Source organism: Marinobacter sp. bablab_jr003 (assembly GCF_016464245.1).
Lineage (GTDB): Bacteria > Pseudomonadota > Gammaproteobacteria > Pseudomonadales > Oleiphilaceae > Marinobacter > Marinobacter vinifirmus.
Genome location: NZ_JADARC010000119.1, coordinates 287,693 through 402,366, shown reverse-complemented (window position 1 = coordinate 402,366; position 114,674 = coordinate 287,693). Strand labels below are relative to the sequence as shown.

Sequence of the window (114,674 nt, the reverse complement as noted above, 5' to 3'; positions counted from 1 at the left end):
CGGGCCGCCGGCTACCAGGGTGGCGCCTTCCGCAACACCGAGCCGGATGTAATCCACTACCCGGTCCCGCTGCTGCGCGGAGGCCAAGGGGCCCAAACGGGTGGCTTCGTCCAGCGGGTTGCCCGGGGTCATTCTGGCCGCGGCTGCAGCCGCCAGCTTGCACGCCTCGTCATGGCGATCGGCGGGCACCAGCAGCCGGGTCAGGGCGGTGCAGGTTTGTCCGGAGTTGAGCAGGCAGTTGCTCACTGTGCCTTTTACTGCGGCTTCCAGGTCAGCGTCCGATAAAACAACCGATGCCGATTTGCCGCCCATTTCCAGCGCAATCCTCTTGAAGTCATCCGCAGCGGCATGGGCAATGGCATGACCGGTGCGGGTGGAGCCGGTGAATGACAGCATGCGCACATCCGGATGCCGGATCAGGGTTTCACCAACGGTTTGCCCGGCCCCGCATACCATGTTGAACACACCCGCCGGCAGGTCGGTTTCATCCAGAATGTCAGCGAGGATAAAGGCTGCCTGCGGCGCAATCTCAGAGGGCTTCAGCACAACAGTGCAGCCGGCAGCAATCGCGGGTACTACCTTCAGAATGATCTGATGCAGCGGGTAGTTCCAGGGCGTAATACAGCCCACCACTCCGACCGGCGCATATTGCACTTCCGAGTTACCAGACTGCTCAACGAACGGAAACTCCGGCAACATATCGGTATAGGTCTTGGTTACAGTTGCCGGCAGACCAGCCTGGATTGCCGTGGCAAGCTTCAGTGGCATGCCCACTTCCCGGCTGACCGCTTCCGCAATTTCCGGTGCCCTTTGCTTGAGTCCAGCATGCAGCTGACCAAGCACGTTCACCCTTTGCTCTACAGAACTTTCAGACCAGACCTCAAATGCTGCATGCGCAGCGGCAATTGCCAGCTCCATCTGTCCCGGATCGGACATGGGCACCCGAGCAATCACGTCGCCGGTGGCCGCTTCATGCACATCCGCCATGTCGCCGCTCCAGTCAACCCAGCTGCCATTAATGTAGTTCTTGTTCAGAATCTTCATGTTTTTCCCTCAGTCGAAGACAATCACGCCACGCGCGTTCTTGCCCGAGATCATGTCGTCAAAGGCCTGAACAGCTTCATCTATGGAGTAAGTCTGGGTGATCAGCTCATCGAGTTTAAGTTTGCCCGCATGGTACAAACCCAGAAGTCGCGGAAAATCGTGTTGCGGCCGGGCTGAACCCAGCCAGCTGCCCTTCAGGGTGCGCTCGTCGGCCGGCAGGGTGAGCGTAGTAATCGAGGTTTTGTCTTTCGGGTCAGCAACGCCCACCACGACGGCGGTACCACCGCGCCCGAGAGACTTGTAGGCTTGCTCAACCACGGCACCGGCACCAACACACTCAAAGGCGTAATCCACGCCGCCGGTCAGTTTTCTGATGGCCTTGGCGGCATCGTTCACTTCATTGAGGTCAATCGTGTGGGTGGCACCGAATTCCCGCGCCATGGCGAGTTTTTTCGGGTTGTTGTCCACCGCCACAATCATTTCGGCACCGGCGGTTGCGCAGCCCTGAACGGCGTTCAGGCCAACACCGCCAATACCGAACACCGCAGCCCTGGAACCCGGCTCCAGCCCGGCAGTATTAAATACAGCACCCACACCGGTCATCACGGCACAGCCCACCAATGCGGCGTTCTGTAGTGGCACATCCTCTGCAACCTTCACGCAGTTATCCACATGCAGGGTTGCATACTCCGCCATCACGCCGCAGGCGCCGAACACATTCAAGGGCTCGCCCTGGCTGTCGCGGGTTCGAACGGTTCCATCGGGCAGTGTAAACATCGCCTTGCGGGCGCTTTCACACAGAACCGGATGGCCACGCACACACTGGCGGCACTTGCCGCACATTGAGATAAACGAACTAACAACGTGGTCGCCTTCACTGAAGCCTTCCACACCCTCGCCAACTTCAACCACCACACCGGCCGCCTCGTGGCCCAGTACCAATGGCGGTGGATACTGAATCTTTCCAGTGGTGGCTGAAAGGTCGCTGTGGCATACGCCGCAGGCGGCAACCTTGATGGTTATCTCGCCCCGTTTTGGTCCGTCCACCGTAATCTGTTCGACCTGTACCGGCTTGCCCCACTCCCGGCAGACCACCGCCTTTGCTTGTCTGTCCATTACCCTGACTCCTGTTGTTTTTGTGTTGATTCAGAGTTGGCGAGGCCGGTCAGAATGCCTCGTCAAACATATCCAGTGCCGTTGAGTCCACCGATTGCAGCAACTCAGCCGTTGCAACCACTCCGGGCAATTCGTACCGACAGAAATAATCGCAGGCGCGCAACTTACCCTGATAGAAGTCCTCCGTCTGCTCACCGGGCCCGCCTAGTCCGACAAGGGCTTTCAGGGCCTGTCGCACCCAGAGCCAGCCGACAACCACCTGCCCGAAGGCGTCCAGGTACAGAGTGGCATTTGCCAGTGCTTTTTCCTTGTCACCGGAGGCCTTTACCTCATTGATCACCCAGGTAGCTTCAATCATTGCTGACAGGGACCGCTCAAGCAGCCCGGCATTAGAAGCCAGCCGTTCCTGCTTGCGGGCCTCGGCAATAGTGGCTTCAATCCTTCGCACCAGTTCGCGATAATACCGGCCATCGGCCATGGAAACCTTGCGGCCAAGCAGGTCCATGCCCTGAATACCATGGGTACCCTCGTGGATCGGGTTAAGCCGGTTATCCCGGTAGAACTGTTCCACCGGATATTCCCGGGTGTATCCGTAGCCACCATGCACCTGAATTGCCAGACTGTTAGCTTCGAGACAATAACGGGAAGGCCAGGACTTGATCACCGGCGTGAGCAAGTCGAGCAGCCCGGCGGCAAGCTCGCGCTGCTCGCCAGTTTCCGCAAACTTCTTCTCGTCCACCAATACTGCACCCTGCAGACAGAGCGCCAGCCCACCTTCCACATAGGCCTTCTGGGCCAGCAGCATGCGCCGGATATCGGCATGGCGGATCAGAGGCACCTGGGGGCTCTCCGGATCCTTTTCTCCAACCGGACGCCCTTGCTGCCGCTCGCGGGCATACTCAAGGGCATGAAGATAGCCGGTGTAACCCAGCATCACCGAGCCCAGACCAACGCCAATCCGGGCTTCGTTCATCATATGGAACATGGCAGCCAGGCCCTCGTGGGGCGCGCCAACCAGATACCCGACCGCCCCCGCTGCCTCACCAAAGTTCAACATGGTAGACGTCGTGCCACGGTATCCCATTTTGTGAATCAGGCCAGCCAGGGCGACATCATTGCGCTCGCCTAAAGAGCCATCTTCGTTAACCAGGACCTTCGGCACCAGAAACAGGGAAATTCCTTTTACGCCGGCCGGGGCCCCAGGTAAACGCGCGAGTACCATATGAATGATGTTCTCGCTCAGCTCGTGATCACCACCGGAGATGTAGATCTTGTTACCAAATAACCTATAACTGCCATCCGCCTGCGGCTCCGCGCGAGTGCGCAGATCTCCCAGAGAGGATCCTGCATGGGGCTCGGTCAGGCACATGGTGCCGAAAAAACGCCCCGCCAGCATCGGCTCGGCGTAGCGGCTTTTCTGCTCGTCGGAGCCATGGGCGAGAATCAGGTTAGCTGCCGCAATAGTCAGCCCGGCGTAGCCCTGAGTCCCTACGTTGGCTCCTTTGAGCATCCCCACACACATCTGGGCAACCGCACTGGGCAACTGCATGCCACCGCGCTCGTAGTCCTGGCTGGCCGCCATCAGACCAGTACTTTTCAGTACGTCCAGCGCCTTGTGAACTTCCGGGCGCATGTGCACACGGCCATTCTCGAAGGTTGGCTCTTCTTCATCCACCAAGCGAGCATGGGGTGCGAACTCCTCTGCGGCAACTTTCAGCGCCAGGTCCAGCGCCGCCTGCAGCGTTTCACGACTATGGTCCTGATAGCGCTCAAATCTGAGCACCTTCTCTACTTCATGAAGTTCATAAAGCTGGAAAGCCAGGTCCCGGGTACTGACGATTTTCTGCTGCATGACGGCGCTCTCCGTTTATACCACTTCGAACAGGCCGGCTGCGCCCTGACCGCCGCCAATGCACATGGTGACCACCACATATTTGGCACCCCGGCGCTTGCCCTCAATCAGGGCATGGCCGGTAAGGCGGGAACCACTCACACCATAGGGGTGACCCACAGAAATAGAGCCGCCATTCACGTTCAGCTTTTCCATCGGAATACCCAGACGGTCGCGGCAGTAGACCACCTGGGATGCAAAGGCTTCGTTCAGTTCCCACAGGTCAATGTCGTCCATGGTCAGGCCGTTGCGGGCAAGCAGGCGTGGAACAGCAAACACCGGGCCGATACCCATCTCGTCGGGCTCGCAGCCCGCAACAGCAAAGCCACGGAAAATGCCCATAGGCTCAATGTTGTGCTTTTCGGCATAGGTGCTGTCCATGACCGTACAGACGGAGGCGCCATCAGAAAGCTGGCTGGCGTTGCCCGCGGTAACAAACTGGCCCGGGCCACGTACCGCGTCCAGTGAGGCCAACCCTTCCAATGTAGTATTCGGGCGATTGCATTCGTCCCGGTCCAGAGTTACCTGTTTTTCGCTCACTTCACCGGTTTCTTTGTCTTTAACCAGCATAGTGGCGTCAAAAGGCACAATTTCGTCGTCAAACTTTCCGGACTGCTGGGCCGCGGCGGTGCGCTGCTGGGAAATCAGTGCGTACTCATCCTGGGCTTCACGGCTTACGTTGTAACGCTGGGCGACAATATCGGCCGTTTCGATCATCGACAGGTACAGTTCCGGCTTGTTCTTCATCAGCCATTCGTTAGTAGCACGGAAGCCATTAAGTTTGTCGTTCTGAACCAGGGAGATGGACTCTACGCCACCAGCCACGATGGCAGGCACCTTCTCCGACATCACTCGCTGCGCAGCAATAGCAATAGATTGCAGGCCGGAGCTGCAGAACCGGTTAATTGACAGCCCGGCCGTAGTAACCGGGAGCCCGGCGCGAATAGCCGCCAGGCGTGCCATGTTCTTGCCCTGACAACCTTCGTGGAAGGTTGCGCCCAGAATGACATCTTCAACAATGGCAGGATCAATTCCGGCACGCTCAACGGCGTGCTGGATAACGTGCCCGGCCAGGTCAACACTGTGCGTGTTGTTCAGGGCACCACGATAGGACTTGCCAAGGCCGGTACGCGCGGTCGAAACGATGACAGCATCAGACATAAGATGAACTCCTTATAATTATAGATCGCTGAACTTGCGGCCTTCCGCCACCAGCTTCTCGAGCAACGGTGCAGGCTTCCACTGCTCGCCACCCACTGTGTTGTTGTAGTTCTTCACTGCCGCCAGAATATTGTCCAGCCCAACCTGATCTGCCCAGAACATGGGGCCGCCACGATACGCGGGGAAACCATATCCGTAGATCCAGACCACATCGATGTCCAGTGACCGGTCGGCAATGCCTTCTTCCAGTATCTTGGCACCTTCGTTGACCATTACATACATGCAACGCTCAAGGATTTCCTGGTCGGTAACCTCCCGGGCTACGATCCCCTGTTCCGCGCGGAAGCTTTCAATCAGCTGTTCCACTTCCGGGTCGACAACCGGCGCGCGGCTACCTTCCTCATATTTGTATACCCCAGCCTGGGTTTTCTGTCCCAGACGACCCTGCTCAACCAGCTTGTCCATCCAACTGGCCGGCACATCTTCACCGGCGTTACGACGCTCTTCACGAATACGATAACCGACATCAATGCCGGCCAGATCAGACATCGCAAACTGCCCCATCGGGAAGCCGAGGTCGGTCAGTACCTTGTCCACCTGCTGCGGCGAAGCACCCTCGTTTACAAGCGCCATGGCCTCGGCACCGCGTTTATGCAGCATCCGGTTGCCAACAAAGCCGTGACAGTTACCGACCATGACTCCGACTTTGTTAATTTTCTTCGCTACGGCCATCACAGTGGCCTTCACCTCGTCAGACGTCTTGCTGCCACGAACATTTTCCAGCAGCTTCATTACGTTAGCCGGGCTAAAGAAGTGCATACCCACAACGTCTTCCGGGCGTTTGGTAGCAGAGGCAATTTCATCAATGTCGAGGGTCGAGGTGTTGGACGCCAGAATAGCGCCCGGCTTACACACTTCATCCAGCTTGGCGAAGATTTCTTTCTTGATAGCCATATTCTCAAATACGGCTTCGATCACCAGATCCACATCACGGAAATCGTCATAGCTCAGGCTGGTTTTGATCAGCGCCATACGCTCTTCCACCTGCTCTGCAGTGAGCTTGCCTTTCTTGGCGGAGTTTTCGTAGTTACGGCGAATTACGGCAAGGCCTCGATCAAGCGCGTCCTGTTTGACCTCAACGATGGTGGCAGGAATGCCCACATTGGCGAAGTTCATGGCAATACCACCACCCATGGTGCCGGCACCGATAATACCCACACTCTTCACCTCACGTACCGGAGTATCCTTGGCCAGGCCTTTGACCTTGGAAACCTCGCGCTCGGCAAAGAACGAATGAATCAGGCCAGCACGCTGCGGCGATTCCATGCATTCCTTGAACAGTTCACGCTCACGCTTCAGGCCCTCGGCAAACGGCAAGGTGAAAGCTGCTTCTACGGCGTCGACACACTTGAAAGGAGAGAACAGGCCACGGGCTTTTTTGGCCAGGCCAGCACGGAACTGGTCAAAGACATCGCTGCCCTTGTCAGCTTCAACCTTGTCGGCAATATCACGCACCCTGCGCACCGGAGCACCTTCAGCTGCCAGTTTCCGCGCATAGGCCAGCCCAACCTGGCGAATATCGTCACCGCCTTCAACAGCATCAACAATGCCCAGAGCCAGCGCGTCTCTGGCGCCTACAAAGTTGCCAGACGTAATCATTTCCAGTGCCTTCTGGGCACCCACAAGGCGAGGCAGGCGCTGGGTACCGCCAGCACCGGGCAACAGGCCAAGCTTTACCTCAGGTAAACCTACCTTGGCAGACGCCAGGGCGACCCGGTAATGACAACCCAGGGCCGTTTCCAGCCCGCCACCCAGGGCGGTTCCGTGTATAGCGGCGACAATGGGCTTGTCGCTGGTCTCATAGGCATTGATCACATCGGGAAGACCCGGCTCCTGCAAAGGTTTGCCAAATTCACGGATGTCCGCGCCAGCAATGAACGTACGGCCTTCACATACCAGCAGGAGGATATCTGCTTCTGCATCCTTCTGGCCCTGCTCCAGGGCGGCAACCAGGCCGGCACGCACCGCGTGGCTCAACGCATTAACCGGCGGGTAGTTTACGGAAATGACACCGACATTCCCTTCACGGGTATAAGCAACAACCTCAGACATAATCTCCCCTCGCCTTATGATGAAATATGGTTTTATCTAGCGAAATAAATTAACGATTTAATACAAGTTTACCCCTCATTTCAACCACCGTTTTGGTTCAGGCATAAAAAAACCGCAGACTCTCATCTGCGGTTTTCACTTTCGACTCACTCTGTACCGGCTTACTACCGGCGCCCGGCACTAGACCCCGAGCGACTCGATATCACGGGCCAGCATGGCGAGCTGGTGAGCGTAGGAATCGCGTAACTTGTCACCCGGCACCAGATACGAGGGTGCAGCGCAGGTCAAAGCCATGGTAGTGCCATCCTGCAGGTGGATAGGCACACCGGCCGAGTTGATATTTCGATCCCAATCTCCCAGCGAAAGGCAGAAACCGTGCTCCCGGTAATCTTCCATCGCCTGGTCCAGGCCTTCTTTAATAGTCGGCCACTTTTCACCGTACTTCTCAGCCATGGCATCATCTATCAGCTTGCGGGCCGGGTCGCTAACGGCACAGTAATACGCTCGGCCGGCAGAGGTTGTAGACATAGGCAACTTCAAACCGATATCCATGCGCAGCAGTGTTGCTTCCGGTGGCAGGCGATTCTCGACATAAATCATGTGCAAACGGTCGCGACAGGTGAGACCAACCGACATGTTGGTTTGCCGGGCGAACTCATCCATGTAAGGCTTGGCAAGCTGACGAACCTTCAAATTCGACACATAGGCATAGCCCAAAGCCAGTACGCCCGAGCTGAGCTGATATTTTTCCAACTGCTGGTTATAACTCAGGTAGCCAAGCTTGGTCAGAGTGTATGTCATCCGGGAAACGGTAGGCTTGGGAAGGCCAGTAATCCTGGCGATATCCTGGTTACCTAGAATCACAGATCCCTGACTGAAAGCGCGCAGTACATCGAGCCCCCGGGACAGCGCCTCTACAAACTTGCGATCCTTGCCCGGCTGAACGGGCTTGCCATCGCCAGACGCTACTTTCAACTCCGGTGAGTTGTCCTGCTGTTTTTTTGCCATAACTTGCCTATTTCCTGAACTGCGTTGCCTGTCACGGATAGCCTGGAGAACCGTGGGCGTGAAAAGTGGACATATTCTAGTCTATGAGAAACTCAAGAACCACAATCTGCCATCAAATTTCATGCCAGATTCGAAACACTGGCATTACCCGATGCCACGAAATAGCCATGACGGAAACCCGGGCAACCTTTACCATAGTATAGCGATACTTTATTCTGCAATGCGGAACCAAGTCATATGCACGACAACAAACCATACTCAGGAGCATGTATGAAGGTACTTTTTGTAGCGGGCGATCCCAAACCAGAGCGCTGGACCGTACCTATCAAACAACTGCTACCAGAAGCAGACATTTATGTCTGGGATCCGGACGGACCGGCGATTAATGCAGACTACGCCATCGTATGGCAGCCCCCGGCGAAGCTGTTCGAGCGTGAAACCCGCCTGAAGGCCGTGTTCAACCTGGGCGCCGGTATCGACGGATTGCTGAAAGTCCCCAACCTGCCGGCAGACCTTACCGTGGTAAGACTGGAAGATGCCGGCATGTCGGTACAGATGGCCGAGCATGTACTGCACCAGATACTGGAAGTCAGCCGGCAGATGGAGCTGTACCGGGATCAGCAACGCCAGCGGCTGTGGAAGATACACCGCCCCATCAGCCGGAAAGAGTGGCCCATCGGCATTATGGGGCTTGGGCACATTGGCAAGCGTGTGGCCAGCACACTGGCAAGCCTGGACTATACGGTAAACGGCTGGGCCAGGAGTGAGCACACGGTAGAAGGCGTGCGCACCTTTGCAGGCAACGGGCAACTCGGAGAGTTTCTGGGGGCAACGCGAGTGCTGGTTAACACCCTGCCACTGACCAGCGAAACCGAAAACATCCTTAACTACGACCTGTTCAGCCAGCTCCAGCCGGGTGCGGTGCTGATCAACGTCGGCCGGGGGGAGCACCTCGTGGAAGAAGACCTGCTCAGGGCACTGAATGAGGAGAAACTGCAGCGGGCCTCACTGGATGTGTTCCGCAAGGAACCTTTGCCGGCTGGCCACCCATTCTGGGAGCGAACCGACATCACAATCACGCCGCACATTTCGGCGCGAACTCTTCGGGATGCCACCCTGGAGCAGATCACCGGGAAAATCCGGGACCATGCCAGCGGGCACCCCATCACAGGAATAGTCGACATAGCCCGTGGCTACTGACTAACCCGCGAGCCGATTCTGCCGGTCAACCCAGGACCGGCAGAAGTACCGCAAACACCGCCAGCAATAACAGCAACAGCGGCACCACCAGCAAGACAAAAACACCGTTCCACTGAAAGGCCACTACGTTGCGGGAAACCTGACCAAACCGTGACAGCAACATCACCGACGGCCCGAACGGCGACACCATCATTGCCAGCGAGAAACCAATAACCAGGCCAATTGCCACCAGCATCGGGTCAGCCCCGCTAGCCACAAGTTGCGCAAGCATGCCCGACTGCACGCTCAGCACGGTAATCGGAATCACCCCGGCCATGGAGAACAGCGGCATGATCAGCAGCCCTGCGGCTGCAATCAGGTAACTACCCCAGCCGCTCACCACAAGTCCGTTCAACAGATCTGACGGCACCACAGTGGCAATCGATACCCCAAGCATGGCTGAGCCGGCAAAGATCGCCATTTCGTTGGACATCACCGCCAACTGTCCCACCCCTTCTGCCAATACCGCCACCGGAGAGCGTTCCTGCAACAACATATAAGACAAAGTGACAGCCGGAACAGCCAACATGGCAGCCACCGACACCTTCACGCCCGCCAAGGCAACCAGCAACGCCATACAGGCAAACACCACCAGAACCAGAAGCGTCAGTTTGCCCGTTCCTTCAGGCCAGCCGTCGAGCGCAACCCGTTCACTACTGATTTCCCGGAAGCGCTGCCTTTCCAGCACCCAGCCAACCACGATCATCAGCAAAGCTGCCACAAAGCCGAAAGGCAAAAGAGAAGACCAGCTGAGCTGGGGCAGCTCTCGCGTGAGAATCGCAACCGCTACGCTGGTGGGTGCCACCAATGGCACCAGGGCAAACCCTCGCAAGGCGCTGATCAGCACGCTCCTGAGCCACTGCAGCCTTGCCGCTCCCTCTATTCCCCTCTCCTTCAGGCTATCCGCGAGTGTGCCACAGAGAAGGCTCATCATTCCGAAACTGAGTACCGAAGCAATACCGCAGCTCACCGCCGCATACTTTGGGTATAAAAGGGATACCCGCCCCCCGAGCAGCACATCGTGGATACGCCTGAGGACTTCAAAGCGGCGCACCAGGCACTGCATCATCCCCAGGCTGCCCAAAAACGCCGAATAGAACGCTGCATCCGACAACGCATCAAGGGCACCGTCCATTCCGAGACGGCCGGTCACAAACAAACCAGCACTAAACGTGAGGGAAAGCAGGAACAACGTCCTTGCATAGACCTGAAGGCGCATCGCGCCCAGAACAAACACCAGGATGAATACCAGCCCGGCAGAGGCGCTAAGGGCTTTGCTCTGCAGACAAATCGCGACAAGCTCCATGACCACGGCACAAGCCAGCAGCCAGCGAAGAGTTCCATTCATAAACCAGTCAGCCACCAATGATGAACAATTCTTGCAATTGAGATAGACCCAGATTAGTCTTTTCCAATATCATTTACAAAACTATATTCCGCAGTTCGGAATTACCTAACCATAATCGATACGGCAATTCTTATGAACGCATACATCTATGATGGCTTGAGAACACCATTTGGGCGGCATGCAGGCGCCCTGGCCAAGGTTCGCCCCGACGACCTGCTGGCCGAGGTCATTCGCGCACTCATTGAGCGCAACGCCTTTGCTCCGGAGAATTATGAAGACGTGATTGCCGGCTGCACCAACCAGGCCGGTGAAGATGCCCGCAACCTGGCACGGCACGCCGGACTGCTGGCAGGCTTGCCGGTCGAAACCGGTGGCCAGACCGTGAACCGGCTTTGCGGCTCTGGCCTTGCCGCCATCATCGATGCTGCCCGCGCTATCCGTTGTGGCGAAGGCGACCTGTTCGTAGCCGGCGGTGCCGAGAGCATGAGCCGCGCGCCGTTTGTGCTGGCCAAGTCCGAATCACCTTACAGCCGTGAATTCCGCGCCTTTGACAGCACCATTGGTGCCCGCTTCCCGAACCCGCTGATCGAACGCCAGTTCGGCTCGGACACCATGCCGGAAACCGCAGACAACATCGCACGCGAGCTGAATCTGTGCCGACTGGAAGTGGATCGCTTTGCCGCACAAAGCCAGGCCCGCTATGAAGCCGCCCGCCAGGACGGTTTTTTCAAAGACGAGATCCTGCCCATTTCTGTACCTCAGGGCCGCAAGCAACCGCCACTGACCGTACAGGACGACGAGCATCCAAGGCCTACATCCAACCTCGAGGCGCTTTCCAATCTTCGCTCGCTGGCTGAAGATGGCGTGGTTACTGCCGGCAACGCCTCCGGCGTGAACGATGGCGCAGCTGCCCTCATCATTGGCTCGGAAGAAGCCGGCAAGCGGGCTGGCATCCAGCCCCGCGCACGTATCGTATCGGCTGCCATCGCCGGCGTTGCGCCCAATGTAATGGGGTACGGCCCGGTTCCGGCAAGCCAGAAAGCCCTTGCCCGGGCAGGCCTGACACTAAAAGACATGGATGTAATCGAGATCAACGAGGCGTTCGCCGCCCAGGTTCTCGGTTGCACCACCAAACTGGGAATCGATCCTTCCGATTCCAGACTCAACCCGAACGGCGGCGCCATCGCTGTAGGGCACCCTCTTGGTGCTTCCGGCGCCCGGATTGCCCTGACGGCGGTACGCCAACTCGAACGTACTGGTGGCCGTTACGCTCTGATCAGCATGTGCATTGGCGTAGGCCAGGGCATTGCTGCGGTAATTGAACGGGTTTCCAACTAACTTTTCAGGAGAACAACAATGGCTTCCGCACCTTGGGACGACCTGCTGAACTTTGAATCACAACTGGACGAAACCGAGCGTCAGGTACGCGACAGCATTCGCAGCTTCTGCGATAACCGTCTGATGCCCGGCATCGTCGAGGCAAACCGCCACGAAAAATTCGACCGCAGCATCTTCACCGAAATGGGTGAACTGGGCATGCTGGGTGCCACCCTGCCGGAAGAGTACGGCGGCCCCGGCCTGAACCACGTGTGCTACGGCCTGATCGCACGGGAAGTTGAACGGGTAGACTCTGCCTACCGCTCGGCCCTGAGCGTACAGTCTTCACTGGTGATGTACCCGATCTTCTCTTACGGCAAAGAAGAGCTGAAAAAGCGCATTCTGCCGAAACTGGCCTCTGGCGAGTTTGTTGGCTGCTTCGGCCTGACCGAACCCAACCACGGCTCTGACCCCGGTGGTATGGAAACCCGCGCCAAGAAAGTTGACGGCGGCTACCTGCTGAGCGGCTCCAAGACCTGGATCACCAACTCCCCGATTGCCGACGTTTGTGTGGTCTGGGCCAAGCTGGACGGCGTGGTAAACGGCTTTGTGATCGAGCGCGAAGGCGCCACGGGCCTGGAAACCCCGAAGATTGAGGGCAAGTTCTCGCTGCGCGCCTCCGACACCGGTTCTATCTTTATGGACGAAGTCTTCGTTCCTGAAGAAAACCGCCTGGAAGTTGAAGGCCTGAAAGGCCCCCTGAGCTGCCTTACCAAGGCTCGCTACGGTATCAGCTGGGGCGCCCTGGGTGCTGCGGAATTCTGCTGGCATGCAGCCCGCAACTACACCCTGGAGCGTAAGCAGTTTGGCAAGCCCCTGGCCGCCAACCAGCTGATCCAGAAGAAGCTGGTAGACATGCAGACTGAAATCACCCTTGGACTGCAATCTGTGCTGCAGCTGGGCCGCATGATGGATGCTGGCATTGCCACCCCGGATTCCGTTTCCCTTCTGAAGCGTAACAACTGTGGCAAAGCCCTGGACATCGCCCGCGTAGCCCGCGATATGCACGGTGGTAACGGTATTGCAGATGAATACCACGTTATCCGCCACGTCATGAACCTGGAAGCAGTTAACACCTACGAAGGCACCCACGACGTCCACGCCCTGATTCTGGGCCGTGGTCAGACCGGTATTCAGGCCTTCAGCTGATTCCTCCGGAAACAGCACTCCTGAACCCCTCTACGGAGGGGTTTTTTGTGCCCGGCGCCTCGAGGCCTACACTTCTCGCGCGGGCATAAAAAAGCCCCGGTGTGCAGCGCACCCGGGGCAAGCGATGAAATACCTAATATTCGTTTTAACTCAACGGAAATCGCTGATCAGAATGCCAACTTGGCGGAAGCCATTACCTGCTCATACTGCTGACTGCCGCTGCCGGCGATCTCGCCAAAGTCCCAGTAGGCATACTCAAGACCCAGAGCCAGGTTCTCATGAGCGGCCCACAGCAGGTTAACGTGGACTGAGGTGGAGGAGTCGAAATAGCTGAGAGTCCCTGCAGGAGAGAAGTCCAGATCGTCCACAATCTCGGTATGGGAAACCGACAGGTTACTTCTCCAGGCTGAATTCCAGAAGTGACGGTAGGCCGCAGTGACCCCGTAGGTATTCAGCGGCTCAACCTTTCCGGCCGCCTGCTCAGCCCGATCCACATCCGGGTAGGTGAACAGCCCCATGTAACGGCCAAGCGCTCCATAGCTGTATTGCAGACGCAAGTCATCACGCCCAAACGTAGGAATACGGGCACTCAGAGATACAGCACCGGCTGCCTTGGTGTCCTCCGCAGCATCATCTTCCAGATAGCGCAGCAGGGCCGCAACAGAGTAGAAACCGTAGTTGCCGCGAGTCTGATAGCGCGCTACGAGATCCGGATAGGACTGATCGCCATAGGATTCAGAGCCAAAACCATCTTCCGGGTTTTCGAGGGCGACCATCAACTTGCCACCCGGAGCGGACATGTTATAGCGGAGCATCGGCTGTCGGGCATAGATAAAGGCAGCCTGTTTACCTTGGTTCAGAATCTCTGGCAATGCAGACAGATCGGTAAAGGTTGTGTAGGTCTGGCCAAAATCCCAACCATTCCAGGAGCCAAACGCCTGCCGAACGCGCGCATTATAGCCGTTTGTGACAACTTCATTGCCGGGAGCATCCTCCGCGGTGTTGAAATCCATTTCGATGTACGTGGTCCAATCATGGCCGCCAACATCCTCGGTCTTGGTACCAATGCTGATACGAGATTCACGGATAGAGAAGCCTGTTTTCCAGTCGCTTTCACCTTCATTGGCCGCCTTGGCAAGCGTCCGGGGCAAAGCAATGGAGTAACCGTTGGGGGTTCCATTACCGTTGGATCCGAAAATCACATCGGCCTTGACGAACCCGCCAAATGTAATCGTGGTATCACCAATCTTCATCCCCTTGCCTTCACGTAACAGATATGGGTTGTCGTCCCGCGCCTCAGGGGCAGTCGACACATGACTTTCCAGAACCTGGATGCGCTCACGCAGCTCTTCCAGCTCTGTGTTGCTCTGCGCCTGGGCAGTTACCGAGCCAAGCATCAGCAGAGGTGCACCCGCCAGGGCTACGGCGCGGACCAGCGGATGGGTGGCAAAACGGGTTGTTGTTGTTGTCATCTTGAAAAACCTCGCATCGGAGTTGGTTAGCGTCTTTATTGTTAAATCTACGGGACTGGCACATACCTTCGCGCAATAATTCCGCACAGCGGAACTTCTGGTTATTTGCATTTCATTATGCAGCACCATCTTCCGCTACGACGAATATAGATGAAGAATTTTAGATCAACAAGTCCATTTATCTTTTTGCATGTCTACAACGATGCATTTTTTGACAGTTGATTCCGTTAGCATTGACATCCACCGTTTGGTTGATGGATCATGGAACAATTCTGCTATGCGGTATACATTTTCGCTAAGAGCACGGTGAGGGTTACCTATGAACATGAATTACACAGCCGAGGAATTGGCTTTCCGCGATGAAGTTCGCGCATTCCTGGATGCCAAGCTGCCTGAAGACATCGCAGCCAAGGTGAAAGGCTTTCGCAAGCTGAGCAAGGAAGACCACCAGCGGTGGCAAAAAATTCTCAGCGAGCAAGGCTGGTACGCCACGCACTGGCCGGAACAGTACGGGGGTGTCAGCTGGACACCGGTCCAGAAGCACATCTGGGATGAAGAGTCCTGCCGTTACGGCGTGCCCCGCTCCATTCCCTTCGGCGTAAATATGGTGGCTCCGGTCATCATCAAGTTCGGCTCCGAAGAACAGAAGCAGCAATACCTGCCCCGGATTCTCAGCGGCGAAGACTGGTGGTGTCAGGGTTATTCCGAGCCAGGCGCGGGTTCTGACCTGGCTTCCCTGAAAACACGGGCTGTGCGCGAAGGCGACCATTACATCGTTAATGGCCAGAAGACCTGGACCACGCTGGGCCAGCACGCCAACATGATCTTCTGCCTGGTACGCACCAACACAGAAGTGAAGGCGCAGGAAGGCATCTCATTCCTGCTGATCGACATGAACACCCCGGGTATTACCGTTCGTCCGATCATCACGCTGGACGGTGAGCATGAAGTTAACGAAGTCTTCTTTGAAGACGTGAAGGTTCCGGCCGAGAACCTGGTAGGTGAAGAAAATAAAGGCTGGACCTATGCCAAGTACCTGCTCACCTACGAGCGTACTGGCCTGGCGGGCATCGGCCTGTCCAAGGCAGCGCTGACACACCTCAAGCAGCTGGCCAGCCGTCGGGTGAAGAACGGCAAACCCCTGATTCAGGATCCGACCTTCAGCCAACGTATCGCGCAGGTCGAAATCGACCTGATGGCAGCAGCGATCAGCAACCTGAGAATTGTTGCCTCGGTAGAGGGCGGCGGCGTTCCGGGAGCGGAAAGTTCCATGCTGAAAGTGCGCGGCACCGAGATTCGCCAGGCCATCAACGACCTGGCACGCCGGGCGATCGGGCCTTACGCCATTCCGTTTGTTGAAGAAGAGATGGACCAGGCCTATGACGGCGAATTCCTGTCTGACCCGGATGCTGCTCCTCTGGCTGCCCATTACTTCAACAACCGCAAGCTGTCTATTTTCGGTGGATCAAACGAGATCCAGAAGAACATCGTTTCGAAAATGATTCTGGGACTTTAAGGAGGCGACCATGGATTTCCGACTCAACGAAGAGCAGCAAATGCTGCAGGACACCGTGGCTCGTCTGGTTCGCGGTGAATACAGCTTTGAAAAGCGGCTGGAATACAGCGAAACCGAACTTGGCTTCAGTGAAAGTTTCTGGAAGCAACTGGGCGAACTGGGCCTGATGGCTGTGCCATTCCCCGAGGAACTTGGCGGCTTTGGCGGCACCGGTGTTGAAGTTCAAAGCGTGATGACCGAGCTGGGCCGCGGCCTGTGCATCGAGCCGTACCTTCAATCTGTGGTTCTTGGTGGCGGGCTAATTAGCCAGGCCGGCAATGAACAGCAGAAAGAACAGTGGCTGGCCGGCATTGCAACAGGCGAAGCCCAGGTAGCCGTTGGCCTGCAGGAGCCCCAGAGCTTCTACAACACAAATGACGTAGAAACCACCGCCGAGAAAGCCGGCAGCGACTATGTTCTTAACGGTCGCAAAGCGGTCGTAATCGGTGGCCATAGTGCCGACCTGCTGGTGGTTTCTGCCCGCACAGCCGGCAACAGCCGTGATGCCGCTGGCATCAGCCTGTTCGTTATCGACGCCAATGCTGAAGGCCTGGAGCGTCGCAGCTACCCGACCATCGACGGCGCGAAGGGCTGCGATCTATTCCTGAACAACGTCAAAGTCGGCGCAGACGCTCTGCTGGGAAGCGAAGGCGAAGCGGCCGATGCTATTGAATACCAGGTTGGCCGTGCCATTTCCGCTCTGTGTGGTGAAGCGGTCGGCGTTATGGAAGTCGCCTGTGACCTGACCCTGGACTATCTCAAACAGCGCAAGCAGTTTGGTGTGCCCATCGGAAAGTTCCAGGTGCTTCAGCACCGGATGGCCGACATGATGTCCGAACTGGAGCAGGCTCGTTCAATGGCCATCCTTGCCGCCAGCGTGGCTGATGAGTCTCAGAGCGACGAACGCCGCCGGGTAATTGCGGCCGCTAAAAACGTAATTAGTCGCAGCGCCCAGTTTATTTCGGAAAAGGGCGTTCAGTCCCACGGCGGTATTGGCATGACCTGGGAATACAACTTTGCCCATTACGCCAAGCGGCTGGTGATGATCAACCACCAGCTGGGCGATGATGACTTCCATCTTGAGCGCTATGCCGCTCTGCTGGAAGCCAACTGATACCAAATCAGTGAACCTTGGGTCTGTCTCCACATTCAGTCAGGACCCTCTTTCGGGGTGGCCTATGCCACCCCTTTTTTATGCCCGGAATAACCTTGAGTAATCATTCTCTGCGGAGGAACAATCATGACAAAAAACCACCCGGACGAAATGCAGGCTGATCTGAGAAAAGCCGAATGGAAAATAAGAACCGAACTGGCTGCTGCCTATAGACTGGTAGCCCTCTTTGGCTGGGACGACCTGGTGTTCACCCATCTGTCGGCCCGGGTGCCCGGGCCTGATCATCACTTTCTGATCAATCCCTACGGATTGCTGTTCCATGAAATGACCGCCTCATCCCTGGTGAAAGTCGACCAAAATGGCGAAGTCGTGGAGGCTGGCGGGCTGCGCAGGGTTAACCCGGCGGGGTTTACCATCCACAGCGCCGTACATATGGGGCGCGAAGATGCCGGAGCCGTCATGCACCTGCATGCAGCAGATGGTGTTGCGGTATCAGCCCACCGTGATGGCCTCCAGCCCCTGAGCCAGACCGCCATGCTGTGCCTTGGGCACCTGAGTTACCACGAATATGAAGGCGTAGCGCTCAACCTTGATGAGAGGGAGCGCCTGATCCGGGATCTGGGTAACAAATCCATGATGATCTTGCGCAACCACGGCATTCTGACCGTGGGCCGCGATGTGCCGGAAACCTTCACTTACCTCTACTTCCTGATGAAGGCCTGCGAGATACAGGTAAAAGCGCAGAGCTGTGGCCCGGTATATATGCCCACCCAACAGGCTATTGACACCACGGCGGATCAATCAGGCTCACTCGGCAAGGCAGCAAAGCTTACCTGGCCCGCCCTTCTGAGACTGCTTGATGCCAGGTCTCCTGGCTACAACGTTTGAGCCCTTCATCAATCCACTATCAGGAAGGTCCTATGATTACTGTTGATATTAATGAACTGGCAGCCTATCAGGGCATGCTGATTGGCCACAGCCCCTGGGTAACCGTGAGCCAGGCCATGATAAACGCCTTTGCCGAAACCACCGGCGACCATCAGTGGATCCATGTGGATGTCGACCGGGCCAGCCGGGAGTCACCCTGGAAGAGCCCGGTAGCCCATGGCTACCTGACGGCATCACTGATCCCCAAGCTCAACAGCGAGGTCATCATGGTGACCGGTACTTCAGCCACCATCAACTATGGCCTGAACAAGCTGCGTTTTCCGGCGGCGGTGAAGGCTGGCTCGGATATCCGGTCCCGGGTTGAGCTGGCATCCCTGAAGCAGGTGGATGATCACCGCCTGCTGGCCACCTACCAGACCGTGGTGGAAATAAGGAACGAAGACAAGCCAGCCTGCGTACTGGAAAATCTGGCCATGTACGTGGTCTGAGCCTTCCGGTCAGTGCAAAAAGGCGGCAAGCCCTGAGAGTGGGGGGGGGAGCCGCCTTCCTAACTTCCAGTGTTGTGCAGGCTACTTCTGCCACTCCTGTTCCTGGAGTGCCCGCCACATCAGCTTTCCGGTCGGTGATTTTGGTAACTCATCAACAAATTCAATGATGGTTGGTACCTTGTAGGCCGCCATTTGCTCCTTACACCAACTGATGATGTCATCCTTGGTTGTTGTGTTTTCAGCCTCAGGCGTTAGTACAATACAAGCCTTGACCGTTTCACCACGCTTGGGGTCCGGGGCAGAAATAATGCAGACTTCGTGGATGGATGGGTGACGGTACATCAACCCTTCCACTTCCGATGGCCAGACCTTGAAGCCAGAGGCGTTGATCATGCGCTTGACCCGATCCACCATGAAGAAATAGCCGTCTTCGTCGTAGTAACCCAGGTCGCCGGTACGGAAGAAACGCTTGCCATCGATTTCGACGAATGAAGCCTCGGTATCCACCGGGCGATTCCAGTAGCCCAGCGTGACCTGAGGCCCGCAGGACACGATCTCTCCGGTTTCTCCGACAGCTTTCTCTTCAAGCGTATCCACGTCGATAATCCGGCTGTCGACATCAAACACCGGGATCCCCAGACACTGGGGCTTGGGGCTTTTGGTTGGATTGATATGGGTCGCTGCCATGGTTTCAGACAGACCGTAGCCTTCGATGTAATCAAGGCCCGTCAGCTTTTTGAGCTTCTCGGCGACCGCAACCGGCATGGCGGCACCACCACCACCAATCATGTTCAGGCTGCTGATGTCGTACTTGCCCAGATCCGGATTCGACAGGAAGTCCACCGCCATGGTGACGATGTTGGTCCAGCCGGTAACCTTGTAACGCTCAATCAAACGTGCCGCTGTGGTTCTGTCCCAACGGGTCATGATGACAGAAGTGGCACCGCAGAATATGGGACCGTTCATGGAGCCAGTCATGCCGGTTACGTGGAAGAACGGCAGCGTGGATAGCTGAACACTATCCGGAGTGGACAGGTTCCAGAATACCCGGTGCACGGCTGTCGCCATTACCGACCGGTGAGTGTGCATGCAGCCCTTGGGTGCCCCGGTGGTACCGGAGCTGTACGGAATAACGGCAAGGTCATCCGGGCCGGCAGTATGTTCACCGGGCTTGCGTCCGGCTTCCAGGGCCGCCTCCCAGGTAACCACTCCCGGTATATCCCTGGACCACGCGGGCGCAGCAACTTCCGCCGGCAACGTCAGGTCGGTTTCCGGGTTAATGTAGGTGTTGTAAGACGCAACAATCACTTGTTCCAGGTTGGTCTCGCCAATCAACGGCGCGATGAAGCCCGCCAGTTCCTGGCCCGCCATGCACACCGTGGAGCCAGTATCCGAAATATAATGCTCAAGCTCCGCCGCGCGGTTCATGGGATTCACAGGAATAACCACGGCATCGGCCCGCAGGATGGCATAGTAGGAGATCACATACTGCGGGGAGTTCTGCATATAAAGCAGGACCCGGTCACCCTTCTTGACCCCCTGGGCCTGCAGGTAACCCGCCATAGTATCGACTTCTCGCTTAAGCCGGGCATAGGTCATGGGCGCATCGTAGAAAACGATGGCATTGTGGTCCGGATAACGCAGTGCCGAGACTTCCAGGTTGGTGTACAGACTGGTTTTCGGCAGGGTCATGGTTTTGGGCAGATCTTTCGGCCAAACCTTGTAGTGGCGTGTAAACATATTCTTGTTCTCCCCCTGGGTTAATTCAGTCAACCGCTTGAGCGGACAAATCAAAATAATCAACAGCCCCGGGCAAGGGCTCGCCATGGCGTAACGGTGAAATGGCAACGGCTTTTTCACGAAGTACGGTCACATCCGCATCCGGCGCCACAATGTGGCGTGAGCTCCGGTCAAAACCAAGCCACCAGTAAGGCAGGCTGCGCGCATCACGGCCAGCGACCAGTGTTGGCTTCTGGATAGAGCCGTTGGACTGCCGACACCATCGGGCTGCGGTAATATCGGCCGCTTCACAGGCTGGAAAGTTCACATTCCACGCCAGAACCTGGCCGGGGCGGTAAAGTCTGCGAATGACAGCTTCAGCAAGGGTTTCCACCGGCGACCAGCGGACGTCGTCCCGGTTCAGGTAAGCCTGGCTCAGCGCAATGGCCGGAATGTTCATGTGGCGTGCACTCAGTACCGCGCCAACGGTACCGGAGTACTGGACCGAATCACTGATGTTCGCACCGCAGTTTACGCCGGAAAGCACCAGGTCTGGCGGTGTTTCCCCGAACCACTCGGCCAGGGAATACAACACGCAATCGGCCGGTGTGCCAGACACCGAATAACGATTAGCCCCAACCTGATAAACCCGTAACGGACTGTGAATGGATATGCTCTGGCCAGCTCCGCTGCGATCATGTTCCGGAGCCACAACCCAAACCTCATCGGCCAACCGCCGGGCAATGGTTTCAAGGATCGCGATACCCGGCGCATTGATGCCGTCATCGTTGGTAATCAGAATTCGATTAGCAATCTTGCCCTGCATAATCGCTTCTCCGCTCATGGCTTGCGGCCTTCACAAGCGATTTGCCAGCCAATATCCGCCAGCAGGCTGGCACGCTTGCCAACTTCCAGCGCATTGGCGTTGGCAGCATTGCCATCCAGGGCCCGCTTGTACACACCCTGAAGAATGGCTGCCAGCCGGAATAACGAAAACGACAGGAATACGTGCCAGTCATCAATGCCATCTCTGCCGGTTTGCGCGCAGTACCGGGCAATGGTTTCCTGCTCGCTTGGTATACCAAGCTCCTGCACATCTTCGCCATTCAGGCCACGCATACCGGGCATATCAGCAGGCAGGTGGTATGGCAGGCAGTAATAGGCAAGGTCTGCCAGCGGATGCCCGAGAGTCGACAACTCCCAATCCAGGATCGCGATTACTTCCGGGCGATCCGGTGCCAGCATCAGGTTGCCAAACCGGTAGTCACCGTGGGCAATCGAAGTCTCATCCCTGGCCGGGAGGTTCTCCGGCAACCAGGCCATCAGCTTGTCCATAGCCGGCAGGTCATCCGTCCGGGATGCGAGATATTGCTTGCTCCAGCGAGCCACCTGACGGGACACATAACCCTCCGGGCGGCCGTAATCTGCCAGGCCAATAGCGTTGACATCCACAGAGTGCAAAGCTGCCAGCGTGTCGATGGCTGAGTGATGAGCCCTCATTCGCTCTTCACGCTCCAGCTCTTTGAGTGCTGAATGGGAGTGAATCCTGCCTTCCAGAAAATCCATCACGTAGAAGGGAGTGCCAATGACCTCACTGTCTTCACACAGTACGCGAGCATTGGGTACCGGAACGGACGTGTGTTCAGCGAGCGCGCGCATAACGCGGTATTCCCGCTCCACCATGTGAGCCGAAGGCAGCGTCTTTCCCGGGGGCTTCTTCCGCAGTACATAACGCCTGTTGCCGGTATCCAGCAGAAAGGTAGGGTTGGATTGCCCGCCCTGAAACTGCTTCACGTCCATCTGGTTACCGAAGTCCGGCAATGCCTGCTGAAGCCAGTTGAGCAGGCGGGCTTCATCGAATTTGTGGGCTGGCAGAACCGCTACCAGCTCTGGAGTCATGCTCATGATTATCTCTTGTCGTTATGTTCTGATAACCCCTTGCGCCAGACAGGTGCCCGGCGGCAGGGGTGTTCCGGCTTCCCGGTATCAGCAGATGGTTTCACCACCGTCGGCAACAATCACCTGCCCGGTAATGTAGGCACTGGCCGGGGTCGCCAGGAAAACGGCCAGGCCGGCAATATCGATCGGATCACCGATGCGCCGAAGCGGGGTTTTGTCTTCTGCCCGCTTTACGCGAACCGGGTCTTCCCAAAGCGCTTTGGCAAAATCGGTCTTGATCAGGCCCGGCGCAATGCTGTTCACACGGATACCCTTCGGCCCCCACTCAACGGCCAGGTTGCGCGCCAGGGCAGCTTCTGCCGCCTTGGACACACCGTAAGTGCCGATAGTGGTGTTGCCGCGAATACCGGCAATACTGGACAGCAGCACCACAGAACCTGAGCCCTTTTCGGCCATCTGTGGCAGCACCATATTGGTGAGCCAGAAGGTTCCCTTGACGTTGGTGTCCATGATCTTGTCCCAGGCGTCGTCGGTCATCTCAGCGGTCGGACCATACACCGGGTTGGTCGCGGCGTTGCAAACCAGAACGTCGATGGTGCCCCAGGCTTCGTTAGTTTTGTCGACCAGGTTTTGCAGGTCCTCCTTCTTGCCGACGTGACAAGCGATGGCCATGGCATCAAAGCCCTGGGCCCGCATTTCACTGGCTACCTGTTCACAGGCTTCCGCCTTACGGCTGGAGATCACAACCCGGGCGCCACAGCGGGCCATTTCTTCGGCAATGGCCCGGCCAATGCCCTTGGTGGAGCCTGTGATAACAGCCACTTTCCCGGTCATATCAAATAATGGATTAGTCATTTCCGAATCCTTATTACTCTGGGTAACAGCTGTTTCAGCGGTACTGACGCAATTCAAGTTTGGCGACGGAATCCAGGTGAACCTCATCCGGGCCGTCTGCCAGGCGCAGGGTACGGACTTTCGCCCAGGCCGACGCCAGGAAGGTGTCCTGGCTGACGCCAGCACCACCGTGCACCTGTATTGCGCGGTCGATGACCTTCAGGGCCATGCTCGGGGCAATCACCTTGATCATGGCAATTTCCTGACGGGCCACTTTGTTGCCTACGGTATCCATCATATGGGCAGCCTTGAGGGTCATCAGGCGAGCTTGCTCGATGTCGATGCGACTACGGGCAATGTCTTTCCGGATGGAATCAAATTCGGACAGCGGGCGGCCAAAGGCCTCACGGGCATTCGCGCGCTTGCACATAAGTTCAAGGGCACGCTCGGCGACACCGATGGTGCGCATGCAATGGTGGATACGGCCCGGCCCGAGGCGCCCCTGGGCGATTTCAAAGCCGCGACCTTCACCCAGCAGGATATTACTGACCGGTACACGCACGTTGTCGTAGTGAATCTCGGCGTGGCCGTGCGGCGCATGGTCATAACCGAATACCGTCAGCGGGCGAATCATTTTCACGCCGGGTGCATCCAGTGGCACCAGAATCATCGACTGCTGCTGGTGCTTGGGAGCGGTGGGATCGGTTTTGCCCATAACGATGGCAATCTTGCTGGTGGTGGTCATGGCACCTGAAGACCACCACTTACGACCGTTAATAACGTACTCGTCACCTTCCCGACGAATCTCGCAAGCAATGTTGGTTGCGTCAGAGGAAGCGACGTCCGGCTCGGTCATGGAAAAGCAGGATCGGATTTTTCCATCCAGAAGCGGCTTCAGCCACTGCTCCTGCTGTTCCTCGTTTCCGTAACGGGCAATGGTCTCCATGTTGCCGGTGTCCGGCGCGGAGCAGTTGAATACCTCGGGAGCCATCTCGGAACGGCCCATAATCTCGCACAAATGTGCGTACTCGAAGTTTGTCAGGCCGGCCCCCAGGTCACTTTCTGGCAGGAACAGGTTCCACAGCCCGGCAGCCTTCGCTTTTTCTTTCAGCTCTTCAATGATCGGAACCGGTGCCCAACGGTTCTCCGCGGTTGCCACCTGATGGTGATGCTTTTCTTCATTCGGGTAGATATAGGCATTCATGAACTCGGTTAATTCGGCCTGCAGTTTCTTGGCCTTGTCAGACAGCTCGAACATATCCGTTTCCTCTCTGTTCAGTTATTTGCGACTGCTACTAACGCCGGCAATCGCGTTAGCAGGCATTCAGACGGGAACGCCTTCAGGTTTCTCACTACCAGAACGTATCCGGAAAGTGCCCTCACCGATTGCAAGCAGATTGCCCTGCTCGTCGTGAACTTCACCGGTACTGTTAAAAATCCTGCTTCCACCCGCGCGCTTACGACCGGTCACCCGGATTACGCCCCCGGTGCACTGCCCGGTAAACGTGGTGGTCAGCGAAAGCGTAATGGCTTTGCGCATGCGCCCGGGGTAGGGGCAGTAGGTGCCGGCTTCGGCCATGACAATATCCAGCAGGGAGGTCAGTACTCCACCATGGATAACACCACCCAGATTCAGGTGATCCGCCTGGATTTCCAGCTCGATCACGGCCTCGTCCTCTTCCCACGACACCTGCCGGTAGCCCAGCATGTTGTGAAAACCCGGCAAGTCTTTGCCACCGGTAATGTGCAGACTACTGTTGCTCATCAGACTTTCATTCCTGGCAGGTTGAGGGACGCTGTGTTGCCGCCATCAACGGCCAGGGCCTGGCCGGTAATGTAACTTGCGTCGTCACTGGCGAGAAAAAGGATGGCGGCAGCAATTTCCGCGGGATCGCCATAACGGCGCAACTCACAACGGGAGCCGAGCTTGTGAGCTTTTTCGTGTGCCCGGGCATAGTCAAAGACTTTCTGGGTCATACCGGTTTCAACCAGCCCGGGACAAACTGCGTTTACCCGCACGTTGTCCAGCCCCAGATCACAGGCTGCGGTCATGGTCAGGTTGATCACGCCGGCCTTTGATGCGCTGTAGGCATTGCCTCCAGCCCCCGAACGAATACCGGCAACAGATGCAGTATTGACAATGCTGCCCTTCTTGCGGGCCTGCATGTGAGGTGCAACGTGCTTTATCGTCAGCATGGTTCCCAGCAGGTTTACAGCGAGCACTTTCTCCCACTCGTCACGACTGTTCTCGGTGACCGGCGGATGGGCTCCGGAAATACTGGCGATACCGGCGATATTGCACAGCACATCAATCTGGCCAAAGGTCTTCATGGTTTCGGCTACCAGGGCAGTTACCGCAGCCTCATCAGCAACATCTGCCACCCGACGCAGCACAGATACACCATCAGCCATCTGATTCTCGGTTTCGAGCAAGCCGCCCTCGGCGACATCAACAAGCACAACGGATGCCCCTTCGCGACCCAGCCTGAGTGCGGTTGCCCGCCCGATACCACTTCCGGCCCCGGTGACGATTACCACTCGCTGATCAAATCGCCCCATGAAATTCTCCCCGCTAACATGATTTATTTTTGTGTGTTCTATTTTGCTTTCCAGATAATTTGTCACGCGCAACGGTTATGAGTCAATATAATTGGAAGTTAATTTCATCTAGCAAAACTACAACATCAAAGGATGACAAAATGAAAACGCGATTTGACGAAATGCCCGTATACGCTCCCACTGACTCCGGCGAAGCCATGGAGGCCATCGGTTTTCGTATTCAGGCCTTTGCCAGCGGACAAGGCGACAAGACCGCAATCATCGACGAAAAGGGAGCACTCAGCTGGGCCGGCCTGCTGCATGAGGTCAACCGCATTGCCAACAGGCTGCGACAAGCCGGCCTTAAAAAAGGCGACTGCGTTGCGGCCTTGTCGGAAAACAGCAGGGAAATGGTGGCCCTCTATCTGGGAACCCTGGTGGCGGGTGGCTGCATGGTACCGCTTTCCGGTATGGCCAGCGGCGAGTCCCTGGCTCTGATGATTCGTGACTGCGGCTCCAAATTCCTGTTCGTTTCCCGTAAAAACCTCGATATCTGGGCAGAAGCGAGCCCCCGGGCCGGCCTGAATGAGGATGAGGTGATTGGGCTGGACAACGATGCCGCCGGGCAGCACCTGAAGGACTGGCTGGGCTCGATTCCCGCCGAGCCAGACCCGGCGCCGGTAACGCTGAACGATCCGTTCAACATCATTTACAGTTCAGGCACGACCGGAACTCCCAAGGGCATACTCCACGACTACCGCTTCCGCCAGCGACAAATGGTCAGGATGAGCCGGTTCGGGCTCAACGGTGAAGCCATTAACCTTGTATCGACACCAATGTACTCCAACACCACCCTGGTATCGGTGCTACCGACCATTTTCTATGGCGGCACCCTGGTGCTGATGGCCAAGTTTGATGCCCGTCGCTTCCTTGAACTGGCAGAACAGCACAAAGTCACCCACGCCATGCTGGTACCCGTGCAGTTTGAGCGCATATTGGCGGTTCCGGACTTCGACCAGTTTGACCTTTCAAGCTTCAAGCTCAAGCTCTGTACCAGTGCACCGCTACGGGCCCATGTGATCGCCGAAACCATGAAACGCTGGCCAGGCAATATCCGGGAGGTTTATGGCCTCACAGAAGGCGGCATTTCCACCAGCCTCGACTGCGCTGCCTATCCGGACAAGTGGGATACCGTCGGACTGCCCACCGAAGGGGCTGAAGTAAGGGTGATCAGCGAGGATGGAAAGGAGCTGCCCCAGGGTGAGATCGGCGAGATTGTCGGGCGCGCGATTTCCATGATGCGGGGTTACGTAAACCGCCCGGAGCAGACCAGGGAGATGCTGTGGCAAAGCCCCGACGGACTTACCTTTTATCGCAGCGGCGATATGGGCCGCATTGACGAAGACGGCTTTGTCCATATTCTCGACCGCAGGAAAGACATGATTATTTCCGGCGGCTTCAACATCTACGCTGTAGACCTGGAAAAAGTCGTCCTCAGCCATCCTGCGGTAACCGATGCTGCGGTTATCGGCATACCCAGCAGCCAATGGGGCGAAACCCCCCTCGCTCTGGTGGTAAAGAAATCCGGATGCCAGGAAACAGAAGAGGAAATCCGGGACTGGGCCAACCAGCATCTGGGCAAGACCCAGCGCCTGAGTGCCGTAGAGTTCCGACAGGAACTGCCTCGCTCTACCATTGGCAAGGTCTTGAAGCGGGAGCTAAGAACGCCTTACTGGGAAAACAGCGCCGGTTAACGGCGCTGCATACGATTCAGGGCATCACGGCAGTCATCGGAACGCAAGCGCTCACTGAACACACCGCGCTCCCGCTCCAATGCCTGCTGCACCTGGTCGCGCCATGGCGCCTTCATTAAACGCTTGCTGGCCCGCAATGCCTCTCGGGGCTTTTCTCCCAGCCTGCCCGCCAGGGCCAGGGCCGAATCCACAGCCTGCCCATCATCTACCACCCGGCTTACCAGGCCACACTCACCGGCCTGGGTGCCATCCAGGGTTTCACCAAGCAACAGCAATTCAGCAGCCATACGAGAGCCAAGGTGCAATGGCATGGTCACAGTTGAAGCAGCCTCCGGCACCAATCCCAAATCGACAAAGGCAGTTTTGAACCTGGCCGAGCGCCCCGCAAACACGCTGTCGCAATGGAGCAACATAGTGGTGCCAATACCAATCGCCAACCCTTCCACCGCCGCTATCACCGGAGTATCACAAGCCATCAATTCTTCAATGAAAGCAAGGCCGGCAGAGGGTTTCGGGTTTTCGTCTGTAGCCCGCGCCCGGAAATCATCAAGATCGTTACCGGCGGTAAACACACCTTCAGCACCCGAGATGACGACGGCATGCACGTTCTGGTCAGAACTTGCCTCCAGCACATAACCTGCCAGCTGCTCATACATGCTTCGGTTTAGGGCGTTCTTTTTATCCGGACGATCTATGACAAGATGGATCGTTTTTTCTTGGCTATATTTCTTAATCATGTACATCTCCTGGGTGTCGCCCTCCCCCTCTGAAACAGGAGAAAAACGTCCTATTGCAAATGGCAAATCTTGTGATAAAGTCGAACAACAACAGTTCACGGTGCAGTCTTATATTCTGCACTGCGAAACAAGAGCAATGCAACTATAACAAGTACTGGAGCAAACCTATGAGCTTCCTTGCCACATTCAGAAAAAACCTTACTACCTATGCATCCGCGTTAACACTGGGTGTATCCGCTGTTATCGCCAGCGCACCTGTATACGCTGAAAAAACCTACACCTGGAAGGTTCAGTCCCACTGGCCAGGCTCCAGCAGCTCCTACCAGGACAGCCTTGGTCGACTGAAGGATGTGATCGAAGAACGCTCTGAAGGCCGCATCAAGCTCCAGCTGTTTGAAGCAGGCGCCATGTTCAAGGCCACAGAAACCTTCAATGCCGTGAGTCGTGGCATTCTGGAAATGGGTACGATTTCTCCCGGTTATGCCCAGGACAAGATGACTCTGGCCGGAATTGCTTCTGGCCTGCCCTTCGCATTCCGAAACGTTTGGGAAGCCGCCTACTTCCACCAGAACATGGGCTTCGAACAAATGCTGCGGGATGAAGCCGCCAAGTCTGGCGTTTACTGGGCAACCGACAAGGTTTACCCGACCGAAATGGTTACCAGCAAACCCATCAACAGCTGGGAAGACTTCACGGGGCTGAAAATCCGTTCCTCCGGTGCGCTTCAGAAGTTCCTGACCGAAGCCGGTGCTTCCGCTTCCTATATCCCGGGCAGTGAACTGTACACCGCACTGGATTCCGGCATTGTAGACGGCGCCCACTGGGGTGCTGCCCAGGGTGCTGCGAGCATGGGCCTGTATGATGTTGCCAAATACCACGTTCAGCCTGCGCTGAACATCGCCGGCACTGATGTCATCATCGTCAGCCAGAAGGCCTTGGACAAACTTCCGGAAGACCTGCAGCAGGTGGTGAAACAGGCTCTGGATGAGCAATTCTGGATCCGCACCAACCAGTATCTGTACAAAGAGCGTATCGCCCTGGCCAAAGCCGTTGCTGATCAAGGTGTTGAAGTAAACGTGATGCCTGAAGATGTTCAGCAGAAGCTTGCCCAGACCGCCCAGGGCATGTGGGATGAAGAAGCCAAGCGCAGCGATGAGGCCAAGAAGGCTCTGAGCCTGCTCAAGCAGTTCCTTGGCGAACTTGGCTACCTCTGATCTTAAACGCAACACCACAGGCCCCGATTAACCCTCGGGGCCTGTTTTCTCAGTTCACACCCAAGTCCCCCGGAGAGTGCCATGAGCATAGTCAGCGCATTCATGAAAGGCGTCACCAGGCTCAACGAGTACGTTGGCCGATGTATAGCCCTGATCGTCTTTCCCATGTTTGTCTTTCTGATACTTGAAGTAGCTCTGCGCTATTTTTTCAATTCACCTTCGGTGTGGACAAATGAACTGACACAACTGCTGTTCGGTGTATACGCAGTAATGTCTGGCGGATACATCATGGCCCACCGCGGGCACGTGAATGTCGATCTGCTGCACTCGACGCTGAAGCTGAGAGCCCAGGGCTTTGTCGACATTTTCACCTCCATTTTGTTCTTCATTTTCATGCTGGCGCTGGTCTGGTTCAGCTTTGACATGGCCTCTGAGTCATTCGAAAGCCGGGAAACCTCCTTTTCTGCCTGGAACCCGCCTATCTGGCCAGCCAAGGGAGCCATCTTTGTTGCCTCTGTTTTGATGCTGCTGCAAGGCATTGTGAGGTTGCTGGAGGATATCGCCATCGCATTTAACCTGAGCTATTACGACCCCGCTGAGCGGAAAAGCCATTCTGAAGAAGGAGAAGCATAATGAGCATTGAAGTCATGACGCTTCTATTCTTTGGTTCGCTGCTGTTTTTCCTGCTGCTTGGCCTGCCACTGGCATTCGTGCTGGGTGGTGTGTCTGTTGTTTTTCTTTATTTCACCTGGGGCTTTGACTCCTTCTACATGGTGGTTTCCCAGATCTGGGGCACCATGGAAAGCTTTACATTGGTGGCCATACCACTGTTTGTATTCATGGCGATGATTCTCGAACGCACAGGTGTTGCGCGAGACTTGTACCGCATGATGTATCTCTGGTTCGGCGGCCTCCGGGGCGGCCTGGCCATCGGTACTCTGGGTATTTGTGCGGTATTTGCAGCCATGGTGGGCATCAGCGGTGCGGCAGTGGTCGCTATGGGTGCGATCGCACTCCCCTCCATGCTCTCCCGGGGTTACGACAAGCAGATGGCACTCGGGGTTATCAATACCGGTGGCGGCTGGGGCGTTCTGATTCCGCCAAGTATCCTGATGATCCTGTATGCCCTGATTACGGGTGTATCCGTAGGCAAGATGTTTGCTGCAGGTGTTATGCCCGGCATTATGCTGATGGTACTCACCACCCTCTATATTGTTGTCCGCTGCGCCCTGCAACCGGACCTGGCACCGGCGCTTCCTAAAGACGACCGGGCATCCTGGCCTGAAAAGTTCCGCGCCCTGCGCTCTGTTCTCCTGCCGATCAGTGTGGTGGGAATGGTACTGGGCTCCATCATGGGCGGACTCACTACACCCACAGAAGCCGCAGCCATGGGTGTCCTCGGTGCGCTGATTTCAGCAGCGGTCTACGGCGAGTTCAAATGGTCAGTACTGAATGAAGCCGCGATCCGCACCCTCAAGCTGACTGGCTTGACCATGTGGATCCTGTTTTCGGCCCACGCATTCAGCTCTGCCTATCAAAGCATGGGAGCCCAGGCCCTGATTGAAAGCATTATGGCCATGATCCCGGGTGGAGCCTGGGGCACCATTATTGCGATGATGGTCATCATCTTCTTCCTGGGGATGGTTCTGGACCCTGTCGGCATTATGATGATCACTCTGCCGGTATTTATTCCGATTATCACGGCATTAGGGTTTGACCCAATCTGGTTCGGCATTCTGTTCGTGATCAACATGGAGATCGGTTACAAGACACCACCCTTTGGTTTCAACCTGTTCTACCTGAAAGGTGTAGTGCCTCCGTCGGTCACAATGAACGATATCTACAAGTCGATCATTCCGTTTGTACTGGTAGAAATCGTTGGGATCATACTGATTATGATCTTCCCGGAGATCGCAACCTGGTTGCCGGAATTGCTCTTCTGAGATAGCAAAAAGGCCTGAGGTTTCTCAGGCCTTTTTGTTGGTCAAACAAGTACCGGGCTATGCTTTAAAGCCGATCAAAGGTATCTGCATTCGGACAAAATTCCCGACACTGCTCAGCAGACTCCCCGCCACGCAGCGCCTGCCAGCATCGGGCCGGTGTCCGGGAAATTGATTGGGTGTGCACTATATGCACCACCAGGACTAGTTCTGGTGTTTCAAAACTGCATTCACGGTGAAAGTGTAAGGTGCTTCCACGCCGAGTTTCTCACACCGCCGCAATACCGCCCCGGCAATACTGTCCAGCTCCAGCGGCCGGCCTTTTTCTTTATCCACCAGCATGGAGGTTTTTATGGCATTGAAGCTGCTGATCAGCTCGAACATGTCATCCAGATCCTGCTGGGTGAGGTTCACACCATCGGCTCTGGAGGCCTCTACAGTCTCAGCCATCATCCCGTAGACCATCTTGCCGAATTCCGGATGATGGGTCAGGCTTCGGGTGTCCATAAGAGTGAGCGCAGACAGCGGATTAACACCGTTATTAATCACCAGTTTGCGCCAAAGCTCATAACGGATGTTATCCGTCACGGTGGTTGGAATACCCGCCTCATTAAAGGCAGCCTCCAGCCTCTTCAGCAAAGCCACCCGTGGGTCATCAGGCTGTTGCTCCGGCCAGGCCCCCACCACTATCTGGGCAACACCTTCGGCGAAGACTTTGCCCGGCTCGGTAATATGGCCGCCAATACGCACCGCAAGGCCACCCAAGACACGGCCCTCTCCGACCACTTCTGAAATGAGGGGTTCGTTATCTACGCCGTTTTGAAGAGACAGTACCGGAACCGAACCAGCCCTCAGCCATTCAGAAAGCTCCGTCATCACTGCGCTGGTGGCTGTCGATTTAAGGGCTATCACGATCAGGTCAAAATCATCCGCCTGATAGTTATGATTAAGGTCTTGGTGGTGGCAAGCCGGGAGGGAATGGTGGAAAACCTGCCCTTCATAATCAACGGTCAGGCCGTTCGCTTGTAGGGCCGCGAGGTGATCTCCACGGGCGGTCAGTACAACCTGGTGGCCGGCTTCAGCCAACCTTGCGGCGTAATAGCCGCCGATGCCGCCGGCACCGAGCATCAGAATCTTTAAAGCAGCCAAGGCAACCTCAGTCGTTCAGAAAGTTCGTCGGGCTTTTATTCAAGGACAGGGTCCAAGTATATCAGGCCCGCAGCCCAGACAACGTTCAATAGCCTGGCCCATCAGCAACAGCCGCTCCTCCTGCCACGGGCCCTTTAACAATTGCAAACCAACTGGCATCCCTGCGTTATCCTTCCCTACCGGCAGAGTTAAACCACATAGTCCCAGATAGTTACCCATCGCCGTGTTACGCAAGGCCTGCATATTTGCAGCCGCATAGGCGCCCGGCTCATTAAGGCTATCTACGTCTGGCGGGGTCAGTGTAACGGTGGGCGTAAGCAGGGCATCGACACCCTCCAGTTCCATGGCGGCAATGCTGGAAAGACGCTTGATAAGCTCCAGCCTGTGGATATATTCCCAAGCCGGCAGCTCCTCTGCGGTGCGCAACCGTGCCACCACGTTCGGATCCAGGTCCGGAACAATGTCCGGCAACTCCTTCCGGATAAAGGCAGCCAATTCTGGGGCTGCCACGCCTCCCTTCAGGAACACCTCAAAGATCTCGTCCAGGCCGGACAAGTCAAAACGCACCAGCCTCGCGCCTGCTTTTTCGAGCGATCTCAAAGCCCTTTCGACCGCTTCGGCAATGCCTGGGCTGCAATTCTCCCAAAAGAAACCGGAGGGTACACCAAAGGTAAGATCTTCCAGGTCCGGAATCGCCGCCAGCCGTTTGCTGTGTTTGGCAATAACCGGATCCATCGCACTGAAAGCAAAGGCAAGGTCATCAACACGATGGGCCAGCAGTCCGGGCGTATCCAGAGTGTTCGAGAGGGGGACAATCTGCGAGGTCGGCCATCGACCGGCTGTCAGTTTCAGGCCGGCGACACCGGTCATCGCCGCCGGAACACGCACCGAACCGGCTGTATCCGTGCCGAGCGCTAACACCGCGGTTCCATCAACAAGAGAAATCCCGGCACCGGAACTGGAGCCACCAGGAACCCGGTGAACGTGGGCATCCCGGGGATTTCTTGGTGTTCCCCAGTGGGGATTAGTACCCAGTCCACCGAAGGCAAGCTCCACACAGTGGGTTTTGCCTACCACTGGAGCCAACTGGGACTGCAACGCCTGTATCACTGGCCCCGCCACCTGCCAGTGCTCCGGAAGAGGTTGGGCACAACCGGCAAAGGTGGGAAAGCCCGGCACACCAAACATGTCTTTAACCGATACGGGGATGCCCATCAATGGCCCGGTATTGCCACCTGAAGCTCTTACCTTATCTCCAGCACGGGCAAACTCGAGCGCACTCTCCGGCTGCCAGCTAAGATACGCGCTGTTTCCGCCCGATTCGTAAGCCTCTACGGAGGCTGCAACCAATGCTTCTCCGGTCAGGGTTCCGGCCTCTAGCTCTCGTGCCAGTTGCCTAAGCGGTGTTGCTAGGAGCATGGTTGCTATTTCATCCAGCCAAATCCAGAGAGTGTTTGTTCGGCATTATTCATCCCACTGCTGAACATCCTTTGCGGAAACTGAGAACCACCAAGCGTAAATGCAGCGTTGAGAAGACAAACTGTCGGGTCATCCAACCGCGCAATTTGCTGAGAACGTTCCGAGGCTCCTTTGAAGGACATAACAGCCCCCCACTTTTGATCCTGCTCCCAACCGCTAAGCATTTCTCGCAGGCGGCGATCATGCAGGGATACACCAACCTTGTCTTTATGGTTCGCCTTGTCGTCCAGACAAATCACGAGTACATCCTGCTCCCGCAGCACCTCAAGCCAAAGACCTACCTGCCGGTACTCATGCTCACTCATGCCCGTATTGAGGATGAGCTCTGTCACCTCATGCGGTTCTTCAGCCAATAACGCTTCAAGTAGCCTAGCCCGATCAGATGAGCTCGTTGAACCAATCTCCGGTGTGAACCCCTGCCCTGAAAGCAGAGCCTGTATCTTGCCAGCGGTTGTTCCTTTGCCCTTCAAGATGTGTAGTTCCGGGCCAGCCTGGTCAGATCGAGTGCTCATCACTACAACACTTTTAAACCGCTTGCCCCAGATCATTCTCGCAGGGCCTGAGCAACCCCCGGATTGGGTCTGGATATTTTCAGCATTACAGGACACAAATAACACCGGAAGTTTTGTCACTTCTCTTCTCCATCAATCATCTCGGGGGTTCGGGGGCTCAACGCCCCCGTTGTTTCGCCGATTGCCCGGCAATACCAAAGTGCTGCTTGGGCATTTCATTGATAATCACCCGCACGCTTTCAACCGGCGCATCCAGTGAACGAACAATCGCGTCTGTCACCTCGTGGATCAGCGCTTCCTTTTGCTCGTCGGTTCGACCTTCCAGAATGTTGATCTGTGCAATCGGCATAAAACCTCCTTATTCGAAGCGGGCGGTTACGGTGCCCAGCCCCTGGTAACGAACGCTGATGTTGTCGCCGGCCTCCACTGCGATCGCAGCAGTGATACCGCCAGTCATGATGAAGGTGCCCGCCGGGATGTGCTCACCGCGCTCCGCCAGCAGGTTGGCCAGCATGGCCACGCTGGAAGCCGGGTGGCCCAAAACCGCAGCGCCGGCGCCTACGTCTACGATTTCTCCGTTCTTCTCAACCACAACACCCAGGGTTTTCAGGTCCAGGTCGGCAATATTCGACATGGTTCCGCCGGTTATAAACCGGCTGGAGGAGGCGTTGTCAGCCACCACGCTCACCAGGTCGAACTTGAAGTTCTCATAGCGGGAGTCGATCACTTCCACCGCCGGGATCACGAAGTCGGTGGCGGCCAGGACGTCACCAATATGGCAACCGGGGCCTTGCAGGGGCGCCTTGGTCACGAAGGCGATCTCGGCTTCAATTTTCGGATGAATCAGTTCCTTGGTGTTGACCACACCGCCGTCCGGAACGCTGAAGTAATCTGCCAGGAAACCATAGATCGGGGTTTCCACGCCCATCTGGGCCATCTTGGCCCAGGAGGTCAGGCCCATTTTCATGCCCACAACCTTGTTTCCACGCTCTTCCTTGCGACGACGGATTTCCCACTGCACGTCGTAAGCGTCTTCGAAGGTCATGTCCGGATAATCATTGGTGACCTTGGTGATATCGCGGGCGTTCAGTTCGGCGTTTTCTACGTGCTCGGCCAGGGCCAGCATCTGTTCATTAGTCAGGGTCTTGCTCATGCCTTTTGCTCCTCTTGCGCCTTCAGCAGGTCCAGCGCCACGTCCACGATCATGTCTTCCTGGCCACCCACCATCCGGCGTTTGCCCAGTTCAACGAGAATATCCACAGTCTTCAGGCCATACTTCTGCGCCGCCACTTCGGAATGGCGCAGGAAGCTGGAGTACACACCGGCATAGCCCAGCGCCAGGGTTTCGCGGTCTACACGCACTGGGCGGTCCTGCAGCGGGCGCACGATGTCGTCAGCCGCGTCCATCAGGGCGTACACGTCGGTGCCGTGGTCCCAGCCCATCTTGTCGAAAGCGGCAATGCACACTTCCAGCGGGGCGTTACCGGCGCCGGCGCCCATGCCGGAGAGGCTGGCGTCGATGCGATCACAGCCTTCTTCCACTGCGACGATGGAGTTGGCCACCCCCAGCGCCAGGTTGTGGTGGGCGTGGATGCCCGTTTTGGTTTCCGGTTTCAGAACATCCTTCAGGGCCCGGAAGCGGTCCCGGATGTCGTTCATGTTCATGGCACCGCCGGAGTCCACCACGTACAGGCAGGTAGCACCGTAGTCTTCCATCAGCTTGGCTTGTTCTGCGAGGCCCTGTGGGGTCTGCATGTGGCTCATCATCAAGAAGCCGACGGTATCCATGCCGAGCTTTCTGGCGTGCTCGATGTGCTGTTTGGAGACATCGGCTTCAGTGCAGTGAGTTGCCACACGTACGATGCGGGCACCGGCTTGGTAGGCGTTGTCCAAGTCATGGACGGTACCGATACCGGGCAGCAGCAGGGTGGCAATCTGGGCGTGCTCCACCACTTCGGCCACCGCTTCGATCCACTCCAGGTCGGTGTGGGCGCCAAAGCCGTAGTTAAAGCTGGAACCTTGCAGGCCGTCGCCGTGGGCGACTTCAATGCTGTCAACTTTTGCCTTGTCCAGGGCCCGTGCGATGTCCTGCACGTTTTTGATGGAGTACTGGTGACGAATGGCGTGGCTGCCGTCTCGCAGGGTCACGTCGGAGATGTAGAGTTTTTTACCGGGATTAAAGGTCATGGTTCGGTCCTCCTCAGTTGACCAGCGATTCGGCGATGCGCTCGGCGGTACCGAGGGCGGCGGAGGTCATGATGTCCAGGTTGCCGGCGTACGCGGGCAGGTAATGGGCGGCGCCTTCCACTTCCAGGAAGATGGAGGTTTTCAGGCCACTGAAGCGGCCGAGACCCGGGACGTTCATCGGCTGGTCTTCGGGAATGACGTCGAACTGGACTTTCTGCTTGAGGCGGTAGCCTGGCACGTAGGACGACACGGCTTGCACCATTTCTTCGACGGAGGCTTCCACTTCCGCCTGGTCAGCGGCATCCGACAGCACGTAGACGGTGTCGCGCATCAGCAAGGGCGGCTCGGCCGGGTTCAGGATGATGATGGCCTTGCCCTTCTGGGCGCCACCGACCACTTCGATGGCCTTGGAGGTGGTTTCGGTGAACTCGTCGATGTTGGCGCGGGTGCCGGGGCCAGCGGACTTCGAAGAAATGGAGGCTACGATTTCGGCGTAGTGCACCTTGGCCACGCGAGACACAGCTGCGACCATCGGAATCGTGGCCTGGCCACCGCAGGTAACCATGTTCACGTTACCTTCGTTCAGGTTCTGCTCAAGGTTCACTACCGGCACGCAGTACGGCCCGATGGCCGCGGGCGTCAGGTCCACAATCTTGATGTTTTCTTTGTGGCCACGCAGGAACACTTCGTTGTGCATGTGGGCACCGGCGGAGGTGGCATCAAACACGATGTCGATGTCGGCAAACTCCGGCATCTTCACCAGGCCGTCCACGCCTTCGTGGGTGGTGGCGACGCCCATGCGGTTGGCACGGGCCAGGCCGTCGGATTCCGGGTCGATACCGACCATGGCGCCCATTTCGATGTGCTTGCCGTTACGCAGGATCTTGATCATCAGGTCGGTGCCGATGTTGCCCGAGCCGATGATCGCTGCTTTGATTTTCTTGCTCATAATCTTGTCCTCGTTTGGTCCGGATCAGACAAAGCGCACAGAGGCGCTGCCAATCCCGCCAATGTCCACACGCATGGTGTCACCGGCTTTCACCGGCTCCAGCGGTACCAGGGAGCCCGACAGGATGACTTCACCTGCCTTCAGGGAAATACCAAACTCGCCCAGGGTGTTGGCCAGCCAAGCCACGCAGTTCACCGGAGAGCTCAACGCGGCTGCGCCGGCGCCGGTGCTGATAATGGAACCGTTCTTTTCCACCACCATGCCGCAAGTCACTAGGTCAACATCCCGAGGGGAGACCGCGTTGTCACCCAGCACAAACAAACCGCAGGAAGCGTTATCAGCGATGGTGTCCTGAATGGCGATCTTCCAGTCCTGAATGCGTGAATCGACGATCTCGAAACACGGCATTACGCATTCGGTGGCCGCCAGCACGTCGGCATTGGTCACGCCGGGGCCGGCCAGGTCTTTCTTCAGGATGAAGGCAATCTCTCCCTCAGCCCTTGGCGCAATCAGCCGGTCGCTGATGGGCACGGCTTCTCCACTGTTAAACACCATGTCGTCGGTCAGGTAACCGAAATCGGGCTGGTGTACATTCAGCATGTTCATCACCGCCTTGCTGGTGACGCCGATCTTTTTGCCAATTACCCGGGCACCGGCTTGCTGCCGGCGCTCAAGCATGCGCAGGGAGATGTGGTAGGCATCCTCGATGCTGATGTCTTCGCCACGGCTGGTCAGCGGGGAGACTGCTTCCCGCTTGACCATGGCTTCGTAAAGTTCGTCGCCGAACTGCTGGATTTTTTGCTTATCCATTATTTGTCTCCGGCAGCGGCTTGATCCGCTTCGTTCAGGAAATCGTCAACCAGACGGGCAAACCGGGAGGCGTGTTCAATCTGTGTCCAGTGACCGCAGCGGCCGAACACATGCAACTGGGCACGATCAATCAGCTCAGCCAACTTATATGAGGCCTCCAGGGGAATCACTTCGTCTTCGCGACCGTGGATAATCAGGGTTTCGTGCTGAAGGGCGCGGATGTCATCCTCGTTGCTTGCCAGGCTGTCGACCCAGCGCTGGCGCGGGGCCGGAAACATGGCGGCAAAGGATTCCTGAAAGCCGGGGCGAACGCTTGCCTGGTAACGCATTTCTGCCAGTTCGTCGGTCAACAGCCCCTTGTTGAAGGCAAATACATCCATCAACCGGCGCATGGATTCCAGCGAGGGCTGGTAACCCCAGACTTCATCCAGGCCTTTGGTGATCGGAAAACTGACCCCGGCAGAGCCCATCAGCACCAGACGGCGAACGCGCTCTGGATGCTCGATGGCCAACGACAATGACAAACCACCCCCGAAGGAGTTGCCCACCAGATCGACCTGATCAAGCCCCAGCTCGTCCATAACACCGATGGCGTGTTTTACCCAACGCTCACGGTTATAGATCTTGTCTTCCGGGCGCTCACTGTAACCAAAGCCGAGCATGTCCGGCGCAACCACACGGCGGTGTTTGGCCAGCTCGGGAATCACCAGGCGCCAGTTGGCCCAGGCGGTTACCCCGGGGCCGGAACCGTGAATCATCATCAATGGGAAGCCACCTTCGCCGTGATCGTGCACATTGGTCCGGTAGCCGGCCGCGGTGATCTCACGCCCGATTTCAGGGCTGTCTACAGGTACGTTCATGGCTACCTCACAGTTTGATACAGATGTTTTTGGTTTCAGTGTAGAACTCCAGACCATGCACGCCGCCCTCACGACCAATCCCTGATTGTTTGGCGCCGCCGAAGGATGTGCGCAGATCACGCAGGAACCAGGAGTTCACCCACGCCAGACCAACTTTCATCTGTTCCGCCACGCGGAGAGCCCGGGCAGAATTTTCTGTCCAGATGGCGCAGGCAAGACCGTAGCTGGTGTCATTGGCCAACTCGATGGCTTCTTCTTCGGTATCGAACGGACGGATGTGACAGCACGGACCAAAAATTTCCTCGCGGATAACACGGGCGTCTTCAGGCAGGCCGGTCCAGATGGTCGGTTCAATCCAGGCGCCATCGTTCAGCTCTGCGCCCATATCGGGAATGCCTCCACCAATCTCGACGGTTGCACCCTCTTCGCGAGCCAAGTCGTAATAGCTTTTAACTTTGTCACGATGCTCCAAGCTGACCAGCGGCCCGAAATTCGCATCGGGATCTTCTGGTCGGCCCAGTTTCAGCTTGGCCACCTCTTCTTTCATACGGGCGAGGAACTGGTCAAATATCGAACGCTCCACATAAACCCGCTCGGTGCCCAAACAAACCTGACCACAGTTGACAAACGCGGAGCGCATCGTGCCCTCCACGGCTTTTTCGAGATCGCAGTCGGCGAACACAAGGCCAGGGTTTTTTCCGCCGCACTCCATGGAAACATTACGAAGGCCCACTGCGGCGGCTTTCATAATGATCTCACCGGTACGGGTTTCACCGGTGAAGGTGATCGCATCCACTAATGGATGAGACGTCAGGAAAGCACCCGCAGAGTCAGGGCCAAAACCGTGCACCACATTAAACACACCTGGTGGCACACCACACTCGTTCATGACCTCACCCAGCAAAGTGGCCGTAGCAGGTGTTTCTTCCGACGGTTTAACAACAACCGTGTTACCACAGGCCAGCGCAGGGCCCACCTTGAAGGTCATCAACAACAGGGGAAGGTTCCATGGAGACACCACGGCAATAACGCCTTTTGGCGTCCGATGGCCTACGTTTACAGCGCCCTTGCCATCCGGGGTATCCATTCGGAAGCCTTCAGTCGGATGATTCATACTGTCAGCAAATTCTTTAAAGTTGGCTGCGCCACGGGGGATGTCGATATGGCTGGCCATTGAGCGCGGTTTGCCCGTGTCCAGACACTCTGCGGCCAGGAATTCGTCGAAACGCTCATTAATGCGGTCTGCGATCTTGTTCAACATGGCGGCACGCTGGTTTTGGGTCAGCTTGCTCCAGGGGCCCTTAAGCGCGGCTTTAGCGGCACGAACGGCAGCATCGACTTCCGCCTCACCGGCCTCGTGAACCTGGCCGATCAGGCTATTGTCCACGGGCGAGCGATTTTCGAATGTTTTGCCGCTGGCCGAAGCCACGTATTCGCCGTTGATAAAGTGCTTGAATTCTTTCATGACTGCATAGTCCTGTTAAATTGAATCACGTTCGGCCTGTTCCTAATCAGGTCAACACGGTCAGGAAGCGTTCGTTCAGTACGCGATCGTGGTAGAAAATTGCCTTACCGAGGTCTTCCGCCTTCCAGGTAATGGGTTTATGGTCCGGATAGTGATAGTCACCGCCACAGAACACTTCGTTACGGTTGCCAGACGGGTCAAAGAAATAGATGGTCTGGCCGTGGGTCAGGCCGTGACGGGTCGGGCCGATGTCGATAGAGGTATCGGTCATGGAGATCAGATCGGCAGACCGCAGCACCGCTTCCCAGGTATCCAGGAAGAAGGAGGCGTGATGAAACTTGCCTTTCTCTTCGTGGTGGATGAAGGCCACATCGTGTTCCTTCATGGAGACGGTCAGGAACTGCGCTACGCGAGTGCCTTCGGGGTCCAGAACCTGTTCCGCCAAGTAAAAGCCCAACACGTTGACGAAGATGTCATACACGGCGGCCAATTCCGGGCCGTAAAACAGGCAATGGTCGAAACGCACGGCCTTCATCCCTTGCAGGCCGCGAGGCCAGGCTTCAGGGTTGACGCTGGAAACGCCCCACTTGCCGGTGTACTTCTTGTCGGCATAGAGCTCGAAGGCATGGCCGGAGGGCACGGTGAACCGCACACGGCGACCGCAATCTTTCAACTCTTCCGCCGGTACTTGCTCAACCTCAACACCGTAATCGACAAGGTCTTTTTCAAGCTGGTTCAGGGCAGCCTCGTCCACCACCTTGAAGCCCATAAAGTCACAGCCCGGCTCATCGGCTTCGCGCAGAACCACAGAGAACTTGTCCACTTCGCTCCAGGCCTTCAGATAAACACGCCCCTGGTCGTCACGATCGGTTTCGATCAAACCCAGCAGGTCTGTGTAGTGTTTGACAGCTTCGCCCATATCGAGAACCCGGATCTGAACGTGGCCGGGACGCATTACACCTTTTTTCATGACAATCACCTCAACGGTTTTGTTGTTGTTTGCTTCGCAAGTGCCGCCTCCGGCAGAAGCACACACTCGATGGTCAAGTCGGTCAGCGGGTAGATCCGGCAAGCCAGGACCTCCCCTTTTTCAACGGCTTCTGGAGGGGCATGCACCTTGCTCATCTTGCCGCACTCGAAATCGCCCTCCAGAACCCGGATCTTGCAAAAGCCGCAGCCACCGCCCCGGCAGCCCACGGGCACGCACTTCATACCCAGCTGTTCCATAGCCTTGAGCACGCTCTGGCCTTCCTGGCAGATGAAGTGGTCACCCGTTGTGCGGTTGAACACCTGGAACCCGGCCATACCGCCTCCCGGTCAGATCTTCTTGAACAGGGCTGAACGCTGGGTGTCTTCCGCACCGTCGGCCGCTGTCAGGAATTTCTCCATGAAGATGTCCCGCTCGAACAACCGGCCTTGCATCAGCGCGGTGATCGCTGCATCGATCATCGGAGGTGGGCCACACAGGTAAGCCTTGTTACCGGAAAACCGGCCTCCAAAGTGCTCCTTGGCGGCGTCGTGCACATAACCCCGGAAGCCCTGCCAGTCGGCATCGTCCTCGGCCTGGCTCAGGGCCGGCACGTAGGTAAAGTTGTCGTGGTCACGATCCAGTGCTTCAAACAGTTCGCGGTTGTAGAGCTCTGCGAGGTTGCGGGCGCCCTGGAACAACACGATCTTGCGTTCGTCGTTCTGCTCCAGCAGGTCGAGAATCATCGATTGCGGACTGGAAAGCCCTGAACCACCCGCGATGAAGATCAGATCACCAGGCTGGGAACTGCGCACAAAGAACTGCCCATAGGGGCCGGACAGGTTCAGTTCATCGCCTGCTTTCAGCTGCTCGTGGATGTAGGTGGTTGCAGCGCCTCCTTCAACCAGGCGAATATGAAGCTCCACTTCATCGGGTTTGCCTGGCGGGTTAGCGAGTGAGAACGCGCGGGCACCCTCAACTCCGGGCACTTCGATGTTGATGTACTGGCCGGCCTGGAACGTCATCGGGCGGTCCAGTTTCAGGTGCAGACCCTTGATGGTGGGCGACAGGTCAACAATATCCGTTACTGTCGCTACGTAATCCTCCACCGGGTAGCCCTCGAAGTCCGGGTCGACATCGATATCGGCTTCGATGGTCACGTCGCTTTCCACTGTGGCGCAGCAGGCCAGCACCTTCCCTTCGCCTCGCTCCACGTCCATCAGGGCAAACGGTGAGGCGTCGCCAATCTCGACGTCGCCCTCAAGCACCTGCACCTTGCAGGTAGCACAGGTGCCGTGACCGCATGCAAACGGCAACCAGACGCCCTGGCGGAGCGCCGCCGCGAGGATGGTCTGGCCTTCCTCCACTTCAATCTGCTCGCCAATGGGTTCGATAGTTACGGTATGGCTCATAGCACTACCCTCAGTATCCGGCGTTCGCCATGCCTTTCAGGCCCGGCGTGGTAACCGTCAGCATGCTCTTGTGATCAATGCCCTGGTCTTTCAGGGCGGCGTCAGCCTTGGGTGTGAACGGCTCATCGTTCAACAGCCATTCGGCATTCAGGAAATCCGCCTTGCTAGAATCCGGGTGCGCCGCAGTTGCCGGCTTGAGAATTTCTTCAATCAGGGCACGGAAGGTCATGTCCGGCTGCACCAGTAACGCAAACGGCGCGCAGAACAACAGGTGGTCGGGCCAGTAGATATACAGCAGTTGCATGCCGTGAAAGTTTTCGATCTTGTCTTTCGGTTCAAACTTGTAGTCGTAAAGTGCGCTTACACTCATGATGGTCACCTTGTTGTTTTTGTGGGTGGTTCGCCCGGCGCCAGTGGCTACCGGGCGACTCCCGGGTCAGTATCAGGCGGCGTCCTGGTTCTCATCAGCAGGCTTTTCGCCCTTGATGGACATCCAGCGTTTGTGGTCCGGCGAACCGAGGTACTCGAAATTGTCCTCGCCGATGTTGATGTGGTAGTACTTCTGCACCACGGTCTCGACATCTGCGCCTTCGCAGTTACCCTGATAGATCTGATGCACCGGCAGCCAGGCCTGCACGTATTTTTCCGGCTCGTGCTTGAAGATGTCGCAGCAGGCTTCGGAGCAGAAATGGTAACGCTCGCCGTCATGAACCAACTGACGATGGCTCAACTTGGTAGGCGCGCCCATTTCGGTGAACAGGTTAGGTACCTGGCACACCTGGCACAGTTGCGGCAGAGTGTTGTTGTAGAAGCGACGGCCAGCGGCGGCCTCTTTCGCCAGGTACTCGTAGCGCGGACGGTAGTACTTGTCGAAAGTGTCCGGGTACTTTTCAGACATCCAGTCCATTTCTTCCTTCTCTGGAACCCAGGTATGGAAGTTGGTGGCATGGCTATACTGGTAGAAAGTGGTCCACAGCTGGTGGCTCAGGTGATGCTTGGCATCGTTGGCCACTTCCTGGTACTTGGGCGGACGGATGCCGTAACGCTCCAGATCCTTGAACAGGGCTCCACCGTTCTGCTCGTAATACACTTCCCAGGCCTCGGCCCAGCTCATCACCTTGTTCGGCAGCATGTAGTCCATCATCATGCTGACCAGGCTGAGCAGGCGGAATCCGCGCCAGAACCACTTATCGATCCAGCGCTGAACAATGGGCACGTTGTCTTCGTGCTGCTCCAGGATGAACTTGATCACCTCAAGGCCCAAGGTCATGTGGCGTGCTTCGTCTGACTGGGCAGAGAAGCCGAAGGTCACGGTGGCCATGTCGCCGTTGTATGCGGCGCCCGACATAAACGGAACGAACAAGAGGTTAGTCAGCACATACTCGAACGAGAACGAAATGGCGGTCAGGAATTCGAACGGACCAGCGGTGCGGGCATCGTCAAAGAACGACTTGGGCACCGACAGGAACCACACCCGGTCGTGCATGTGCGCAGCATCATGCAGGCCGTTAAAGTGCTTGTTGTAATGGCTCATGGCGTGTTGCTGGGTCTGCGAATGACGCAACTCGTCAATCGACTGCATCTGACAGGCCACCCGCGCACCAGTACCACTGAACTGACGACCCGCCTTGGCATATCCCTGGTAGGCCCCATGTTCCAACGGAGATACGCCACCGAGGAACAGCTTCAGGGCGTTGACGTAGCGAGCGTCTGAAATGTTCTGGTGGCCATTATTCTGGGCAAACGCATCAAAAATGGCGTACAGCTTCTTCTCTTTTTCCGCCTGATACTTCCAGTACGAATCCATGGTCAGACGGAATGGGTCTTCCCACTGAGACCAATCGGTAATCTTGATACCTTCAAAGTCCTCGTGCGGGAAAATGTCTTCTTTTTTCTGGTAGGTAGGCTCCCAACCCATGTCGCGGGTCAGATACTGGTATTTGTCTTTGAGATTCAATTTCTTGTTTTGAACAGCCATGATGATTCTCCCAATTATTTCCACTCAAGAATAAAATGGTCATCGTCCTCATCGACATTGCCGCCGATGCTGATGACATTTACGAGCATTTCCTGAACATCCCAATCGCGCCCCAGCTTTTCTTCCATCGTTTCCCGATTTATCACCAGGCGCTTCTCAGCCTGGATCCGGATCAACGCAGGCTGGTGCTGTATTTCCGCATGAGGGTTATCCTCCATAACCGCTTCGGCGAGATAGCGAGAGTCATCGTTGTCCTGAAATACAATGAATACCAACTGGCTCATGCTGAGACTCCCCTAATCTGCAGTCCGAATTTCTTCAGGCGGATAGAAAGCTCCGCCCGGGCTTCATCCAGAGCGTCAATACCCACCGAGGCTTCTGCCAGTGGTTGGAGAGCGCTATAGATCTGCGGCTCCCACTGATCGATCCACGTCTGGAGCAGTTCGCAATTGGCTTCGCTCTCACCGGCGACGGCTTTGATCATCGCGTTGGTCCAGCGAAGGGATTCTTTGTACCAGTCGCGCATGAACTCGGTGAGCATGGAAACGTCTTCCGCACCCTGAGTCGCAAGCCAGTCATCCATTTTGTGGTACACCAGGGTGTACATCAGTCCATCCAACAGAATGTTCTGAACCAGGGTCAGTTCGAACCAGTCATCAACGACCAGGGTGTCCTCCACGAGTTTGCGCATGGGCTGCCACAGCTCGTCATCCATCCAGTAGCCTTTGGACTCGTCCAGTGCCTTACCGGTGCTACCGTCAATCATCAGAGCAATGCGAGACAGGTACTGACCAATGCCCAGACGATCCATCGCGGCGTAGATGTGCATCTGGGAAACGGTGGTGGCTACAGCGTCACCCGAGATCTTGCTGTTGTTCATGTTGGCGCCCAGTTCAACATGACGAAGAGGCACCAGCAGGCGCAGCAGCTGCTTCTGAGTCTCTTCCGGCAGGCGCGTCAACAAGTTGCGCTTGTCGCAAAAACCAAAGCTGGTCTCGGCGGACTCCTGCATTTTGGCCCGGTTGCCTACGTAGGCGCCGTAGTAGTACTGGCGGGGATCAGACACCGCGTACCAGTCGTCCATGCGGATGGCGGTTCGGCGATCATCATTGAGCTCGTATCGGGAATCCCATTGGGGGCGATAGTGGAAGTTGGTTTTCGCCTCCAGGTCGTAGCTCGCTTCCTGATAGCGAGTCGCCGGCTTGTCACCAAATCGGCGCGCAATGTGGCTGTAGGTGTGACGAATGGGTTCCATCGAGGTGGTTTTGATTTCGATACTCATATCAACCTTTCCGTTTTGTTTTTGTGGATCAGATTGTGGGTGTTGCTTGCTTGGCTCAATAACGCTGGCCGCGCTCCCCGAACCGCCACTTGACCATGTCTTCGTCAATCTCGCGGATCATGTCGGAGTCCATGTGGACCACATGGTTGTGCTTGCAAAAGATTTCGAACGCTTCGCGGGGGAGCACCAGTTCAACGAACAGCTCCGGGTAACCGATGGCGAAGTCAAATTCCACGAATTTGTCGCCAGGCTCGCTGCGGACCCGGATATAGCGGGTCATTTCGTCAAAGGTTTTTTCGTTGGTTGCGTTAGTCATGGTTAGCCCCGATTGTGTTTTTTGTTGGCTGACAAGTACTGAGCAACGCCTGTGCCACTTTTAGTTTTTGTGCGGAAACAAAAACACAGGAGACTGATTCAAAACACCTTTTCTATTCACAGAAAATTTCTACGCTGAGACCTAGGGACATCAGGCCACCCAAACCACCGTCGATTTTTCATCAAATGATCAATAAAAGGAGACACCTCCGCAAATGGTCGACTAACCGCCAATTACCATTTCAGCTGCCAATTTTTACTATTTGGTTGATTTTTGACTTCGATCATGTGCTAGATAATCAATTAATGAGCTCCACCAGAGCCGCTCCCCACCCACAATAATTAACGGGGGTCTCCGACCATGGCTGTCAGTTATAAGCCACAACTGAACTACACGGACTTCAAGGATCTGACGGAGCAGATTCATTTCCACAGCTCGGAAGGCAAAATCTGGTTTGGCGAGCAACGCATGTTGCTGATGAACCTGACATCACTAGCGGCCTTCCGTCGCGAAATTGTCAATAGCATGGGCATAGAAAGAGCCAAGGGCTTTTTCTTGCGACTGGGGTACCTGTCCGGCCTCAAAGATGCAGAGCTTGCCCGCAAGTTACGTCCTCACTGCAGCGAGCTGGACATTTTTCTTGCAGGGCCCCAGCTCCACTCCCTCAAAGGAATGGTGAAAGTTGTTCCCCTGGAGATTGACCTGGACCAGGAAACGGGCGATTTCTATGGCCGGCTTGAGTGGATCGACTCCTGGGAAGTTGAAATCTGCAAAACCGAACTCGGCCAAATGAAGGAGCCCGCCTGCTGGGTTTTGCTGGGCTATGCCTGCGCTTACACTTCCTCATTTATGGGGAGGGAGATCATCTTCCGGGAAGTCAGCTGCCGCGGCTGCGGTGACGAAACCTGCATGATAGAAGGAAAGCCCGCGGAAGAATGGCCCGACGCGGAAGAGTTCTCCCGTTACTTCAAAGCAGACCCAATGATCGAAGAACTCTACGACCTTCAGGAACAGTTGAACTCCCTACGCAGCACGCTGCAGAGACAACAAGGCCAGTACTACGGTATCGGGCAGTCTGCTTCGTACAACAAAGTCTGCAAAATGATCGACAAGGCAGCACAGGGGAAGGTTTCAGTGTTACTGCTTGGCGAGACAGGGGTTGGCAAGGAGGTCATCGCAAAAAGCGTCCACCTGCGCAGCGAGCGCTCTGATGGCCCCTTCATCGCGGTGAACTGTGCAGCCATTCCACCAGACCTGATCGAAGCTGAACTTTTCGGTGTAGAGAAAGGTGCATACACCGGAGCCAATCAGTCCCGGGAGGGCCGCTTTGAAAGAGCGGATGGCGGCACGATCTTTCTGGACGAGGTCATTGAGCTAACCCCCCGGGCACAAGCCACGCTTCTTCGGGTACTCCAGGAAAGCGAACTCGAAAGAGTCGGCGACAATCGTACCCGGAAGGTAAACGTCCGAGTCATCGCAGCCACCAACGAGAGTCTCGAACAGGCGGTTGAAGACGGCAAATTTCGGGCAGACCTGTTTTATCGACTGAACGTGTTTCCCGTACACATTCCACCATTGCGAGATCGCCAGGAAGATTTGCCGCTCCTGGCCAGTCACTTCCTGGAAAAGTTCCACGCCCAATACAACAAACGAACACTGGGACTCTCAGACAAGGCTCTGGAGCTATGCATGCAATACCGGTGGCCAGGCAACATTCGTGAACTGGAAAACGTGATCGAGCGAGGCGTGATACTTACGGACAACAACGAGACGATCAGTCAGGACGCTCTATTCGTGAGCCCCCCTCAAATCAGCCCGGATTCTGTTGAACACATTGATGATGACGGAAACATGCGTTCTGGCAAGCCCGGTGGGTACGGCGGAAGCTGGTCGGACCAAGTGATCGAACAGGGTATCAGCCTTGACCAGGTCGAAGAAACGTTAATGAAGCAAGCGATGGAACAAGCCAACCAGAACGTATCAAAAGCTGCGAGACTGCTCGGGCTTACTCGCCCGGCACTAGCCTATCGCCTAAAGAAGTCGGGCATTCTCGCTGAGAACTAAGCCTGTTTGAGCGCGACACGGATGTTGCTGCTTTCGTAAACTGATCAAATCAGCAACTGGAATCTGAAATTCATCATTTGATAAAAGTCAACGCTGAAAATGATCATCCACACAATTCTTAAGATACTACCTGCCCCAGAAAACCCTCTGTTATTCAGTATGTTAAAAAATCAATAATAATCTGGCACAGGCATTGCTGAATCACTGTTAGTCGCTTTACTTCACAAAAACAAAGACGGTGACAGAACAATGCAAGAAGCCCCTATGCGCTCTTTGCGCACCTCCGGCGTTGCGCTGGTGTTTACCAGCGCCACGACACTATTGCTGACAGGATGCGAAGCCCCGCTCAACCTTGAAGCGGTTAGAAGCATTGAGAATCAGCCCACCAAAAGAACCGATTTCTATCAGGCCATGGCCAGCAACCGGAACACTATTGTTGTTGCTGGCAACGATGGCGCTCTTCTCTCCAGCAGTGATCAAGGGAAGAGCTGGAAACGGCAACCTGAAATCACCGGGAGCAGCTTCCTGTCGATTACATCGTGTCCTGATCAAAGCTTCATTGCGCTTAGCTTTGATAACACCGTCTGGCACGGTGACGCATCCGCCAAGAACTGGGTAAAGCATGCCCTCCCGAGCCAGGAGCAGATGATGACTGTTGCCTGCTCACCTGATGGCAAGTGGCTGACTGCAGGGAGCTTCACAACGTTTCAGCACAGTGCAGATCAGGGCGAATCATGGAACGAGGCTTCCCTTTACGAAGATGCCATCATCAATAACCTCCAGTTCATCAACCAAGATCAGGCCATTGCAACTGGTGAATACGGGCTTGTTCTGAAGAGCGAAGATGGTGGTGAGAATTGGGATATTGCCGGGTATGCCCCTGACGAATTCTACGTTCACACCAGTTACTTCGAGGACGCCGATAACGGTTGGATTGGCGGCCTTAACGGCTTCATCTACCAGACCAACGACGGCGGTCAGAACTGGGAACAGATGTCGACAGCAACCAATGCTCCGATCTTCGGTTTCATAGCTGGAGACACCAGCCTTTATGCGTTGGCAGACAACGCCACTGTACTGCAACTGCAGCAAGATATCTGGAACAAGATCTCCGAATCCGAACAGCCGCTCTACCTCAGGGCCGGGCTGGCTCTGCCTGACCAGCGTCTTCTTGTAGCCGGAGGCCGAGGCCTGCTATTCGATATTAAACCCCAAACGGCCCTTGCCGCCAGCACAGACTGAGGTAACTGACCATGTCCAAACTGCATCGCTTCACGCACCTGATGCACCTGCTGGAAGTGTGGATATTCAACAACCCACGCAAGGTGCTTTCACTGATTGCTATTCTGACCCTGGTTTTCGCCCTGCGAATTCCCGGTTTGAAAATATTTACCGACTTTGCTGACCTGCTGCCCCAACAACACCCCTACATTGAACTGCACAACTCCATCAAAGACAGTTTCGGTGGTGCTAATGTTTTGGTGGTAGGGGTTGAGTTTGACGAAGGCGACATTTTCACGAATGAAAATCTCGCTCGCATCGATCGAATTACTCAGGCCGTCGATAGCCTGCCGGGTGTAAACCACAACCTGGTATCCAGTGTCACCCATCGAAACTCCCGAAAAGTATGGCTCACCGAAGTAGGTAGTATTAACTCCGAGCCCTACTACGACTCCACTCGCGGCCTGTATTCCTCCGAAGAACTGGAATCCATGCGCGCTGATGTTACCGCAAACCCGCGGGTCTATGGGCCTCTCGTGTCACCCGACTTGAAGATGGCGCTGGTCAAAGCGCAGCTGATCGAAGGCAAACTCGATTATGAAACAACGTTTGCCCAACTCCAGGAACTGCGAACTGAAGAGGCGTCGGAAGGCGTTACCATCTATGCCACAGGCCAGCCGGTATTAGTGGGCTGGGCCTACACCTATATGGACCAGATCCTGCAAATTTTTGTGTTCACTGTGCTCGCCATGCTAGCGCTGCTCATCTTCCACTTCCGTAAAGCGTACGGTGTGCTCATCCCCCTAGGCGGCGTTCTTGTCTCCACAATATGGGGGCTTGGGATTATCAGTTTCCTGGGTTACAACCTTGACCCTCTCGGCCTGGTAATCCCCTTTTTGATTGCTGCGCGAGCCATGAGCCACGGGGTTCAGCTGGTTGAGCGCTATTATGCCGAAACCCAGGAACTGGGTAACGGCCCGAAAGCTGCCAAGGCAACCTTTGACAGCCTGTTCCGTCCGGGATCGCTAGGGGTGGTGTCTGACGCCATCGGTCTATCCCTTATCGCGATTGGCTCCATCCCTCTCAACACACACCTTGGTATCTATGCCTCCCTGTGGGCCATCACCGTGGTATTTACCGTTCTGATAGGTGTACCACTGCTGCTCTCCATCCTGCCAACACCCAAGAACCCGAAAATCCGGGAAACGGTGTTGCGCCATATTGGTAGCACCAGTTCGCGCATGGTCACCAAACCGGGTTCTGCCCGAGTCATCCTGGCCGTAGGCGCCATTGCGATGCTCGGCGGACTGCTGGCCGCATCCAATGTCCAGATTGGCGACTCCGAGCCCGGTTCTCCAATTCTCTATCCCGATCATGACTACAACGTCTCGTCCCGGATCGTGAACGAGCGTTTCCCGGGATCAGAAGAACTTTATATCGTTGCTGAAACCGATGAAAAAGGAGGGCTGAAACGCCCGGAGGTACTGACAGCGTTGGCCGACTTTCAGGCCCATATGCTGACTGACCCGGAGGTAGGTGGCGCCAAGGGACTGCCAGACCTGATCAAGCAGGTTAACCGTCTGATGCACAACGACGACCCCCGCTGGTACCAGATTCCCCACGATGCCGGCTACGTGGGCGGCCTGATGTTCACCTACATGGCTTCCAGCCCGGTTCCCGGTGCCCTGGACGAGTTCAACGATACCGACGACCGTGTTGCCAACCTGGTGTTCTATTACAAGGACCGCCAGGGCGAAACCATTCGCCGCGCCATTCACATGGCAAAGGAATGGATTGCAGAGAATGGCGATAGCGTAGAAGGACTGACCATTCGGCTAGCCGGGGGCACCCTGGGTGTAGCGGCCGCAATGAACGAATCAGCATTCGAGACCAATGTAATCGTTCTGCCGCTTGTATTCCTGCTGATCTTCGCTTTCGTCATGCTGTTCTACACCTCATGGCACGCCGGCCTCATGATGTTGATGGCTATGCTGTTTGCCACCACCATGACCTACGCTTATATGGGCCTGAACAGCCTGAGTATCGACATCAACACGGTGCCGGTAATCGCCGTGGGCATAGGTGTCGGTATTGATTACTCCATCTACATGATGGATCGCATCCGGGAAGAAATGGCCAAGTTTCAGAACCTCCGGGAAGCTGTACAGCGTTCTATTTCTACAACCGGCATGGCAATCAGCTTCACCGCACTGACGCTGATGGCAGGAATCATCATGTGGGTGATCTTCTCTGACCTGCGTTTCCAGTCCGATGCCGCGTTATTACTGTGCGTAATGATCATCATCAACGGTCTTGCCGCAATGCTTCTGGTGCCCTCATGGGTGCTGGTCTTCAAGCCACGCTTTATCACCGACGTCTATGCCGACGAAGACGGCATTCTGCATTCGGATCATAGAAAACCGAAATCAACTCCGGCTGCTGCTCCCGCCAGGAAGCAGGAGGACGGATTTGTGCCAGGAGAACCGTACCGGGCGTAAACCGGTACGAAACTCCAAAAAAACCTGTAACGAGGACAAGCCATGCAAATAAAAACAAAAGGCCTGAGGCTCTGGTGCTACACCCTTGCGGGTGGTGCCTGCCTGGCGCTGACTCCACTGACCACAACCGTAGCGGCAGAAGATACCCGCGTTAACGGTTACGTTGAAAACGCCACCTACGGCCGAGAAGGCGTGGGGCTTTCGAAATTCCGCAATACCTTGCAACTAGAGCTGGAGAAAAAAGGCGGCGACGTGGGCATCTTCAGTAACGTGCGTTTCAACGCCATCCTGCGGGGTAGTTACGATGGTGTTTATGATCTGAATGATGACGAGTATGGCCGTAATGCCGGCGGGCCGATTCAATTACAGGATCTTGCCCAGGGCTCCGTGCCCCATGGCAGCGGTGTTGGCAGTCCTGCCAGCGCGATCCCCTTGCCCCCAGGAAACACCTTCGGCTTTGACACCACCCAAAACCCGAACGACGGCATGGTGGTTCTGGGCGAACACCTGCACGGGCAGGACAACGGCGTAGCCTTTGGTGTTCCCGTCCGGCCCTGTGACAAGGACGACCGTGGCTGTATCCAGGGCTACCTGGATAAAGATTCAAACGAGATGAGGTTCCAGGAATTCAACGACCGGGCCGACTTCATCCGTGAACTCTACGCAGATTTCGACATCAACTTCTCCAACGGCAACATCCTCAGTACGCGCCTGGGCAAACAGCAGGTGATCTGGGGCCGAACCGACCTGTTCCGGGTGCTCGATGTGATCAACCCGGTCGACTACTCCCGCAACAACATCTACGACGAACTGGAAGATATCCGGATTCCGATGTGGATGGTTCGTACCGACTACCGCATGGGGCCCACCGAAGTCTTCGACGGCCTGGCGTTTGATGATCTGAACTTCCAGGTGGTCTGGAACTTCGACAAGTTCCGGCCCCATGACATTGGCCAGTGTGGCCAGCCAAATGTGATTCTGGATGCTGGCTGTTTTTTCCGGGGCATGAATAACCTCTGGGAGAATGGTGGCACCGTGGCCAACTTCGCGGGCGCCACTCCTGACGGGGGGCTGGCAACAGACTTCGGCCCTGGCCAGATCGGTATCCGCAAGGCGCACATGCCCAGCTGGAGCCTGTCCAACACCCAGCTTGGCCTGAAGATGGAAGGGGTTTACGGCGATCTTGGCTTCTCGCTGAATGCGCTGACCTACCGTTCACAGCTGCCCTCGCTCCGTGGAGGCATACCCGCCCAGAACGGGTTCACAGGTGAAACCGGCGTTTGGCCGAGCCTGATTGCGTTCGACATTCACTTCCCACGGGTCAACCTGGTGGGCGGTTCCCTCGATTACTACTCACAAGGCATCGATACCGTATTCCGGGTCGAAACCGCCTATACCTCCGGTGAGGAGTTCGCCAACACTCTCCGTGAACGGCTCTACTCCGAATCCGATGTTCTGCGTTACGTGATCGGTGCAGACAAGAACATCTTCATCCCCGCCCTGAACGAGAGCCAGGCGTTCCTGTTCTCCGGCCAGATCTTCGGCCAGCACATTCTTGACCACGAACGTGAGCAGCGCACCTACGGCGAGGCTGGTATTCCCGACTGGGAACATAACTGGACCGCGACACTTCTGATCAAGGGCTTCTACATGAATGGCCGGCTCAGCCCCCAGCTCATCACCGCTCACGATTTCCGTGCCCAGGCGACCGCCCTTGCACCGTCTGTTGAATGGCTGGTGACCGATCGCTTCAAGCTGACCGCCGGCGCCAACTTCAAGGTCGGCACTGGCGCCCGCAAGTTTGACGACTGCCGCTCCTGTAACCCCTGGGATCCGTTCACACAAACCCCGGGCGCTGTCGGACAGCAGCCAGGTGAATCCGCAGGTGTCTCCAGCTATGAACCCCTCGGTCGCTTCCAGTCGGGCCCCATCGGCATGGCCCAGAAAGAAGACGAAATTCAGCTGACCGCCCGTTACAGCTTCTGATAACAAGAGGACAGAACCATGAAAACCATGAACAAACCAACGCTGCTTTCCCGGTGCCTGGCCGCTGGCCTGGCCACCGGCATGCTGGCCTCACTGGCCCATGCCAGTGACGACGTTATCGAGAACTCTTTTTTCCCATATAACGATTCGGTGCCTACGAAAGAGGGCCTGAAAACCGGCCTGGTGATCGACCAGTCTAACGTGGCTGAATTCAAAGACGTGATTGACCCGGCCTTCTACACATTTATCGAGAATGGCTGGACCTCCATCACCGTAGGTGACACCACCTCCTTTGGCCTGAACGAAGGCTACGTCGAGGCCACCCGCGCCGCCCTTGGCCAGGTTTCCCTGGGCGACCAGGTGGGTGAGATCAACGGCTGGCAGGCTGGCCGCCCGTTCCCGGAAGAGCCGGACGCCAACGACCCACGCGCTGGCGAGAAGCTGGCCTGGAACTACAAGTACGGTTACAACTGGGGCGACAGCGCCGCCATTTACCCGTTCTACTGGAAGTACCGGGACATGAACTCCGGCAAGCTGGAGCGCACCATCAAGTTCAACTTCCACTTCCTGAACTTCAAGGGTCGGGTAAACCAGGAACCGACGCCGGAAATCACCCCCAACCCGTCTGACCTGTTCCGCGCCATCTACGTGCAGGTGCTGGACCCGGCCGATGTGCGCAACACCCAGTTGCTGATTCACCGCGCCGCAGACGATCTGAAACGCGACAATTCCTGGCTGTACCTGGGCTTCCAGCGCCGGGTGCGCCGTCTGGCCACCGGCCAGGTAACTGATGCGTTCCTGGGTTCAGACCTGATGATCGAAGACTTCGAAGGCTACAACGGCCGAATTTCAGACATGAACTGGACCTACAAAGGTACCCGGAACATGCTGATGCCCTTCTACAACCACAACGATCTGGAACTGGATACCGAAACCCATCAGGACAGCGATGGCTATCAGGTAGTGGCCTTCGGCGGCCAGGGCGGCTGCTTCCCGAACATCACCTGGCAGCTGCGTAAGGTGTACGAGGTGGAAGCCGTTCCGGTGGATGACAGCCATCCGCTGTCGCGCCGGGTTCACTACATGGACGCCCAGACCTTCACTATCCCGCGCACGGTGTCCTATGACCGCAAGGGCAGCATGTGGAAAACCTTCACCATTGGCCAGGCGCATCCGGACCACCACCTGCCCCAGAACAAGGGCAGCGGCGTGTCTATCGATGACAGCTTCAGCATGATCGATGTTCAGGCCAGCCACTGCACCACCGGCCAGTTCAAGGGCCAGGTTGACCCTAAACTGTCACCACCACAAATGTTTAACGTGCAGCACATGCGCGCAACAGGCAGCTGATCGGCAAGTCGTAGTTGTTCTCCTCTGGGCCCGCTGTGCGGGCCCCTTTTTCATTTCGGAGGATGAAAAATATGCCCCGATATGAACCATTACCAGGGAACACGCAGGACCAGGATCAACTTCTGGTGCTGACTGATGACAAAGGCAGAATCACCTACGCAAGCAGCGCTTTTTGCCGGCTGTGCGGCTTCGATGAAGACTCGCTGAAAGCCGAAGGGTTCAGCCAGCTTCGACACCCGAACATGCCCAAAGGCCCACTGAATGATCTATGGGAAACCCTGGGGCGGAACGATTCCCGGATGGGCATGATCCGGAACCGGAATGCCCGCGGCAACGATCTCTGGCTCGATGCCTTTGTCACCCCAATCTCGGACGAGCACGGTCAGGTTGTCGAATACCAGGCCATTTACCAGGTACCAGACGGTGCCACGGTTCAGCGCACCCAGCAGGCAGCGAATCTGAGCGCCCGCAATCGGGAATCCGGCAACGACAGCGTCCGTTCCGCAGCGGCGGCCCTGGACAGTATCCGCACCCTGGCCCGGGAGCTGGATGAAGCCGGCGAGATTGTCCAGGAACTGGACCAGAACAGTCAGGCCATCGGGCGTATACTGGATGTGATCAATGCCATCGCAGAACAAACCAATCTGCTGGCGCTGAATGCAGCGATTGAAGCCGCTAGGGCAGGTGAAAACGGGCGAGGGTTCGCAGTCGTTGCCGACGAAGTGCGCTCCCTGGCCAAACGAACCCAGCAATCCACCGATGAAGTCCGCGAGATGATCACCGCCCTGCAGGAAGGGTCTGCCCGGGTGGTGGAGTCCATGGAAAAAGGCAAGCGCCAGTCAGCGGCCAGTGTTGAACAAGTATCCGCCAGCGCCGAAGCGCTTAAGGCCATTGTCGCCGGCATTAACGAAAGCGATGGCCTGAACCGGCAGATTGCTGCGGCCACCGAGCAGCAGAGCCAGACCGTCAGCCAGCTGAGCCAGGAGATCCACACCATCCACCAGCTCGCCAGCCAGACCTGTCACCAACTGGCAGATACGGTAAACGCCGGTGAATCCGTTGGCCACCATGTGTTCCGCCAGAAGTTTCTGATCAAACACCTGATGCCCGCCAGTGCCAGCCATGCTCGGCAAGTACAGCTCAAGGAGAAGGTATCGTGACAAGGCACACCAACCAGGACACCCACACTCCCCTCACGGTGGTGGTTTCCCGCCGGGTAAAGAATGGCCAGGAGACCGCCTTCGAGCAACTCAGCAGCCAGATGACAGAACGGGCCGCCAGCTTTCCGGGCTACCTGGGGGCCACCATGTTCCGCCCCTCGTCTCCGGAAGACCCGGAATACCGGATTGTCTTCAAGTTCAGGGACCGGGACACCCTGACCGCCTGGGAAGACTCCCCCGAAAGAGCCGAACTGCTTGAGCAGATTGAAGCGCTGCTGGCAAAACCCAGTGAGCGGGAAGTCACCTCTGGCATTGTCACCTGGTTTACCCTGCCCGGTCAGAACCCGGTCAAACCGCCACCCAAGTGGAAAATGACCTTCGTCAGCTGGCTGGCCCTGTATCCCGCCGTTACCCTGGTGTTCCTGCTCTTCGGCGACCTGCTGGCGCAGATCCCGCTGCTGCTGCGCACCATGGCGGTCACCATCGTGGTCATGTTGCTGATGAGCTACGTGCTGATGCCACGGATGACCCGGTGGTTTGCCTTCTGGCTGTTTCCGAAAAAGAACCACGATGTTCGTTAACGGCGAGAAGGATCTTACCCGGCAATGACCAACCTGCCTGTTAGCCGGTCTCAGTGGCTCGCGCTGGCCCTGATTCCATTATTGTCTGCCGGGTTGCTGTTCAGCCCGGTGGCGGGTTGGTTTGATGGCCCGCAACTGCTATCGGCCTTGCTGGTGATGGCCGGGCTTGTGCTGTTCGCCACCGGCGCCTTGCCGGAGTTTGTCACCGCCCTGCTGGTGCTGACCCTGGCCATGCTGCTGTCGCTGGCCCCGGCCGAGGTGGTGTTTTCCGGGCTCACTTCAACCGCCTGCTGGCTGATTGTGTCCGGGCTGGTGATCGGCATTGCCATCTCGGAAACCGGCCTGGCTCAGCGGGTGTCAGACCTGTTTACCCGCCACCTGGATACCAGCTATACCCGGTTGATCGCCGGCATCGTGGTGATCGGCATTGTGCTGGGCTTTGTCATGCCGTCCTCGGTGGGGCGTATTGTTCTATTTATTCCCATCGCGCTGACCATCGCCCACAGCTGTGGCTTTGAGCCTGGCAGCAATGGCCAGAAAGCCGTCGGGCTGGCGGCGGCCTTTGGCAGCCATCTGCCCACCTTTGCCATTCTGCCCGCCAATGTCCCGAACATGATCATGATCGGCTCTGCCGAGAAGATTCATGGCTGGAGCCCGATGTTCGGGGAATACCTGTTGCTGCACTTTCCGGTGCTGGGCATCCTCAAGGCCATCCTGCTGGTGGTTGCGCTGGTGCGGTTGTACCCGGACAACCCGAAACCGGTTCCGCAAGCGGGCCCAAGCCGGCCTTTCTATTTCACGGAATCGCGGCTGATGGTGATCCTTTTGTTGACCCTCGGGTTCTGGCTGACCGACACCTGGCACCAGATCTCCGCGGCGTGGATTGGCCTGGCGGCAGCCACCCTGCTGCTGATGCCCGGTATTGGCATGATCTCCACCCAGAGCTTCAACCAGAAAGTGAATATCAGCTCGATTCTGGTGGTGGCCGGCCTGCTGGGCATTGCCGGGCTGATCAACCATCAGAACATCAGCGGCATTCTGGGCGGCCATGTACTGGCCTGGCTGCCGTTGGAGCCGGGACGGGATTTCGCCAACTTCCTTACGTTGTCACTGGCGGCGACCGCGACCGGGATGGTCACCACCCTGGCCGGCATTCCGGCAACGCTCACACCCCTGGCCGGCGCCATGAGCGAGATGACCGGTTTCAGTCTGGAAGCGGTGCTGATGACCCAGGTTCTGGGCTTCTCCACCATCATCTTCACCTACCAGTCCGTACCGTTGATGATGGCCATGCCCCTGGCCGGCATTCCCATGCGTCATGCCGCCCGGTTATGCCTGATTCTGTCAGCACTCACCATCCTGGTGCTGTTTCCGCTAGATTACCTGTGGTGGAAATGGCTGGGGTGGATCTGAAGCGACAGCGCGCCCCAGCCCCGGTTCTGGTTGTCCCTACAGGTGGTTCATCAGTGCCCGCAATTGCGCGTTGTCGGGGTATCGTTGCAACAAGGCTTGGGTCACTTGCCTGGCTCTGTCCTTCTGGTCTAGCTGGAACAGTGCAACCGCGTACCGGTAGCCAAACAGCCACTGGCCGGGCGCCAGTGCATGGGCCTGTTCCAGATCCGCCAGTGCTGCCGGGTAGTCTTGCAGGCGAATGCGGATCAAGCCCCGAAGATGAATCAGTTGGGGTTCGTCAGGGCTGTGTTCCAGGGTTTGATCAATGGCCCGGACCGCCTCCAGGTTGCGGTCTCCGGAACGGAGAATATCGGTCAGCAGGATGGTGGCGGGCACATAGCCCCGGTCTTTGGCCAGTGCACGTTTGAGTTGTTGCTCAGCCTTGTAGACATAATCCCCGGCCATCAGGTATCGGGCTTTCAGCACACTGCCCGCGGGCAGGTCTGACTGCATATCAACATAGTGCTCGTATTCCCGCTTGACCCCGGCCCAGCGTTCGGAGTCCGGCAGGCTGCCGCTCCACACCATGGATTCAAAAGCCGCCAGCCTGACCGCCAGGGAGTTATCAGCCAGACCATTTTCAGCAAGCTCCCGGGCCTGGCTCATGTCGCCGTGCCTGAGCACACGATAAGCGCTTTCGCGGATCACCGCATGATCGCTCTGGACCAGGCGCGCCACCACCGACATGTGCCGGGCCACGAGGGTGTCCCCGTGCTGTTCCAGCAGCGTTGCCCGGCGAATGGCAGGCTCGCCCTCATCGGCCAGATAGGCCAGAACCTCTGACAGGTTACGTTGCTGAACGTGATGCCAGGTATCCGGCTGGTAAAGATCCGGATACCAGCTCCCGACGGTGTCCATCGACCAGGCACGATCCTGGTCTGTGTGGCACGCCAGGCAAACATCAGGGCTGCCGGATGCCTTCGACACATCTGGCCGGGGCACCATGAAACTGTGCTCCCGCCGGTCATCGATTCCCATAAACGTGGCTTCGGGCATGTGGCAGCTTACGCACTGCGCACCTTCGCTGTTGCGGGGGTGATGGTGGTGATCCGGGGTATCGTAGTCACCGGCGTTGTGGCACTGGGCACAGACACCGTTGCCTTCAATCTTGAGCTTGCCGGTATGGGGGTTATGGCAGTCGCTACAGACCACACCGGCCTGGAACATCTTGCTTTGTTCAAAGGAGCCCAGCACAAATACCTCTTCCCGGACTCGCCCATCAGAGTAATACAACGGCTGGTCGAGCCGGCTCAGGCTGAACTGATCGTGTACCTGGCTACCGCCAGAATCCGTCAAGCTGGTGCGCAGGGAATGGCACTGTCCGCAGGTGGCCACCTGTTTGGAACCAGGCTTGGCTCCCTGCAGGCGAGGTGGCTGTTTTCCTTCACTCACCAGCCAGGCCCCCACCGCCGCCAGTTGCACACCGGCGGCCAGGGAGTCTCCGCTTTGCTGCGCAGAGGCATGGTCCAGAGCCGCATCATGGCAAGCGGTGCAACTCACGGCCACGTGCTGCCACTCGGTGTGGTATCGGTCTTCCACCGGGTCGTAGTTACGCTCCAGCCCGGTGGAATGGCAATCGGCGCATTGGTTGTTCCAGTTCTGGTAGATGCCGGTCCAGTGCATGGCATCACCCGGCCGGTTCTGCCCCGGTTCATCCAGCCGGAACCAACGTTGACCACCCTCGGACTTGCTCCGGGTATCCCAGGCAATGTTGAAAGCCTGAAGGCGGCCATCGCCAATATCAATCAGGTACTGTTGCAGCGGGTAAACCCCGAAGGTGTAGCGGACGGTCCACTGGCGTTTTTCGTCACCCTCCCGTGCGTGAATAACGAATTGCCCGTCTTTCTCCAGGAATTGAACGGCAAGCTCTGAGTCTTGATAGTGGGCGCCGGAGAAATCACCGGCCACCGCCTCCGGGCTGGCTTCCGCCATGGCGACGGCGTGCTGGGAGCGGGACCATTCGGCCACTTCCCCTTCATGGCAATCCACACAAACAGAAGGGTCGGCCACGGCCGTGCCGCCGGCCAGCACCAGCAAACCGATGGCTAATAGTCTCCAGCCTCGCTTCATCATATCGTTCAATTCCATGTTACCTAGGCACCCATTTCACCAGATCATAAACCCGAATTCCCGGAATATCCTGCGACTCCCCCTGTAACCCCACAACCTGCAAAGGCTGGCCCAACTTTCGGGATATGGCCTGCCACTTGCTTGATTTATGATAAAGATCGTGACGATTCCTACGGCTGACCACACAACAACAACGACTCCGCCATGAACGATAAACAGGTTCCATTCCAATACAGCGTGGGTGTGCGCTCCTCCGATTTCGAGGAGGCAAAGGCGTTTATCAATGCCCACATTGAAGACCGCGAGGTGTCTCCGCTGTCGAACAGCGGCCGCGCTGAAAACCTGCTAACTCTCCAGCCAGTGGGCAGCAGTTCCCTGTTCGGCGCCATGTGGTCCGAGAAAGTCCACATTCAGTCCGAACCCCAAAAGACCTTTCACGCGGTTCTGGTGCTGTCCGGCAACATCTATTGCAAATCCTTCAATACCAACGTGCCAGCCGACAGCCTAGTGTTGACGGCGCCGGGCAAGCAGGCAGACCTGGTCTGGGAAAAAGGCACCCGGGCTGTGGTGATGAGCCTGGCACGCCAGAAACTGATCGATACCCTGGGTGTCCCGGACCTCAGCTTTCTTAGGGCAACCAATGCTTTTATCCCCAGTAATCATCAAGACGCCCTGGTGTTGAGAAACGCCATTACCTGCCTGGCGCAGCAACACGAAATCTGTCAGGGGCGGATCGACCCGGCGGTTCAGTCCCAGTGGGAAGGCTTGCTGCTGGCCCAGTTTGCCAACCAGTTGCACCGTGAGGGCCTGGAAAACCCGTCGATCCTTCCTGGCCGGATTCGCCTGGCAACGGAATGGATACTGGCGCATATTCGCCAACCCATCTCGGTGTGCGACCTGCTGCGGATCACCGGCGCCAGCCGGCGGTCGCTGGAATCCGGGTTTCGTACCTACCTCCACACCACGCCGGCAAAGTTTATTCTGTGCCACAAACTCAAAGGCGTTCGGGAGTTACTCCGAACCAGCCCCGACATCAACATCGGCGATGCGGCGTTTTCCTACGGATTCAACCACCTGAGCCACTTTACCCGCCAGTACCACGAAGCCTTTGGCGAGCTGCCTTCGGAAACCCTGCGGCAGTGCCGTGCATCCCGGGTTGTGGTCAGTAAAAAAGCCCGGCTCGATTCGGTTTAATGCCGAATCTCACCGGGCAAGACGCTTTCAGAGTCAGAAGGTTAGGTTAAAGCCAATGGCGTAATTGGCATCGGTCACGAGCGCCCCTTGCGGGCTGACAACCGGCTTATCGTATTGGCCGGTTTCTGCCCATACCTTCACCTGAGGGGTGATTCGCTGCTCGAGCTTCAGGGTGTAGACGGAGTTGTCCACCGCTGAGTAATCGTGATCCTTTTCCTTGTAGCCCAACGCTATGCCAGCACCGCCTTCGGTGATGTACTGGGCAGAGACACCGTAGGAATCAAAATCGGCCTTGCCTTGTGGGTCCAGTGGGTAAGGGGAATTGCGGTTGTTTTCCCAGACCGCACCCAGGGCCAGGCCGCCCAGCTGGTAACTCACGCCAGCGGCAGAGATCAGGTAATCCTCCGTGGCAAACGGCGGCAGTTGCTCCTGCACCAATTGAGTGGTGCCGATGGCGAATCCGAGGTTGTCGCCCTTATGAACCAGTCGCACCGAGAGACCATCGGCATCTTTACCGTTACTATCGTTCAGGGCGATCGCCGCGAATACCAGCTTGGTCTTCATAAACCAGGGGGTATGGTAGGCAAAGGTACCTGAGCTCCATTCCGGCTGGGCGAAGATGCCATCGGGCCGGTGGTCCGCCCGGGACACGTTGAATTCGTAATGGTTGATTGGCCCGTAGATATCCGTCCACTGGCCACTGGTGCCCCGGGACGCCGCTACGAACAGACCATAACGGGTCGGCAGCCAGAATTTGGCCTCTTTCACATGCACATCGGCTTCACCCTCCCGGACGGTGGCGGGGTCATCGGCACTGTTGGCAGCACGGGAAAGGTCGACTTCCACGGCGTAGTGAAGGTTCAGACCCTGATCGATAGCCGCTTTGCCTTGCAACCCGAGTTCAAGTTCAAACGCTTCTGCTTCCGCGTATTTTCCTTCGATCTTCAGGGCACCGGCATTCAGGTTCCCGTAGAAGTTCGGTTTATCCAGCTCGACCGCGAGGGCCGGGCTGGCGGCGACTGCGCATATCGCAGCGGCCAGCAGTGTCTGTTTCAGTTTCATGGCGTCTCTGCTGTTATCGAACATGGGATTGGTTTACTCAACACACTTGCCGTACAGGCAGGTGGTGAAGCTGTATCCAACTTTCCGCATGTCGGCAGGGTCTGCCGCGATCACGCCATTGCGCTTGACGTACTTGTCCCACTCAGCCAGCAGCTGCTTCAGCTTTTCAGGTTCCTTGCTGGCCAGGTCAGTGGTTTCAGTAGGATCAACAGCCAGATTGAAAAGCTGCCATTCGCCCGGGCCATAAGGTGGCTCCATCAGTCGAATTTTCCAGTCACCCATGCGCACCGCGGAACGGCCATAGAGTTCCCATCCAACAACCCGGTTTTCCGGAGCCTTGCCGTTCAGGCCCGGCACCATCGAAATGCCTTGAACCTCGAACACTTCCCGGCCTTTGTAAGGGCTGGTAGGAACATCAATACCCGCCAGTTCCAGGAACGTTGGCATGATGTCCATCACATGGAAAAACTCGTGGTTGATTTCACCGTTGGCGTCTTTGCCCGGCAGGCTGAGGATAGCCGGCACTAGGAAACCACCCTGGGTTGGGTAGCCTTTCCACATCGGCCATGGCGTGGCACTGACCTGGCCCCACTGGGCGCCATACCAGATGTAGGAGTCACGACGGCCCATGTTCTCGAAGCTGTTGTCGTACTCAGAGGCAATCCATTCCTTGTTGCGGGGCAACACTTCCGGGCTGTTGCCATCTGCGCCGTTATCGGACATGAACATGACCACGGTATTATCGAGCTTGTCAGCTTTTTCCAGGTGATCGATAACCCGGCCGATGTTCTCGTCCATGTTGTCGACCATGGCGGCGTAGATTTCCATCTTGCGGGCTTCGATCTTGCGCTGCTCATCGGTCAGCTCATCCCAGCTCGGCAGCTGGTCAAAAGGTACGTTGGCGGCGAGTTCATGCCCAACCAGCCCCATGTCTTTCATCTTGCCCAGGCGCTGCTGGCGAATGGCTTCATAGCCCTCGTCGTAACGACCCTCGTATTTCTTGATGTAGGAATCCGGCGCGTGCAGGGGCCAATGGGGTGCGGTGAACGACAGCACATGGAAGAACGGTTTGTCGCCGGCTGCGGTTACGTACTCAATGGCTTTGTCGGCGTAGAAATCCGAAGAGAAGAAGCCATTGGGCACCTCTACCTGCTTGCCGTTCTCCAGGTAGATGGCTTTCGGATCGACACCGATAATCGCCCGGCCATCATCAAAGTGGCTGGCGCCGCCCTGCACCATCACCCAGGATTCGTCGAACCCACGCGCATTGGGGCTCAGCGCTTCAGTCCGGCCAAGATGCCATTTACCGGTGGTGGACGTGTGGTACCCGTTATCCCGCAGCACCTCAGGCAGAGTCACCACCAGATCATTCAGGTGGCCCTCATAGCCTGGCTGCCCTTTCTGTTCCGGCGTCAGCAGCTCAGCCATGTTGCCGATACCGGCGCGGTGGTTATCGGTGCCGGAAAACAGCATGGACCGGGTCGGGGAACAGGTGGGTGCGGTGTGGAAGTTAGTCATCCGGATGCCTTCATTGGCCAGGGCATCCAGGCTCGGGGTTTCGATCTCGCCCCCGTAGGCGCCAATGTCTGAATAGCCCAGATCATCGGCGATAATCAGCAGGAAGTTGGGTTTTTCAGCCTGGTTGGCCGATGCCAGCGTAGACGCTGCCACCAACCCTAGGGCAAGCCCCAACCGACGAAGCAGCGTGTTGTTTTTGTACATGCTATGCCCTCAATCAGTTCGTTGTTGTGCCACCAATGTGTGGTCAACTTCATTCTGCTGAGGGTTTAGGGATAGGGGTTATCCTGTATGCGCAGGCGTTGTCATAAATGCGCAACAAATGTGTCAGTTGATGTTATAGACCTGAAACGGCGCAACGGCATCGCTCTGCTGCCAATGTCCAGAAAGTCGATTCGGTCAGCACCGGCAGGCCACCGCTAATTCCAGGAATATCCCGACAAAAAGTGAAAATTGACAAACATCAATTATGACGCCAACTCTGACCGGTTTTCCGTGAAGTTCCCGGTGCGTTTGTTAACTTTGGTTCAGAGAGACCAGACCTGTCTCATAAGGAGAGTGAACCATGATGAAACGTCCGTTAACCAAAGCCCTGATTCTGAGTCTGGGCGTAATGGCGGGTTCTGCCGCCGCAGATGACCTGCTGGACCGGGCCAGAAGCACCTTCGAGCCGATTCCCAAATATCCACCTGTGATCGACGGCAACGAGCTGACCCAATCCAAGGTGGAACTGGGCAAGATGCTGTTCTTCGAACCGCGCCTGTCTTCCAGCCATCTGATCAGCTGTAACACCTGCCACAACGTCGGTTTAGGCGGAGATGATTACCTGCCGGTGTCCATTGGTCACGGCTGGCAGAAAGGCCCCCGTAACTCCCCGACGGTATTCAACGCGGTGTTCAACGCAGCGCAGTTCTGGGATGGCCGGGCAGCAGACCTTGCCGAGCAGGCCAAGGGCCCGGTTCAGGCTGGCGTGGAAATGAGCAGTACGCCGGAGCGCGTGGTGTCCACCCTGAAGAGTATGCCGGAGTATGTTGAACGCTTCGGCGATGCCTTTCCGGGGCAGGATGATCCGGTGACATTCGACAACATGGCCGTAGCCATCGAAGCTTTCGAGGCAACGTTGATCACTCCAGACTCTGAATTCGACAAGTACCTGCGTGGCAACACGGCCGCTCTGAATGACAAAGAAAAGGAAGGTCTGGCCCTGTTCATGGACAGGGGCTGCGCCGCTTGTCACAGCGGTGTGAACCTCGGTGGCCAGGAATACTACCCGTTCGGTTTGGTCGAGCGTCCGGGCGGTGCCATTATGCCTGAGGGCGACCGCGGCCGCTTTGAGGTCACCCAGACAGCCTCCGATGAATATGTATTCCGTGCCTCTCCGCTGCGGAACATTGAGCTGACAGCCCCCTACTTCCACTCTGGCGCAGTCTGGAGCCTTGAGGAAGCGGTTGCGGTTATGGGGACAGCCCAGCTGGGTACAGAGCTGAACGATAGCGAAGTCCAGTCCATTGTTGCCTTCCTCAAGACCCTGACTGGCAACATTCCGGAAATCCGCTACCCGATTATGCCGCCGAGCACAGCCACCACACCTCGCCCCACCGACATGGTGCCTTGATCACCTGACCGGCAGGTATCTTCAACAGCGCGCCTCGGGGCGCGCTGTTTCCTTGAGCACCAGGACCATACGAACAATTCCCCACCTTTGTCCTGTTGTGCCAATCCTGATAAGCAAGCTATCGTCTCTTTTTTCCTGACTCAGACGAGGGGCTATGAATCCGACCATTGAACTGCTGAAATCCCACCGCTCCATCCGTAAGTTCAAGGATCAACAGATTCCCCGGGAGCTGTTTGAAGAACTGATCCGCGCCGGCCAGTGTGCCGCCACCTCCAACCACGTGCAGGCCTACACCATTATTCACGTGGTCAATCCGGAAAAGCGGAAGAAGCTGGCTGAACTGGCCGGCGGCCAGGCCTATATCGAAACCTGTTCGGACTTTCTGGTGTTCTGCGCCGATATGAAGCGCGCCACCGAATCCGCCGGGAAAGCCGGTGCCGAGGTGGTCCGGGGCATGACCGAGCAGCTGCTGGTGGCCAGCGTTGACGCCGCACTGATCGCCCAGAATGTGGTGGTGGCAGCTGAATCCGAAGGGCTGGGCATCTGCTACATCGGCGGTATTCGCAACAACCCGCAGGAAGTGAGCGAACTGCTCAACCTGCCGGAGCATGTGTACCCGGTATTTGGCCTGTGCCTGGGCTACCCGGACCAGGATCCGGAAGTGAAGCCACGGCTGCCCCTGGCCGCCATCCTGAAACAAGACGCTTACGACGATTCCGACGACGAAGCCCTGGTGGCCAGCTTTGACGACACCATGCACCAGTACTACCAGGAACGCACCGGCGGCAATAAGGACACCAACTGGTCCGAGCAGCTGAAGCCGCTGTTTACCAGCAAGCTCCGGCCGCACATGAAGGATTTCCTGAACAAGCGGGGCTTCGGGGTTAAATAACCCCGCCCTCAGGCGTCCTCAAGGATGAGGACCACCAGCTCTTTCGGGCCATGGGCCCCGTAAGCCAGCACCTGTTCGATATCCGCGGTCTTGGAAGGGCCTGACACAAGTAACAGGTTCGTCGGCAAACCCGCAGACCAGTTCTGTTTTTGCATCATGCCGTACAGGTTGTCTTCCACTTCACTGACCTTGAGCAGTGCAATGTGCAGCGGCGGCAGCAGGCTCATCAGCCGCGGCTCGTGGCGATCCGGCCAGAGCACCAGTGAGCCGGTAGCTGCAATGCCTCCCACAGTGCCGGTGACGCTGGCATCCACCTGCCAGAACAGTTCTTCTTTCCATTCCTCGATGGGCCGGTCGTAGGCCAGCAATTCGGGGGCGGCATTGCTTTGCTGCCAGTGTTCCGACAACGTCTGGCCGTGGTCGGTACCCGGGGCATAGAGCAGGTTTTTCAGGCCGCGATGTTCCAGCAGTTCCTGAACTTTTGCCGGCCACTCGGCGCAGGTCAGCTGGTGAATTTCGGTGTGCACCGCCTCCATCAGCGAACGCAGCCGGGTAATCCTGTCCTCCGGCGCGTATTGCCATGGCCGGGTGACCAACCCTTCATCGAAATCATCCGGCCGGGGCGTAGTGCCGGCCAGGCCAGCGCGGAGCTTGTTCAGAATGTTACGGCGGGCGCTCATCGCTGATCCCCCTGGTTCAAATGGGCTTTGGCCAGGTCATGCAAAGACCGGCGAGCCGGCACCGGCGCCGAGTGGTTCTCGGTCCAGGGGCCGACGTTTTTCGGTGCCAGTTTGCCAAAGCGGGTCGCTCCCCACAGGAACAGCCGGTAGAACACTGGCGAAGTATTCAGCCTGGCCCAGAAGCGCCAGATCGCCCGCTCCTTGCGGGAATACTTGGCGCCGCCGTCTTTCACTTTCGGCTGTTCGGCGGGGCTTTTCACGTTTTCCTGGCGCAAGCGCTGCAGCATTTCCGGGATCGGAATCTTCACCGGACACACCTCACCACAGGCGCCACACAAGGAGGACGCGCTCGGGTGGTCCGGTACCTTGTGCAACCCGACCATGTGCGGCGTAATAATCTTGCCGATCGGCCCCGGATACACTTCACCATAGGTGTGGCCACCCACACGGGTATAGACTGGGCAGTGGTTCATGCACGCACCGCAGCGGATACAGTTCAACGTCTGGCGCAGTTGGGCATCGGCGAAAGCACCGCTGCGGCCATTGTCCAGCAACACCAGATGCACTTCCTCCGGACCATCCAGCTCATCCGCCTTGCGCGGGCCGGAAATCATGTTCACGTAGGTGGTGATGGGCTGGCCCAATGCGGAACGGGTCAGCAAGGACAACAGGGGCACCACGTCCCGCAGGTTCTCCACCACTTTTTCGATGCCGGTGACGGCAATGTGCACTGGCGGCGCCGTGGTGCTCATGCGGCCATTGCCTTCGTTCTCCACCAGCAGCAAGGTGCCGGTTTCGGCAATGGCGAAGTTGACGCCGGAGACCCCGACATCCGCTTCAAGGAATTTCTGGCGCAGGGTGCGGCGGCCAATCTGGATCAGTTCGTTCACATCCTCGGTCTCATCCACGCCCAGTTTGTCGTGGAACAGTTTGGAGACCTGAAAGCGGTTCTTGTGAATCGCCGGCATGATGATGTGGGAGGGCTTTTCGCCATCCAGCTGGACGATGTACTCGCCCATGTCCGACTCCAGGCACTCGATGTTGCGTTCGGCCAGGTAGTCGTTCATTTCCATTTCTTCGCTGACCATGGATTTGCCCTTCACCACCTGAGAGCCCTGCTTCGCCTCAATGATGGAGTGGACAATCCGGTTGGCCTCTTCGGTGGTCTCGGCCCAGTGGACCTTGACACCGTTGGCGGTCAGCCTGGCTTCCAGTTGTTCAAGCAAATCCGGCAACCGGGACAGCGCCCGAGCCTTGATGTGGTTGCCGAGTTCCCGCAGTCCTTCACGCTCTTCCTCGTCCGGAAAAGCATCGGCCCGCTTTTTCATCAGCGAGTCCATAGCGACCCGGAAGTTGGTGCGCAGCTGGTCGTCGGCCAGGGCGCCCACCGCGCGGCCACGGAAGCTATCGGTGAGCTCTTTTACCGGTATACGCTGGCTCATGGTTTCACCTCTCCGCTCACCCGCTCCCACAGAAAACTGGCCAGATGCCGGCCCCGGAAAGCTTGTTGCTGTTTTTCCAGGGAGCCGTTGATGTTGAGCAGGCAGCCACCATCGGCGGTCACCATTTCCACCGCCCCGGATTCCCGCAGCGAACGGGTTTTGTCCAGCACCATGGCGCCGGAAACTTCCGGCATGCGCACCGAGAAGGTGCCGCCAAAGCCGCAACATTCACTTTCGTGGTCGTGATCCAGCCGCTCGACGTTCGCCAGCTTGCCCAGCAACTCCCGGGCGTGCAGGTGGGTGTTCATTTCCCGACGGGCGGAACAGGAGGTGTGCAGGGCAATCTGCGTGGGCTGGCCGAGATCCTGCCAGTCTACCTTGCATACGTGCAGCAGAAACTCGGTCAGCTCGAAGGTACGCTCGGCCAGGTCATCCACACGCTTGAGGGTATCCGGCTCTTCCGCAAACACTTCCCGGTAGTGCTGCCGGAACATGCCGGCACAGGAGCCGGAGGGCACCACCACCGGCATACCGTTGTCCAGCAGGTTGAGCTGTGCCCGCGCCACCTCCCGGGCCTCGTTCACGTAGCCGGAGGCCCAGGCCGGCTGGCCGCAGCAGGATTGTTCCTGTGGAAAGTGCACGCGAATACCCTCCCGTTCCAGCAGGCGGATGGCGTCCAGCCCAGCCTCGGGGAAGAACAAGTCCACCACGCAGGTGCCAAACAGCGTGACCTCGGCCGGCTTTGCCGGGTAGCTCCGGGGCTTGGGGCGCTCCGGAGCCACACGGGTGGCATTGGGGGCGGCGTCGTAGAACAGCTCACTCATCAGTCATTGCCTCCGGGTTCTGCGGGCTGCGGAGCAGCCCTGCCCGTTGTTTCAGGTCAGTTCATCAGGGGGTCGGTAACGCCCAGAACATAGGCGGCCACCAGGGCAACCCCACCGGTTACTACAAGATAGTAGATAGTCGGGCGAATGGTTTTGCGTAGGGTCTGGCCTTCACGGCCCAGCAAACCAACCGTCGCCGAAGCCGCCACCACATTGTGAATCGCGATCATGTTACCCGCAGCCGCACCAACAGCCTGCACCGCCACCATCAGCGCCGTGGACAAGCCGAGGCCTTGGGCGACACCAAACTGGAACTGGCTGAACATCATATTCGATACGGTATTGGAGCCGGCAAGGAAAGCGCCCAGCGCACCGACTGTAGGCGCCAGGAAGGGATAAATGCCGCCCACAGAATCCGCCACCCAGGTGGCCATGGCCAGCGGCATGCTGGGCAGATCTGCCAGATTGACGCCGGAGTTGATCATGATCCGCACCATCGGAATGGTGAACAGCAGTACAAAGCCCGCACTGAGCAACACCCCGCCAGATTCTTTCAGGGCTTCACCCATGGCCCGGGTGCTCATCCGGTGGATGAAGAAGGTGGCAATCACCACCATCACCAGAATGCCGCCAGGCAGATACAGTGGCTGCACACCGGCACTGACACCGGACTCACCCAGAATGTTCGAGAAGGATACGCCAATGCTGACGAAGAAGTCTTTCACCGGCGCCACGGTGCGGCTGACCACCAGAATCACACCCATCAGCACATACGGAAGCCAGGCACGAACGCCACTCATGGGATGGGCGGCGATGTCTTCCAGTTTCATTTCCAGTTTGCCAACCCACTCGGCCGGCCAGTCTTCACGCTCGGCAAAGTCCCAGGTTTTCTTCGGAATCAGAAAGCCTTTCCTGGCCGCAAACGTGACAATCGCCAGACCGATCAGGCCGCCCAGCAACGACGGGAACTCCGGCCCCAGCAGCATACCGGTGATAACGTAGGGCACCACGAAGGCGACGCCGGCAAACAGGGCAAACGGCAACACTTCCAGACCTTCCTTCCAGCTTTTGTTCTGGCCGAAGAAACGGGTCATCATCACCGCCATCAGCAGCGGCATGATCACGCCGGCGATGGCGTGGGTAATGGCAACTTCGGAGGTAATCAGCTGCAGGTAGGCTTCCCAGCTGGAACCTGCGGCCTCCAGCTGGCCACTGATTGTGGCCTCGTCCAGCCCCGTGGTCACACCGACAATGATCGGTGTGCCGACCGCGCCAAACGACACCGGCGTGCTCTGCACCATCATCCCGAGCATAACCGCCGCCATGGCCGGAAAACCTACCGCCACCAGTAACGGCGCCACAATGGCTGCCGGCGTACCGAAGCCGGATGCGCCTTCAATAAAACTGCCAAACAGCCAGACAATGATAATGGCCTGGATCCGCCGGTCCGGCGTGATATTGGTAAAACCAGAGCGAATAGTAGCAATGGCTCCCGAGTGCTTGAGGGTGTTCAGCAGCAAAATGGCGCCGAAGATAATCCACAACACACCGATCGTGATCACCAGTCCCTGCAGGGTCGAGGCGAAAATTCGGTTCAGGGTCATGTCCCAGGCGGTATAGCCAAGTACGGCCGTTGCCAGAAAGACAACAGGCATGGCAGTTCGGGCGGGCCATCGCAGGCCGAGAAGCAGAATTCCGGCCAACAGAATGGGGGCAAATGCCAGCAGGGCGAGTAATCCGGATGACATGGTTTTCTCCAGAGTCTTGTTGTGATGATTTATTTTTGGATAATTGGTAATACCAATTTACAAGCAACAAACCAGCACGGTATTTGAGCACTCGCGGGCTGTCAAAGCGAAAAGCTAAGACATTGGTCTTATTTGCTTGCAGTTTCACAGTAAAAACAGGTACAAACAGCTCCCGAAATTTTGGTCTGACCAATTCCGGAAACAGCATCAGGAAGCCCAATGTCTCCACAACCCATTGCACCGAAGCGGCTCGCCGACACGATTGTCGAGCAACTGGAAACCATGATCCTGGAAGGCACCCTGCAACCGGGACAGCGGCTGCCGCCGGAGCGCGCCCTGGCCGAGCAATTCGGAGTTTCCAGGCCTTCGTTACGGGAAGCTGTGCAGCGACTGGCAGCGAAGGGGTTGCTGATCAGCCGGCAGGGTGGTGGAAACTTTGTCACTGAGCATCTCGGAGCCAGCTTCAGCGATCCGCTGATCCGGCTTCTGGAAAAACGTCCCGAAGCCCACCGGGACTTGCTGGAGTTTCGCCGTACGCTGGAGGCCGACTGCGCCTATTACGCGGCCCAACGTGCCACCGAGGTAGACCAGGAACTGCTCACCCGGGCATGGCAGGAACTGGACAATTGCTACCGGTCACCCAGCGAGGAAAATATCGAGCGGGAAGGTGCCGCAGATGCCGGCTTCCATATGGCTATCGCCGAAGCCAGCCACAACATAGTGCTGCTGCACACCATGCGCAACCTGTTTAATCTCCTGAAAAAAGACATCGTGACCAATATCGGTGGCATGTACTCAAAAGACGCGGCCACCCGTCAGGGCCTGATTGAGCAACACCAGGCGCTGTTCTCCGCGATTATGGAAGGTCGGGCGGAAGACGCCAGGGCCATTGCGGGGGAACACATCGGCTTTGTGCAGCAAGCGATTTCGGCGCATTCAGAAAGTGAACGCCGGCGGGAGAGGGCCGTGCGCCGGGGCAGCACCCGACAATCCGGGTGAGCAGAAAGAAAAAAGCACCGGGGCAAGCCCGGTGCAAAGACTGACAACATCGGAGGAAAGCGGAACCACTCAGTCGCTGACGGGCGTTTCCTTGATCGCCGCACGCATACGGCGGCGCAGAATCGGGCCCACCAGGTACGGCAACGCCAGGCCAAGGCCGGCAAATACCCAGAGCCCCATCGCCAGCGGGCTGCCCCACAGAATGCTCCACTCACCGTCTGACAACACCATGGCGTGGGCCAGGTTCTTCTCCATCTCCGGCCCCAGCAACAGCAGGTTGCCAATCAGCAGTGCCGCAATCACGCCCCAGACAATGTCGGCATTCTGGGTGAACATCAACGGCCCCGGGGTAATGTTGAGGGAGATCAGCATGGCCAGCAGCACCGCAGTGGTGCCACTGCCCGGCACACCCAGGGTCAGCATGGGCACCAGCGCACCGGAAGACGCCCCGTTGTTACCCGCCTCCGGAGCAACCACACCCCGGATATCACCCTCACCAAACTTGCCCTTCTTGCCGATTACCTGCTTTTCCAGGGTGTAGCTGATAAAGCTCCCCAGTGAGGCACCGGCGCCAGGCAGAACACCGGAGATAAAGCCGAGGATACCGCCGCGAAGCTGGGTGGGAATGGTACTGACGATTTCCTTGAAGCTGAGGGTGATCTTGCCAACCGACATCTTGTCGCGCCCGCTACCCATGCGATGCTCTACGAAGAACAACAGCTCCGAAATCGCAAATAAACCGACAATCGCCAGGATGAAATCGATGCCTTCATACAGCTCCAGCAAGCCGGCCGGCAAGCTCAGAGACAGGCCGTAGTTAAACAGAACAAACACCACGATGGCGCTCAACAGACCGGTCATAAACGCCGGCTTCGGATTTGCCCCCATCCGCCAGCTCAGTGTGCCCACCGCCATCGTCGTCGCAATGACAAAGCCCAGGGGTTCCAGTAACAATGCGTAGGCCACCAACACCACCAGCGACACCACCAGTTCCAGTGCCGACTTGCCAACCGGCCATTGGGCATCCGGGTCCGGCTTTACCATCAGGTACAGGCTGCCAACGACCAGCACCACCGAGAGAATGGTCGGAAAAGTTTCGGGGCCTACCGTTTCCGCGCCACCGAAAGGCTCGGGCCACTGCTGGGCAACCCAGCCATAGGCAACGGCAAGTACCAGCAGGCCCAGGCCGAGAATACGATCACCAAGGCCCGTCATTTCAGCAACCCGATTTCACGTGAGAGGGTTTCGATATCCTTTACCTGGCCCTGGACAAAGGCTTCAAACTCACCCGCCGGCGGGTGGAAGCCGTGCCCGACCCGGTCATTGCCGGCTGCCTGCTGGGCAAGTACAACCGAGCGAGGGAAGTGGGGCTGAACCTGGACATAGATCCGGACAGCGCCATGGAAGATATTCCAGCCAACCTGCCCCGGGAACAGCTGGTCAGCGTGCTCGGCAACCTGATCGACAATGCCCTTGAAGCAACCCGCCAACGACTACCCAAAGGCATAGACGGCCTGACCCTGGACAAGGTTCGTGACCTTCTGCCGCAACGCAGCCGCTGGAATGCGGAAGACATGGGCACCGAGATGGGTGCGGCCCGAACGCCAGTACCTGCCGAAGGCCTGACCTGCCCTGTCTTTTTCAGGCATAAAAAAACCGGGGAAGAACCCCGGCTGAAGTAATCACACGATGCACCAACACAATGCATTGTCCTGATGAGTGTTCAGAATAACCGCCCCATATGACCTTTTCGTGACAATCGCTGTTAAGCGGGCATTTTTTCCCAGATGGTGAGTTCCGAGAAGCTGTGCTGGAACTTGTTACGGGTCTCCCGGATCACAAACGGCAGGCTGCGGGGCTCTGTCAGCAGGCGGAAACGGGGCGACAGCCTATCTTTCAGGCCATCGAGGGTGCTGTAGGGTTCGCCATCTTTCAGGAAACCGCCCACCCATTCCTGCTTCGGTGTGTACTCCTCCAGCCAGGTGTAGGGCGAGGCAATCACCAGCAAGCCCAGGTCGTTGATGCGTTCGTGGATGGTTTCAAGGAACAGGGACGGCTTGTACAACCGGTCAATCAGGTTGCCCGCCAGCACCAGGTCGTAGTCCCAGTAATCGTCACCCAACTCACAGGCGTCACCCTGGTGAAACGCCACCCTGCGCGCCGCGTCTGACAGCCCGAGGGCTTCCAACGAACGCTCCTGATAGCTCACCAGCTCCCCTTCTTCGGGCCTGGCGTAGCGGGCAGCGCCGTCGCGTATGACTTCCCGGCACTTGTTGATAAAGGTCTGGGAAAAATCCACGCCGTCTACATGGTCAAAATGCCGCGCCAGCTCCAGTGTGGTCCGCCCCACCGCGCACCCAATATCCAGCGCCCGGCAGAACTCCCTGCCATCCAGCGCCTCCATGGCAGCATCCGCTAGCTCTTTCGGGAAGTTCGCCTCGCCATGCCAGCTCTCGCCAAAGTGGAACTCCAGGTACTGGGCCAGGGTGGTGTTGTCTTCGTAGTAGCCCGTCGGCTCCGTCATTTTGTTCTCCTCGTACCGGCAGGTCAGGACTTGCCGGCCAGTTTCGGGTAAAGCGGTTCCACCAGGGGCTTCAGGCCCTTGGCTTCATCAATAAACAGCTGCAGGTGCGGGAAAGGAATCTCGATGCCGGCGTCATCCAGTGCTTCCTTAATCTGCTCCAGCACGTCGGCCATGATTCTGGGCTGCACATCCAGGTTATCCGGCGTAATCCAGATTTTCACTTCCAGGTCTACCGAGGAATCGCCCAGGTTTTTCAGCACCACCCGGGGCTCCATACCGGCGCTTTGCAGCACTTCCGGATGGGATAACAGCACCGGCATGATCACCTCCCGGGCCGCCTTGGCAGACTCCTTGTAGGCGATGCCCACCGGAATATTCAGCCGGGTCGCGCCCTCGGCACTGTAATTGACGATATCGGAAGACGCCACGCTGTCGTTGGGAATCATGGTGAAAATGTTGTCCCGGGTACGCAGCCAGGTGGTGCGCAGGGCTATCTTGACCACCTTGCCGTCCTGGCCGTTGATGGTCACCCAGTCGCCAATCCGGAATGGCCGTTCGATCAACAGGGTAATGCCGGCAATGAAGTTGGACAGGGTCGACTGAGCCGCAAAGCCCACCGCAATGCCGACAATCCCGAGCCCGGCCACAATCGACACCACATCAAAACCAAACTGTGCCAGCACGGTGACCGCCGCAAAGGTAGCGGTAAGCACAGAGAACAGGTTTTCCACCAGCTGCCGGATGGACGGATCCAGCCGGTAGCGGCTCATGGCTTCCCGGATCAGCCGGCCGGCAACCAGCCAGCCCACAAAGAACCCCAAGGCCATCAGCCCGGCCCGGGCCATGGATTTCAACAATTCCGGCGCCGCACCGAACTGGGCCATGATCACCAGAAAAGCGCCCAGCCCGAACAGATATCGGATCCCGGTACGGGCATGATTGAACAACGGATGCTGCGCCCGTTTTTTGCCCACAGCAAAACGCACGATGCTGATCAGCAGGGCGTACACCACCAGAAACAGCCCCAGATACAAGGCCGAAATCAGAAGCTGGCTAAGGGCATGCACCGCCAGTTCTCCCCAGTCCGCCTGGCCATCGCCAAACGCATTCAGGGTGTCGGATACATTCTGTTTTATCTGTTCACGCACAGCGGCAAAGATGCTTTCTGCCATTGAAGGTTCCTTGTACAACGGTTCAGATACCCTGCCTGCAAGGGTAGCCGGTTATTGCCGAACAGGCGCTTCACTTCCAGGATCCCGGCCGGTATATACGAACCGGAGCGCCAGACTGTTCATGCACTTTAGCACTTGCAGGGAAATCCGGCCCCGCTACCGTGCCAGCCCTTGAAGAAACCGGCCCGAACCATCATTGTTTATTGATCACTATCGATAGCCCTTCAGAATCCCGGAGTTCCATGTCCATTAAACCCGATTTTTCCCTGCTCGAACTGGCCTCCGTCCGCGAAGGCGATTCCGTCTCCACCACGCTGGCCAACAGCGTGGCCTATGCCCAGCATGCCGAGAAGCTTGGCTTCAAGCGCTTCTGGCTGGCGGAACACCACAACATGGAAGGTATCACCAGTTCCGCCACCTCGGTCCTGGTGGGCCATATAGCCGGCAAGACCGAGAGCATCCGGGTCGGTTCCGGTGGCGTGATGCTGCCCAACCACCCGCCCCTGGTGATTGCCGAACAGTTCGGCACCCTGGAATGCCTGTACCCGGGCCGCATTGACCTGGGCCTTGGCCGGGCGCCGGGCACCGACCAGATTACCGCCCGGGCACTGCGCCGGGAGGGTCTGGGCGCGGAGCAGTTCCCTGAAGACGTCGCTCGCCTGCAAACCCTGCTCGGGCCGCTGCAGCCGGGCCAGCCGGTCAAAGCCATTCCCGGCGCCGGCACCAACGTGCCGATCTGGCTGCTGGGCTCCAGCCTGTACAGTGCCCAGCTGGCCGCCATGCGCGGGCTGCCCTATGCCTTTGCCGGCCACTTTGCACCGCGCCTGTATCGCGAAGCGCTCAGGGTGTACCGGGATAATTTCCAGCCTTCCGAGCAGCTGCAGCAGCCCTACGCCATGCTGGCCATTCCGGCCGTACCGGCGGACTCCATGGAAGAAGCCAAATTCCTGAGCACCACCAGCTACCAGCGCATTCTGTCGCTGTTCCGTGGCCAGCCGCTGTGGATGAAGCCGCCGGTGGAGTCCATGAATGGCCTGTGGAATGCCGCTGAAGAAGCCGGGGTTAAGGATTTTCTGGGCTTGCAGATCATCGGTAACGCCGATGACCTGAAACAACAGCTTGACGAACTGCTGTCGGATATCCAGGTGGAGGAGCTGATGTTCACCGTTGATATCTACGAGCCGGCCCAGCGCCGCCACGCCCTCGACATCCTGGCCCAAACCCGAACCTGAACCGACTGACCGAATGCAGGGAGCCTGACATGCCCGAACAACCGTTTTTCGTGTTTCTGTCCCATGGCCTGGAAAGCGGCCCGGGCAGCACCAAGATCCAGGCCCTGAAAGCGGTGGCTGAAGAGTTTGATGGCGTGCGGGCCGAGGCCATCGATCACCGCAGCAGCAAAGACCCGGCAGTCCGGCTAAAGCAGATGCGAGCCGCCATTGAAAGTGCCGGCGCCGTGCCAGAGCGGACCATCCTGGCCGGCTCCAGCATGGGTGGCTGGGTGTGCGCACAAACCAGCGCCACCACCCCGGTACTGGGCTGTTTTCTGCTGGCGCCGGCACTGGCATTGCCGAAATATCCGCAATCGAGCCCGGTGATTGGCGCCCGTTATACCCGCATCATTCATGGCTGGGATGATGATGTCGTACCTGTGATGCCGGTTCTGGAGTTGGCCCGTGAGCAGCGCCTCGAAACCCTGGTAATGCCAGACGGGCACCGGCTGGAGAACAGTATCGACAGGGTGGCCCGGGAGTTCCACCGATTCCTCGAAACCTGTCTCAAAAATCCGAATAAAGTCTGAATTCATAGACTTGCGATACCGCGAAACCTGTCGCCAGTGTTTCCTGATTTCGGTCATTTCCTTGCGAAAACCGCTTTGTTTTGCCAGTCTAAAAAAAGGTAACAAGGAATTAACTGAAAAAAAGAGCGGAGACAACGCGATGAACAGCACAAGCAAATTCAGGAAACTGGCGGGTATTTCAGCACTGGCGTTTGCCGGTCTGACCGCAGCCAATGCGGTAAATGCAGCCAACTGGCGCTACGCCCACGAAGAATACGAGGGCGATGTTCAAGACGTTTACGCCTACAAATTCAAGGAATACATCGAAGAGAACTCCGACCACACCCTGCAGGTGTTCCGTTTCGGTGAGCTGGGCGAGTCTGACGACATCATGGAACAGACCCAGGCTGGCATCCTCAACTTCGTGAACCAGTCCCCCGGTTTTACCGGCTCACTGATTCCCGAAGCCCAGATTTTCTTCATTCCGTACCTGATGCCCACCGACATGGACACGGTGATCGAGTTTTTCCGTGAGTCCGAGGCCATCAACGAAGACTTCCCGCAGCTGTACTCCGAGCAGGGCCTGGAACTGCTGAAGATGTACCCGGAAGGTGAATTCGTGGTGACTGTAGACGAGCCGGTCACCTCCCCCGAGGAATTCAAGAACAAGAAGATCCGGGTTATGACCAACCCGCTTCTGTCTGAAACCTATTCCGCCTTCGGCGCGACGCCCACCCCGCTGCCCTGGGGTGAAGTGTACGGTGCCCTGCAGACCAATATGATCCAGGGCCAGGAAAACCCGATTTTCTGGATCGAGTCCGGCGGCCTGTACGAAGTGTCTCCGAACCTGGTCTTCACCGGCCACGGCTGGTTCACCACCGCCATGATGGCGAACCAGGATTTCTACAACGGCCTGTCTGACGAAGACAAGAAGCTGGTGCAGGATGCCGCAGACTTCGCCTTTGAGGAAATCATCGTACACATCGACGGCCTGGCCGACGAAGCCCTTGAGAAGATCAAGGCTGCCAGCGACGAGGTTACCGTTACCCGTCTGAACGAGGAACAGATCGAAGCCTTCCGTGCCCGGGCACCTCAGGTAGAAGAGAAATTCATCGAGATGACCGGTGAGCAGGGTCAAGAACTGTTGAACCAGTTCAAGGCCGACCTCAAGGCAGTTCAGGAAGACTAACCGGCAGGATTCAGGGGGTGGCTACGGCCACCCCTTGTTGTCCGGCCCTGGTTCAACCCCGCCCCGCCGGGGAATTTACCGGCCGGGAGCGACCTGTTTCGGAGTACCCCATCCATGTCTGAGCGTCCTCAGGAGGCTGTGGAAGACGATACCGGTGCCTACGCATCCGGTTTGCCCGGGTTTCTGGGCACTATTGATGAATGGATTGCCAGGATTGAAGCCGTCATGCTGGCCGGCGGCGTTATCCTCATGGCGGTCAACACCTGCGTTAACGTGATTGCCCGGTTTGTGTTCGGAGAAGGCCTGTTTTTCTCCGGCGAGATCAACCGGATCCTGATTATCCTGATTACCTTTGCCGGCATCGGCTACGCTGCCCGCCATGGCCGCCACATCCGGATGTCTGCCGTTTACGATGCCTTTCCTGCCAAGGGCCGCAAGGCTCTGATGATTTTCATTGCCCTGTTCACCTCCGTGGTGATGTTCTTCCTGTGCTACCACTCCTACGGCTACATCGAAACCCTGTACGGCCGTGGTCGCATTCTGCCGGCGCTGGGCCTGCCCATCTGGTGGATCTACGTCTGGGTACCGGTCGGTTTTGCCATTACCGGCATCCAGTATTTCCTGACCGCCATCAAAAACCTCACCAGTAAAGACGTTTATCTGTCGACGGGTGTGGTGGATGGCTACGCCGATACCGAAACCGAAGTCTGAAGCGCATGAACCCGAACCACTAAGGATATTCACACCATGGCAACTATGATGATGATTATCATGATCGGGCTGCTGCTTCTGGGCTTCCCGATGATGATCCCGCTGATCACCGCTGCGGTGTTCGGCTTTGTAATGATGTTTGACGGCTTCGGCCAGATGGGCACATTCGTCCAGCAGATGATGGGTGGCATCCGGCCGGCGTCGTTGATCGCGGTGCCCATGTTTATCCTGGCCGCCGATATCATGACCCGGGGCCAGTCGGCCGACCGGCTGATCAACATGGTCATGTCGTTCATCGGCCATGTAAAAGGTGGCCTGGCGATCAGTACCGCCACCTCCTGCACCCTGTTCGGTGCAGTTTCCGGTTCAACCCAGGCGACGGTAGTGGCGGTAGGCTCGCCCCTGCGCCCCAAGATGCTGAAAGCCGGTTATTCCGATCCCTTCACCCTGGCGCTGATCATCAACGCCAGTGATATCGCCTTCCTGATCCCGCCCAGTATCGGCATGATCATCTACGGGGTTATCTCCGAGACCTCCATTGCCGAGCTGTTTATTGCCGGCATCGGCCCCGGCCTGCTGATCCTGTTCATGTTCTCGGTGTACTGCCTGATCTACGCCTACAAGAACCAGGTACCTACAGAGCCCAAGGCCTCCTGGAAAGAGCGTGCTCTGTCGGTTCGGGATGCGTCCTGGCCGCTGATGTTCCCGGTGATTATCGTGGGCGGTATCTACGGCGGTATCTTCAGCCCCACCGAGGCGGCTGCTGTATGCGTGCTTTACGCCTTCCTGCTGGAGTTTGTGATTTTCCGGTCGCTCAAACTCACCGATGTCTACCGGATTGCCAAGTCCACCGGCCTGATCACCGCCGTGGTGTTTATCCTGGTGGCCGTGGGTAACGGCTTCTCCTGGATTATCTCCTTCGCCCAGATTCCGCAAAGCATTCTTGAAGCAGTGGGTGTGAATGACGCCGGCCCGGTCGGTGTGTTGATTGCCATCTGTGTGGCCTTCTTCATTGCCTGCATGTTTGTAGACCCGATTGTGGTGATCCTGGTACTCACGCCGATCTTCGCCCCGGCCATCCAGGCCACCGGGCTGGACCCGGTGCTGGTGGGTGTACTGATTACCCTGCAGGTGGCCATCGGCTCTGCCACACCACCGTTTGGCTGCGATATTTTCACCGCCATTGCGATTTTCAAGCGGCCCTACCTGGAAGTGATCAAAGGCACGCCGCCTTTCATTTTCATGCTGGTGGCTGCTGCCGGCCTGATCATTGCCTTCCCGGATATTGCGCTGTTCCTGCGGGACCTGGCTTACCGAGACTGAACCGGGCAACCGGCCACTGACAGGAGACTGGTATGTTCAAACGAATTCTGGCTGCCGTAGACGGTTCCAAAACCTCATTGAAGGCCCTGGACAAGGCCATCGAGCTGCAGCGACTGATACCGGATGCGGAAATTTTCATCATCTGTGTCTACAAACACCACAGCCTGTTCGAGGCCTCGCTCTCGATTGGCCGTCCGGATGACATGGACATTCCGGACAAGGTGCTGTCGGACTACGCCAAGGAGGTGGTGAACCACGCCAAGGAGTTTGCCAAGGAGCATGGGGCTACCAAGGTGCGCGGTTTCGTGAAAGCGGGCCGGCCGTCCAAGGTGATTGTGAAGTTTGCCCAGGAAAAGGAAGCAGACCTGATCGTGGTTGGCACCAAGGGCACCAACAGCGACAAAGACGGCATGTTCCTCGGCAGTGTGTCCCACCGGGTGGCCTCCCAGGCCAAGTGCCCGGTACTGGTGGTCTGAGGCCACCACTCAGGCCGGGCTGCACATCCCCAGCAGCCCGGCAATCACGGATTTCCGCAGTCTGCCTGTAATTTCACCGTGCTAGACTTCCCCGCGACTTCGTTAACTTTCATCCACAAATCACAAGGCGTCACTCCATGACTGCAATTGTCGATTTTCTCAATTCGATTCTCTGGGGCTATGTCCTCGTATACGGCCTGCTGGCCGTGGGTGTTTTCTTTACCATTCGCCTGGGTTTTCTGCAGTTCATCAACTTTGGCGAAATGGTCCGTGCCATCCGCGGTTCCCGCGAGAGCGATGTACACGGTATTTCGCCGTTCCAGGCCCTGTGTACCAGCCTCGCGTCGCGGGTCGGTACCGGTAACCTGGCCGGCGTGGCGGTCGCCCTTTACCTGGGTGGCGCCGGTGCCATTTTCTGGATGTGGATGGTAGCGCTGGTAGGCATGGCCACCGGCTATGCCGAAAGCACCCTGGCGCAGCTGTACAAGGTGCGTGACGGCAAAGGCCAGTACCGGGGCGGCCCGGCGGTCTACATTGCCAAGGGCCTGAAGGCGCCCTGGGCCGCCGCTATCTTTGCAGTGTGCCTGATCATTTCCTTCGGCCTGGTGTTCAACGCAGTACAGGCCAACTCCATTGCCGATGCCATGGAAGGTGCCTTCGGCACACCTAAACTGGGCGTGGGTATTGCGATCGCGTTCTTTGCCGGCATCGTGATTTTCGGCGGCCTGCGCAAGATTGTGCGCTTCGCGGAATTTGTGGTGCCGTTCATGGCCGGTGCCTACGTGCTGTTGGCGCTGATTGTGATGGCCATGAACATCACCGAAGTGCCGGGCATCCTGGCGATGATCGTCAAGAGCGCATTCGGCCTTGAAGAAGCCGCCGGTGGCGCGGCCGGTTCCATCACTGCGGCCATGCTCAACGGCATCAAGCGCGGCTTGTTCTCCAACGAGGCAGGCATGGGTTCTGCCCCGAATATCGCCGCCACGGCCACACCTGCTCCGCACCACCCGTCTTCACAGGGGCTGGTACAGGCCTTCGGCGTGTTTATCGACACCATTATCGTGTGTACCGCCACTGCCGTAATGATCCTGCTGGCCGGCGTTCTGGAGCCGGGTTCCGGCGTAACCGGCACCCAGCTTACCCAGCAGGCCATGGAAGTTCACCTCGGGGATTTCGGCGGTTACTTCATTGCCATCGCCATCCTGTTCTTTGCCTTTACCTCTATTGTGGCCAACTACACCTACGCCGAGAACGCGCTGGTGTACCTGAAGGGCGGCAATACACTGGGCCTGACTATTCTGCGCCTGGCGGCACTGGGCATGGTGGTCTGGGGTGGTTACGAGGCCGTGGTAACCGTGTTCAACGCGGCCGATGCCTCTATGGGACTGATGGCGACCATCAACCTGATTGCCATCGTGCTGCTGTCCGGTACCGTGGTGAAACTGACCAAGGACTACCTGGCCCAACGCAAGGAAGGCCTGGTGCCTCACTTCAAATCCAAGGATTACCCGGAGCTGCACGAGAAAATCGACAGCAATATCTGGCACTGACCTTCATGCTTCGGCCGCAGCCACCCGGTTGCGGCCGGCATGTTTAGCCCGGTACAGGGCCCGGTCGGCGGCCCGGAACAGATCGCCAAACTCGGTACAGCTCTCTGGCCAGCAGGCCACCCCGACCGACACCGTCAGGTGTTCAGGCACCGCACACCCCTCCCCCGCCGGCTCACTGGCAACCGCTCGCCGCAGGGCCTCTGCACGTTCGGTAGCCTCGGCAGACGTAGCTCCCGGCAGCAGCACAGCAAACTCCTCACCGCCATACCGGCAAACGGTATCGCTACCCCGGAAATGCCGTGCCAGCACCCGGCTGAGCATTTTCAGGGCTTCGTCTCCGGCTTCGTGGCCGTAGGTATCGTTAAAGCGTTTGAAATGGTCAATATCCAGCATCAGCAAACTCAGGCTTCGCCCGCTGCGCCGGGAAACTTCCTGTTCATGGCGGAACAGTTCATCAAAATGCCGGCGGTTTTTAAGGCCCGTCAGTCCGTCCTCGTAAGAGAAACGCTGTAATTCTTCCCTGAGCGCCAGGCCAGACAGCGTAATCCCGAGCTTCTCCACCGACTGGTAAACCCAGGCCACAACCCGCACCGTGCCATAACCCTTGAGGCTCTCAGGCAATCTGGGATGGGCCAGTAACAGCACGCCCTCCGGGCTGTCGCCGGTCAGCCCGGGTTCTACCCTGAGCAAAAAGCATAACGGGTCGGGTAACGCCTGGCTGCGCAATGGCAGCGTGGTCTCCTTCAATGAAGGCAGCCCCCTGTCGAGACTCGCCGGAAAGGCGCTCTCGGCCGCCGGCCCCCATATTGCTTCACGCACATAGCCGCCGTCTGGCCTGCGGCGGTAGAAACTGCCGGCCATCGGCATGTAAAGCCCTGGCAGGGCGCGGACCAGCAGCCCAAAGGCTTGCTCCAGTGCCTCGCAGTCCTGGATTCCGGAGATCAGATCCGCCAATTTCTGGCTTTTCCGGCTCTCCAGGGCCAGCAGGCGGGAGCGCGCCGCTTCCCGCTCTGCCAGGGCCTCGGCCCGGGCCGTGCGTTCGGCCACTTTTTGCTCCAGGTGCACCGTCATCTGCTGCAGTGCTTGTTGGGTGCGGCTGAAATGCCACACGGAAATGCTGACCACCGCGAGGGCAAAGGCCAGTGCACCCCAGCTTGCCGGTACCAACCAGCCCCAGGGCAGGAAACCGTGTGCCACCGCCATATCGGCAATCAGCAACACCGCGAATAACCCGCAAGCTACCAGCAGGATTTGTTGCTCCCGGTACAACACCCGGAACCGGAGCGCCGCAGAACCCACCAGCAGCAACAGCGACACCAGCAGCAAGCCGTCAAACACCGGAAAGGCAGACGACAGGTTGATCAGCCCCGACAACGACGCCAGCAGCGCCAGCACCGCAAACCCCAGATGGAATTTCCAGAGCCAGCCCAGTACAGCCGGGCTCTGGTGGTCCAGCCACTGCTGCAGCAACAAAGCCAGGGTAACCGGAACCAGGAAATAGGAACCCGCCGCCAGGTAGTCCCAAAGCAGTGGCTGGTAGGCAATCAACAAACTGGCGGGGGTTTCCGCCACCAGCATGGTCGAGGTCACCAGGGAGAACAGGGCAATACTGGCAAAACCCATCGGTCCGCGCTGGATACTGGCAAAAATCAGGGCCAGGAGGGCAATCAGTCCGCAAATGGTGGCAATCACCAGGCTTTTCGCCGAGCGGCTGACCAGGTGCAGCACCAGGTCCGGGTGGTCGAGAATGGCCACCTCGCCCCACAGCCCGATATCGGTGTAATTGGAAAAGACCCGGAAATACACCGTCTCGCCTTCGTAGTTCTCCGGCAGGGGTATTTCGTGCCAGGGCCAGCCTTCAAACCGGCCCCGGCCCTGTTCATCAAAGGTGCCATACTGATAGAGCAGCTCGCCCTGAAACCAGGCCTGCACAATGATATCCACGCTGTATATGTAGAGCATGGGGGAAAACCACTCGCCTTCCGGCAGGGTTACCCGGAACCACGCGTGCTCGCGGCCGGCCCGGTCGGGAGGATTGGAGGGAAAACCAATGTCGTGCCACTGCCCCGGTTCGTCTTGCACAATCCATTGCGGAGTGCCATCGGGCATCAGGGGTGAATCCCCCCAGCGGTATTGCCAGCCTTCATCCACCGGCTGCATGGCAGCCTGACCGATTAACGGCAGACACAGCAGCACAAAGCTGGCCAGGAAAGCTAGAAGCGAGAATCGATTGGCCGCACGCAAGATTAAACCTGCTTATATGAATTGTTCAGGCAGTATAGACCGTAACCAACCGCGACAGAACCCGCTTAGCCTGAGCCTTTTTGTCGCAGGGTGAACAGGGCCAGCAGGGCCGACACCACCATCAGGAACAGCGCCACCGCATTGAGAACCGGTGTCGAACCTTCCCGCAGGCGATTGAACAGCGCCACGGTGAGCGGCGTATCGCTGCCGGTGAGCATCACGGTAGTGTTGAAGTTTTCGAAGGACATCAGGAACGCCATGGCGGCCGCGCCCAGAATGGACGGCAGCAACCAGGGCAAGGTAACGGTAAACCAGGCCACCAGCGGCGTTGCTCCCAGGTTCAGGGCGGCTTCCTCCAGTTGCCGGTCAAACTTTCGCAACCGGGCGCCGATCACCAGGGTAGCCAGGGTGGTGATAAAGGTCACCTGACCCATCACCACCAGGGGCATACCAGGCCGGAACACATCCAGTTCGATACCCCACAGCCGCGACACTTCATTGGCGGTGCCGCTGTAGAACACCAGGATGGACACGCCCAGAATGACCCCGGGAATCACTAGCGGCAACAGCATTAACAGATACAGGAATTCCTTACCCCGGAACTGCAAGCGCTCGAACAGCACAGCATTCACGCAACCCAGCGCCACACTGGCCAGGGTGACCCAGAAGGCGATCTTGGTGCTGACCCAGAGAGCGCCGAGCAAACTGTCATCGTGAAACAGCCCGGTACGCCCCTCACTGCCATCGGCCAGGTACCAGTCCAGGGTAAATCCCTGCCAGGGCAATGACGGAAAGGGCGAGTCGTTGAAGGCAAACACGGTCGTTACCAGCAGCGGCAGGGCCAGGTACACAAAGAACGCCACCAGGTAGCCCAGGTAGAGGGCATCAAACAACCGGGACCGGGGCACGGAACGGATCATGGCATCACCCCATCACCTTGCGCAGGGACTGGCCGGTCAGTTTCAGGCCAAGCCACACCATCAGTGATGACAACACCAGCAGCAATACCCCCAGTGCGGCACCCTGCTCCCAGTTAAAGCGGGTAATAAACTGGGTGAAAATCTGCTCGGTAAACCAGGCGCTGTCCTTGCCGCCCATCAGTATCGGTGTCAGGTAACTGCCGAGGGTGAGCATGAACACCACGATACAGCCGGAAACAATGCCGGGCATGGCCCAGGGAATAACCACCTCCCGCAGCACGGTGGCGTGGCCACCGCCCAGATCGTAGCCGGCTTCCACCAGGTTCTCGTCCATACCATCCAGGGTGGTTACCAGGGGTACCACCATAAACAGCAGGCCGTTGTAGACCAGGCCAATGATCACCGCCACATCATTGTAGAGCATCTCCACCGGGCCATCGACCCAACCCAGCGCCTGCAGCCAGGAGCTGAACAGGCCACTCTCCCGCAACAGGATCATCCAGCCGTAAGTACGTACTAACTCACTGGCCCAGAACGGGATCAGGCAAGCCAGGAACAGGATGCCCTTGCTCCGGCCCCGGGCGAGGCGGGCAATGTACCAGGCAATGGGGAAGGCGATCAGCAGGGTCAGAAAGGTGGTGAACAGAGACATCACCCCGGTACGTACAAAGGTACGCCAGTAATAGGACTCACTGAAAAAGTTCTGGTACTGCTGCAGCCCCCAGGCCAGGGTGTCCCAGCTTTCCCGCACCTGAAACGACACGCGCAGCATCTGCAGGTGCGGCACCAGAACCAGCAACACAATCCAGAGCAGAAACGGCGTTAACAGCAACCAGAGGGACAAACGGCTGGCAGAGGCATTCACGACTGACCGGCTCCGTAGACCCGCGCCAGTTTCGGATCCCAGGCCAGGCGGATCTCCGCGCCGGTTGTCAGGCGCGGTGCCGTGCCATCCTGCGGCAGGCGGGCAAACACCGGCTGGCCGCCGTTTTCTGCCTCAACCCGGCTGTTAGCACCGTCAAACAGGGTGGTCAGTACCTTCGCCTGCATGGCACTGAAACCGTCTTTCAGGGCCTCACCGGTGAACATCAGGGATTCCGGGCGCACATACAACTCGGCCCGGTCACCGCTGGACAGCCCGTTGGCGGCAACCCGGCCCCGAACCACTTCGCCGTTATCCAGCCGGATATCGGCCATGTTGTCCGCCAGGGTGACGACCTCTCCGGAGAGCCGGTTGTTATCCCCCACAAACCCCGCCACAAAGGGTGTGGCGGGTTCCCGGTACAGCTCCTCCGGCGGCGCCACCTGTTCAAAGCGGCCGCTTTTCATTACCGCCACCTGGTCCGACATCACCATGGCCTCGGACTGGTCGTGGGTGATGTAAACAAAGGTGGTGCCGAACTGCTTCTGCAGGTGCTTCAGCTCCACCTTCATCTGTTCCCGTAACTTCAGGTCCAGCGCACCAAGCGGCTCATCCAGCAACAGCAGGGTGGGCTCCAGCACCAGGCAACGGGCCAAAGCCACCCTCTGGCGCTGGCCGCCGGAGAGTTCCTGCGGGTTACGGTGCTCCAGCCCGGGCAGGCCCACCTGCTCCAGCACCCGGGCAATGCGCTTGCGGCGCTCGGCCACGGGCACCTTTCGGCGTTTCAGGCCATAGCCGATGTTGTCGCCGACGGTCATGGTGGGAAACAGTGCCAGGTGCTGGAACACCATGTTCACCGGGCGTTTGTTGGGCGGCACGTCATTCATGCGCTGGCCGCGGATGAAGATATCGCCCTCATCCGGCTTGTCGAAGCCCGCCAGCAACCGCAGCAGGGTGGTCTTGCCGCAGCCGGAAGGCCCCAGAATGGAGAAGAAGGTGCCGGCCGGCACATCCAGCGAGATGTGATCCACCGCTGCGGTTTTGCCAAAGCGGCGGATCAGCCCGTTACAGGACAGGTCAGACTCTGTTGCCATAGGGATCAGTTGGCAGCCTGGACGCGATCCAGCACCTGCCCTTCCATGGCTTCCAGCCCCGGCGGTACCGGCGGATACCATTTGATGTTGTTGATGGCTTCGTCATCAAAGCTCAGGCGATAGGCATCCCAGGCCATGGCGGCGGTCACTTCACCGGTGCGCAGCAGCGACAGCAGTTGGTCGCCGCCGGTCCAGTAGGTTTTCACGTTGGCCTTGCAGTCGATCAGCTTGTCTTCCACTTTCGCCATGATGGACTGGTACTCGTCGCGATCGTTATAGGCAGCAAACGGGTCCATACCCATGGCGAAGGCAAAGCCCATCAGCGTCGGGCGCTTGAGTCGGTAACTGACCTTGCCGGCCACGGCCGGGTCACACAGGTCGGTGTAGTCGGTGACGGTGTCTGCCACCGAGTTGTGTACGATCAGACCACTGGTGCCCCAGACAGACGGCACCCCGAAGGATTGGCCGTTCAGGGCTGTCGATTCTTGCGTCGCCTTGACCATTGACGGCTGCAGCTGATCGGTATTAACCCGGCTGTAGTCGATGGGCTTGTAGATATTGAACTGGCGCTGCACGCCCACAATGCGGTCCTGGCTGGGCTGGGCCAGGTCAAAGCCGGCACCGCCGGTGGCCCGCAGCTTGGAGATCATGTCTTCGTTGTTGGACAGGGTAATTTGCACATCAATGCCGGTCTCTTCTTCGAACTGGGCCACCACCTCATCCGGGGCGTAGCCACCCCAGGTGATCAGTCGAAGTTCTTCAGCAGAAGGTTACCGGAGGCGGTCGTGGCGGCCAGCAGGGTGGCCAGTGCTGATATCCGTGTCTTGCGCAGTGCCATGGTCGTTCATTCCCCTGAAACAGTGTTATGCGGTTTCGCTAACGTTTTGTTATCAGGAAGTTATAGACCATGTATTTCAGTTTTGTGAAACCCGGATACAAAAACGGAGGCCAGGGCCTCCGTTTTCCGGGTTCGGAATGCCTTACCGCTTACTGACCGGACTTCAGCATTTCCCAGTACTTGGCGTACACCTGAAGCGCCTCGTCACCAATGTCGGTCTGGAACTCGGCATTGATCATGTCAGTGGCGTTCGGGTAGCTGGCGCGGTCATTCGCCACAGAGTCATCCAGCAGTTCCCGGGCATCCAGGTTCGGGGTGGCGTAGCCGATCTCTTCACTGATCAGGGCAGAGATTTCCGGCTGCAGCACAAAGCTGATGAACTGGTGGGCCGCTTCCGGGTTCCTGGCGTTCTTGGGAATCACGAAGCTGTCCAGCCAGGCGATGATGCCCTCTTCCGGATACACGTATTCCAGGGACTCCAGGGTGTCACGACCCATCACGGCTTCACCGTTCCAGATCATGCCCACGTCGGTTTCACCTTCCAGGTACGGCATGCGCGGGGCATCGGAGTTGAAGGTGCGTACAGACGGCATCAGCTCGGTCAGCTTCTCGTAGGCTTCCTCGATTTCCTGGGGGTCGGTGCTGTTACCGGAGTAACCCAGTACCCGCAGGCCTACGTGGAACACTTCCCGCATGTCGTTGGTCAGCATCACCCGGCCTTCAAAGCGCTCATCCCACAGGTCGGCCCAGGCAGTCACTTCGCCTTCTACATCGGCGGTGTCCACGGCAATGCCGGTGGTACCCCACAGGAAGGGTACGCTGTATTCATTGTCCGGGTCGATATCCAGGTTGACCAGTTCCGGGTCAAGCTGGTCGAAGCCTTCGATCTTGCTGCGGTCGATGGCCATCAGCAAGTCTTCCTGGCGCATCTTGCTCACGTAGTAGGTAGACGGCACGGCCAGGTCATAGGCGGCGCTCTCGTCCAGCAGCTTCAGCCGGGCGTACATGGCTTCGTTGCTGTCGTAGGTGGTGTATACCACCTGGATACCGGTTTCCTCGGTGAAGCGGTCCAGAACTTCCTGGGGCATGTACTCGGACCAGTTGTACAGGTTCAGTACCTGCGGCTCCTCGGAACCACTGCAGCCCGCCAGGCCCAGTGCCAGCGCGCCGGCCAGTGCCAGTTTCTTCATCGTTTGCTCCTTAACAGTATCCATTGAGACAAGATCAACATGACCAGTGAAAACACCAGCAACAGTGTGCCCAGGGCGTTCACCTCGGGTTTCAGGCCTACCCGCACCATGGAATAGATGCGCAAAGGCAGAATTTCGTAACTCGGACCACTGACAAAGGTGCTGACCACCACATCATCCAGTGACAGTGTAAACCCCAGCAGCCAGCCTGCCAGTAATGCCGGCATGATCACCGGGATCAGTACGGTGCGGGTCATGGTGAAATCGGTCGCTCCAAGGTCCCGAGCCGCTTCCGGCAGGCGCTCGTCAAAGCCGCTCAGGCGCGCCATCACGGTAATCACCACAAACGGCAGGCAGAAGGTTACGTGGGCCAATAGCAGGGACACATAACCCAGCTGCAGCCCCACAAGCAGGAACAGGGCCAGCAGGGAGATGGCCAGCACAATCTCCGGCGACATCATCACGATAAACAACATGCCATTGAGCACTTTCTTGCCCCGGAACCGGTAGCGGTGCAGGGCCAGGGCGGTGAGCGCACCAATCAGGGTAGACACCGTAGCCGCAGACAGCGCCAGCCACAGGGAATTCCACATGGCCTGCACCATGGCCCGGTTGTTGAACAGGGCCTCATACCAGCGCAGGCTCAGGCCACCCCACTCGTAGCCGGTGCGGGATTCGTTGAACGAGAACACCACCAGCACCACGATGGGCACGTACAGCAGCAGGTACACCAGGGTCAGGTAGGTGCGGGGCAACCAGCGGTTCATACGCCATCCTCCCCGATCCGCCGTTTACTCAGCCGGTGGGCGAACATCAGGAACGCCATGGCCAGGGTCAGCACAATGCTGGCGGCCGCACCGAAGGGCCAGTTGCGGGCGTCCAGGAACTGGTTCTTGATCACGTTACCTACCAGCAGGTTGCGGGAGCCCCCCAGAATGTCCGGCACAAAGAACAGCCCCATGGCCGGCAACAATACCAGCATCACACCCGCCAGCACGCCGGGCAGGGTCAGCGGCACAATTACGTGGATGAAGGTAGACAGCCGTCCGGCGCCCAGATCGTGGGAGGCCCGCAAATAGTCTTCCCGCAAATCATCAAATACCGCGTACAGCGGCAGGATCATGAACGGCAGCAGCAGGTACACCAGCCCGACAATTACAGCACCCTCGGTGTAGAGCATCTTCAGGGGCTCTTCAATCAGGCCCAGGGACATCAGGGCGTTGTTGAGCAAGCCGTTGGTGGCCAGCAGCAATTTCAGGGCGTAGGTACGCACCAGCGAATTGGTCCAGAAGGGCACAATCAGCAGGAAGATCAGTAACACCTGGCGCTGTTTGGGCACCTTCGACAACGCCCAGGCAAAGGGATAGCCAATCAACAGGCAGATCAGCGTGGTCATGGCGGCCATGTACAGGGAATGCAGGAACACATCCAGGTACAGGGGGTTCAGCAACTGCCGGTAGGCATCCAGGTTCAGGGGCAGCGATATGAATGAGCCCGGGTCCCGGGTCATCACACTGGCACCCACCACCAGCAGGTTGGGGGTGAACACCAGGAACAGCAGCCAGCCCCACACCAGCACCAGCACCGCCGCACGGAACGGCTGCTGCCTGACGCTACCCATCAATCGGCTCTTCTTCAGTAATATCAGTGTGTTCTTCCGGCAACAGCCATTCCCAGCCGTCTACCCAGCTGACTTTCACCGGCTCGCCCAGTCGGTAATCAAAGGTGGGGTCGTCTTCATCGAAGAATTCCGATGCCAGCACTTCGGTGCCATCGCTCAGGTGGATGACCGAATCCAGGGTGCTGCCCTTGTAGTTACGCTCCACCACCTTGCCGGCCACACCGTCTTCATCATCCGGCGCCAGTACCCGGATATCTTCGGGGCGCAGCAACACGTGCAGGCCCTGCCCTTCTGTGACCGGGAAGTCGGGTTTACGGAAGGTGCGCTTCAGGCCGAACACGTCCACGGTGATGGTGTCATCGCCGTTGGCGGCATCCACCCGGCCCGGGAAGAAGTTGGTTTCGCCCACAAAGCGGGCGGTAAACAGGTTGGCGGGGCGTTCATAGACCTCGCGGGGAGTGCCCAGCTGCTGGATATGGCCGTCTTTCAGCACCACCACCCGGTCGGACATCGACAGCGCTTCTTCCTGGTCGTGGGTGACGAACACAAAGGTAATGCCCAGCTCCCGCTGCAGCCGCTTGAGCTCCACCTGCATGGTGCGACGCAGCTTGAAGTCCAGGGCAGACAGGGGTTCGTCCAGCAGCAACATTTTCGGCCGCTTTACCACCGCCCGGGCAATCGCAACCCGCTGCTGCTGGCCGCCCGAAAGCTGATGCGGTTTACGCCTGGCAAAGTCTTCCAGCTGCACCATGGCCAGGGCTTCTTCTACCCGCTGGCGGATTTCCTCTTTTGGCCGTTTCTCCATCTTCAGGCCATAGGCCACGTTGTCGAATACCGACATATGGGGGAACAGCGCGTAGTTCTGGAACACCGTATTCAGCGGACGATGCTCCGGCGGCGTGTGGGTCAGGTCCTGCCCGCCAAGGGTGATGGACCCTTCATCCGGGTGCTCGAAACCCGCCATCATCCGCAGCAGGGTGGTTTTTCCGCAACCGGACGGCCCTAACAAGGTAATGAACTCGCCATCGAAGATCTCGAGATCCAGCGAATCCAGTACTTTCTTGCCGTCAAATTGCTTGGTGAGATTGCTCAGAGATAGCAGTGTCTGTTTCATCGGCCCTGCCCAAGGTTTGAGCGGCGTATTTTTCCAGAAACAGCCCCGAACAGAAAGAGGCGCGAGGGTTTCGGATTACCCTCACGCCTTTTTTGTTCCAGCCTGCTGAAACGGATACTTACTGATCAGCCACGCTGTTCAGGTAAGCCTTGTCGGAAATGTTAGTCCACTTGCGCACGCCCGCCAGGTATTCACGGATAGACGTGATGATTTCCCGGGCCAGCGGATCCTTCTCGGCTTCCTCTTCGAGCAACCGGTGAGTGGTCTCGCGCAGGGCTTCAATCACTTCCGGCGGGAACACCTTGTGGGTTACCTCCGGATAGTCTTTCTGCATGCGGTTCCAGGCATCGGCGCTGTCGTTGGTGCTCTTGGCATACATATCATAGGCAGCGGTGCGCATGGCTACCCGCAGGATTTCCTGCAGGTCTTCCGGCAGTTTGTTCCAGGTTTTCTGGTTAACCAGGAACTGTACTTCTGCGCCCGGCTCCTGCCAGCCGGAGTAGTAGTACTTGGCAATCTGGTGGAAGCCCATGGGGAAGTCCAGGGCCGGTGCTACCCATTCCAACGCATCAATGGTGCCACGATCCAGTGCCGTGTAGAGCTCACCCGGCGGCAGGTTGGTCACCGACACGCCCAGTTCTGCCATCACCTCGCCGGCAAAGCCCGGGGTACGCATTTTCAGGCCCTTGAGGTCTTCCAGGGAATTGATTTCCTTGTTGAACCAGCCGCCCATCTGGTTACCGGTGTTACCACCCGGGAACGACAGCAGGCCGTAGGGTTCATACACCTTCTGCATCAGCTCCATGCCGCCACCGTAGTAGAACCAGGCATACTGCTCGGGAGCCAGCATACCGAACGGCACGGTGGTGAAATACATGGCGTTGGGGATGGAGCCTTTGTAGTAATAAGAGGCGGTGTGGCCCATGTCGTACTGGCCGTTACGCACCATGTCGAAGATGCCGAAAGGCGCCTTGTGCTTGTTGGCAGAATCAATGCGAACATCAATCCGGCCGGCAGACATCTTCTCCACCATGTCTTCGAAGTGCTTGGTGGTCTCGCCCAGAATGGGGGAATTCGGGCCCCAGGTTTCAGCCAGGCGCAGGGTATATTTCTCGGCCAGGGCCGACGAACTGAAGGCCGCCACAGCAACCGCTGTTGCCGCCAGGAGTGTTTTACGGATGTGCATGGTGTTGGCTTCCGTTATTGTGTTGTTGGTCTGAACTGTTCAGGGAACGGTAAAATATGATACCTGCGGCAGCCCCCTACGCCAATCCGGCGCCGTCATGTAAACGACTTGCAGCTGTGCCACACTGACCGCTGACCGAGTGCACAATCAGGACGAGCACCATGAAGCACCTGTTTCTTATCCGCCACGCCAAATCCAGCTGGGCCGATGAAGGCCTGGCCGACCGGGATCGCCCGCTGAACAACCGGGGCGAGCAGCAGCTTCAGCCTCTGGGCAAGGCCCTTCAGCGGCTGGAAGTATTCCAGTCCAGCGACGTCTTTGCCAGCGATGCAACCAGGGCCCGGCAAACCGCCCGGGGCATTCTGCCGGCGGACTTCCCCTCAGACCGGTTTCATATAGACCCGGGCCTCTATACGTTCGACTTCAAACGTCTTCTGGAGTGGCTGAAAAAGCTGGACGACAGCATTGAACGCGTTGTTGTCATCGGTCATAACCCGGCGTTACAGGAACTGGCCGACTGGCTGGCGAAACACGCGCCGATGGCCCTGCCCACCGCCAGCTTCCTGCACATACGCCTGCCGGGTAAGCACTGGCGCAAGCTCGACAAAAACTCCGGCACACTGGAACACTTCCTCACACCCAGAAATTACAGTTACCGGGAATTCGAACGCAAACACCGGAACCCGATAAAGCGACCAGCGCCAGGCGCCATTACCGACCTTCCGGCTACCCTGCAGCTTCAGGCTGAGCGCCTGAAACAACTGGAGCCGGGCGTGATACTCGGGCTGGATGACGAATTCCTGCACCAGTACCGCATTGCCCTGCGCCGCAGCCGGGCCCTGGCCGAAGCCATTGCTGAAGTAAGCGGCACCACCCGACTGCGCCCGGCCGTTGCCCAACTCAAGCGGCATGCCCGGGCAACCGGCCGGCTGCGGGACCTGCACGTATTCCTGGCCGAATTGCCTACGCTGTGTCCGGAGAACCCGGAGCTACGTGCGGCACTGGAAACCTGGGCCGGAAGCAAGGCCGCCACCCGCCAGAAACGCCTGGCCAAACGCCTCGGCAGCGTCCGCTACCGCAACAGCCTGCACAGCTGGGAAAGCGAAATAGACTCCGGCAAATTTCGTAAACTGGTATCTGGCCTCAGTGGCGGAGACATCCGCAAGGCCATTCTGAAACGGCTGCGGAGTTTCAACCGGGGGACGGCAGAACTGCTGCATACCGCTCCGGATGAAGATTTCCACAAGCTGCGCAAGCAACTCAAACGTATACGCTATTTAATGGAGCTGGACCCGGGGGCGAGAAAGCAGGACCTGAAAACCCTCAGAAAGCGGCAAGACCTTTACGGCCGTTTCCAGGACCTGCACATACAGCTGGAACTGCTGGAACAGTTCCGGAAAGAGGCCCCGGAAACCCTGCCGGAGGCGGTTGCCGGGATCATTGACTTGATCGGGCAGGAAAAAGCCGACACCCGCCGCCAGATTCTGGCTATGGGCGGGCTCGGCCTGGGCTGAGCTGGAATCAGATACGCACCATGCGGGCTTCAAGCAACAGGTTGGGGCCCAGCTTGGCCACCTTGACCTGCTCCGGGTTCAGGCCCAGGTCTTCCAGGGTCTCATGGATGTCGTCCAGGGCTTCGTTCCGGGGTGCCGCCAGCAGCAGTTCCCGAACCGATTCCAGGACCATCTTCACCGGCACGGTCATAAAGTAAACCGAGATCACCAGCATCATCACCGGGTCGGCATACACCGCCAGTTCTGACCACTGGCTGCGCTCAAGCATCCAGGCAGCCGCAAAGCCGATCATGACGGCGGCACTCAGAGCGCTGTCCATCAGCCACTGGCGTTGTTCGGCTTTCACCAGCCCCGAATCATTGCGGAAACTCGACCAGCGCAGGTAAACCCACACCGCCAGGCAGCCCACCACGTTCACTGCACCAAAAATCATCGCCATATCCGCAGCAACGGCCCGGCCACCCTGAAGCAGCGACACCACGGCAGAGGCCAGTGACAGCACACACACCAACCCGATCACCAGGCCTTTCACGGCAATCACCAGCGGCTCCACCGCACCCATTCCGAACGGATAGTCTTCATTGGCGGGCCGGCGCACCAGGCGGGCGGCATAGAGTGACAGCAGCGACAGACCCAGACTGATCAGGGAATAAGCACCGTCAAAGAGAATAACCAGGGAATCGACCCAAAGGCCCCAGGTAATGCCGGCGAGGGCAAACAGGCCCGCACCCACGGCAGATAACGTCAGCGCCAGATTTTCCCGCGCCAGAGAAGTAAACATTTTGACCTCCTGAGAATTGCCGGCCATATTATCGGCATCATTCAAAAGGCGTGAGTCGCTGAGCGACGGAAAATCCGTCGCATAGGTAAGCCCATGAAAACCTCCCAGATCAAAACCTTCCTTTCCGTGGTGCGCAACGGCAGCGTAGCCGCCGCTGCCCGGGAGCTGAACCGCAGCCGCACCACGGTCAGCACCGTGCTGGCCTCGCTGGAAGATGAGCTGGGCGTGGAGCTGTTCGAGCGCAGTGGTAACCAGCTGCACCTGACTGCCATTGGCCAGTCCATCCTCACCGACTGCCGGCGTTTCGACCAGGTGGCCGGCCAGATACTGGCCCGCTGCCAGCATCACCTGAGCGGGGCGGAATCGGTACTGCGCATTGCCCGGGACGACTCCATTCCAGAGGACATCTGGCGGGATATCCTGCGCCGGCTGAAACAACGCTTCCCCCAGACCAGCCTCTCGGTGTACCTGGCGTCTCCCCGGGAGCTGCCACCCCTGGTGCGCAACCAGTCAGTAGATGTGGCCTACGGCCTGATGCCGGAGCTGCTCAATGAAGGTTATCAATGGTTTCGGGAACTGGCAGATGTGCGCATGCTCACCGTGGCCGCGCCGGACCATCCCCTCAGCCAGCTGAAACGCGTTACCCAGGACGACCTGATCAGCCACACGGAAATCACCCTGGCCTACATGCAGGATTCGCTGCTGGTGGCCGAATCCCCGGAAACCGCCAATTACCTGGCCTTCACCCAGTACGAACTGATCCGGGATGCGGTGATGGACGGCGCCGGCTGGGCCGACTTGCCGTTACCTTTGATTGCAGAGGCTTTAAGAAAGGAACAGCTACAGACCATCCACCACCGCAGTGCCCGCTGGTGGAAGGTATTCAGTTCACTGGAATCGGAACAGGCGCAAGGGGGCGCCGTGGTGGGCTGGCTCGCCAACGAACTGGAAGCCTATCTGGAAACACTGGCCTAACCGGCAGACTGAGGACCTTCCGGCCACGCCGGGCGAGCATCCGCCGGCGCGCCGTCATCACATTTCCGGCAATCCAGCTCAAACCCCAACATGGATTGCCGCCCCTCTACCGTGACAACCCATGGCCGGTTCACCCAGGGCGGGTCATGGCGCACATGCTGATTATGCCCGCAGGCCAGTTGCGCCACCCAGTGGTTTTCATCGTCTTTGTGATAGCCGGTGATGGGCTGCTTCATGTCAAAACCTCACACCGGCTATCAAACGCTATGCCGGCTTCAGAAACGGAATTCAGGCCCGACGGAGAAGATGTGGATATCCGACTCCAGGTTATCAATGACATCATCACCCACATTCTGCAGGTAATCCCACTCCAGCCGGAGGCCAAAGGACTCGGTGAAGTCGATGGTCGCGCCGGCGCCGGTGCGGAAAGCCAGGCCAGATTCTTGCTCCGAACCGTTAAAGCTCTCAGATAGAACGGTCAGCTTCGCGTCCACATCCTGGCGCCAGAACTGCAAGCCAGCCTTGGCAAATAATCGAACCGGCCCAAACTCAGGTGTAAAGACAAGCAAAGAACTATCAAACATGTGATAGGAGGCATCAATACCAGCGGAAACTACGTCAGGAATTGCGCCTTCTGCGGACGTTTCATCGATATAGCGATAGCCTGCTTCAAATGCCAGATACTTATCGAAGAAACCGCCCGCGTAAAGCCGACCGCTCAACGCAGTGTCATCACAATCAACACCAGACCAGCCGTCACAAAAATCCTTAACCTCAGCCTGTCCCAGACTGATACCCGCATAGCCTTGCTGTGCCAGCGCCATGGAGGCAGAACCAGACAACGCAACACCGGCCACCAGAGAAGCCATCAACTTACCTGTTTTCATCATTTCATCCTTATCAAAGAAGGGTTTAGCCAACGAATAATAAGGATGGTACCTGCGGAGCCGACATAAACCTGCCTTTACTCCGCATATTTTGCAGGATTTTACACAGTGCGTGCCCGCCCGACCCAGGCAGACCACGAGTAAAGCGCCAGCGCTACCCAGATCATCACAAAACTCAGTAACTTTGCGGTACTCAGTGGTTCATGGAAGATATAAAGCGCGATCAGAAACTGGATGGTGGGGTTGATGTACATAAGAAAACCCACGGTGGAGAGCTTCAGCCGCCGGGCGGCACCGGCAAACGCTAACAGGGGAATGGCCGTGACTGCACCACTGGAGAGCAACAGCAGCGTGCTGTAAGCAGACTCGGTAAAGTGCGAAAGATTCTGAAAGGACAACCAGGCCAGCGTCAGCAACCCCAGCGGCAGCAGCAACAGGGTTTCCACAAACAGGCCGGACAGGCCATCGAGTTCCACCTTCTTGCGCAGCAAACCATAGGTACCAAAGCTGAACGCCAGCGCCAGGGTTATCCAGGGCAGCTCGCCCAGCAGGAAGAACTGGTACAGGATGGCAACGCCGGCCATCACAACCGCCACCACCTGCAGGCGGGAAATACGCTCACCGAGTATCAACAAACCCATGGCGACGTTCACCAGGGGCGTAAGAAAGTAGCCCAGGCTGGCCTGCAGCACATGGCGGGTTTCCACGGCGTAGATATAGATACCCCAGTTAGCGGCAATAAACACCGAGCAGCCCAGCACAAAGCCCAGGTTTTTCGGCTGTTTCAGGGCTGCGGTGACTGGCGGCCAGCGCCGAAGCAGGGAAATCACGACCGCCAGGAACAGGCACGACCAGATCACCCGGTGGATGAGCACCTCCCAGGCCGGAATACCCTCAAACAGGGCAAAGTACAGGGGAAAACTGCCCCACATGATGTAGGCCGCCAGGCCATAGGCCACACCCTTGCCGGTTTCCGGCACTGTATTGGTCATAGCAGGTTCATCCGTTCAGGCAGCAGGATTTGTACTTTCGCCCGCTGCCACAGGGGCAGGGCTCGTTACGGCCGGGCTTGAGGGTGCCTTCGCTGGTTTCACCGGCCACGTAGAACCAGTGCCCGCCTTCTTTCACGAAGTCCGAGTGTTCTTCCAGGTATCCCCAACCAGATCCTGTCCGGTAGATGGCCCGAAAATGAACCAGGCCTTTCGCTCCCTGCTCACCGGCACTGAAAATCTGCAAAGCTGTCCACTCGGGAGAGCCGTCCAGTGACAAGCTTTCCGGGCGGGTGTCCGGGTGCCAGGTAGCCAGCAGGTAGTTGCTGTCTCCGGTTACAAAGGCTGTGAAACGCGAGCGCATCAGGGCCTCGGGCGACGGTGCGGGAGCACCGGCATGCCAACGACCACAACAGGCCGAATAAGCGAGGCCACTGCCACAGGGGCAAATCTGGCCGTCATTAGAATCAGACATAGTTAATTACCACAATCGGTATCAAGTTCAGTACAGACAGCCTGTGTATAAAAAGGCCATACTGCAGTGATGACAGGGAACAGTACAAACGAAAACAACGCAATGAAATCAGGTATCCCCTCTCTCAACCTGCCTGCCGATGCAGGCCTTCCTGCCTCCGGGACCACACCGGCGGCCGGGCTTCAGGCTGTACTCGATAACCTTGATGCCCTGGTTTACGTTTCCGACTTCCAGACCCACGAATTGCTGTATATGAACGCCTACGGCCGGCTGGTGCGACTGGAAATTGCCACCGATATCACCCGGCGCAAGCAGATGGAACTGGAACTCCAGGAGGCTCACCAGCAAGCCCGGGCCGCAGCCCTGGAAGACGAGCTGACCGGCCTTCACAACCGCCGCGCCTTCTACGAGTTTGGCGGGCAATTGCTCCGCCACGCCAAGCGCCATGCCAGCCCGCTGGCCATGGTGATGATGGACCTGGACTACTTCAAGCAGGTTAACGACACCTATGGCCACGATGCCGGCGACGAGGTGCTCCGGCAGATCGCCCGGCTGCTGCAGAACCGGGTTCGGGAATCGGACATTGTCGCCAGGCTGGGGGGCGAAGAGTTCGCGCTGCTGCTGCCGGACACCACGATGGGTGAAGCCATCGAACTGACGGAGCGGATGCTTGAAATGCTCAACGAGCTGGTCATCCACCACAAGGGCCGTTCCATTCGCGCCAGCGCCAGCTTTGGCATTACCCGCCTGATTGTCGGCGACCAGACCCTGGAAGACCTGATGCACCGGGCCGACCGGGCACTCTACCAATCCAAGGACCAGGGCCGCGGCCGGGTCAGCACCTGCTCGGACTGACCCCGCTTCCGGTTAACGGCCGCTCGTTATGGCCGCTTGGTGACCGCCATGGTCAGGCGCGAGATGCAGGTTACCTTGCCCTGTTCGTTCTCCAGCCGGATTTCCCACACCTGGGTTGCGCTGCCGATATGCAGGGCACGGGCGGTTCCGTAGACCCAGCCGCCGGTCACCGGGCGGATGTGGTTGGCATTGATATCGAGCCCTACAGCCACGGTGTTCTTGTCTTTCAGGCAACAATTGGCCGCCATGCTGCCCAGCGTTTCCGCCAGCAATACCGACGCGCCCCCATGCAGAATGCCAAACGGCTGAACCGTGCGTTCATCTACCGGCATGCGGCCTTTCACGTGGTCGTCACCGACCTCAAGGTATTCAATGCCCATGTGACTGACGGCAGTTTTCTGGCTGTGTGCCATCATCTGGTCAAGATCGGGGGTTACTGTCCATATTGCCATGGTGGAATTTCTCCGGATTGAACTTTAGGCTCTTATAACTGTCAGCAATGAGTCTATACAGGTAGCATGCTCATAACCAAACCTTTATAAGGCATTTTTGCAGCAAGACCAATCAGACCAAACGCAAACCATACGAGAGGGACCTGAAATGAAGAAAACAAGTTTCGTATCCGCCGCCGCTCTGGCACTGTCTTTCGCCATGCCGGCCAGCGCCCAGATGACGGTTGAAGACCAGATTGAAGCCCGCCAGGCAGCCTACCAGTTCATGTCCTGGAACATGGGCAAGATCAAGGCACAGGCGGTCGATGGCGAGGTTGAGTTCAACGCCGACCAGATGAAAGCCGCAGCCAATGCCATTGCCGCAGTGGCCAACTCCGGCATGGGCGCGCTCTACAGCCCGGATTCCACCCTGGACAAAGCCGAGAACACCCGCCTGAAGCCTGAGTTTTTCGAACAGCCGGAAAAAGCCCGTGAAGTGGGTATGAACTTCGGCCGTGAAGCCAACAAGCTGCAGGAAGTTGCTGCTAGCGGTGATAAAGCCGCCCTGGCGCGCCAGTTTGCTGCCGTGGGCGAGACCTGCAAGGCCTGCCACGACAACTTCCGCGCGAAGTAAGACTGCCCCGGGCTTACCACCCCAAATTCTGGGGTGCTGGCTCCGGTGCCGGTGGCGGCGATACAAAGCTGCCACTGGCACCGACAACCACAATCCCCGCCAGCACCAGCGAAATCACAAACGCTAACGCTCCACCGCCCCGGGCATCTTCCGCCAGACCCTTCTCAACCGGCTTTTTACCGGTGATCATCGGCTTCAGCAGATTGTCTTTCTTCACTTTCGAATACAGCACTACGGCTGCCACATGCAGGATGACCAACCCGTACAAGAACCATTCCGTCAAACGGTGCCAGCTGCTCAGGGTATCGCTCCAGGACGATGACACCAGCGGAGTCAGCGGGCCGTTAAAGGCAATTTCATCGTTGGCGAACAGCCCACTTGCCGCCTGGAAGCCGAACAGGCCGATCAGCGCCAGCACGGAAAGCGCCCCCAGCGGGTTGTGGCCTACCCCCTGCCAGCGTCCGCGCAAATAATCGATGATGGCTCCCGGCCCACGAACAAAGCTGGCAAACCGGGCATAGGTAGAGCCGGTAAAACCCCAGATAATACGAAACGACAACAGCCCGACTACTGCCAGGCCAAAGCGTTCATGCCAGTCAATCGCGCCCGATTTAATACTGATCACGGCACCCACGGCCGCCAGTACCAGCAACCAGTGAAACAGGCGTGTCGGTAAATCCCATAACCGAATGGTTGTCATACGAGTTCCTTATGCTCACAACAGGTTCTGCCTCAAGACAACCGTGAGCATACTAAGTTCCGTTAATGGTGGGCAGACCGGGATCAAATTCCGATAAGGGAGGGGCTCCCGACAGGCGTGTCAGGGAAGCGGCTGTTCCAGGTACTTCAGCACCAGGTTCTCCCGGATGCCTTCACGCTCGATCAGCTTCAGGGCAGCCCGGATATCATCGGCATAGCGAACGGCCGGTGATTGCCCGGACACCACAATCCAGGATCGCTCCCCCGGCACAAAAAACGGTGAGACCCGGGCCTCAATGCCCAGATTCTTTGCGGTATACAGCCCCACCAACTCCGGCGCAACGACCACATCCACCCGGCCCTTCTGCATCATCAGCATCAGGTTTTCGTAATGGGCGGCCGAGGCCCTCATCAATTCCGGGTCTTTATCGAACCGGCTGAAATAACTACCACCTTCCAGTACGCCGATGGTTTTACCATAAAGGTCCTGGTAGCGATCTACACGATTGGCGTCATCCAGGTAGAAAAACAACCGCCGCTCAGGCGGGAAGGCCGGCGCCACAAACTCCATCCACTGCTCCCGCGTGCCGTTACGCACCAGGCCCAGCATCATGTCGATCTCGCCCCGGTGCAACATCAGCTGAAGCCGGCGAAACGGCGCTTCCCGGTATTCGACATCCCAGCCTAGGCGATTGGTCATTTCCTCGAACATATCCAGGTACAGCCCGGTCTTCCGGCCCGGCTCCAGGATCCGGTAAGGTGGCGCGTGATCCACTCCGACCACCACCGTCAACGGCTCCACGGTTTCTGCCCCTTGCTGCGACCATGCAGGCACTGCAGCCAGCACGAACAGGCACAGCATGGCTGCCTTGATGAGCGTTACCTTCATTGCGGACACTTTCCCTGACCCATTGAGCAATATGTAACCAGAGTATAGACACTCCGGGCATCCATTCCCGTCTTGTTGCCGTAATTCCTGTTGAAATTTACATCCCGGGCACCACTACCTGTAGAGTAACGCCCGAACAAACTCCCCAATTCCCGACAGGAGGATCGACCGATATGAAAATTCTGATGGTACTGACATCCCACGACCAGATGGGCGACACCGGCCATAAAACCGGATTCTGGCTGGAAGAATTCACCGCGCCCTTCTACGTATTCAAGGATGCTGGCGCGGATATCACCCTGGCCTCTCCTAAAGGCGGCCAGCCGCCGGTAGACCCTAACAGTGAAGCAGAAGACGCACTCACTGATTCCACCCGACGCTTCATGGCAGATACCCATGCCAAGGAAATGCTGGCCAGCACCAAAAAACTGGCCGACGTGGACATGAACCAGTACGACGCCATTTTCTACCCCGGCGGACACGGTCCACTTTGGGACCTGGCCGAGGACGACAAGTCTGTCGCCCTCATCAAGGCCGCCTACGAGCAGGACAAGGTGATCGGTGCCGTGTGCCACGCCCCCGCCGTATTCAAGAATGTGTTCGTAAAGCCAGACCAGAACATCGTGGGTGGCCGCGAAGTTACCGGCTTCAGCAACACCGAAGAAGAGGCCGTGCAACTCACCAACATCGTGCCCTTCCTGCTGGAAGACATGCTCAAGCAGAACAACGGCCGCTACAGCCGCGGCGATGACTGGGCACCGCACATTGTGGTGGATGGCAAGCTGATTACCGGCCAGAACCCGGCATCTTCAGAAGGGGCCGCCAAGGCTGTGCTGCAGGCGCTGCAGGAAGGCTGACGTCCCGGTTGGGCTGGCGTCCGTCAGCCCAACCTTATTTCCCTCCGTTGAGTACCCGGTAACAACCGTAACCGATCACCACCCCCCAGAAAGCCGACGACAGTCCGAACAGCGATAACCCGGACGCCGTTACCAGAAAGGTAATCAGCGATGCCTCCCGGTGGCTGACCTCCTCCAGTGCCGCAAACAGATTGTTGGCAATGGCACCCAGCAGTGCCAGGCCCGCCAGAACTGCAACAAAGGCCGAAGGTAACGAGGTGAACAAGGCGACGATGGTGCCGGCAAAGACCGCTCCCACCAGATAGAACACACCATTAAATACACCGGCCACATAACGCTTGTCCGGATTTTCGTGGGCATCCTCGCTCGTGCAGATAGCCGCCGTAATCGCCGCCACCACTGTGGTAATGCCCCCAAATAGCGCCATGGGCAGGGACACCAGGCTGGCGACCGCAATCACCGGTTTGGCTTTCACCCGATAGCCGGCACCCCGGAGAATCGCCATGCCGGGCAGGAACTGGCCTGTCAGGCTGACCAGCACCAGGGGAATGGCCAGGCTCAGGGTAGCGCCGAAGCTCCATTCCGGCGTGATGAACTTCGGCACCGCCAAGCCCAGGCTAACGCCGGCCAGCGACGCATCTTCCAGCACCACCGCCAGGATGACCCCGGCAAACAGCAAAAGCACCAGGGTGTATTTGGGGGTAAAGCGACGGAAGGCCACATAGGCGACCAGCATGCCGATGGCCAGTGCCGGCGTGGTTTCAATGGCAGCGAAAGCCCCGAGACCGAACTGAAACAGGATGCCCGCCATCATGCCCGCTGCCACACCCTTCGGGATGGCACGCACAAAGGCATCAAAGGTACCCGAAACACCAATGAAAAAGATAATCAGCGCGGCGGTGATATAAGCACCTACCGCTTCGTTGAGGGATAGCTCCGGAAACAGCACCACCAACAGAGCTGTGCCCGGTGCCGACCAGGCGGTCACCACTGGCGCCCGAAGCCAGATCGACAGGAAGATTCCGGAAACCGCCGCCCCCATGGAGATGGCCCAGACCCAGGAGGTCATCATCTCCGGTGACAAATCCGCCGCCGCGCCGGCCTGGAAGAAAATCGCCAAAGGCCCGGCATAGGACACCAGTACCGCCAGAAACCCTGCGGCAACCGCAGACACAGACAAGTCCCGAAACAGCTGGGGCATATTCAGCTCCTTGTTATTGAGTTCTGTTTGAGCCATGTAACAGCAAAAAAGCCCCGGTCACTGTGGTGCCGGGGCAAAGAGGGGTCCGAATGACTGACTGTCTCCCTCAGGTCACATCAACGCTGATTTCTTAATTACTGGTTGCCAGGCTCACCTCTGCGTTCTCACGCGCTGGCGCCGAGGCGAACCTCCGGCCCACCAGGGCAATGGCAACAGTGGCAATGGCACCGGGGATAGCGAGGGCCAGGAAATTCATCTGGTGCGGCAATGCCAGGGCCAGCAAGGTACCACCAATAATTGGTCCGACAATGGCTCCATTACGGCCGATGCCCGATGCCCAGCCCAACCCGGTTGAGCGAATATTCGTCGGGTAATACTGGGCCACGTAAGCGTACAGCAAAATCTGGGAGCCAATGGTGGTCGCGCCGGCAATGCCCATCAGGGTATACAGGAACCACATCGGGCTCTCGTAGCCCAGCATTACCAGTGATACCGATGCCAGAATAAAGAAAGTAACCAGCACCGTGCGCAGCGACAACCGGTCTGCCAGCCAGCCGCCACCAACCGCACCGAAAATCGCACCAATATTCAGAACCATCAAAAACATCAGACTGGAGCTCAGCTCATATCCGGCCAGGGACATCAGCTTGGGCAACCAGGAGCCCAGGGCATAGACCATCAACAGACAGCAGAAGAAGGCAATCCAGAACATCGCGGTGCTGAAGGCACGGCCGCCCCGGAACAATTCCAGAACCGGCGCCTTGCTCACGGTAGTCAGCGGCACAGAGAGGGTATCCATCTCGCTGATCTGGCGCACCGGTGCCACTTTCTGCAGAATGCTACGGGCCTCCCCTTCGCGCTTCTGCGCCATCAGAAACGCCACAGACTCCGGCAGGAACTTCATTATCAGCGGCAACATCAGCAGCGGGACGACTGCAAGGTAGAACATGATTTCCCAACCGAAGTTAGGAACAATCCAGATACCCAGGCCAGCCGACATCATGCCGCCCACCGCGTAACCGGAAAACATCAGGGCAACCAGGGTGCTGCGGCTTTTCTGGGGTGAATACTCGCTCATCAGCGAGACCACGTTGGGCATAACCCCGCCAATGCCGAGGCCGGCAATAAAGCGCAGAATGCCGAACTGCCAAGGCGTGGTGGCAAAGCCGTTAATCACGGTGGTGAGGCTGAACAGCACCACACACATCAGGATGGTTTTCTTGCGCCCGAGCTGGTCGGACAACATGCCGAAGCCCATAGCACCGAACATCATCCCGAACAGGGCACTGCTACCCAGAAGTCCGGCCACGTACGGGCTCAGGTTCCACTGCTCCATCAGCAGCGGCAGTACCACCCCGTAGATCACCAGGTCATAACCATCAAAGATGATGATCAGGGTACACCAGAACAACACTTGCCAGTGGAATCTGGTAAAGGTGGCGTTATCGATAACGTCGTTGACGTCTATGTTTCTCATCGGTCTGTTTCTCCACGTCTTGTTTTTGTCGGAGGTTGGGTTGGTTGCCCGTCAGCCGCAGTCGCCCCCGGCCACGGGCAGGATGGTTCCGGTGATGTAATTGGCAGCATCAGAAGCAAGGAACAGGATTGGCTGCGCCTGCTCATCGAGGGTGCCGTAGCGGTGCATGAAGCTGGTGGCGTTGGTCTGGTCGATCAGGGTCTGATACCAGGCCTGTTCCCGCTCGCCCTGCTGCTCGGTGTTGCGGGGCGTCAGTCGGGGCGGTGCTTCAGTCCCACCCGGGGCTGTAGCGTTCACGCGAATTCCGTGCTCGGCGTATTCAAAAGCCAGGTTTACGGTCATGGCGTTAACGCCGCCCTTGGCGGCGCCGTAGGGCACCCGCATCAGACCACGGGTCGCCACAGACGAGACGTTCACAATGGCACCGCCCTTCTGTTCCACCATGTAAGGCAGCACCGCCCGGCAGCACCACAGGGTCGGGAACAACGAGCGCTGGATTTCCTTCTGGATCTGTTCCGGCTGGTAATGCTCGAACGGCTGGGCCCAGATGGTGCCGCCCACGTTGTTGACCAGGATGTCGATGCGGCCATACTGCTCATGGGCCTTGGCCATCACCATTTCCGCACCTTCCCAAGTTTCCAGGTTGGCCTGCACGGCCAGGGCTTCAGAGCCCTGGTCGCGCAACTCGGCTGCAACGCCCTGCACGTAGTCCGCGATGTCCACCAGTACCAGGCGGGCACCTTCGGCGGCGGCCAGTTCGGCCACTCGCCGGCCAATGCCCTGGGCAGCACCGGCGACCACCATCACCTTGCCGGTGAAACGCGGGGTCATGCCACTTTCTCCTCAACGGCGGATACGCTCGGGGTGAACTTCTCGTAGTGGAAGGAGTTGGGCACGATACCCTGCTCCCGGAAGTAACCCAGTACCGCGTCGACCATCGGAGGCGGGCCACACAGATACACATCTACATCACCATCGTTGATGGGTGCGTTTTCCATGTGGTTGGTGACATAGCCCTTGCGGGGATGGGTGCTTTCGTCGCTGGCCACTACCGTCTTGAAGCTGAAGTTTTCAATCTCTTCGGCAAACTTTTCGAGGGCTTCCAGCCCCACCAGGTCGTCGTCGTTGGTCACGCCGTAGATCATGTGAGTGGGCTGGTCGCAGCCTTTTTCCTTCAGGCTTTCGAGCATGGCCAGGAACGGAGCCAGGCCGGTACCACCGGCCAGCATCAGCACGGGGCGCTGAACCGAGCGCAGGTAGAACACACCCATGGGGCCGGTCAGGGTCACCTTGTCGCCGGTCTTGGCCTTGCCCACCAGCCAGGAGCTCATCAGGCCGCCGGGCACGTTGCGGATCAGGAAGCTCAACTCGCGGCTGCCCGGTCGGGAGCTGAACGAGTAAGCACGGGTTTCCTCGGTGCCGGGCACCTGGATGTTCACGTACTGGCCCGGCAGGAAGCCGATGTCGGCGTCTGCGGTAACCTTGAGTTCGATGGCGGTGGGGGAAATCAGGTTGACCTCACCCACGGTGCCGGTCACGGCCTCGTTACCGGCCTTGCTGCACAGGGACGCGGCCGCCGGAATCTCGACCACACAGTCGCTGGAGGGCACCATCTGGCAGGTCAGCACCATGCCCTGTTCGGCTTCCTCGTCAGACAGTGCCTCGTCGATGTACTCGTCGCCCATGTCGAACTCGCCCTGGTGGCAGGAACCCTTACAGGTTCCGCAGACACCGTCGGAGCAGTCCATTGGCAGGTTGATCTGGGCCCGGTAGGCGGCGTCTAGAACGGTTTCACCTTCGTTGCAGGTGATCACCCGGGTAACGCCGTCTTCAAAATTAAGCGCGATGTTGTAACTCATGATCATGCTCTCCCCATCAATTACAGGTGATAGATATCAATCACCTGATTGATGTAATCGTTGCTCAGAACCACCTTCTTCTCGGTAATCAGCGGCTGCTCGCCGCTGCAGTCCAGGGTGTAGAAAGACACGCCGAAGAAGGACTGGGTCTTGTGATAACGGTGGCTGTTGGTCTGCCAGTTGAACCGCAGCTTCACGGTGTCACCGTCCCGCTCCAGGATTTCCAGGTTGCTGGTCAGGTGCACGGTGCGCGGCTCGGGAATAGAGCTGGCACCGGAGCGCTCGGTCTTCAACCGGTAGACGCGATCTTCCAGACCGTTACGGTTCGGGTAGTAGATCAGTGAAATCTCGGTCTGCGGATCTTCGGTCAACTCGTTGTCATCGTCCCAGGCTGGCATCCAGTAGGTGACGTCCTCGTGGTAGCACTTCAGCCACTCATCCCACTGCCGATCATCCAGCAGGCGGGCTTCCCGGTAGACAAAGGCCTGGATCTGCTCGTATGACATGCTCATGCGGAAGCCTCCTCGGTCAGGGAAATAAAGCGGGCGCGCTCGGTATCAATCGCCTTGGTCATCTCTTCCACCCAATGCTGGTGGTGCGTCACGTACAGGCCTTCATCTTCCGGCTTGGCGCCACTGAGGATTGGCTTCAGATTGATACCCTTGGCCCAGTCGTCCGCGCCTTCAATCCAGTGCTGGGCGCCACGGCTCATGTCGTTCCATTTGGTACCCTTGGCGTAGTAGCCCTCCTGGCAAGCGCGGAACTCTTCCAGGTCATCCGGCGTGCCCATGCCGGACACGTTGAAGAAGTCTTCGTACTGGCGGATGCGCTTGGCGCGGTTTTCGGCGGATTCACCCTTGGGTGCCCAGCAGTAGATGGTGATCTCGGTCTTGTTGACGTCGATCGGGCGCAGCACCCGGATCTGGGTGGAGAACTGGTCCATCACGTAGACGTTCGGGTACAGGCACAGGTTCTTGGTGGTGCGCACGATGAAGTCGGCCTTCGCCTCACCCACTTCCTTTTCCAGGCGCTCCAGCTGGTTGTATACCGGGCGTACTTCCGGGTTGGTCAGGCGGGTCCACAGCATCATGTGGCCGTTCTCGAAGGAGTAGAAGCCGCCTTCGTTGGACCAGCTCTTGGCGTCTACTGCCTCGGTGCCGCCTTTCTCGTAGTTGCGCTGGCCCATGGTAGACAGGTAGTTCCAGTGCACGGTGCTTACGTGGTAGCCGTCCGCGCCGTTTTCGGCAGTCAGCTTCCAGTTACCCTCGTAGGTATAGGTGGACGCGCCGCGCAGGATCTCCAGGCCTTCCGGCGCCTGGTCAACGATGGCATCGAGCACCTTGGTGGTTTCACCCAGGTACTCTTCCAGCGGCAATACGTCAGAGTTCAGGCTGCCGAACAGGAAGCCGCGGTAGTTTTCGAACTTCGGTAGCTGTTTCAGGTCGTGGGAACCGTCAACGTTGAAGCTTTCCGGGTAACCGCCCTTCTTCTGGTCCTTGGCCTTCAGCAGCTTGCCGTCATTCTTGAAGGTCCAGCCGTGGAACGGGCAGGTGAAGGAGGTCTTGTTGCCGCGCTTTTTGCGGCACAGGGTGGCACCACGGTGGGTACAGGTGTTCAGAATCGCCTTGAGCTCGCCATCCTTGGTCCGGGTGATGATCACCGGCTGACGACCCACCATGGTGGTGTAGTAGTCGCCCGGATTCTCGATCTGGCTCTCATGGGCCAGGAAAATCCAGTTGCCTTCGAAGATGTGTTTCATCTCCAGCTCAAACAGCTCTTCGTCGGTGAAGATGCTGCGGTCACAGCGGTAGTGGCCAGTCTGTGCATCGGCTTCCACCGCGTTGCGGATCGTTTTCTCAAGTCGGTCGAGTTGGCGAGTCATGTTCGTCACTCCATTTTGTTGTTGTGAAAACCGTTTTTCGGGCGTGAGGGCCCCCTGGCCGGCCTGCATTCACAGGCCGGTCGGATCACAAGAACATTGGGATTAAAGGGTTGGAATCAGGCCGCTTCGCCTTCCAGGGCGCGCTTGCGCTCATGGCGGCTTTGCAGCTCAGGCTTGTCGGTAGCAACCAGCTGGATGTTGAACTCCACTTCGGTGAACGGCTTGTTCAGGCCGAACTGCTCAGCCTTGGCCGGGTCTTCGATGCGGTTGGCTTCAACCACCAGCTCTTCACGGGTGGCGAAGGCGAAGTCGTCGTAGGTGTACTCGTCACCGGCCAGGTTGATCTGGGTGGTCAGGTGCTTGTAACCCGGCTTGGCGATAAAGAAGTGGATATGCGCCGGACGGTTACCGTGACGACCCAGCAGGTTCAGCAGTGCCTGGGTAGAACCCTCTGGCGGGCAGCCGTAGCCAGCCGGAATGATGGACTGGGCGGTGTAACGGCCGTTATCGTCGGTCTTGATGCGGCGACGCAGGTTGTAATCGCTCTGGGACTGGTCAAAGTAGGAGTAGTTGCCCATGGTGTTGGCGTGCCATACGTCAACCACGGCGTTGGCGACCGGCTGGCCATTCTCGTCGGTCACCTGACCGGTCAGGATCATGGTCTCGGCACTTTCGTCGGAACCATCATCCATGCGGGCAAAGCCTTCGCTCATGGGGGCACCGGCTACATACAGCGGGCCTTCAATGGTGCGCGGCGTGCCACCGGCCAGGCCGGCTTGCTCGTCTTCGGCATCCATACGGATGTCCAGGTATTTGTCCATGCCCAGGCCCGGCGCCAGCAGGGCGGCTTCGCCGTTCTTGCCCAGGTCACCAACGTAGTAAACGGCCTGCCAGAACTCTTCTGCTGTCACGTCAAAGTCTTCAACAATCTGGAAAATATCGTGCATCAGACGATGAACAATTTTCTTTACTCGCTCGTTTCCACCTTCCTGGTTGAAGCCGGCCACTTTCTCCAGCAGGTCCTTCACGTCCGCAGTATGCATGGTTTTAACGGTCATGATTGTTCTCCTCGGTTACTGTTATTTTTGTTGCTCGTATCAGTTCATCAGTTAGCAACAATGGGTGTGATTAACGGTCATCCTCATGGATGGAAGACGGGTGCCGGCACAAGGGCGCGACGGTGATATCCATATAAGGGAACAGCGGCAGGTTGCTGATCAGGTCTTGCAACTCGGCGTTGTCTGCCACGTCAAAGATACTGACGTTGGCGTAGCTGCCCGCCACCCGCCACAGGTGGCGCCACTTACCCTGTTTTTGCAGGTCCTGGGCGTAGGCTTTTTCCCGGGCCTTGATGTCCGCAACCACTTCGGCGGGCATGTCGTGGGGGATGTTCACCTTCATCTCAACTTTGAACAGCATGTGCTTTCCTCCGTTTACTGAATCTTTTGGCGTATCAGGCTTTGCGGCGATACCGGTCCAGCTTGTCTTCATCAATTTCCACACCCAGGCCCGGGCCCTTCGGCAGGTCGACGCCGTTGTTGTGGAAGTTCAGCGGCTTGACCACGATGTCGTCTTTCATCAGCAGCGGGCCGAACATCTCCGTGCCCCAGTGCAGGGTTTCCAGGGTTGACCATGCATGCAGGGAAGCGGCAGTGCCGATGGTGCCTTCCAGCAAGGTGCCGCCGTACAGGCCGATACCCGCTGCCTGGGCCACCTTCGCCTGGTCCAGTGCCTTCATCGGGCCACCCGCCTTGGCAATTTTCATCGCTACGGCGCCGCTGAAACCCGCGGCCGCCAGGCTGAACATATCCTTGGCGTCTGCCACGGCCTCGTCGGCCAGGATGGGCAGGTGGAACTTTTCAGACAGCCGTACCAGGGCGGCGTAATCCTTCATCGGGGTGGGCTGCTCTACCAGGTCAATACCGGCAGCCTGCAACTCGGCCATGCCTTTTGCCGCGGTCGCTTCATCCCAGGCCTGATTCACATCCACGCGGACACTGGCGCTGTCACCGACCGCTTCTTTAATCGCCGCCACATGGCGAACATCGTCCATCACCGGGCGGGAACCGATCTTGAGTTTGAAATCACAGTGGCGGCGGGTTTCGAGCAGCCCCAGGGCCTCTTCGATGTCTTTAGCGGTATCGCCGCTGGCCAGGGTCCAGAGCACCGGGATGTGCTGGTGCAGTGCGCCGCCCAGCAGGTCCGACACCGGGCGATTCAGGCGCTTGCCCTGAAGGTCCAGCAGGGCGGTCTCGATGGCAGACTTGGCCAGGTTGTTGCCGCGGGTGGAGCGGTCTAACATTACCCTTAAGGTATTGACATTATCGGCCGACTGGCCAATCAGTTGCGGTTTGAAATAGGTATCAATGGTAAGCTTTACGCTTTCCGGGCTTTCCGGGCCGTAGGCCAGGCCGCCGATGGTGGTTGCCTCGCCCAGGCCTTCCACGCCATCAGAATCCTTAACACGCACAATCACCATGGTCTGAACCCCCATGGTTGTCATGGAAAGCTTGTGCGGTCGAATGGTCGGGATATCGACCAGGATGGCTTCAAGGGACTGAATGGTGGCTGACATGACTGCTCCGAATCGCAAGGTAAAAATCCTGTGATTCAAACAGTACGAAGTTTCACTGACGTGAACCAATATTGATTAAGTAATAACCGATACCCTGGAGGTATGGATGGAGCTGAGACACTTGCGGTACTTCGTCGCAGTGGCCGAAGCAGGCAACCTGACCCGCGCCGCCGAAAAGCTGTTTATTGCGCAACCACCCCTGACCCGGGCGATCAAACAGCTGGAACAGGAAGTAGGTGTGGAGTTATTTATTCGCAAACCACGGGGCCTGGAGCTGACCACCGGCGGTGAGTACTTTCTGGAGCAGGCCAAGCAGGTACTGGACAAGGTTAATGCCACCGTGGACGATACCCGCCGGATCGCCCAGCACCGGAAAACCCTGTTCTCGATCGGCTTTGTGCCATCGGTGTTCTATGGGCAGTTACCCCTGATGGTTCGCCGGCTTCGGCAGAACAAAAACCTGGAAATTGTGCTGCACGAGCTGAAAACCCGGGAGCAGGTCGAAGCTCTGAAGGTGGGAAGGATTGATATCGGCTTTGGCCGGCTGAACATCCAGGATCCGGACGTAGAACAGGAAATCC

106 protein-coding genes and 3 pseudogenes (2 of these 109 running past the window's edge) are annotated in these 114,674 nt (G+C 57.8%); 38 read left to right on the top strand and 71 right to left on the bottom strand.

Annotation, left to right across the window (positions count from 1 at the left end):
- The 6 genes from H3Z84_RS14075 to H3Z84_RS14050 form a co-directional block, all read right to left on the bottom strand.
- A protein-coding gene (locus H3Z84_RS14075) for an aldehyde dehydrogenase family protein (protein WP_199457887.1) crosses the window boundary here: on the bottom strand, positions 1 to 1,044 show its 5' portion. Its footprint begins 372 nt before the window's first position; only the first 1,044 of its 1,416 coding nucleotides appear in the window; the start codon lies at positions 1,042 to 1,044; its stop codon lies off the left edge, out of view.
- 9 nt (positions 1,045 to 1,053) lie between these two features.
- Complete coding sequence (locus tag H3Z84_RS14070) at positions 1,054 to 2,160, bottom strand: zinc-binding dehydrogenase (protein ID WP_199457886.1); 1,107 nt, start codon at positions 2,158 to 2,160, stop codon at positions 1,054 to 1,056.
- Positions 2,161 to 2,209: 49 nt separating this feature from the next.
- A complete protein-coding gene (locus H3Z84_RS14065) occupies positions 2,210 to 4,012 on the bottom strand; it encodes an acyl-CoA dehydrogenase (protein ID WP_199457885.1) in 1,803 nt (600 codons plus the stop codon).
- Positions 4,013 to 4,027: 15 nt separating this feature from the next.
- Positions 4,028 to 5,212: an acetyl-CoA C-acyltransferase gene (locus tag H3Z84_RS14060; RefSeq protein WP_058091205.1), complete on the bottom strand. Its 1,185-nt coding sequence runs from the start codon at positions 5,210 to 5,212 to the stop codon at positions 4,028 to 4,030.
- Positions 5,213 to 5,230: 18 nt separating this feature from the next.
- Positions 5,231 to 7,324, bottom strand: coding sequence for a 3-hydroxyacyl-CoA dehydrogenase NAD-binding domain-containing protein (locus H3Z84_RS14055; RefSeq protein WP_199457884.1), 2,094 nt, complete (start codon positions 7,322 to 7,324; stop codon positions 5,231 to 5,233).
- 180 nt (positions 7,325 to 7,504) lie between these two features.
- Positions 7,505 to 8,332 (bottom strand): IclR family transcriptional regulator, encoded by an 828-nt coding sequence (locus tag H3Z84_RS14050; RefSeq protein WP_199457883.1) that lies wholly within the window; start codon positions 8,330 to 8,332, stop codon positions 7,505 to 7,507.
- Between the two features lie 270 nt (positions 8,333 to 8,602).
- Here H3Z84_RS14050 and H3Z84_RS14045 point away from each other — a divergent pair, with 270 nt between their 5' ends.
- Positions 8,603 to 9,532, top strand: coding sequence for a 2-hydroxyacid dehydrogenase (locus H3Z84_RS14045; protein WP_199457882.1), 930 nt, complete (start codon positions 8,603 to 8,605; stop codon positions 9,530 to 9,532).
- Positions 9,533 to 9,557: 25 nt separating this feature from the next.
- Here the strand turns inward: H3Z84_RS14045 and H3Z84_RS14040 are convergent, their stop codons facing one another.
- Complete coding sequence (locus tag H3Z84_RS14040) at positions 9,558 to 10,919, bottom strand: hypothetical protein (RefSeq protein ID WP_199457881.1); 1,362 nt, start codon at positions 10,917 to 10,919, stop codon at positions 9,558 to 9,560.
- Between the two features lie 132 nt (positions 10,920 to 11,051).
- Between H3Z84_RS14040 and H3Z84_RS14035 the strand changes: the two genes are divergently transcribed.
- Entirely contained in the window at positions 11,052 to 12,257 is a 1,206-nt protein-coding gene (locus H3Z84_RS14035) for a 3-oxoadipyl-CoA thiolase (protein WP_058091209.1), read from the top strand.
- 18 nt (positions 12,258 to 12,275) lie between these two features.
- The gene (locus tag H3Z84_RS14030; RefSeq protein WP_058342387.1) at positions 12,276 to 13,445 is read left to right on the top strand and encodes an acyl-CoA dehydrogenase; all 1,170 of its coding nucleotides are present in this window, start codon (positions 12,276 to 12,278) and stop codon (positions 13,443 to 13,445) included.
- A 167-nt stretch (positions 13,446 to 13,612) separates the two neighbouring features.
- On the opposite strand, the gene H3Z84_RS14025 is transcribed toward H3Z84_RS14030, so the two are convergent.
- Entirely contained in the window at positions 13,613 to 14,917 is a 1,305-nt protein-coding gene (locus H3Z84_RS14025; protein WP_228285859.1) for a DcaP family trimeric outer membrane transporter, read from the bottom strand.
- A gap of 319 nt (positions 14,918 to 15,236) precedes the next feature.
- Here H3Z84_RS14025 and H3Z84_RS14020 point away from each other — a divergent pair, with 319 nt between their 5' ends.
- The 4 genes from H3Z84_RS14020 to H3Z84_RS14005 all read left to right on the top strand — a co-directional run bounded on the left by H3Z84_RS14020 (position 15,237) and on the right by H3Z84_RS14005 (position 18,962).
- The gene (locus tag H3Z84_RS14020; protein ID WP_199457880.1) at positions 15,237 to 16,433 is read left to right on the top strand and encodes an acyl-CoA dehydrogenase family protein; all 1,197 of its coding nucleotides are present in this window, start codon (positions 15,237 to 15,239) and stop codon (positions 16,431 to 16,433) included.
- Positions 16,434 to 16,443: 10 nt separating this feature from the next.
- Positions 16,444 to 17,586, top strand: coding sequence for an acyl-CoA dehydrogenase family protein (locus H3Z84_RS14015; protein ID WP_199457879.1), 1,143 nt, complete (start codon positions 16,444 to 16,446; stop codon positions 17,584 to 17,586).
- Positions 17,587 to 17,712: 126 nt separating this feature from the next.
- Positions 17,713 to 18,474 carry a class II aldolase/adducin family protein gene (locus tag H3Z84_RS14010; protein ID WP_199457878.1) on the top strand — a complete coding sequence of 254 codons (762 nt, stop codon included), beginning with the start codon at positions 17,713 to 17,715 and terminating at the stop codon, positions 18,472 to 18,474.
- 32 nt (positions 18,475 to 18,506) lie between these two features.
- A complete protein-coding gene (locus H3Z84_RS14005; RefSeq protein ID WP_199457877.1) occupies positions 18,507 to 18,962 on the top strand; it encodes a MaoC family dehydratase in 456 nt (151 codons plus the stop codon).
- An 81-nt stretch (positions 18,963 to 19,043) separates the two neighbouring features.
- Here H3Z84_RS14005 and H3Z84_RS14000 read toward each other — a convergent pair whose 3' ends face one another.
- The 7 genes from H3Z84_RS14000 to H3Z84_RS13970 form a co-directional block, all read right to left on the bottom strand.
- Positions 19,044 to 20,702, bottom strand: a complete 1,659-nt coding sequence (locus tag H3Z84_RS14000; RefSeq protein ID WP_199457876.1) for a long-chain fatty acid--CoA ligase — start codon at positions 20,700 to 20,702, stop codon at positions 19,044 to 19,046.
- 25 nt (positions 20,703 to 20,727) lie between these two features.
- A complete protein-coding gene (gene surE, locus H3Z84_RS13995) occupies positions 20,728 to 21,507 on the bottom strand; it encodes a 5'/3'-nucleotidase SurE (protein ID WP_199457875.1) in 780 nt (259 codons plus the stop codon).
- Between the two features lie 14 nt (positions 21,508 to 21,521).
- Positions 21,522 to 22,586, bottom strand: a complete 1,065-nt coding sequence (locus H3Z84_RS13990) for a phosphotransferase (RefSeq protein ID WP_199457874.1) — start codon at positions 22,584 to 22,586, stop codon at positions 21,522 to 21,524.
- 81 nt (positions 22,587 to 22,667) lie between these two features.
- A complete protein-coding gene (locus tag H3Z84_RS13985) occupies positions 22,668 to 23,435 on the bottom strand; it encodes an SDR family NAD(P)-dependent oxidoreductase (RefSeq protein ID WP_031210154.1) in 768 nt (255 codons plus the stop codon).
- Positions 23,436 to 23,469: 34 nt separating this feature from the next.
- Positions 23,470 to 24,672, bottom strand: coding sequence for an acyl-CoA dehydrogenase family protein (locus H3Z84_RS13980; RefSeq protein ID WP_023008950.1), 1,203 nt, complete (start codon positions 24,670 to 24,672; stop codon positions 23,470 to 23,472).
- 66 nt (positions 24,673 to 24,738) lie between these two features.
- Positions 24,739 to 25,179, bottom strand: a complete 441-nt coding sequence (locus H3Z84_RS13975; protein WP_094624519.1) for a PaaI family thioesterase — start codon at positions 25,177 to 25,179, stop codon at positions 24,739 to 24,741.
- Positions 25,179 to 25,973: an SDR family NAD(P)-dependent oxidoreductase gene (locus tag H3Z84_RS13970; RefSeq protein WP_199457873.1), complete on the bottom strand. Its 795-nt coding sequence runs from the start codon at positions 25,971 to 25,973 to the stop codon at positions 25,179 to 25,181. The genes H3Z84_RS13975 and H3Z84_RS13970 overlap by 1 nt, the downstream gene beginning before the upstream one ends.
- A gap of 140 nt (positions 25,974 to 26,113) precedes the next feature.
- Between H3Z84_RS13970 and H3Z84_RS13965 the strand changes: the two genes are divergently transcribed.
- Complete coding sequence (locus H3Z84_RS13965; RefSeq protein WP_199457872.1) at positions 26,114 to 27,706, top strand: class I adenylate-forming enzyme family protein; 1,593 nt, start codon at positions 26,114 to 26,116, stop codon at positions 27,704 to 27,706.
- Here the strand turns inward: H3Z84_RS13965 and H3Z84_RS13960 are convergent.
- Positions 27,703 to 28,542 (bottom strand): enoyl-CoA hydratase/isomerase family protein, encoded by an 840-nt coding sequence (locus tag H3Z84_RS13960; RefSeq protein ID WP_323127120.1) that lies wholly within the window; start codon positions 28,540 to 28,542, stop codon positions 27,703 to 27,705. The genes H3Z84_RS13965 and H3Z84_RS13960 overlap by 4 nt on opposite strands.
- Before the next feature lie 68 nt (positions 28,543 to 28,610).
- Between H3Z84_RS13960 and dctP (H3Z84_RS13955) the strand changes: the two genes are divergently transcribed.
- The 3 genes from dctP (H3Z84_RS13955) to H3Z84_RS13945 all read left to right on the top strand — a co-directional run bounded on the left by dctP (H3Z84_RS13955) (position 28,611) and on the right by H3Z84_RS13945 (position 31,600).
- The gene (gene dctP / locus H3Z84_RS13955) at positions 28,611 to 29,657 is read left to right on the top strand and encodes a TRAP transporter substrate-binding protein DctP (RefSeq protein ID WP_058091220.1); all 1,047 of its coding nucleotides are present in this window, start codon (positions 28,611 to 28,613) and stop codon (positions 29,655 to 29,657) included.
- 81 nt (positions 29,658 to 29,738) lie between these two features.
- The gene (locus H3Z84_RS13950; RefSeq protein WP_199457871.1) at positions 29,739 to 30,290 is read left to right on the top strand and encodes a TRAP transporter small permease subunit; all 552 of its coding nucleotides are present in this window, start codon (positions 29,739 to 29,741) and stop codon (positions 30,288 to 30,290) included.
- Positions 30,290 to 31,600, top strand: coding sequence for a TRAP transporter large permease (locus H3Z84_RS13945; RefSeq protein ID WP_199457870.1), 1,311 nt, complete (start codon positions 30,290 to 30,292; stop codon positions 31,598 to 31,600). The genes H3Z84_RS13950 and H3Z84_RS13945 overlap by 1 nt, the downstream gene beginning before the upstream one ends.
- 201 nt (positions 31,601 to 31,801) lie before the next feature.
- On the opposite strand, the gene H3Z84_RS13940 is transcribed toward H3Z84_RS13945, so the two are convergent.
- From H3Z84_RS13940 to H3Z84_RS13855, 18 genes are all read right to left on the bottom strand, one after another.
- Positions 31,802 to 32,746 (bottom strand): ketopantoate reductase family protein, encoded by a 945-nt coding sequence (locus tag H3Z84_RS13940; RefSeq protein WP_228285858.1) that lies wholly within the window; start codon positions 32,744 to 32,746, stop codon positions 31,802 to 31,804.
- Between the two features lie 39 nt (positions 32,747 to 32,785).
- Positions 32,786 to 34,096, bottom strand: coding sequence for an amidase (locus H3Z84_RS13935; protein WP_199457869.1), 1,311 nt, complete (start codon positions 34,094 to 34,096; stop codon positions 32,786 to 32,788).
- Between the two features lie 74 nt (positions 34,097 to 34,170).
- The gene (locus H3Z84_RS13930; protein ID WP_199457868.1) at positions 34,171 to 34,857 is read right to left on the bottom strand and encodes a hypothetical protein; all 687 of its coding nucleotides are present in this window, start codon (positions 34,855 to 34,857) and stop codon (positions 34,171 to 34,173) included.
- 37 nt (positions 34,858 to 34,894) lie between these two features.
- Entirely contained in the window at positions 34,895 to 35,086 is a 192-nt protein-coding gene (locus tag H3Z84_RS13925; RefSeq protein ID WP_199457867.1) for a 4-oxalocrotonate tautomerase, read from the bottom strand.
- Between the two features lie 9 nt (positions 35,087 to 35,095).
- On the bottom strand, positions 35,096 to 35,890 hold the full coding sequence (dmpH, locus tag H3Z84_RS13920) for a 2-oxo-3-hexenedioate decarboxylase (protein ID WP_199457866.1): 795 nt from the start codon (positions 35,888 to 35,890) through the stop codon (positions 35,096 to 35,098).
- Positions 35,887 to 36,924, bottom strand: a complete 1,038-nt coding sequence (gene dmpG, locus H3Z84_RS13915; RefSeq protein WP_199457865.1) for a 4-hydroxy-2-oxovalerate aldolase — start codon at positions 36,922 to 36,924, stop codon at positions 35,887 to 35,889. The genes dmpH and dmpG overlap by 4 nt, the downstream gene beginning before the upstream one ends.
- 13 nt (positions 36,925 to 36,937) lie before the next feature.
- On the bottom strand, positions 36,938 to 37,873 hold the full coding sequence (locus H3Z84_RS13910; RefSeq protein ID WP_199457864.1) for an acetaldehyde dehydrogenase (acetylating): 936 nt from the start codon (positions 37,871 to 37,873) through the stop codon (positions 36,938 to 36,940).
- A gap of 24 nt (positions 37,874 to 37,897) precedes the next feature.
- Positions 37,898 to 38,683 carry a 2-oxopent-4-enoate hydratase gene (gene dmpE / locus H3Z84_RS13905; protein ID WP_043313084.1) on the bottom strand — a complete coding sequence of 262 codons (786 nt, stop codon included), beginning with the start codon at positions 38,681 to 38,683 and terminating at the stop codon, positions 37,898 to 37,900.
- On the bottom strand, positions 38,683 to 39,543 hold the full coding sequence (locus H3Z84_RS13900; RefSeq protein ID WP_199457863.1) for an alpha/beta fold hydrolase: 861 nt from the start codon (positions 39,541 to 39,543) through the stop codon (positions 38,683 to 38,685). The genes dmpE and H3Z84_RS13900 overlap by 1 nt, the downstream gene beginning before the upstream one ends.
- Before the next feature lie 7 nt (positions 39,544 to 39,550).
- Positions 39,551 to 41,008 (bottom strand): 2-hydroxymuconic semialdehyde dehydrogenase, encoded by a 1,458-nt coding sequence (locus H3Z84_RS13895; RefSeq protein ID WP_199457862.1) that lies wholly within the window; start codon positions 41,006 to 41,008, stop codon positions 39,551 to 39,553.
- A gap of 46 nt (positions 41,009 to 41,054) precedes the next feature.
- Positions 41,055 to 41,978, bottom strand: coding sequence for a catechol 2,3-dioxygenase (locus H3Z84_RS13890; protein WP_113880258.1), 924 nt, complete (start codon positions 41,976 to 41,978; stop codon positions 41,055 to 41,057).
- Between the two features lie 5 nt (positions 41,979 to 41,983).
- Entirely contained in the window at positions 41,984 to 42,313 is a 330-nt protein-coding gene (locus H3Z84_RS13885; RefSeq protein WP_199457861.1) for a 2Fe-2S iron-sulfur cluster binding domain-containing protein, read from the bottom strand.
- A 12-nt stretch (positions 42,314 to 42,325) separates the two neighbouring features.
- Positions 42,326 to 43,387, bottom strand: a complete 1,062-nt coding sequence (locus H3Z84_RS13880) for an NADH:ubiquinone reductase (Na(+)-transporting) subunit F (RefSeq protein ID WP_199457860.1) — start codon at positions 43,385 to 43,387, stop codon at positions 42,326 to 42,328.
- 10 nt (positions 43,388 to 43,397) lie between these two features.
- Positions 43,398 to 43,757 carry a phenol hydroxylase subunit P4 gene (locus H3Z84_RS13875; protein ID WP_199457859.1) on the bottom strand — a complete coding sequence of 120 codons (360 nt, stop codon included), beginning with the start codon at positions 43,755 to 43,757 and terminating at the stop codon, positions 43,398 to 43,400.
- Positions 43,758 to 43,829: 72 nt separating this feature from the next.
- The gene (locus H3Z84_RS13870) at positions 43,830 to 45,365 is read right to left on the bottom strand and encodes an aromatic/alkene/methane monooxygenase hydroxylase/oxygenase subunit alpha (RefSeq protein ID WP_199457858.1); all 1,536 of its coding nucleotides are present in this window, start codon (positions 45,363 to 45,365) and stop codon (positions 43,830 to 43,832) included.
- A gap of 14 nt (positions 45,366 to 45,379) precedes the next feature.
- Positions 45,380 to 45,649, bottom strand: a complete 270-nt coding sequence (locus tag H3Z84_RS13865; RefSeq protein ID WP_061332470.1) for an MmoB/DmpM family protein — start codon at positions 45,647 to 45,649, stop codon at positions 45,380 to 45,382.
- On the bottom strand, positions 45,646 to 46,647 hold the full coding sequence (locus tag H3Z84_RS13860) for an aromatic/alkene monooxygenase hydroxylase subunit beta (RefSeq protein ID WP_199457857.1): 1,002 nt from the start codon (positions 46,645 to 46,647) through the stop codon (positions 45,646 to 45,648). The genes H3Z84_RS13865 and H3Z84_RS13860 overlap by 4 nt, the downstream gene beginning before the upstream one ends.
- A 55-nt stretch (positions 46,648 to 46,702) precedes the next feature.
- Positions 46,703 to 46,963, bottom strand: a complete 261-nt coding sequence (locus H3Z84_RS13855) for a phenol hydroxylase subunit (RefSeq protein ID WP_094624498.1) — start codon at positions 46,961 to 46,963, stop codon at positions 46,703 to 46,705.
- Between the two features lie 360 nt (positions 46,964 to 47,323).
- On the opposite strand from H3Z84_RS13855, the gene H3Z84_RS13850 reads away from it, so the two are divergent.
- The 9 genes and pseudogenes from H3Z84_RS13850 (at position 47,324) to H3Z84_RS13815 (ending at position 59,236) form a co-directional block, all read left to right on the top strand.
- On the top strand, positions 47,324 to 49,027 hold the full coding sequence (locus tag H3Z84_RS13850; protein WP_199457856.1) for a sigma-54-dependent Fis family transcriptional regulator: 1,704 nt from the start codon (positions 47,324 to 47,326) through the stop codon (positions 49,025 to 49,027).
- 249 nt (positions 49,028 to 49,276) lie between these two features.
- A complete protein-coding gene (locus H3Z84_RS13845; RefSeq protein WP_199457855.1) occupies positions 49,277 to 50,269 on the top strand; it encodes a WD40/YVTN/BNR-like repeat-containing protein in 993 nt (330 codons plus the stop codon).
- An 11-nt stretch (positions 50,270 to 50,280) separates the two neighbouring features.
- Complete coding sequence (locus tag H3Z84_RS13840; protein ID WP_199457854.1) at positions 50,281 to 52,746, top strand: efflux RND transporter permease subunit; 2,466 nt, start codon at positions 50,281 to 50,283, stop codon at positions 52,744 to 52,746.
- Positions 52,747 to 52,788: 42 nt separating this feature from the next.
- Complete coding sequence (locus H3Z84_RS13835) at positions 52,789 to 54,732, top strand: DUF1302 family protein (protein WP_199457853.1); 1,944 nt, start codon at positions 52,789 to 52,791, stop codon at positions 54,730 to 54,732.
- 18 nt (positions 54,733 to 54,750) lie between these two features.
- Positions 54,751 to 56,082 (top strand): DUF1329 domain-containing protein, encoded by a 1,332-nt coding sequence (locus tag H3Z84_RS13830; protein ID WP_199457852.1) that lies wholly within the window; start codon positions 54,751 to 54,753, stop codon positions 56,080 to 56,082.
- Between the two features lie 62 nt (positions 56,083 to 56,144).
- Positions 56,145 to 56,477 (top strand): annotated as a pseudogene (locus tag H3Z84_RS17390) (PAS domain-containing protein); the annotation flags it as partial.
- Between the two features lie 9 nt (positions 56,478 to 56,486).
- Positions 56,487 to 57,242, top strand: coding sequence for a methyl-accepting chemotaxis protein (locus H3Z84_RS13825; protein WP_416226194.1), 756 nt, complete (start codon positions 56,487 to 56,489; stop codon positions 57,240 to 57,242).
- Positions 57,239 to 57,823: an antibiotic biosynthesis monooxygenase gene (locus H3Z84_RS13820; RefSeq protein WP_323127004.1), complete on the top strand. Its 585-nt coding sequence runs from the start codon at positions 57,239 to 57,241 to the stop codon at positions 57,821 to 57,823. Before H3Z84_RS13825 ends, H3Z84_RS13820 begins: the two co-directional genes overlap by 4 nt.
- Positions 57,824 to 57,847: 24 nt before the next feature.
- The gene (locus tag H3Z84_RS13815) at positions 57,848 to 59,236 is read left to right on the top strand and encodes an SLC13 family permease (RefSeq protein WP_199457850.1); all 1,389 of its coding nucleotides are present in this window, start codon (positions 57,848 to 57,850) and stop codon (positions 59,234 to 59,236) included.
- Between the two features lie 36 nt (positions 59,237 to 59,272).
- On the opposite strand, the gene H3Z84_RS13810 is transcribed toward H3Z84_RS13815, so the two are convergent.
- Positions 59,273 to 61,363: a tetratricopeptide repeat protein gene (locus tag H3Z84_RS13810; protein ID WP_199457849.1), complete on the bottom strand. Its 2,091-nt coding sequence runs from the start codon at positions 61,361 to 61,363 to the stop codon at positions 59,273 to 59,275.
- A 186-nt stretch (positions 61,364 to 61,549) separates the two neighbouring features.
- Between H3Z84_RS13810 and H3Z84_RS13805 the strand changes: the two genes are divergently transcribed.
- Positions 61,550 to 62,539 (top strand): helix-turn-helix domain-containing protein, encoded by a 990-nt coding sequence (locus H3Z84_RS13805; RefSeq protein ID WP_199457848.1) that lies wholly within the window; start codon positions 61,550 to 61,552, stop codon positions 62,537 to 62,539.
- Between the two features lie 33 nt (positions 62,540 to 62,572).
- Here H3Z84_RS13805 and H3Z84_RS13800 read toward each other — a convergent pair whose 3' ends face one another.
- On the bottom strand, positions 62,573 to 63,601 hold the full coding sequence (locus H3Z84_RS13800; RefSeq protein WP_199457847.1) for a porin: 1,029 nt from the start codon (positions 63,599 to 63,601) through the stop codon (positions 62,573 to 62,575).
- 33 nt (positions 63,602 to 63,634) lie between these two features.
- Positions 63,635 to 65,323, bottom strand: coding sequence for an arylsulfatase (locus H3Z84_RS13795; RefSeq protein WP_199457846.1), 1,689 nt, complete (start codon positions 65,321 to 65,323; stop codon positions 63,635 to 63,637).
- 361 nt (positions 65,324 to 65,684) lie between these two features.
- Here H3Z84_RS13795 and H3Z84_RS13790 point away from each other — a divergent pair, with 361 nt between their 5' ends.
- Positions 65,685 to 66,734, top strand: coding sequence for a cytochrome-c peroxidase (locus H3Z84_RS13790; protein ID WP_199457845.1), 1,050 nt, complete (start codon positions 65,685 to 65,687; stop codon positions 66,732 to 66,734).
- 154 nt (positions 66,735 to 66,888) lie between these two features.
- Positions 66,889 to 67,626 (top strand): oxygen-insensitive NADPH nitroreductase, encoded by a 738-nt coding sequence (nfsA, locus tag H3Z84_RS13785; RefSeq protein ID WP_199457844.1) that lies wholly within the window; start codon positions 66,889 to 66,891, stop codon positions 67,624 to 67,626.
- Between the two features lie 8 nt (positions 67,627 to 67,634).
- Here the strand turns inward: nfsA and H3Z84_RS13780 are convergent, their stop codons facing one another.
- From H3Z84_RS13780 to H3Z84_RS13765, 4 genes are read right to left on the bottom strand one after another with little or no spacing between them, the layout of a single operon-like run.
- A complete protein-coding gene (locus H3Z84_RS13780) occupies positions 67,635 to 68,306 on the bottom strand; it encodes a LutC/YkgG family protein (protein WP_199457843.1) in 672 nt (223 codons plus the stop codon).
- Positions 68,303 to 69,748, bottom strand: coding sequence for a LutB/LldF family L-lactate oxidation iron-sulfur protein (locus H3Z84_RS13775; protein WP_199457842.1), 1,446 nt, complete (start codon positions 69,746 to 69,748; stop codon positions 68,303 to 68,305). The genes H3Z84_RS13780 and H3Z84_RS13775 overlap by 4 nt, the downstream gene beginning before the upstream one ends.
- The gene (locus H3Z84_RS13770; protein ID WP_199457841.1) at positions 69,745 to 70,572 is read right to left on the bottom strand and encodes a (Fe-S)-binding protein; all 828 of its coding nucleotides are present in this window, start codon (positions 70,570 to 70,572) and stop codon (positions 69,745 to 69,747) included. Before H3Z84_RS13770 ends, H3Z84_RS13775 begins: the two co-directional genes overlap by 4 nt.
- 56 nt (positions 70,573 to 70,628) lie before the next feature.
- Positions 70,629 to 72,320, bottom strand: coding sequence for an L-lactate permease (locus H3Z84_RS13765; protein WP_199457840.1), 1,692 nt, complete (start codon positions 72,318 to 72,320; stop codon positions 70,629 to 70,631).
- Positions 72,321 to 72,539: 219 nt separating this feature from the next.
- Here H3Z84_RS13765 and H3Z84_RS13760 point away from each other — a divergent pair, with 219 nt between their 5' ends.
- Complete coding sequence (locus tag H3Z84_RS13760; protein WP_199457839.1) at positions 72,540 to 73,319, top strand: GntR family transcriptional regulator; 780 nt, start codon at positions 72,540 to 72,542, stop codon at positions 73,317 to 73,319.
- A gap of 69 nt (positions 73,320 to 73,388) precedes the next feature.
- On the opposite strand, the gene H3Z84_RS13755 is transcribed toward H3Z84_RS13760, so the two are convergent.
- Positions 73,389 to 74,534: a tripartite tricarboxylate transporter permease gene (locus H3Z84_RS13755; protein WP_199457838.1), complete on the bottom strand. Its 1,146-nt coding sequence runs from the start codon at positions 74,532 to 74,534 to the stop codon at positions 73,389 to 73,391.
- Positions 74,535 to 74,617: 83 nt separating this feature from the next.
- Here H3Z84_RS13755 and H3Z84_RS13750 point away from each other — a divergent pair.
- Positions 74,618 to 74,810, top strand: a pseudogene (locus H3Z84_RS13750) (sensor histidine kinase); the annotation flags it as partial.
- 274 nt (positions 74,811 to 75,084) lie between these two features.
- Here H3Z84_RS13750 and H3Z84_RS13745 read toward each other — a convergent pair.
- Entirely contained in the window at positions 75,085 to 75,843 is a 759-nt protein-coding gene (locus H3Z84_RS13745) for a putative 4-mercaptohistidine N1-methyltransferase (RefSeq protein WP_199457837.1), read from the bottom strand.
- Between the two features lie 23 nt (positions 75,844 to 75,866).
- Positions 75,867 to 77,015, bottom strand: a complete 1,149-nt coding sequence (locus H3Z84_RS13740) for a mechanosensitive ion channel family protein (protein ID WP_199457836.1) — start codon at positions 77,013 to 77,015, stop codon at positions 75,867 to 75,869.
- A gap of 242 nt (positions 77,016 to 77,257) precedes the next feature.
- Between H3Z84_RS13740 and H3Z84_RS13735 the strand changes: the two genes are divergently transcribed.
- The 7 genes from H3Z84_RS13735 to H3Z84_RS13705 all read left to right on the top strand — a co-directional run bounded on the left by H3Z84_RS13735 (position 77,258) and on the right by H3Z84_RS13705 (position 84,044).
- A complete protein-coding gene (locus H3Z84_RS13735) occupies positions 77,258 to 78,247 on the top strand; it encodes an LLM class flavin-dependent oxidoreductase (RefSeq protein ID WP_199457835.1) in 990 nt (329 codons plus the stop codon).
- Between the two features lie 29 nt (positions 78,248 to 78,276).
- A complete protein-coding gene (locus tag H3Z84_RS13730) occupies positions 78,277 to 78,816 on the top strand; it encodes a YqiA/YcfP family alpha/beta fold hydrolase (protein WP_199457834.1) in 540 nt (179 codons plus the stop codon).
- Positions 78,817 to 78,955: 139 nt separating this feature from the next.
- Complete coding sequence (dctP, locus tag H3Z84_RS13725) at positions 78,956 to 79,984, top strand: TRAP transporter substrate-binding protein DctP (protein ID WP_199457833.1); 1,029 nt, start codon at positions 78,956 to 78,958, stop codon at positions 79,982 to 79,984.
- A 114-nt stretch (positions 79,985 to 80,098) separates the two neighbouring features.
- Positions 80,099 to 80,695, top strand: coding sequence for a TRAP transporter small permease (locus H3Z84_RS13720; RefSeq protein WP_036219755.1), 597 nt, complete (start codon positions 80,099 to 80,101; stop codon positions 80,693 to 80,695).
- A gap of 36 nt (positions 80,696 to 80,731) precedes the next feature.
- On the top strand, positions 80,732 to 82,018 hold the full coding sequence (locus H3Z84_RS13715) for a TRAP transporter large permease (protein WP_022989604.1): 1,287 nt from the start codon (positions 80,732 to 80,734) through the stop codon (positions 82,016 to 82,018).
- A gap of 32 nt (positions 82,019 to 82,050) precedes the next feature.
- Positions 82,051 to 82,494 (top strand): universal stress protein, encoded by a 444-nt coding sequence (locus H3Z84_RS13710; RefSeq protein ID WP_022989605.1) that lies wholly within the window; start codon positions 82,051 to 82,053, stop codon positions 82,492 to 82,494.
- 137 nt (positions 82,495 to 82,631) lie between these two features.
- A complete protein-coding gene (locus H3Z84_RS13705) occupies positions 82,632 to 84,044 on the top strand; it encodes an alanine/glycine:cation symporter family protein (RefSeq protein WP_199457832.1) in 1,413 nt (470 codons plus the stop codon).
- 3 nt (positions 84,045 to 84,047) lie between these two features.
- Here H3Z84_RS13705 and H3Z84_RS13700 read toward each other — a convergent pair whose 3' ends face one another.
- The 10 genes and pseudogenes from H3Z84_RS13700 to H3Z84_RS13655 form a co-directional block, all read right to left on the bottom strand.
- Complete coding sequence (locus H3Z84_RS13700; RefSeq protein WP_228285856.1) at positions 84,048 to 86,288, bottom strand: sensor domain-containing diguanylate cyclase; 2,241 nt, start codon at positions 86,286 to 86,288, stop codon at positions 84,048 to 84,050.
- Positions 86,289 to 86,353: 65 nt separating this feature from the next.
- Positions 86,354 to 87,208, bottom strand: coding sequence for an ABC transporter permease (locus H3Z84_RS13695; protein WP_199457831.1), 855 nt, complete (start codon positions 87,206 to 87,208; stop codon positions 86,354 to 86,356).
- A 4-nt stretch (positions 87,209 to 87,212) separates the two neighbouring features.
- The gene (locus H3Z84_RS13690) at positions 87,213 to 88,073 is read right to left on the bottom strand and encodes an ABC transporter permease (RefSeq protein ID WP_199457830.1); all 861 of its coding nucleotides are present in this window, start codon (positions 88,071 to 88,073) and stop codon (positions 87,213 to 87,215) included.
- Positions 88,070 to 89,164, bottom strand: coding sequence for an ABC transporter ATP-binding protein (locus tag H3Z84_RS13685; RefSeq protein ID WP_199457829.1), 1,095 nt, complete (start codon positions 89,162 to 89,164; stop codon positions 88,070 to 88,072). The genes H3Z84_RS13690 and H3Z84_RS13685 overlap by 4 nt, the downstream gene beginning before the upstream one ends.
- A 5-nt stretch (positions 89,165 to 89,169) precedes the next feature.
- Positions 89,170 to 90,002: pseudogene (locus H3Z84_RS13680) on the bottom strand (extracellular solute-binding protein).
- A 149-nt stretch (positions 90,003 to 90,151) separates the two neighbouring features.
- The gene (locus H3Z84_RS13675; protein ID WP_199457828.1) at positions 90,152 to 91,192 is read right to left on the bottom strand and encodes an extracellular solute-binding protein; all 1,041 of its coding nucleotides are present in this window, start codon (positions 91,190 to 91,192) and stop codon (positions 90,152 to 90,154) included.
- Positions 91,189 to 91,959, bottom strand: coding sequence for a spermidine/putrescine ABC transporter permease PotC (potC, locus tag H3Z84_RS13670; RefSeq protein WP_199457827.1), 771 nt, complete (start codon positions 91,957 to 91,959; stop codon positions 91,189 to 91,191). The genes H3Z84_RS13675 and potC overlap by 4 nt, the downstream gene beginning before the upstream one ends.
- Positions 91,956 to 92,813, bottom strand: a complete 858-nt coding sequence (potB, locus tag H3Z84_RS13665; RefSeq protein WP_022990626.1) for a spermidine/putrescine ABC transporter permease PotB — start codon at positions 92,811 to 92,813, stop codon at positions 91,956 to 91,958. Before potB ends, potC begins: the two co-directional genes overlap by 4 nt.
- Positions 92,806 to 93,927 carry a spermidine/putrescine ABC transporter ATP-binding protein PotA gene (potA, locus tag H3Z84_RS13660; RefSeq protein WP_199457826.1) on the bottom strand — a complete coding sequence of 374 codons (1,122 nt, stop codon included), beginning with the start codon at positions 93,925 to 93,927 and terminating at the stop codon, positions 92,806 to 92,808. The genes potB and potA overlap by 8 nt, the downstream gene beginning before the upstream one ends.
- Positions 93,928 to 94,045: 118 nt before the next feature.
- Complete coding sequence (locus H3Z84_RS13655) at positions 94,046 to 95,113, bottom strand: TRAP transporter substrate-binding protein (protein ID WP_199457825.1); 1,068 nt, start codon at positions 95,111 to 95,113, stop codon at positions 94,046 to 94,048.
- 161 nt (positions 95,114 to 95,274) lie between these two features.
- Here H3Z84_RS13655 and H3Z84_RS13650 point away from each other — a divergent pair, with 161 nt between their 5' ends.
- Positions 95,275 to 96,627 (top strand): CHAD domain-containing protein, encoded by a 1,353-nt coding sequence (locus tag H3Z84_RS13650; protein ID WP_199457824.1) that lies wholly within the window; start codon positions 95,275 to 95,277, stop codon positions 96,625 to 96,627.
- Positions 96,628 to 96,634: 7 nt separating this feature from the next.
- On the opposite strand, the gene H3Z84_RS13645 is transcribed toward H3Z84_RS13650, so the two are convergent.
- Entirely contained in the window at positions 96,635 to 97,408 is a 774-nt protein-coding gene (locus H3Z84_RS13645; protein WP_058342346.1) for a cation diffusion facilitator family transporter, read from the bottom strand.
- Between the two features lie 93 nt (positions 97,409 to 97,501).
- On the opposite strand from H3Z84_RS13645, the gene H3Z84_RS13640 reads away from it, so the two are divergent.
- Positions 97,502 to 98,383 carry a LysR family transcriptional regulator gene (locus H3Z84_RS13640; protein ID WP_199457823.1) on the top strand — a complete coding sequence of 294 codons (882 nt, stop codon included), beginning with the start codon at positions 97,502 to 97,504 and terminating at the stop codon, positions 98,381 to 98,383.
- On the opposite strand, the gene H3Z84_RS13635 is transcribed toward H3Z84_RS13640, so the two are convergent.
- The 4 genes from H3Z84_RS13635 to H3Z84_RS13620 all read right to left on the bottom strand — a co-directional run bounded on the left by H3Z84_RS13635 (position 98,380) and on the right by H3Z84_RS13620 (position 100,734).
- Complete coding sequence (locus H3Z84_RS13635; protein ID WP_199457822.1) at positions 98,380 to 98,619, bottom strand: DUF3565 domain-containing protein; 240 nt, start codon at positions 98,617 to 98,619, stop codon at positions 98,380 to 98,382. The genes H3Z84_RS13640 and H3Z84_RS13635 overlap by 4 nt on opposite strands.
- A 39-nt stretch (positions 98,620 to 98,658) precedes the next feature.
- A complete protein-coding gene (locus H3Z84_RS13630; protein WP_199457821.1) occupies positions 98,659 to 99,270 on the bottom strand; it encodes an outer membrane beta-barrel protein in 612 nt (203 codons plus the stop codon).
- Positions 99,271 to 99,371: 101 nt separating this feature from the next.
- Positions 99,372 to 100,262, bottom strand: coding sequence for an EamA family transporter RarD (gene rarD, locus H3Z84_RS13625; RefSeq protein ID WP_199457820.1), 891 nt, complete (start codon positions 100,260 to 100,262; stop codon positions 99,372 to 99,374).
- Positions 100,263 to 100,269: 7 nt separating this feature from the next.
- Complete coding sequence (locus H3Z84_RS13620) at positions 100,270 to 100,734, bottom strand: YchJ family protein (RefSeq protein WP_199457819.1); 465 nt, start codon at positions 100,732 to 100,734, stop codon at positions 100,270 to 100,272.
- 102 nt (positions 100,735 to 100,836) lie between these two features.
- Between H3Z84_RS13620 and H3Z84_RS13615 the strand changes: the two genes are divergently transcribed.
- Positions 100,837 to 101,589 carry a GGDEF domain-containing protein gene (locus tag H3Z84_RS13615; RefSeq protein WP_199457818.1) on the top strand — a complete coding sequence of 251 codons (753 nt, stop codon included), beginning with the start codon at positions 100,837 to 100,839 and terminating at the stop codon, positions 101,587 to 101,589.
- Between the two features lie 26 nt (positions 101,590 to 101,615).
- On the opposite strand, the gene H3Z84_RS13610 is transcribed toward H3Z84_RS13615, so the two are convergent.
- Complete coding sequence (locus tag H3Z84_RS13610) at positions 101,616 to 102,041, bottom strand: hotdog fold thioesterase (RefSeq protein ID WP_199457817.1); 426 nt, start codon at positions 102,039 to 102,041, stop codon at positions 101,616 to 101,618.
- Between the two features lie 148 nt (positions 102,042 to 102,189).
- Here H3Z84_RS13610 and H3Z84_RS13605 point away from each other — a divergent pair, with 148 nt between their 5' ends.
- Positions 102,190 to 102,654 carry a c-type cytochrome gene (locus H3Z84_RS13605; RefSeq protein WP_058342340.1) on the top strand — a complete coding sequence of 155 codons (465 nt, stop codon included), beginning with the start codon at positions 102,190 to 102,192 and terminating at the stop codon, positions 102,652 to 102,654.
- A gap of 13 nt (positions 102,655 to 102,667) precedes the next feature.
- On the opposite strand, the gene H3Z84_RS13600 is transcribed toward H3Z84_RS13605, so the two are convergent.
- Positions 102,668 to 103,354: a cytochrome b/b6 domain-containing protein gene (locus tag H3Z84_RS13600; protein ID WP_199457816.1), complete on the bottom strand. Its 687-nt coding sequence runs from the start codon at positions 103,352 to 103,354 to the stop codon at positions 102,668 to 102,670.
- A 120-nt stretch (positions 103,355 to 103,474) separates the two neighbouring features.
- Positions 103,475 to 104,242, bottom strand: a complete 768-nt coding sequence (locus tag H3Z84_RS13595; RefSeq protein ID WP_228285855.1) for a substrate-binding periplasmic protein — start codon at positions 104,240 to 104,242, stop codon at positions 103,475 to 103,477.
- 173 nt (positions 104,243 to 104,415) lie between these two features.
- On the opposite strand from H3Z84_RS13595, the gene H3Z84_RS13590 reads away from it, so the two are divergent.
- The gene (locus H3Z84_RS13590; protein ID WP_199457815.1) at positions 104,416 to 105,099 is read left to right on the top strand and encodes a type 1 glutamine amidotransferase domain-containing protein; all 684 of its coding nucleotides are present in this window, start codon (positions 104,416 to 104,418) and stop codon (positions 105,097 to 105,099) included.
- Between the two features lie 34 nt (positions 105,100 to 105,133).
- Here the strand turns inward: H3Z84_RS13590 and H3Z84_RS13585 are convergent, their stop codons facing one another.
- The 9 genes from H3Z84_RS13585 to H3Z84_RS13545 all read right to left on the bottom strand — a co-directional run bounded on the left by H3Z84_RS13585 (position 105,134) and on the right by H3Z84_RS13545 (position 114,093).
- Positions 105,134 to 106,300, bottom strand: coding sequence for a benzoate/H(+) symporter BenE family transporter (locus H3Z84_RS13585; RefSeq protein WP_199457814.1), 1,167 nt, complete (start codon positions 106,298 to 106,300; stop codon positions 105,134 to 105,136).
- A 130-nt stretch (positions 106,301 to 106,430) separates the two neighbouring features.
- On the bottom strand, positions 106,431 to 107,777 hold the full coding sequence (locus H3Z84_RS13580) for an MFS transporter (RefSeq protein ID WP_199457813.1): 1,347 nt from the start codon (positions 107,775 to 107,777) through the stop codon (positions 106,431 to 106,433).
- Positions 107,778 to 107,828: 51 nt separating this feature from the next.
- A complete protein-coding gene (gene benD, locus H3Z84_RS13575) occupies positions 107,829 to 108,608 on the bottom strand; it encodes a benzoate diol dehydrogenase BenD (protein WP_199457812.1) in 780 nt (259 codons plus the stop codon).
- A complete protein-coding gene (gene benC / locus H3Z84_RS13570) occupies positions 108,605 to 109,636 on the bottom strand; it encodes a benzoate 1,2-dioxygenase electron transfer component BenC (RefSeq protein WP_199457811.1) in 1,032 nt (343 codons plus the stop codon). Before benC ends, benD begins: the two co-directional genes overlap by 4 nt.
- 20 nt (positions 109,637 to 109,656) lie before the next feature.
- A complete protein-coding gene (benB, locus tag H3Z84_RS13565; RefSeq protein WP_022990607.1) occupies positions 109,657 to 110,148 on the bottom strand; it encodes a benzoate 1,2-dioxygenase small subunit in 492 nt (163 codons plus the stop codon).
- Positions 110,145 to 111,518 (bottom strand): Rieske 2Fe-2S domain-containing protein, encoded by a 1,374-nt coding sequence (locus tag H3Z84_RS13560; RefSeq protein ID WP_199457810.1) that lies wholly within the window; start codon positions 111,516 to 111,518, stop codon positions 110,145 to 110,147. The genes benB and H3Z84_RS13560 overlap by 4 nt, the downstream gene beginning before the upstream one ends.
- A 116-nt stretch (positions 111,519 to 111,634) precedes the next feature.
- Positions 111,635 to 112,576, bottom strand: coding sequence for a catechol 1,2-dioxygenase (gene catA / locus H3Z84_RS13555; RefSeq protein ID WP_199457809.1), 942 nt, complete (start codon positions 112,574 to 112,576; stop codon positions 111,635 to 111,637).
- Between the two features lie 70 nt (positions 112,577 to 112,646).
- Complete coding sequence (gene catC, locus H3Z84_RS13550; RefSeq protein ID WP_022990604.1) at positions 112,647 to 112,937, bottom strand: muconolactone Delta-isomerase; 291 nt, start codon at positions 112,935 to 112,937, stop codon at positions 112,647 to 112,649.
- Between the two features lie 34 nt (positions 112,938 to 112,971).
- Positions 112,972 to 114,093: a muconate/chloromuconate family cycloisomerase gene (locus H3Z84_RS13545; RefSeq protein WP_199457808.1), complete on the bottom strand. Its 1,122-nt coding sequence runs from the start codon at positions 114,091 to 114,093 to the stop codon at positions 112,972 to 112,974.
- 106 nt (positions 114,094 to 114,199) lie between these two features.
- Here H3Z84_RS13545 and H3Z84_RS13540 point away from each other — a divergent pair, with 106 nt between their 5' ends.
- Positions 114,200 to 114,674, top strand: partial view of a LysR family transcriptional regulator gene (locus H3Z84_RS13540; protein ID WP_199457807.1) — the 5' portion only. The gene runs 428 nt beyond the window's last position; the window shows 475 of its 903 coding nt (coding positions 1–475); its start codon is at positions 114,200 to 114,202; its stop codon lies off the right edge, out of view.

Coding starts and splice junctions, on each gene's coding strand:
- H3Z84_RS14055 (WP_199457884.1), bottom strand. CDS start 7,324: ATGTCTGAGGTTGTTGCTTATACCCGTGAAGGGAATGTCGGTGTCATT.
- H3Z84_RS13655 (WP_199457825.1), bottom strand. CDS start 95,113: ATGCACATCCGTAAAACACTCCTGGCGGCAACAGCGGTTGCTGTGGCG.
- H3Z84_RS14035 (WP_058091209.1), top strand. CDS start 11,052: ATGAACGCATACATCTATGATGGCTTGAGAACACCATTTGGGCGGCAT.
- H3Z84_RS13705 (WP_199457832.1), top strand. CDS start 82,632: ATGACTGCAATTGTCGATTTTCTCAATTCGATTCTCTGGGGCTATGTC.
- H3Z84_RS14010 (WP_199457878.1), top strand. CDS start 17,713: ATGACAAAAAACCACCCGGACGAAATGCAGGCTGATCTGAGAAAAGCC.
- H3Z84_RS13595 (WP_228285855.1), bottom strand. CDS start 104,242: ATGAAGGTAACGCTCATCAAGGCAGCCATGCTGTGCCTGTTCGTGCTG.
- H3Z84_RS13875 (WP_199457859.1), bottom strand. CDS start 43,757: ATGAGTGTAAGCGCACTTTACGACTACAAGTTTGAACCGAAAGACAAG.
- H3Z84_RS13805 (WP_199457848.1), top strand. CDS start 61,550: ATGAACGATAAACAGGTTCCATTCCAATACAGCGTGGGTGTGCGCTCC.
- H3Z84_RS14015 (WP_199457879.1), top strand. CDS start 16,444: ATGGATTTCCGACTCAACGAAGAGCAGCAAATGCTGCAGGACACCGTG.
- H3Z84_RS14065 (WP_199457885.1), bottom strand. CDS start 4,012: ATGCAGCAGAAAATCGTCAGTACCCGGGACCTGGCTTTCCAGCTTTAT.
- H3Z84_RS13620 (WP_199457819.1), bottom strand. CDS start 100,734: ATGTCTGATTCTAATGACGGCCAGATTTGCCCCTGTGGCAGTGGCCTC.
- H3Z84_RS13870 (WP_199457858.1), bottom strand. CDS start 45,365: ATGGCTGTTCAAAACAAGAAATTGAATCTCAAAGACAAATACCAGTAT.
- H3Z84_RS13775 (WP_199457842.1), bottom strand. CDS start 69,748: ATGAGCCAGCGTATACCGGTAAAAGAGCTCACCGATAGCTTCCGTGGC.
- H3Z84_RS13685 (WP_199457829.1), bottom strand. CDS start 89,164: ATGGCAACAGAGTCTGACCTGTCCTGTAACGGGCTGATCCGCCGCTTT.
- H3Z84_RS13605 (WP_058342340.1), top strand. CDS start 102,190: ATGAAGAAAACAAGTTTCGTATCCGCCGCCGCTCTGGCACTGTCTTTC.
- H3Z84_RS14025 (WP_228285859.1), bottom strand. CDS start 14,917: ATGACAACAACAACAACCCGTTTTGCCACCCATCCGCTGGTCCGCGCC.
- H3Z84_RS13755 (WP_199457838.1), bottom strand. CDS start 74,534: ATGACGGGCCTTGGTGATCGTATTCTCGGCCTGGGCCTGCTGGTACTT.
- H3Z84_RS13770 (WP_199457841.1), bottom strand. CDS start 70,572: ATGAGTGAGCTGTTCTACGACGCCGCCCCCAATGCCACCCGTGTGGCT.
- H3Z84_RS13950 (WP_199457871.1), top strand. CDS start 29,739: ATGAGCATAGTCAGCGCATTCATGAAAGGCGTCACCAGGCTCAACGAG.
- H3Z84_RS13580 (WP_199457813.1), bottom strand. CDS start 107,777: ATGAGAAACATAGACGTCAACGACGTTATCGATAACGCCACCTTTACC.
- H3Z84_RS13985 (WP_031210154.1), bottom strand. CDS start 23,435: ATGACTAATCCATTATTTGATATGACCGGGAAAGTGGCTGTTATCACA.
- H3Z84_RS13630 (WP_199457821.1), bottom strand. CDS start 99,270: ATGAAAACAGGTAAGTTGATGGCTTCTCTGGTGGCCGGTGTTGCGTTG.
- H3Z84_RS13900 (WP_199457863.1), bottom strand. CDS start 39,543: ATGAACGTACCTGTAGACAGCCCTGAAATCGGGCGTGAGATCACCGCG.
- H3Z84_RS13835 (WP_199457853.1), top strand. CDS start 52,789: ATGCAAATAAAAACAAAAGGCCTGAGGCTCTGGTGCTACACCCTTGCG.
- H3Z84_RS13730 (WP_199457834.1), top strand. CDS start 78,277: ATGCCCGAACAACCGTTTTTCGTGTTTCTGTCCCATGGCCTGGAAAGC.
- H3Z84_RS13800 (WP_199457847.1), bottom strand. CDS start 63,601: ATGAAACTGAAACAGACACTGCTGGCCGCTGCGATATGCGCAGTCGCC.
- H3Z84_RS14050 (WP_199457883.1), bottom strand. CDS start 8,332: ATGGCAAAAAAACAGCAGGACAACTCACCGGAGTTGAAAGTAGCGTCT.
- H3Z84_RS13890 (WP_113880258.1), bottom strand. CDS start 41,978: ATGAAAAAAGGTGTAATGCGTCCCGGCCACGTTCAGATCCGGGTTCTC.
- H3Z84_RS13635 (WP_199457822.1), bottom strand. CDS start 98,619: ATGAAGCAGCCCATCACCGGCTATCACAAAGACGATGAAAACCACTGG.
- H3Z84_RS13970 (WP_199457873.1), bottom strand. CDS start 25,973: ATGGGGCGATTTGATCAGCGAGTGGTAATCGTCACCGGGGCCGGAAGT.
- H3Z84_RS13885 (WP_199457861.1), bottom strand. CDS start 42,313: ATGGCCGGGTTCCAGGTGTTCAACCGCACAACGGGTGACCACTTCATC.
- H3Z84_RS13790 (WP_199457845.1), top strand. CDS start 65,685: ATGATGAAACGTCCGTTAACCAAAGCCCTGATTCTGAGTCTGGGCGTA.
- H3Z84_RS13610 (WP_199457817.1), bottom strand. CDS start 102,041: ATGGCAATATGGACAGTAACCCCCGATCTTGACCAGATGATGGCACAC.
- potC (WP_199457827.1), bottom strand. CDS start 91,959: ATGAACCGCTGGTTGCCCCGCACCTACCTGACCCTGGTGTACCTGCTG.
- catA (WP_199457809.1), bottom strand. CDS start 112,576: ATGACCGTTAAAACCATGCATACTGCGGACGTGAAGGACCTGCTGGAG.
- H3Z84_RS14045 (WP_199457882.1), top strand. CDS start 8,603: ATGAAGGTACTTTTTGTAGCGGGCGATCCCAAACCAGAGCGCTGGACC.
- H3Z84_RS13695 (WP_199457831.1), bottom strand. CDS start 87,208: ATGATCCGTTCCGTGCCCCGGTCCCGGTTGTTTGATGCCCTCTACCTG.
- H3Z84_RS13590 (WP_199457815.1), top strand. CDS start 104,416: ATGAAAATTCTGATGGTACTGACATCCCACGACCAGATGGGCGACACC.
- H3Z84_RS13990 (WP_199457874.1), bottom strand. CDS start 22,586: ATGAGCATGACTCCAGAGCTGGTAGCGGTTCTGCCAGCCCACAAATTC.
- H3Z84_RS13760 (WP_199457839.1), top strand. CDS start 72,540: ATGTCTCCACAACCCATTGCACCGAAGCGGCTCGCCGACACGATTGTC.
- dmpG (WP_199457865.1), bottom strand. CDS start 36,924: ATGACCTTTAATCCCGGTAAAAAACTCTACATCTCCGACGTGACCCTG.
- H3Z84_RS13840 (WP_199457854.1), top strand. CDS start 50,281: ATGTCCAAACTGCATCGCTTCACGCACCTGATGCACCTGCTGGAAGTG.
- H3Z84_RS14020 (WP_199457880.1), top strand. CDS start 15,237: ATGAACATGAATTACACAGCCGAGGAATTGGCTTTCCGCGATGAAGTT.
- H3Z84_RS13910 (WP_199457864.1), bottom strand. CDS start 37,873: ATGAGCAAGAAAATCAAAGCAGCGATCATCGGCTCGGGCAACATCGGC.
- H3Z84_RS13650 (WP_199457824.1), top strand. CDS start 95,275: ATGAAGCACCTGTTTCTTATCCGCCACGCCAAATCCAGCTGGGCCGAT.
- benB (WP_022990607.1), bottom strand. CDS start 110,148: ATGAGCATGTCATACGAGCAGATCCAGGCCTTTGTCTACCGGGAAGCC.
- H3Z84_RS13545 (WP_199457808.1), bottom strand. CDS start 114,093: ATGTCAGCCACCATTCAGTCCCTTGAAGCCATCCTGGTCGATATCCCG.
- H3Z84_RS13850 (WP_199457856.1), top strand. CDS start 47,324: ATGGCTGTCAGTTATAAGCCACAACTGAACTACACGGACTTCAAGGAT.
- potA (WP_199457826.1), bottom strand. CDS start 93,927: ATGAAACAGACACTGCTATCTCTGAGCAATCTCACCAAGCAATTTGAC.
- H3Z84_RS13845 (WP_199457855.1), top strand. CDS start 49,277: ATGCAAGAAGCCCCTATGCGCTCTTTGCGCACCTCCGGCGTTGCGCTG.
- H3Z84_RS13715 (WP_022989604.1), top strand. CDS start 80,732: ATGGCAACTATGATGATGATTATCATGATCGGGCTGCTGCTTCTGGGC.
- catC (WP_022990604.1), bottom strand. CDS start 112,937: ATGCTGTTCAAAGTTGAGATGAAGGTGAACATCCCCCACGACATGCCC.
- H3Z84_RS13640 (WP_199457823.1), top strand. CDS start 97,502: ATGAAAACCTCCCAGATCAAAACCTTCCTTTCCGTGGTGCGCAACGGC.
- benC (WP_199457811.1), bottom strand. CDS start 109,636: ATGAGTTACAACATCGCGCTTAATTTTGAAGACGGCGTTACCCGGGTG.
- dctP (WP_058091220.1), top strand. CDS start 28,611: ATGAGCTTCCTTGCCACATTCAGAAAAAACCTTACTACCTATGCATCC.
- H3Z84_RS13830 (WP_199457852.1), top strand. CDS start 54,751: ATGAAAACCATGAACAAACCAACGCTGCTTTCCCGGTGCCTGGCCGCT.
- H3Z84_RS13675 (WP_199457828.1), bottom strand. CDS start 91,192: ATGAAGAAACTGGCACTGGCCGGCGCGCTGGCACTGGGCCTGGCGGGC.
- H3Z84_RS13965 (WP_199457872.1), top strand. CDS start 26,114: ATGAAAACGCGATTTGACGAAATGCCCGTATACGCTCCCACTGACTCC.
- H3Z84_RS14000 (WP_199457876.1), bottom strand. CDS start 20,702: ATGTTTACACGCCACTACAAGGTTTGGCCGAAAGATCTGCCCAAAACC.
- nfsA (WP_199457844.1), top strand. CDS start 66,889: ATGAATCCGACCATTGAACTGCTGAAATCCCACCGCTCCATCCGTAAG.
- H3Z84_RS13645 (WP_058342346.1), bottom strand. CDS start 97,408: ATGTTTACTTCTCTGGCGCGGGAAAATCTGGCGCTGACGTTATCTGCC.
- potB (WP_022990626.1), bottom strand. CDS start 92,813: ATGGGTAGCGTCAGGCAGCAGCCGTTCCGTGCGGCGGTGCTGGTGCTG.
- H3Z84_RS13720 (WP_036219755.1), top strand. CDS start 80,099: ATGTCTGAGCGTCCTCAGGAGGCTGTGGAAGACGATACCGGTGCCTAC.
- H3Z84_RS13975 (WP_094624519.1), bottom strand. CDS start 25,179: ATGAGCAACAGTAGTCTGCACATTACCGGTGGCAAAGACTTGCCGGGT.
- H3Z84_RS13765 (WP_199457840.1), bottom strand. CDS start 72,320: ATGTCATCCGGATTACTCGCCCTGCTGGCATTTGCCCCCATTCTGTTG.
- H3Z84_RS13795 (WP_199457846.1), bottom strand. CDS start 65,323: ATGTACAAAAACAACACGCTGCTTCGTCGGTTGGGGCTTGCCCTAGGG.
- H3Z84_RS14060 (WP_058091205.1), bottom strand. CDS start 5,212: ATGTCTGATGCTGTCATCGTTTCGACCGCGCGTACCGGCCTTGGCAAG.
- rarD (WP_199457820.1), bottom strand. CDS start 100,262: ATGACCAATACAGTGCCGGAAACCGGCAAGGGTGTGGCCTATGGCCTG.
- H3Z84_RS14005 (WP_199457877.1), top strand. CDS start 18,507: ATGATTACTGTTGATATTAATGAACTGGCAGCCTATCAGGGCATGCTG.
- H3Z84_RS13855 (WP_094624498.1), bottom strand. CDS start 46,963: ATGACTAACGCAACCAACGAAAAAACCTTTGACGAAATGACCCGCTAT.
- dctP (WP_199457833.1), top strand. CDS start 78,956: ATGAACAGCACAAGCAAATTCAGGAAACTGGCGGGTATTTCAGCACTG.
- H3Z84_RS13925 (WP_199457867.1), bottom strand. CDS start 35,086: ATGCCGATTGCACAGATCAACATTCTGGAAGGTCGAACCGACGAGCAA.
- H3Z84_RS13945 (WP_199457870.1), top strand. CDS start 30,290: ATGAGCATTGAAGTCATGACGCTTCTATTCTTTGGTTCGCTGCTGTTT.
- H3Z84_RS14070 (WP_199457886.1), bottom strand. CDS start 2,160: ATGGACAGACAAGCAAAGGCGGTGGTCTGCCGGGAGTGGGGCAAGCCG.
- H3Z84_RS13740 (WP_199457836.1), bottom strand. CDS start 77,015: ATGGCAGAAAGCATCTTTGCCGCTGTGCGTGAACAGATAAAACAGAAT.
- H3Z84_RS13615 (WP_199457818.1), top strand. CDS start 100,837: ATGAAATCAGGTATCCCCTCTCTCAACCTGCCTGCCGATGCAGGCCTT.
- H3Z84_RS14040 (WP_199457881.1), bottom strand. CDS start 10,919: ATGAATGGAACTCTTCGCTGGCTGCTGGCTTGTGCCGTGGTCATGGAG.
- H3Z84_RS13780 (WP_199457843.1), bottom strand. CDS start 68,306: ATGAGCGCCCGCCGTAACATTCTGAACAAGCTCCGCGCTGGCCTGGCC.
- H3Z84_RS13880 (WP_199457860.1), bottom strand. CDS start 43,387: ATGAGCCATACCGTAACTATCGAACCCATTGGCGAGCAGATTGAAGTG.
- H3Z84_RS14030 (WP_058342387.1), top strand. CDS start 12,276: ATGGCTTCCGCACCTTGGGACGACCTGCTGAACTTTGAATCACAACTG.
- dmpH (WP_199457866.1), bottom strand. CDS start 35,890: ATGAGCAAGACCCTGACTAATGAACAGATGCTGGCCCTGGCCGAGCAC.
- H3Z84_RS13745 (WP_199457837.1), bottom strand. CDS start 75,843: ATGACGGAGCCGACGGGCTACTACGAAGACAACACCACCCTGGCCCAG.
- H3Z84_RS13895 (WP_199457862.1), bottom strand. CDS start 41,008: ATGAAAGAATTCAAGCACTTTATCAACGGCGAATACGTGGCTTCGGCC.
- H3Z84_RS13865 (WP_061332470.1), bottom strand. CDS start 45,649: ATGAGCCAGTTGGTATTCATTGTATTTCAGGACAACGATGACTCTCGC.
- surE (WP_199457875.1), bottom strand. CDS start 21,507: ATGCAGGGCAAGATTGCTAATCGAATTCTGATTACCAACGATGACGGC.
- H3Z84_RS13860 (WP_199457857.1), bottom strand. CDS start 46,647: ATGAGTATCGAAATCAAAACCACCTCGATGGAACCCATTCGTCACACC.
- benD (WP_199457812.1), bottom strand. CDS start 108,608: ATGACCCCGCGTTTCACCGGCAAGGTGATGGTGGTCGCCGGTGCTGCC.
- H3Z84_RS13735 (WP_199457835.1), top strand. CDS start 77,258: ATGTCCATTAAACCCGATTTTTCCCTGCTCGAACTGGCCTCCGTCCGC.
- H3Z84_RS13600 (WP_199457816.1), bottom strand. CDS start 103,354: ATGACAACCATTCGGTTATGGGATTTACCGACACGCCTGTTTCACTGG.
- H3Z84_RS13815 (WP_199457850.1), top strand. CDS start 57,848: ATGACCAACCTGCCTGTTAGCCGGTCTCAGTGGCTCGCGCTGGCCCTG.
- H3Z84_RS13980 (WP_023008950.1), bottom strand. CDS start 24,672: ATGTTCGAGCTGTCTGACAAGGCCAAGAAACTGCAGGCCGAATTAACC.
- H3Z84_RS13560 (WP_199457810.1), bottom strand. CDS start 111,518: ATGACTCGCCAACTCGACCGACTTGAGAAAACGATCCGCAACGCGGTG.
- H3Z84_RS13810 (WP_199457849.1), bottom strand. CDS start 61,363: ATGGAATTGAACGATATGATGAAGCGAGGCTGGAGACTATTAGCCATC.
- H3Z84_RS13585 (WP_199457814.1), bottom strand. CDS start 106,300: ATGCCCCAGCTGTTTCGGGACTTGTCTGTGTCTGCGGTTGCCGCAGGG.
- dmpE (WP_043313084.1), bottom strand. CDS start 38,683: ATGGATAAGCAAAAAATCCAGCAGTTCGGCGACGAACTTTACGAAGCC.
- H3Z84_RS13710 (WP_022989605.1), top strand. CDS start 82,051: ATGTTCAAACGAATTCTGGCTGCCGTAGACGGTTCCAAAACCTCATTG.